This window comes from Streptomyces sp. NPDC024698, assembly GCF_055559015.1.
In genome coordinates, this window is the sequence record NZ_JBVHLK010000025.1 from 1 (window position 1) to 89,726 (window position 89,726).

The window sequence follows — 89,726 nt, forward strand, 5'->3', positions numbered from 1 at the left end:
AGACGTCTCGCTTCGAACCGGGGCAACCGCAGCCCGGCCAGCGCAGTTCGCAGCCGCTCAACATCGATGCGGCCGCGGTTGAGGGCTCCGTACATGGCTCCGTGCCCACGGCGATGCTCAGGCACCAGCGTCAGGTCCACCGGCGATACAACCGGCCCATCGACACACAGCACCGCGTCGGTCAGTTCGAACAGTTCATCGCCCCGCGCGGTCAAACACTCGTAGAAGTCGGCCCGGAAGCATGACGCTTCCACGAACGCTTCCCGCCGGACACGGCGATGCAGCACACTCATGGCAACAGCCTTCGGTTGATCCCGTATCTCTGTGACGGAGCACAGGATCAAGCGAAGGCTGTTGCCATGTCTGGCAAATGCCCAGGTGAGCAACCTAGTTCGAGGCACATTTCGACACTCCTAGATAAAGAACAAGCTGAAGGCCTGCCGAAATCATTTCGGCAGGCCTTCAGGAAATCCTCCTGCATATCGAAATCTGACAGGGCCAGTCGACACACCTCTGACCATTCGATGTCGCGACTGGCGTCGAATCTACCTCGAATATCCCGACAGTATCATTCGACATCCTTCAATTCAGGGGAAATTCCCGATTTCACCTAGATGACCGAATCGCCTTGACGGGCCAGCATGATATTCATCTATGCACCGCTCGGGGGATCTTGGGGCCGCCTCTCCAGAATCAGCTTCAGCTGACGAACATCATCATCAAGACCCCAGCCTCTCTGCTGGCAAGCGTCGAGCAAGCGCTTCCCCGCCTTCGCCACATCAGACGCCAAGTCACCCTTCTCCAATTCGCTCGAAGTGAAGCCGGGATCTCCCTTCAGCACGATCTGAATTCGTGGCGCCACGGGCAGCATTTCGATCGAATAAGGGCCATCGAAGAATTCCACGTGAGCCTTCCTGCCCTGCACGGCCTCAAAAACCCCGTGCGCCAGGGCAGTTACATACGGCACGATCATGTCATTCCATCTTCGATGAGGAAAATACTGACCCTCCAGCTCATGCCAGACATTTCCCCAAATGGCTCCGGATTTCGCCTTTTCCAGAGACTCCAACTCGACAAGTGTGCGAAACATCATCCACGCCTCGCAGGGTAGGCAGTTTCGATCTCACCCGTATTTCTATTGAACCACATTTCGATGGTCAGACCGTTACTCATGCCCCTCATCCTGACCCGATCGCCCTGCACCTTCAGCGCAGGTCCAGCATATCGATAAGCTTGACGAACAGTTGATTCGATCTGCGCAGGCATCATGTCGTCATGGTACTTGTCCTTGTAACGAACCCCACCGTTCCTCTTAACCTGTTCCACGCTCTGCCGATACCCCTCCCCTCCCGCAGTATGATTATTGATGATGTGAGGCATGTCGATTTTTACTGTTCTCCATCCGGGAACATTAAAATTCTTCGGCCTCGTCGCCGACGGCCTGTGCGAAAATACGACTGCCAGAAATGTCGGTACTTAGTATGCGTCTCCGGATACGTCATAGCCATTCTTCGCCGCCCAATTGTCAAACTGGGTTCCGTAATCGCATCCAGGCGCGCCGGCTCCTCCGTTCCAGCAGTCGCCATCAAACAGTACGCCGAAATACTCGGCGAAATGAGGGACATTGGAAACCAACCCCATGATCACATTACCTACCGGGTTGGTGCTGCCTCCAGGAGGACTCTGACCGCTCGTCCCGGCTCCGGTATTCTGCTCCACGTCTTCCGGCCCTGACGTCACGCCCGTCCCCGAATCGACATTGGATACGTTTCCGCCGCTACCGGCGTGGGACGTTCCTCCGCCTCCACAAGGACAAACGCTTCCACCACCAGGAGTGCCGTCTGCATTCCTGTTCGTCGATCCATTGCCGGTGCTAGGACCGTGTGGTTGGCCATCAGCGCTGCAGAACGGCGGGCACTGCTTTACTTCGTTGTTGCAGGTTCCCGTCATGCCGCAGTCTCCGGCACCATCGATCGTGAGCCCGGTCGGGTCGGAAACAGTCGCGGGGTTGTTGTTGGCGTAGCTGTAGCCGTTGAGTGACTGGTGCTGGTCAAGGCTGAGGAGCGGGTCGACGCTGATGAACTGGCCGATGGCCGGGTCGTATTCGCGCGCTCCGATGTGGGTAAGGCTTGTTGATTCGTCTACGGGTTTCCCGAGGAATGCCTTGTCGTCGGGCCAGGTGGTGGCCTTGGTACCTCGTGGTGCGCCGAACGGTGTCGTGTAGCGCTTGGTGGTGGCGTAGGTGGTGGCGTCGAAGGCGAGGCTTGCGGTTCCGTGGGGGTCGGAGGCAAGGAAGGTGGGCTTTGTGCCGGAAGTGCCGGACTTGGCGGTGCGGACGGCGATCGTCTGGCCGTTGGCGGTGTAGTAGCGCGTTCCGGTGACGGTCTTGGTGGTGCCTGTGACGGTCAGCCGGACTTCGGCGCCGCCGAGGTAGAGGACGGTGTCGCCGTCTCCCTTGGCGCGGCGGATGAGGAGTTCGCCGTTGGCGTCGTAGAGGTAGCTGGTCTCTTTGGTTTTCTCGGTGGTCTTGGTCAGCTTGCCTTCGGCGTTCCAGAGCAGGGTCTGCTGTGCGCTGGGGCCAGGGCGTGCTGTGGTGTTGCCGGCCGCGTCGTAGGTGTAGGTGCCGGCCGTGGCTCCGGTGGTGTTGTCGAGGGTGTGGGGCCTGGTGTCGGTGGTGGCGTCGTACTGGTAGGTGGTGGTGCTGTCACCGGTGGTGGTGTGTTTGGTTTCGGTTTTGCGCTGGCCGGCGGTGGTGTAGGTGTACGAGGTCCAGTAGGGGGCTGCGCCGTCGATGTTGGTGGTGGTGCGGCCGGCGGCAGCGCAGTCGGCGGTCTTGGGGGTCCAGGCTTCGGTTATGCGGCTGTTGCTGTCGTAGGTGAAGCACTGGTTGTCGGTTTTGGTGGTGCCGCCCTGGGTGGAGGCGTCGGAGATGGAGGTGACGTTGCCTGCGTCGTCCTGGGTGTAGCGGGTGTCCTGCGGCATGTAGCTGTGGACGTCATCGGTGATGAACGAGCGGGTCAGACGGCGGGTGCCACGCTCGTAGTCCCAGTGGAGGTAGACCTTCTTGGCCGTGTCCCCTGCGTTCATTCCCAGGTCGAGCTGCGTCAGGTCGCCCTGGGGTGAGAATACGGCGCCCTGAAGATAGCCGGTCGTACCGGTTGCGGACGTCTGCTGACCGGTGTCGTTGTACTTGTAGGAGACGGTCTCCGCGGGGAGGCCGCCGACGGCAGGCTGGGAGTACTGGCTGACGGTGCCGTCGGCCTTGTAGCTGGCGGAGAAGTTGAGCGTCGCGGGGACGCCAGCGCTGACGAGCGGCGGGTGCGGGTGCGGGTGACGGCCACGTAGGCGAGGCGGGCTTCGCTGTTTTCGATCGGGTCGGGGATGGCCCGCCCGCTGTCGTCGGTTTGGCCGCTGTCCTTCGGCGGGGTGAAGTCGTCGGCGATCCTCACGCAGGCCCATTCGCGGCCTTTGGCTTTGCGGGCGGTCGAGACCGTGACGTTGGCCGCTTGTTCGGGAACAAACCGGGCTACTGCGTCGAGGATGGTTTCGGTGCCGTGGGTGTCGACGAGGTCGACCAGCGGTTGCAGGTCGCGTCCCGCCGGGTCGTGGGAGGCGTAGTCCTGCAGTTCTCCCCAGGTGGCGAAGAGGACGAGTTCCAGGTGGGTGGTGCGGCGGCCGTCTTTGAGGTCCTGGGCGGACAGTGCCAGGGCACGCAGACTGTCGCCTCCGCCGACCAGTCCGACCTTTTGGCCGGCGGCGAGGAGGTTCATCGCCTGGGCCATGGCACCGACGTTGGTACGGCACAGCACCGCGTCGGGGTGGGTGACAGGGCCCAGGTCGGTGGGCACAGTGTCGGTGCCGGTGAGGCGGATCGGGGCGTCGGCGATGGCCAGCCACCGGTTCGCTTCCGCAGCGAGGTGGGGGCCGAAGCGGAAGGACTGGGAGAGGGCGAGCTGGATGCCGTCGAAGCCGGTCATGACGTCTTTGGCGCCGCGCCAGTCGTAGATGGCCTGGGCGGAGTCGCCGACCATGACGAGCTGGGCGTGGTCGCGTTGAGCGAGGAAGATCTGTTCGACGACGGGGTTGGTGTCCTGGGCTTCGTCCAGGAGCAGGAAGTCGGCGTCAATCCTGGGCTGGGCGAGGGCCCAGATCTTCAGGTAGTGGTCGTGTTCGAAGCGGACCGCGCCGTCGTCGGGGTTTTGCAGGTCGATCCAGGCCTTGCGGGCGAACGGCACGACGTAGCTGGCGAGTTGAGCGTGCAGTTTCGCGTCTTCGAGGCCGCGCAGACGCGGGACGTGACGGCGGGCGACGTCCGTATCGGCGGTGTGGCAGAAGCGGGTCACGGTACGCAGGGCCGTGTTGGAGAGGGTCTTCTGCGACAGGTCGCGTTCGCCGATGCGGATGGCTTTGGTGATGCCGAGGACTTGTCCGGTCTGCCAGGCGGGGCGACGGGGTGCGTTGAGGCGGCGGGTGTAGCGGTGGCCGACGGCGGCGTAGGCCAGGGCGTGGGCTGAGGTAGACCAGCCCGAACGTCGGAGCTCCGCACCACAACCAAGGTGCGAAGCTCCTTCATCCACTGTCGCTGCCGCCAGACCAGCGGCATAGCGACATGGGGTGTTCGGCGCGGGCGCGGGTTGCCGGCGAAGCCACGCCCGCGCCTGCTGCCCGGGGCGCCACGTACGAGGGGTGCTTCAGCGTTGGAAGACCGCTGTCGCCACGGGCACTGCCAGCAGCAGGCTGAGCCCGATCAGGGGCAGCCGGTCCAGCCACAGGACGGCGGCGAACTCACGCAGGGTCGCGGAGAGCCAGTACGCGGGAGAGGTCGGCGCGCCCACGACGTGGACCAGGACGCCGGCGCGACGGGCCAGCAGGGCCGTGCGGTAGACGTGGAAGCCGCTGGTGACCACCGTGGCACGGTGCCCGGAAGCGGTGCGGTCCATGAGAGCCGCGCTGAAGCGGAGGTTCTGCCCGGTGTTCACGGAGCGGTCCTCCCGCACGATCCGGTCGGCGGCCACCCCGCGTGCGCGCAGGTAGTCGGCCATCGCGTCCGCCTCTGAGCGCACCTCGTCGCCGCCCTGGCCGCCCGAGACGACGAACACCACACCGTCTGCGTCCGGTGCGCCGGCGGCGTCGAACGCGAGGGCCCGCTCCAGCCTGCGGCGCAGCAGCGGACCGGGCCGGTCGCCATTGAGTCCGGCGCCCAGGACGACGACATGGGTGGTCCCCGGCGGCGGGGTGCTGCGGCCACGGACGAACACGTAGACGGTGAAGGCGAGGAAGAGCAGGCTGAGGTATCCGGCAGCCGCGTTCACCGCCACCATGAGGGCACCCGCCACCTCGCCCCCGACCGTCTGGACGACCGCGTCGAGGCCGAGCACCGACAGCAGCGCGCAGCCGGCGGCGACGGTGGCCAGCAGGGACGGCTGCGGTCCGTATCGCCGGAGCAGGACGATGCCGTCGACCAGCAGGAGCAGGCCCAGCGCGAGGGTCATGAGCAGGGCGGCGACGGCGAGCACGGTCACGACGGTGGGGTGAGTCTCCGCACCGCGGGCGGCCACCCCGAGCCCGGCCGACGTCACCGCGAGGCAGAACAGGACAGCGGTGGAGAACCGGTGCGGCGCCAGCACGGCATGGACGACGCCGCCCACAGCGAACACCGCCGCGGCAACGTACTCCGGGTACTGCGGCACGTCCCTCACCACTCCGCTCTCCCGCCCGCCGGGGCCGACCTCGTCCACCTGTCGCCGCCTGCGCATTCCCGGCCCCGCACAGCTGCGGTGCCCGGTGCGGACGGCCGCCGGACATCCTCGCAGACCCGTCCGGGCGCGCCGTACGCAGGCGGGCGCCGACGCGATCAGCCGGGACCGGCTCTATCTATGAGAACGGACAGCGAATATCCACCACTTCGGGAGCCACTCAGGATTCGAACCCTCCGTAACCTGCGCCCGGTCAGTACGGAGCATTCAGTCCCACCAGTCGTTGCCGGTGTGCCAGCGCTGCACCCATTCCTCGAAGCCCCATGCCTGGTCGCCGGGCGCCGGGACGGCGCCGACGTCGGCGATCATCCACACCTCGCCGCGGCGGGGGCCAGCGGTCAGCAGGAGCCAGAACGACTGCCCGTCCTCGGACCCGAGAACGATGGACCCCTTGTTGAATGCGGCGTCGATCCGCGGGTCCTCGAGGGCGACACTCTCGTCGTCCTCCCACGACCAGGCTGCCTCCAGGGGGAACGGTTGGCCGGGCTGTCATGGGCCAAGGTCGGACCATGGGTCGGGCAGCCAGCCGAGCGGCTGGAGACCGCCGTCGCCGGCGGGGCCGAGGCCGGACCCGTTGCTGATCTCCGCGATGAACGTCCTGTACGGCTCCGGGAGAACCACCCGGTTCTCCTGCTCCCAGTCCGCGACGGCTTCATGTCCGAGCGCCGGCTCGCGCCATTCCGGCGAAAACGCGGAGCGCAGGAAGTCGAGAGTGGCTTCGGTGGGACGCTGATCACGTGTGTCTGTCACGGCAGCATGCTGGCGGAAGGGTCTGACACCCCGGATCGCGGCTGCCTCACTCCGGAGCTGTGCTGACCAGGTCATGAAAATCGAACAGAGACGGAAGCAGGTACCTCCCGAAGTGGTGGATATTCGCTGTCTGTTCTCGTGGCCAAAGCCAGGTTCATCTGTGACGAGGATGGCTCTGCTGGCGGCTTTCACCCAAGGTCTCGGAATCGACCTCTCGCCGCGTGGACCGGGGCCGCTCGTCCACGCAGCCCCCACCGGGGGTAGCCTTCCCGTCCGTTCGCAGGCCCCCTGGAGGACCAGTGCACACTGCCGTTTGGCTCCTCAAGAGCACGCTGGGCTTTGGCGGCTTCCTGGTGTCCGCATGGGAGATGGACCGCCAGGCTTCAGGACCGGGCTGGCGAAAGCCGCGGGTCTTCGCCGCGGCGGCGGCCCTGGTGCTCGCCGGGGCCCTTCCGACCTAGCTCGACCGCAGGCCGGAGGACAGGGGGATGCCGTCCAGAGGGCCGGGGGTGCGGGCGTCAGGTGGTGGCGGGCCAGGTGCGCAGCAGGGCGGCGATCTTCCCGGCGGTGCAGGTGGAGTCCAGGAGGAGGTCCTTGAGGGCGATGGCGTCCTCGCGGGAGGGTTTGACGGGGATGCCGGCGGCTTCGAGGTACATGACGCCGGTGGCGGCGGCGACGGCCATGTTGGAGCGCTCCAGCCAATGACAGCGGCCCAGGGTGTGGACGAGGGCGGCGGCTTTGGCGTAGGGGCCGTCGTAGACGGGCTGCTCGAACACGTCGGCGCGGTGACGGGCGACCGCGGAGACGGGCACGCCGTAGTCGTCGGGGGCCGGGTCATCGGCTCCGGCGGCTTCGGCGACCTGCAGGATCCAGGGAACGTCGATGTGCACGTTCATCAGGCCGCGTGCGCTCCCCGAGTGGTCTGCTGGGCGTTCTCGGCGTCGTCGAAGACGCTCTGGTGCTCGGCCAGGAAACGAGCGGCCGCGTCCACCGCGCGGGCGCGCAGGCCGCTGGTGTCGTCCTGCACCAGGCGAGCGAGGTAGTCGCCGATGCTCAGGCCCAGGTCGGAGGCCCGCTTCCGCGCGAGTTCCGCCACGTCCTCGTCCACCCGTGCGCCCAGTTGTGTCTTCGCCATACCCGCATGGTAACAGTCGTTACCACGCTGTGGAGGGGCATGTCGACGTCAGCCGACTGCGATCGTGCAGTACTCAGAAGGGACGGCGGCGAATTCGCACGCGGCAGCATCCTGCTCGCCCTCAGTTCGGTGCTGCTGCACAGATACGCTGCTGCCGCACGCGTCCCGGCACCGAAGCAGGCCGGATTCTGCGCCACGATCAGGCTGAGGATCTTCACCTTGGTCGACTCCACCTCCCAACTTGCGTCTACGGAGTCGGAGTACTCGGCATCGCGGGACTCCCGCTGCTTGTGCTTCCGGAACTGGCCCGCCGTCTTTTCGAAGTCCTGGTTGGCCTGCTCGCATGTCGCGGACCGCTCGGACGTGCACCTGATCCAGATGTGGGTCGTCCCCGGCGCGGTGGGGCATGAACCGCCTGGCTTCCTGCGGTCAGCCGAACAGCAGCAGCGCAAGCGCCAGCGCCGCGTTGACGACGAGCAGGGCAACGCCCACGGGCCGGCCCCTGTCTGCGGGAGCACTGTGCCCGGTCGGCCGCAGAGCGGGATCGGCTTGCAGGGCGCGGATACCGTCGACCGCCCGCAGCGCCTCCGGTCTGCGGCGGAAACGACGGCTGAGCCAAGCCGGGGCGACCACACCAAAGATCTCCGCGCCGCGGGCGCCCTCGCCGACCCGGTCGATTCTGAATCCGCGGCCCCACAGCCAAACTTGGCTGAACTCGTCCCAGGGTATGTGCCGGACCCGGCGTACCCCGACAGCCCGCAGGCCCGCGCTGTCCGCCGTGACGCGCCAGCTGAACTGCGTCGCGATCAAGAGGGTGCTGCCGAGGATGAAAAACGCAGGAAACACGCGTTGCCCGAGCGACATGCCGCCGATCACGGTCAGGTCGCCCACCACAAAGGCCATCAGGGCGCCTTGGGTGAGGACGGCGCACCATCTGCTCCCGGTTCCTGGCCCCCAGCTCAAGGGCACCACGCCGGGGGCCGGTGTCTCGGGCCGGCTGTCGGGATACTCCTGACGCGCCGGTCCGATGTCGTATTCGGTGCACGGGCGGGGTGCTTGCTGTCCGTCGGACGAGACGAGGACGAGCCCGCCGCCGGGATGCGGCGGGCCGAACAGCACGGCCTCACGCAGCCGGTTGTGCACGGGAATGCGGGACTCACCGAGGACGACCCGGGTGTAGCAGCTCAGGAGCGGGCGGCGCCCTTCGATGTCGTCGGCCGCGAAGACGTAGGTACGCCGGTCGTTCCCCCCACCCCCTTCGCGCACGAGCACACGCAACACGGGCACGGGCCCTTGGCGGAGCGCGGCGGCACGCCGTCGGTCCCTGACGTAGTACGCCAGGCTCAGCGAGCCGATGATGGTGCCGAAGAATGCCAGCGCCTGCCGCCAGGTCTCGGTGTCGATCCACTCGGTGACGCCGAGCGGCCCGAGAACGAAGGCGAGGACGGCGACGGCGATCATCACGATGCCACAACCGGGCCGCTCGCCCGTGTCGCCCAGGCGAGTTCTCAGCCCTTCGGGCAGTGGATGCCACCCGCGGCCGGCGACCTCCTCTGCCAGCCGACGCTGACGGCGTGCGGCGGTGAGCCTGTGCAGACAACCGAGACACGCGTAGCAGGCCGCGACCGTCAGGCTGATGCCCGCCGCAATGGGAGTGCGCGGGTCAAAGAGCGCCCAGAGGGCCACCAGAGGGAGCACCGCTGCGGTGGCCAGAGGCAGCAGTCTGACGCCCCGGTAGACAATGGCGTAGACGAGCGCACCCATGGCCGTAGCGAGCCAGTCGGGAGTGCACGAGCCTTGGCCTGAGCAGAAGTAGGCGTCCTCCGGGGCCAGCCGGAGGACAGCCATGCTCGCGAGCACCAAGGCCAGACCCGTGGGGATGGGATGCGCCCAGCGCCCGGGCCGCAGCGCACGCCAGCGCTCCGCGTCGGAGGAGAGCCAGTCAGCGATATCCGCCGGAACCGACTCGGGCACCAGGGGTACGGGGGCTTGGTCCACGACCTGCATTCTCAGGCCTAGCCCCTGACGGCCCACCCGCACCAGCCGACAAGAATATGAACAGATCGGAACGGTCGGGCAAAAACAGAAGGGTATGGCGCACGATGGGGAGCATCACGGCATAGCGGTTGCGGACGGTGTCGAGGGCTTCCTTGTGCTCGTAGCCGGGTCCAGGTCCGCTCCGGGCTGGCAAGGTAGCCGACTTCGCCTGGGCGCGCGGCGCGCCTGCTCCGACGGCCGGATCAGCGAGCGCGGCCATCGTCTGGTAGGTCTCGGGCCCAAGGAGTCGGCTCGCCGCGCAGGGCCAGGACCAGGGCCCACAACCAGCCCTCCGAACGGATCGGTGAGGACCAGGCCGTTCACGCCATGGCGTATGGCTGGACAGATCAGTGCTCCGCTTCCGCATCCACCAGATCTGGGCAGAGCACCGGCTCGAGAGCACCTCACCGCACAGGGGTGCACGGCATCAGATCTGCGCCCGGCGCGGCATCACCGCCCAGTACAACCGGACCATCACCAACGAGGACATCCTCAACCACGTACACGACTACGAACGCCGCTGGCAGGCCATCAGAAAGCACCAAGCCGAGACCCAGCCCTGAGCCCGGCGACCTCACAGGCGTCCTCGACGTCGTGGTCCTGCCGTGCAGGTACGGCCCGCCGGTCCGGCTCCGGCGCCGCCGTCAGGTCAGACGTGTAAATCCGTCGCCTGAACCCAACTCCCCCTGCCATTACGGACTCCACGCCACAGGGGAGGTACATCCACTACGCGGGCGGCGACCGCACCCAGACCCTCAAGGCCGGGCAGAGCCGGGTAGTTGCCGGGGCAGGTTCAGGCGCTGCGTCGTGGCTTTCGTCCTGTCGTCATTCTTGGCTGTTTTCTTGGCGGGCTGCTTCTTCGCCGTTTTTGCGGTCGTCGTCCTTTTGGCTGAGGTCTTCTTCTTGGGCAGGTCGTGGACGGTTGCGTCTTCGCCTCGGGACTTGCGGGCCTTGGCCACGGACTCCTTGAGCGCGGCCATTGGGTCGACGACTTGTGCCGGCGCCTCAGGCTCCTCGGCCCGCCATGTCCATCACCAGTGCGCCTCCACAGCTGGTCTGGAAGACCAGCAACAAGCAGCCCGTCGCTCCCCGGCGCCGTCTTCGAAGCCCATGGCCCGCACGAGGGTCTACTCACTCTCGCCACCGGCTGTGTTCACCGGGCGCCTGCTCACTACGCCGACCCCGGTCGACCGCCGGTTGGAAGACACCGGGTAGCACCGGCAGTCGTGCGTGTATAGGGCTGGCCCGTCACAGTGGGAGCGTTATGCCGAGTTCCTGCATCGCGGTGGAGGGTGGGCCGCCTTCTGAGCGTTCGGTTTTGTAGCCCGCAGCGGGGTGATCAGGCGGGCTTCGCCGATCGCGCGGAGGAAGCCCTGGGTGGTGCCGCAGGCGGCTGGTGAGGCGGTCGTTGGCCTGCTGCTGGCACCGTTCGATCCGCCGGCCGGAGGAAGAGATCGCCCAGGCAATGGATCACCTCGTTCCACTCTCCGGGTAACGTCCAGGCATGAGTCATCCGCACCCCGAGTTGAAAACCGCTCCGCCCCTTCCCGAAGGAGGGCTGCGGGTCATCGCCCTGGGCGGCCTGGGCGAGATCGGCCGCAACATGACCGTCTTCGAGCACGCCGGCAAACTGCTCATCGTCGACTGCGGCGTACTGTTCCCCGAAGAGACCCAGCCCGGCGTAGACGTAATCCTTCCGGACTTCACCTCCATCCGGGACCGGCTGGACGACATCGTGGCCGTGGTCCTCACGCACGGTCACGAGGACCACATCGGCGGCGTGCCCTACCTGCTGCGCGAGCGGTGCGACATTCCCATCGTCGCCTCCAAGCTGACGCTGGCGTTCCTGGAGGCCAAGCTCAAGGAACACGGCATCCGGCCGCGCACGGTGCGCGTGCGGGAGGGCGACCGGCGCAGCTTCGGGCCCTTCGACTGCGAGTTCGTGGCGGTCAACCACTCCATCCCGGACGGCCTCGCGATCGCGATCCGCACCGGCGCCGGGATGGTGCTGCACACCGGCGACTTCAAGATGGACCAGTTCCCTCTCGACGACCGCATCACCGATCTGCGTGCCTTCGCCCGCCTCGGCGAGGAGGGCGTGGACCTGTTCCTCACCGACTCCACCAACGCCGAAGTACCCGGCTTCACCACCTCCGAGCGTGAGCTGAACCCGGCGATCGAGCAGGTGCTGCGCACCGCGCCGCGCCGGGTCATCGTCTCCAGCTTCGCCAGCCATGTGCACCGCATCCAACAGGTCCTGGACGCCGCCCACCAGCACGGCCGCAAGGTCGCCTTCGTCGGCCGGTCGATGGTCCGCAACATGGGAATCGCCCGTGACCTGGGTTATCTGAAGGTACCCTCCGGTCTGATCGTGAGCACGAAGGAGCTGGAGAAGCTCCCGGACCACAAGATCACTCTGGTGTGCACCGGCTCCCAGGGCGAACCGATGGCCGCGCTGTCACGGATGGCCAACCGCGACCACCAGATCCGTATCGGCAAGGGCGACACCGTCCTGCTCGCCAGCTCCCTCATCCCCGGCAACGAGAGCGCCATCTACCGCGTCATCAACGGTCTTACCCGGTGGGGCGCCCACGTGGTCCACAAGGGCAACGCCAAGGTCCACGTCTCCGGGCACGCCAGCGCCGGCGAACTCGTCTACTGCTACAACATCGTCAAACCCCGCAACGTCATGCCTGTGCACGGCGAATGGCGCCACCTGCAGGCCAACGGCGACCTCGCCATTCGTACCGGTGTCGACCCGGACCGGGTCGTCATCGCCGAGGACGGCGTCGTCGTCGACCTCGTCGACGGCCGCGCGTCCATCACCGGGAAGGTCCCCGCAGGCTACGTCTACGTGGACGGGATGGAGGTCGGCGGCGTCACCGAAGCCTCCCTCAAGGACCGCCGCACGCTTGGGGAAGAGGGTGTAGTCACGGTGGTGGCGATCGTCGACGCCGACACCGGCGCCCTCGCCGAAGCCCCCGACTTCCTGGCCCGCGGCTTCGCCCATGACGACACCACCTTCGAGTCGGTCATCCCCGTCATCGAGAAGACCCTGGCCACCGCCGCCGACGAAGGTGTAGGGGACGCGATCCAACTCGAACAGCTCATCGCCCGCGCCGTGGCGAACTGGGCGTTTCGCACCTACCGCCGCAGGCCCCTCATCATCCCTGTCATCATCGACGCCTGAGCCGCAGCACGGCAGCTCGGTCGCCGAGGTCGGGCACGGGAGTCAGCAGCCGCCTCGGGAAACCGGGGCGGCAACACACTCCACATGGTGAGTCATCGGGAAGATGTCGCCGGAGCCCACCCTGCGAGAACCAGTAGGTCAGTCGACAGGCGGCTCGGCCAGCCGGAGCCGGTGTATCCGGAAGTGTCCTCGCGCCGTGGCGTTCCACAGATTGTCTCGAGAATGACAGTACGGACTCGTAGGGTTCACGTCTCGGTGGGAACCCTCGGGGCGAATGGGGCTCCTTTGCCTGTGCCCAGGGGAGCGCGGAGAGGTCTCCGCAATGGGCGGTGATCGGGCCGATACGTGGTGGACAGCAGCCCCGGACCGAAACGGCCCCGCAGGGGGGATTGCTCCATTCTTGCGGGCGCGATTCAGTCCCTGGTGGCACGGTCCTGGTGATCAGCAGGTTGTGGAACTGGGGTTGGTGGCTGTTGATGTGTCGGGGTGGAGGGTGAATACTCGGTCCAGGCTGGCGATACGCAGGATCCGGGCGGTGTTGGCGGGCACTGCGGCCAGGGCCATGTCGCCGCTTTGTTCCGTAGCCAGGTTGCGTGTCGCCAGCAATGCGGTAATGCCGCTGGAGTCGCAGAATTCCAGGCCGGCCAGATCCAGGACCAGCAGTTGTCCACTGTCGAGGGTGAGACGGTCCACGGCCTGGCGGAGTTCGGGTGCCGTCGCATGGTCGAGGTCACCGGTGATCTCCAGTACGGGACCGGTGGCCGCGTCTCGAGCAGTGATCGTCAGCGGCTCATATCAGGTCTTCACTCGCTGGGTGGGAAGCGGGGCGGGCACGCCGAGGGCGAGCAGCGCTGTGTCGTCGTCGAGTCCGTCGCCGAAGCCGGTGAGGAGCCCAGTCAGGGCGGTTATAAGGGCCTGGGGCCCCGTGGCGGGCTGTTCGGCGGTGAAAGCGCGCAGGGCGTCATCGCCGTAGCACTCACGATCGGGCCCGGTGCGGGCTTCGGTCAGGCCGTCGGTGAAGAGCAGCAGGGTGTCGCCGGGCGACAGCTGGGTCCGGGCGGGTGTGAACTGTGCCTGGGGCAGGACGCCGATGAGCATGCCACCGGGGGTGGGCAGGTAGTGCGCGGTGCCGTCGGCGCGTTGGATCAGTGCGGAGGGGTGGCCGCCGGAGGCCAAGTGCACGCTGACGTGGTCGTCGGCGGGGTTGAGGACGCCGAATATGGCGGTGCAGTAGCGGGTGTCGCCGCTGGTGTACCGCTCGTGCAGCACGGTGTTCAGGGTGCTCAGCACGGTGACGGGGTCCGGGTCGTGCAGGGCGGCGGCCCGCAGCGTGTAGTGGGTCAGTGAGGTGACCGCGGCGGCCTGGGGGCCTTTGCCACACACGTCGCCGAGGAAGAACGCCCACCGGTCCGCGTCGAGGGGGAACAGGTCGTAGAAGTCTCCTCCGAGAAGATCCGGAGAGGCGGTGTGGTAGTAGGAGCCGGCTTCCAGGCCCGGAACCGTGGGCAGTTCGGCGGGCAGCAGGCTCTGCTGGAGGACGGCGAGGGCTTCCTGGAGTCGTTCGCGGTCGGCCTCGGCCTGCCGGCGCGCTTCTTCGGCCGCCTGACGTCCGCGCAGCAGCTCGGTCTCGTAGGCGCGGCGGTCGCGGGCGTCGAAGACGGTGGTGCGGATCAGCAGCGGCTCACCGTCGTCGCTGGTCTTCACCTTCGATGTGACCAGCACCGGCATCCGCTGCTTTCCGGCGGCTTTGATGTCCAGGGCGATGCCGCTGACCTCGCCCTTCATCTGCAACAACGGGGCGAAGTGCGTCTCGTGGTAGAGCTTTCCGCCCACCGTGAGCAGATCGGCGAACCGCATCCGGCCCACTGCCTGAGTCCGGGACAGGCCAAGCCAATCCAGCAACGTGGTGTTGATCTTCGCGATGGTGCCGTCCATCAGCGTTGACAGGTAGCCACAGGGCGCGTGCTCGTACAGCTCCTCTGTACTGTCCTCCAGCAGAGCAGTGAAGGCCGCGTCAGCGGCTTCCATCTGTTGTTCCTCGTCCAAATGTTGATCGCTGCGGCACATCAGCGGGCCACTTCTATGAAGTCGGCGATCGCCGCCGCGGTGGCCTGCGGTGCGCTCAATTGCGGGCAGTGCCCCGTCGCCTCCAGCGTGACCAGACGGCTGCCCGGGATCGCGTCGTTGACGAAGGCCCCGACCTCGCGGGGGGCGATCACGTCCTGCCTACACTCCAGCACGAGCGTCGGCACCGCGACCGTCTTGAGATCGGCGCGGCTGTCGGACAGGAACGTCGTGCGCGCGAAGACCCGGGCCATGTCCGGGTCGGTCGCACAGAACGAGGTGGTCAGCTCCTGGCCGAGTTCCGGCCGGTCCGCGTTCCCCATGATTACCGGGGCCATCGCGGCGGACCAGCCCAGATAGTTCGACTCCAGTGACTCCAGCAGCTCATCGATGTCGTCCGCGCTGAAGCCGCCCCGGTACTCGTCCTCGTCGATGTAGCGGGGCGAGGGAGCCACCATCACCAGATGGGAGAACCGTTGCGGCGCCCTGGCCGCCGCGAGCACCCCGACCATGGCACTGACCGAATGCCCCACGAAGATCACATCCCGCAGGTCCAGCTCCTCGCAGACCTCCAGCGCATCCGAGGCGTAGCCCTCCAACGAGCTGTAGCGCTGCTCAATCCAGGCAGAAGGGTCCGAGCGGCCGGAGCCCACGTAGTCGAACAGCACCACCCGAAAGTCCACGGCCAGCATGGGGACCACCAGACGCCACATGTTCTGGTCACAGCCGAAACCGTGCGCCAGCAGGAGCACCGGCCCGTCCGCACGGCCGGTGACGGTGACGTTGTTCCTGCGACGAATATCCATGCCCGCCAGTTTCCCATTACTCGGGGTGAGCGAGCCGAAGCGACTGCCCCGGCCCGAACCGGCGCCGGAGCCAAAAATGGGGGCGCCGGTCTGGCTGCTGGAGGAGTGGTCGTCCGTAGGTGCAGGGTTCATTCCGAACCTCCTCGATAGGGCACATGCCAACGAATTCCCGCTGTGCAAGAACAGTGCGGGAACCACAAGAACGAGCCGAATGAATGCGAAAGAAAATCTGGCCTGTAGTGAATCTGGTACGTATGCAGGCGATGAAAAAGTGGCGTCATATGGACGCGAAATCCAGGGCTTCAGACGGGTGCAGCTTCAGAGACCCATCGCCCGCAGGCATTATCCAAGGACGCGGTAAATGCCCGCAGCGGGGTGCGCACACCCCGAGAGGTCCGGGCCCCCGCTGCAGAGTGCGCGTCAACGTCAGACGGGAACGATATTCTCCGCCGTCGGGCCCTTCTGGCTCGGCACGATGTCGAAGGTGACCTTCTGGCCTTCAAGCAATTCACGGAAGCCCTGGGAAGCGATGTTCGAGAAGTGGGCGAACACGCTGGCGCCTCCGCCGTCCTGTTCGATGAATCCGAAACCCTTCGCCGCGTTGAACCACTTCACGGTGCCAGATGCCATGCCATATCTCCTTTGGGGCCGTACGCCGGGACCCGCAATGCGCGGATACCGGGTCGCCGCGATGACACCCTCCCGGAATGACCGGAAATACAAAAACGCTTCCACCGGCTGAAAGTACCGTTGGAGGCGCTTGAAGTTTGGGAACCAAGACTGCAACTGAGATCGACAGTGAGCCCTTTTCAAGCTGGCGGCGCTGACCGCGAGTTGGACTGTCCTGCACAACGACGAAGCTCCTGGTAGACGGGTTCTCGACCAAGATCACCCGTGTCCGCCAAGAGCTTCGCGTGCTTGTCTACCCGTCCTCGACTGATCTGTCCAGCCGCACCTTGCGGTTCCTGACCGGGCAACTGACAGCCCGGCGGCAGGAGATCGGAACGCGGTGGCGGCGCCTTCCTGCCGGACGTCAGGCCCTGCTCGCCCTGGCCCACCTGCGGTGCGGTGACACTTACGCCCAGCTCGCCGCCGGGTTCGGCATCGGGATCGCGACCGCGTACCGCTACATACGTGAAGCCGTCGAAGCCCTGGCCGCCCTCACGCCGTCCCTGGACGAGGCGATGACGACGATCCGGGCGAAGGCGTTCGTCATCCTCGACGGCACCTTGCTGCCGATCGACCGCATCGCCGCCGACGCCCCGTACTACTCCGGGAAACACAAACGCCACGGCATGAACGTCCAGGTCCTCACCGATCCCTTCGGACGACTGCTCTGGGCCTCGCCGGCTCTGCCCGGCTCGACTCACGACCTGACCGCCGCGCGGCAGCACGGGATCATCGAAGCCCTCGCCGATGCGGGGCTCAAATGCTGGGCGGACAAGGCGTACCAAGGCGCCGGCGGATCCGTCCGGGTTCCGTTTCGGGGCCGCCGCCTCAAGCGATGGAAGCGTCGCCACAACACCACCCACGCCAAGATCCGCTGCCTCGGCGAGCGGGCCATGGCCACCATCAAGGGCTGGCGCCTCCTGCGGAAGCTCCGCTGCAGCACCAACCGAATCACCGACGCGGTGAAGGCCGTCCTTGTCCTTCACCACGCATCAGCTTGAGGTTGGAAAAGGCTCAGTAACATACCATACTGGCCGGCGTGCGTTACAAAATTCCATTCTGCTCTCTGCGGTAAAAACACTCTCGGCATGGGGCGTTAAACCCTCACCTCGCGATCGTAGCTATTAATCCACAGCTGACCTCGATTGTTCACGAGTGGCGTGAACTCGGCCCGATCGACGGTGCGCCCGTAATGATCTCTGTCCTTCGAGGGTGGGCCTTCGCGTGACACTGCGGGTGCGCCGGGTTCCACGGGCCCGGGGCGCTGCTGGTCGTCCTCCTTCCTGGTCTTCGTCAGGTCGGTATTTTGGCGCCGCCAGGTGGCAGCCAGGAGATCGGAGAGGCGGGTCCAGGCGGTGGTGAACGCGGTGACCCAGCGCCAGGTGGACTCGATCGCGGCCATCGGCCGCGGGCGTGTTTCGTCAGGCGGGCGGGCAGGTGGTAGAGCCGAAAGCGCATGGTGTCCGGCTCGGCGGCGGCGAGGTGATCGACGTCGTGGAGGGCGAGGAGGCGGTCAGCTTCGCGAACTGCCGCCTTGAGGGCCGCACCCGGCGGACGATCAGCCCGCATCCCCTGCGGCCGTCCCTCGTGGATGTTCAGGCCGGTCATCTTCCAGCCCACCGTGTAACGCACCTTCCGACGTGCGGTATTGAGGGCTTCGAGGTGCTTCAGCAGGCCGTGGGTGGCGCCCGCGCCGTCGACCCGGACGAGGATTTTGGCGTGGGAGGAGTCAGGTATCTGTTCCAGTGCGGACACCAGGAAGCGGACGTGATCGGCGACCGTGTTCGTGCCTGCATCGCCCGGCCGCAGCTCCATGGCCGGGGACTCGCCGGCGTTCGCGCCCCTGCCACCAACGGATGGAACCTGAAGGTCTTCTTGAACGTGACCGCCGCGGGCTCCTTCTTCGAGGCTGCGGTGATGATCGTGGCGTCGAGGTCGATGACGATCCAGCCCGTCAGACGCCGGCCCGCCCAACCGTCAGCCAGGGAACGTCCCCGGGCCGCAGGTGCAGCCGGGACCACGCATGCCGGCGCACCTGACGGCGGGCCTTCGCCACCTGCCCCAGCGTCGCCTCGTCGAGCGCGGCCAGGGTCCGGCGGGCGGTGGAGTCCGAGGCGGGCGGACCGAACAACGGCCGGTGACGGAGCGGGAGCCGCTCGGCCTCCAGCAGGTTCGTCGCCTCAGCGTGATCGACACCGCGAGCCGCACCAGCAGCGCGGGCCGGTTCCGCTGGCCAGGCCCGCCCACCGGCAACACCCTCGCCAAGGCAGCGGCCAGCCCGACCCGGTCCGCACAACGCCGCAGCGGTGCCTCCTCGGCGTGTTCGACCAGTCCTTTGCCGTCGGCCCGCACGGCCGGCCGCCGGTCCCACCTTGTACGTCCGGTCGCCGGAAAAATGCCTTGACCTTCTGCCCGATACGTCCTCAACAAACGCGTCCTTGCAGGTCAACGGCACCTTTCTACTGTCGGGACGCCAGCCCGTCAATTCCGGTGAATAGCCAGGGCTGACGCAGACGCCGGCCGTCCGAACGCCCTGCCGCCGGACAGAACGACACGCGCGTCACACCCCGACATGTGTGTGCGGGAGCGCCGGAAACTGGACGCGCCGTCTCAGGACACGGGCGGATCGGACGGTCCGGCGGCGCGGTGGTGTTCGGCGTTGATGCGCTGTGCTTCTTCCAGCTGGTCTTCGAGGATGACGATGCGGCAGGCGGCCTCGATGGGGGTGCCCTGGTCGACGAGTTCCCGGGCGCGGGCGGCGATGCGCAGCTGGTAGCGGGAGTAGCGGCGGTGTCCGCCCGCGGAGCGCAGCGGGGTGATGAGGCGGGCTTCGCCGAGGGCGCGGAGGAACCCCTGGGTGGTGCCGAGCAACGCTGCGGCCCGGCCCATCGTGTAGGCGGGGTAGTCGTCGTCATCGAGACGGCCGAACGAGTCGTCTGCGGTCATCGCACCTCTCTGTGAAACGCATGGAGGGGCCCTGGCGTCAGTAGCGCCAGGGCCCCGAAGGAACAGCTACACCATCTGCCGGCTCTGATACTGCGCCGGCGTCATGTTTCCGCGGACCCGACCGGGATGCTGTCGGGGGCGCGGGGATCGCGGTTGCTTGACCGGAGACCACCTCACTATCGATGTCCTGCGGTACCCGGGCTCGACACTTGCACCCGGGCGATCCTGATGGCGCTTGGCTCCTCCGTTCTTCCCTCGTTGATCAACTCTTACCAAGCGGGGACTGCAACTGCTGGTACTGCTGTACTGCGGCCTGCTGGTGGTGCGAACTGCTCGGCGGCCTGTGACAGCGCCGCACTTCGGCAGCCAGCCCCGTCGCCCGTCCTGCGTCTGCTCTGGCTTGGAACCCCACTGCCGAACCTCCCGGTACGCGCGCCCGCAGCCGGCGCCTTTACCGAGGTGCTGCCCACTGACTTCACTGCTGGGTACTGCGCACTGCACTTGCGGGTACTGCCACTGCATCAACTGCGGTTCTGCTCACGGCGGCCCCTGATCACTGCGGGCCACCCGGTCCGGTCGTCAGCCCCGTCGCCGTCCTGCAACCACCCTGGCTCCAAAACTCCACCACCGCACCGCCCTGCACATTCCAACTGCATGTACTACTGCCTGGCACTTCGTGTCTGCCGGGCCCTGCTGATCTCGGCTACGAGAGAAACCATAGCCAGACGATCTCCCAATGTCTACTCCAGTCAGCATAGATTTTTGTGCGTTCGGCGGTGAGGTAAGCGACGGCAACGGAGGCTGGCACTCGTCACTGCCAGGGCGAGAAGGGCGAAAGGTCTGGGCAATGTGCAGCGGGCAGAAGAGTGTCGTCGCGCGATCCAAAAACCCTGGGACCCCAGCTCCTGCGCATCAGCCTGCTCGACGGCACCGCCGAGTTCATCAACGCCGGGCACCCCTGGCCACTGAGGATGCGGGACGGACAGGTGCGGGAGATCACTCCGAAGATCGATATGCCGTTCGGCTTCCACGCACCGCACAGCTACCGGGTCCAGTCGCTGGACCTGCGGCCGGGAGACCGGCTGGTGATGCTGACCGACGGCATGCTGGAGCGCAACGCCAACAGCCTCGATCTGCCGGACCTGATCGTCCGCACCCGCGCGCTCCATCCCCGCGAGGCCGCCCGCACCCTCATCGCCGCGGTCGTCGAGGCCAACCACGGTCACCTGCAGGACGACGCGACCCGTCATGTGCCTCGACTGGCACGGCATCGGCCACTCCCCTCGGGACGCCGACACCGGCGCCAACCTCGCCGACGCCTCCGCCCCGTCGCCAACGGGGCGGACCACTCCTCGGCGATGACCTTGAGACTGCTCCGCTCCCCCGCTTCGGGCGGCCCCTGAACCGCGGTGCGGAGGGGCGGACGGCTTTCGCGCGGGGCGCGATGCCTCGACGGCCGCCCTGCCCGTCGCAGCCCGGCACGCGGCAACGTGCGTGACCAGCGGCCCTGGCCAAAACGTTGTCGCGGTCAGTAGACGGCCAGGGAGATGGCGATGTAGTGCGCCGTGAAGGCCGCCACGGTCAGGGCGTGGAACACCTCGTGGAAGCCGAACCAGCGCGGTGAGGGATCGGGGCGCTGGAGGGCGTAGACGACCGCGCCCGCGCTGTAAAGAAGACCGCCGGCCACGACCAGGGTGAGTACGGCCGCTCCGCCGGCGTGCAGGAAGTCGGGCAGGTAGCGCACCGGTGCCCACCCCAGCGCCAGGTAGCACGGGGTGTACAGCCAGCGCGGAGCTCCCACCCACAGGACCCGGAAGGCGATGCCGACCAGTGCGCCCGCCCACACGATCCACAGCAGCACGGACCGCTGGCCCGGCGGGAGAAGGACCACCGCAAGGGGCGTGCAGGTGCCGGCGATGATCAGGAAGATGTTGGCGTGGTCGAGACGCCGCAGGACCGCCTCGCCGCGCGGCCCCCAGGTGCCACGGTGGTAGATGGCGCTCGTTGCGAACAGCAGCCAGGCGGTGACCGAGTACACGGCGCAGGCCACGGCTGCCTGCGGGGTGCGGGCCAGACAGATGAGCACGATGCCCGCGATCAGTGCGGCGGGGACCATCCCGGCATGCAGCCAGCCCCGCAGCCTCGGCTTGATCGGTTCGGCCAGATCGGCCGCCCGCTCCACCAGCCCGGCAACCGAGTGCCCGCTCTCCCCACCTTGTGATCCGCAGGGCAACCCGTCTTCATGGTCTTCTCCACGCGGTGCGGCGGCGTACGTGTATTCGGCTTCAGCGGCGTCGTGCGACACGGCTTCTCGTCCTCCCTCGGACTCCTGGGCATCACCGGTGATCATGCAGCCATGCTAAAAGGCCTCGCCCAGACAGTTTTCTGCAAGGCTGGTCTCGAAACAGCCAGGCCGCGTCGCCGGAAATGGGTCACTGGGTCCCTTCGCCGCCGTGTGAACTCCGGCCCGTTGCTGCTGCCGCCCATTGACTCGAAGCGGAATAGATCAGCTACTCGTGGGAACGATCAGAGCTCCCGAGCGGGTATCTCCGCTCCCTGCGCGCAAGGATCGCCAATGCTTCCTGAGGTCCGCCCCCACCTGTCCGGCCCGCTCGCCGACCAGTTGGAACACCAACTGGGTCTGGTTCCGCAACGGGAAGCCGGCGATCTCGATGTGCAGGGCGTCGCCGGCATCGCCGTCGTCGCGGCCGCCCACTCCGATGGGTATGCGGCCACCGGTCACCTCCTGGGGCTGCTGGCCGCGCTGCCTGCCCCCACCAAGGCAGGAGAACGCTTCTGGTCGGAGCTGTGGAGGACTTCTGGCACCGCGTACCTGCTGCCTGCCAACATCAAGGCTGCGGTGCTGCGTTCCCTGGCGGGAGAAGGAATCGTACTGGCCCGACAGATCCTGTCGGCTGTCGATGAAATGACCCCGCCCCAGCGCGTCGCAGCCGGGGAGGTGATCGGTCAGGCCCTCGCCGAGTCCGACCATTTTCCCGACCTCAAGACACAGGTCATCGGAGAACTGTGGCTCCGTGACCTCGAACTCACCGCCTGGCGCGTCCTGCACGCGGACCGCAGGTCCGACGATCCGACAGGACGCAAAGCATTCCTCGATGCCTGGAGCAGGGTCTGAGCTTCAGCGCTTGGCTTTACCATGAGAACGGGCTCTGGCTCAATTTCCGTGACCTGCACACGCTGAGTCACGTTTCATGGTCGTGTTGGGCTCCTGAAAGTCGCCCGAAAATGATCAGTGGTGACCTCTGATACCTGACAGTTCGGGACTGTGGAAGAACTGGGCGTCCCACTGTCGGAGTTGCTGTTCCCGTCGATCGCGGACGTGTCGGTGGTCTCGGTGGACGCTAGCAGCGAGACGATACGAGTCGAGGCCCGCAGCACAACGACCGGTTCAGCGTGTTCGGGCTGCGGGAACTGGTCGATCCGGGTTCATAGCTCCTACCTGAGGTTCCTGCGGATGTCCCCAGCGCAGGGCGCCGGGTGGTGCTTTGCCTTCGGGTCCGTCGCTTCGCCTGCCCCGTCGTTTCGTGCGGGCGACGGGCGTTCGTTGAGCAGGTGCCGGGATTGACCCGGAGATACGGCCGGTGGACCGAGCGTCTGCGTTCCACGCTGGCGGCGATCGGCCTCGCCCTGGCCGGCCGGGCGGGAGCTCGGATGGCTGGAGTCTTCGGGGTGTCCGTCAGCCGCAGCATGGTGCTGCGGCTCGTCGAGGCGCTGCCCGAACCGGATCTGCCCAGCCCCGAGAGTGGTCGGTGTGGACGAGTATGCGACGCGCAAAGGCCGGCACTACGGCACGGTGCTGGTCGACGTCGAAACGCGACGGCCGGTGGACCTGCTGCCAGACCGGGAGGCATCGAGCCTGGCCGCCTGGCTGGCCAAGAGGCCAGGGATCGAGTTCGTCTGCCGGGACCGGGCTCCCTTCTTCGCCGAAGGCGCCACCGTCGGGGCACCGCAGGCAGTGCAGGTCGCGGACCGCTGGCACCTGTGGCACAACCTCAGCGAAGCCGCCGAGCGGTGCGTCGCCGGCCATCGGGGCTGCCTGCGAGGCATGGCCCCCGAGCCACCCCAACAGGTCAAAGAACCAGAAGAACCAGCTGACCCTGCTGGCTCACCGTGGCCCACCGGCCACCGGTTCGCCGACAGAACCCGGTCCAACCATGCTGCCGTCCACGTCCTGCTGGCGGCCGGCCACAGCCGACGCGCGATCCAACGTCAGCTCGGGATGACCTACCGCACGGTCAAGCTCCTAGCCGACGCCACCCCGGAAGACCTCTTCCACGGCCAGTGGCAGGGCCGCCCCTCCGTCCTCGACGAGTACAGGCCCTACCATGGACGACCGTTGGAGCCAGGGCTGCACCAATGCCTGGAGGGCATGGGAGGAGATCGTGCCACTCCGCTACAAAGGCAGCTACCAGCGAGTTCGCGCCTACTTCCGCGCCAAACGCCTTTCGGCCGATCCGGGCACCGCACCCCCGCCCTCGCCCTCGCCCTCGCCCCGCACCGTCGCTGGCTGGATCCTGCGCCACCCCGACTCCCTCTCCGAGGTCGATCAGCTCCGGCTCAAGGCCGTCATGGCCCACTGTCCCGAACTGGAAGCCCTCGCCGGACATGTCCGCTCCTTCGCCCAGATCCTCACCGAGCGACAGGGTCAACGGCTGCCCGAGTGGCTCGACGCAGTCCGCCAAGACGACCTGCCCGGCCTCCACACCCTCGCCGCCGGCATCGATCGCGACCAAGCCGCGGTCACTGCCGGGCTCACGCTGCCTTGGAACTCTGGCGTCGTGGAAGGGCACGTCAACCGCATCAAGATGCTCAAACGCCAGATGTTCGGCCGAGCCGGCTTCGCACTCCTGAGGAAACGAGTGCTCCTCGCTCCATGACGTGAAACGCTTCCGACAACGATGAACCGCACCGCAGGGGCGCGAATGTCCAGGACCGCCGACATCGATCTCGTGTTCGCACGCGCTGTCACCGTAGACGCCGTGGTGCGAGCTCTGGCCGGTGAGGGGTGGTCGCTGCAGGAACCGCTTGGTATCTCCTACGTGGTCAACAACGACGACCTGTTCGACTGGCAGTCGACTTCAACCGACCAGGCAGCTGAGGTCCTGGCCTTGGTTGATTCACCGGCCAACCTCGACCACCACGTCGGTGTCTGCATCTATCACTCAACTGTGGAAACCGGTGGCCAACTACTGTTTCACGCTGGCCGATCGCGCTGTTCCTTCATCCCGACGATCGACCGGCGGAGCCTCTCTGGAGCACCAGACCTCACGGACATGGCCTGGTATTTGAACGCACTGGTGCCGCCCCTGCTTGCCCTGGGGCTGGCCAGCTACGAAGCGAGAGACCTTGCTGACTGAGACTCGTTCGTCAGCAACTCTCGGTCGACATCCGGTCAGCACGCGTATACGGAAATTGAGCCAGAGCCCGTTCTCATGGACAAAGCCGAGCGCTTGCTTGTCGCAATGGGTGAACAGATCCAGCAGTGCCCGGACGGGCACGTGTGCGTCTACAGGATGGCGGAGGGTGCCGTCCAGGCAGAGGATGTAGCGCGTGCGCCGTCCGGCGCGCTCCCGGCGCAGGTAGCCGACCTGTTCAAGATCGTGACGATGTCCTGGGCGGTCCGCCCGGTGACGTGGCAAGCCGCGGCCACGTAGCGAAGGCGGGTGGCAGGGGCGCGGGCGATGACGATCAGCACACGGTTGTAATTGGTGAGGAAGCTCCACTTCCCGGTCTGTTCGTTCACCATCTGCTCCGTTCTTCGATGTTGCCCAGCTGGGAACACCGCAGGGAATTCGGTTTCATCACCATCAGTGGCAGGCCGTGAGTGCCGACCACTCGACCGCGGTGGCGGCCGTTGCTCCCTTTTGCCAGGTCGGAGCCGTGAGAGTCTTCCCACGGTCGAAGCCGCTTTGCCTGCCTGCGAGGCGCTGCCCGTGGCCATCGCGCCGGCTCCTTTGCCCATCTGGCGGCGGATCCGACTGGTCAGCACCTCCCGCACACCGGCGGAACCCCAGGGGGGGCCAGTTAATATAATCGGCCCATGTCGAAGCCTGACGAGCTGCTCGTTGACGTCGCCGCCCTGGTGGAGTCCGGGCAGAGCAACCAGATGTCCCTGACCGTGGTCACCGGTGGTGCTGTCATCACCGGCCGGCTTGCCCCCGAAGCAGTGTGGCGGCAGAGGGTGTCGGACGTGCTGACCGATTCCGCCCGCCTGGGAGAATTCTCAGCCGTCTTCGACACCCCCGCGAAGAACGGGCCGCCCACGCATCTGCACTTCCATGTCGCCCGGATCCTGCAGGGCACGGTGGGGATCCCGGAGACGGGCGGGATGTACCGCGTGGCGATCGCCGACGTCGGCGCCTGGACCGTGGGCGACTTCAGCTATTCCGACCACTGAGCAACGAGTGCGGCGGGTACCCGCTGCAAGCAGTGTGGGCCCGACCGGCGCGTGCCGATCGGGCCCACACTGCTGTTCAGGTGTCGGCTTCGTGCCTGTTTCCCTCGGTCAGACGGACACGGGAGTGCCGAGCATCGCGGAAGCGTGTTGGAGCGGGCTGAGGATGCGTACGGGTGCGGCCTCGGGGAGGGTACGGCAGGTGAAGCCGAGCTGCGTCATGGCCCGGAGGACTTCGCCGGCGCTGAAATCACGTCGGTCCTGGCGGGTGACGACCTGGCCGACCTGTTTGACGGGGTAGTGGCGGCGGCCGATGATCACGGATTCGCCGGTACCCAGTTCGGGCTTGATGCCCTTCATCGATTCCAGCACACCGCTCTTGGTGAGCTCGAAAGGGAAGCGGGCGATGACACAGCGCATGTGACCTCACAGAGAGGAGAGGGAGAACGGGCCGACCACGGTGAGACGGCTCAGCGGGAGAGGGCGAGTACGCCCAGGGCGCTGCCTTGTCCGTCGACCACCGGCAGGGCACCGAGCCGGAGGTAGCGCATCGCGTGCTCGGCTTCGGCCATCGTGGCCACGGATGTAGTGAACGACCCGTGGTCGTCGAGGAGGTCGCGCAGGCGGACGCGGTCCGTGTAGGCGGAGCTGTCGCGGACGGCGGTGAGTTCGGCCTGGGTGACCAGGCCGGTGCACTGGCCGTCCTGGTCACAGACGACCAGCCGACCCGTGCACGCGGCGGCCATGACCGACAGCGCCACCTCGAGACTCATGTCGTCGCAGACCTGCGGTCCGGCCTCGTCCATGAGCTCCGCCACCGTCCTGTGCGCGGGGCCGGCGCTCGCGGGGCGGGGCTGCATCTGAACCAGCGTCACAAGGTGCCTCCTGCAGAGATGGGTCAGCTTCCTGATCACGAAGGTTGGTTCTAGGCCGCCGTGCCGAAGACGGCCTGGGGTACGGGCACGCGCCGGGTCGTCGAAGAGGGGCGGCGCCGGCCTCGCAAGGTGCTGCGCTTGGAACGTTCGGCCACCGGTGCTGTGATGACGACCGGGATGCCGGACGGGGCCTGGGCGCCGGTGATCCGGTGCAGGGCCTCGTCGCCTGAGCGGATCTGGGTGGTCTGCGGCCGGATCCCGGCGTCCACCATGAGGCGCACCATGCCGCGGCGCTGGCTCGGTGTGACGAGAGTGACGACGCTGCCGGACTCGCCGGCTCGGGCCGTACGGCCTCCGCGGTGGAGGTAGTCCTTGTGGTCGGTCGGCGGATCGACGTTCACGACAAGGTCGAGGTTGTCGACGTGGATGCCGCGCGCCGCGACATTGGTCGCCACCAGCACACTGACGTGCCCCGTCTTGAACTGCGCCAGCGTGCGAGTGCGCTGCGGCTGCGACTTGCCGCCATGCAGCGCGGCGGCCCGAACCCCACTGTTGAGGAGGTCCTGGGTCAGCCGGTCAACGGCATGCTTGGTGTCCAGGAACATGATCACCCGGCCCTCGCGGGCGGCGATCTCCGTCGTGGCAGCGTGCTTGTCGGCGCCGTGGACGTGCAGGACGTGGTGCTCCATCGTCGTGACCGCACCGGCCGACGGATCGACCGAATGCACGACGGGGTCCGTCAGATAGCGGCGCACCAGCAGATCGACGTTACGGTCCAAGGTGGCGGAGAACAGCATCCGCTGACCCTCCGGACGCACCTGGTCGAGCAGCGCGGTGACCTGCGGCATGAAACCCATGTCGGCCATCTGGTCGGCCTCGTCCAGCACCGTGATGCCCACCTGGTTCAGCCGGCAGTCGCCCCGGTCGATGAGGTCCTTGAGCCGCCCCGGAGTCGCCACCACGACCTCGGCCCCGCCTCGCAGCGCGCCGGCCTGCCTGCCGATCGACATCCCGCCCACCACCGTGGCCAGCCGCAGCCTGACCGAACGGGCGTACGGAGTGAGAGCATCGGTCACCTGCTGCGCCAGCTCACGCGTCGGTACGAGGATCAGCCCCAGCGGCTGGCGGGGCTCAGCACGCTGTCCCGCGGTACGGGCCAGCAGAGCGAGACCGAAGGCGAGGGTCTTTCCGGAACCGGTGCGCCCGCGGCCCAGGACGTCACGGCCCGCCAGGGAGTTCGGCAGTGTCGCGCCCTGGATCGGGAACGGCGCGCTCACACCCTGCCTGCCGAGTTCGGCCAGCAGCTGCTCGGGCATGGAGAGATCGGCAAAGCTCTCCACGGCAGGCAGCGCGGGGGTGATCGTCGTGGGGAGCGCGAATTCGCCCTGCACGGGGGCGGGCCGACGGCCGTAACTTCCGGAACGGGCAGGACCGCCGGAACGGCGCGGTGCCGACGAGCCGAAGCGGCTGCCGCCCCTTCCTGCGTCGGCACTGCCATTACGGGCGCGGGGCGAGCGGTCGTTCGTACGTGTGCGGTTCATGCGGAACCTTCCTCGATGCGGCACATATCAAGGAATTCCCGCCAGGAGTGAGCAGCACGGAATTACAAGTATGGACCGATGTCAAAGCAAATCCGGCCGACGGGAATCCGCGGCGGGGGTAAATGCTGAAATAGGTGACGCAGCGAGGACGTAAAGTCCCGGGCGCCGGGTGCAGTGTGGCTATTCAGGATGCGCCTGCATCGTGAAGGAGGAGCCGCGTGTGGTGAGACCGCGGATTTCTCCGAGCCGTCCTGCAGGTGAAACCACTGCGGGAAAATGAGTGTAGCTGGGGCCCGCACCCCGAGGGATGCGGGCCCCAGCTACACAGTGCGCGTCAGCGTCAGGCCGGAACGATGTTCTCGGCCGTCGGGCCCTTCTGGCCCTGCGCGATGTCGAAGGTCACCTTCTGGCCTTCCTGAAGCTCACGGAAGCCTTGGGCGGCAATGTTCGAGAAGTGGGCGAACACGTCAGCGCCGCCACCGTCCTGCTCGATGAAGCCAAAACCCTTGTCCGCGTTGAACCACTTCACGGTACCAGCAGCCATGTCATATCTCCTTTGGGGCAGTACACCGGCATCCGCACTGTGCGAACACCGTGTCGCCGCGATGATTACCCCGCCGGAAAATGACCGGAAATACAAAAGCGCTCTCCCCGACAGAAGCCGAGTGGGAGCACTTGAAGTTCGGGAACCACAACTGCAACTGAGATGGACAGTAGCACGCCGCAACGGTCCGCGTCGGTTAAGTAATTCCACTCCACTCATTGCGGTAAAAACTCTCTCTACACGGTCCGGCAAACTCTCACCTCACGAGCACAGATATTGACTCACTCGCAGTGCAACGTTCCTGAAAAGCGGAGTCGCCAGCCGCGACCAGGGTAGTCGGGGCGCTTCGGCGTGTGCGGCTGTCCGCAGGGTCGCATTGAACAGCCGCCAAGAGCAGCCACCACCTTGAGGCGGACCTGCGTTGATCGCCGCGTCCGGAGCAGTGGTCGAGCGTTCGATCCGGTGAGGGGACGTCACCGTGGATCGTGTCGGGCAAACCGTGCCACCCGGAAGTGCCGTGCGCTCAAAGGCTCGGCTTCACCCGGACATGGCAGCTGACAGCAGGCTGAAACTTTGGTGTTCGTTCGCCGTCTGCCTGGCGGGCGCCGCATCCATGACGACCTGTGGGAAGAGTCCGGCCGCTGACCGGGAGCGGAGCGGCTTTGCCTGTCGTCAGGAGGGGAGGGCTTGACGGAGCGTGGGATAGCAGGGAATGACCGTGTCGAGACCAACGATTTCAACGACCCGCTGTACCGCTGCCCGCACGGCCGCCAGCCGAATCCAGCCGCCGGCGGACGCTTCATCGCGTTGTGCGGCCAGGACGCTGACGGCGCTGGCGTCCATGAAGGCGAGCGCACTGCAGGACGTCGGAAGCGCTACACCTTATGAGGGTGCCACCCCCTTGCGCCTGTGCTGCAGGTAACGTTCCAGGCGGCGCACCCGGCCCTGAAAGGGGCAGCGGGCGGGGAGAGGGAAGCGAGCACGGATGGACGAGACAAGAGGGGCCGAAGGCGAAACGGCCTCGCTGTTGGAGGCATCGCTCGCGCTGGACAGCGACGGCTCCCGGATAGCTCAGGCCCGTCATATGGCCGCGGCTTTCCTAACGAAGGCGTCCGACGGCCACCCGGCGGTAGTCCCGGTCAATTACGAGGTCGTCGATGACGCCATCGCCTTCCGGACCGCACCCGGCTCCGTGGCGGCGGCTGCCGCAGGAGCCGAGGTCGCCTTCGAGGTCGACCACGTGGACGACGCTCTGAGCCTTGGCTGGAGCGTCCTCGCGGTCGGCCCCAGCGACGTCGTGACGGACCCCGAGGTCACAGGAAGGCTCACCCGGCATGCGCACACCACACCTTGGGCGGGCGGTGAGCGCGAGATGTGGATCTCGATCCGGCCCACGAGTCTCACGGGCCGTCGCATCACACCAGCGGATCAGTAGACGCGGTCAGCCCTCTCCGGGTCTTTGACATGTGACGGAGGAGTTGACTCAGCCGCTGCTTCCAGCGGCATCGCGGCCCGACTCACCGCCATCCGGCCGAAGATCCACCGGCCCCTGACTTCGTGGCGTGTCGCGGCGCCGAGCAGGCAGTGCGACGGTGGTCAAAGAAGCTCTCGGCAGTCCGCCGGAGCGAAGGCGGTGACGGCGATGACATTCCCCCTGGTCGTAGGCGTCGACGGATCGGACTCCAGTCTGCTGGCCGTCGACTGGGCAGTGGACGAGGCGGCACGACACAGTCTGCCCTTGCACATTGTCCATGCCTCCCGATGGGAGACCTACGAGGGAGTCCAGCCGTCGTTCAGGACCGAGCGCTCCAGTGGGGAGGTCATGGCACAACACATCGTCGCTTCCTGTCTAGAACGAGCCCAGCGTCGGACATCCTTCAGTGAAGGTGTCAGGCAGTGCGCTCGCGGAGGACGCCGTGTCCGCGCTGCTGGGCGCGGGGCCCGAGGCGTTCGCCCTGGTCACGGGTTCTCGTGGCCGCGGAGAGATCGCCGGGATGCTGCTGGGATCGGTCAGCCTCGCGGGTGGCGGCGCGAGCCGCCTGTCCCGTCATCGTGATCCGTGGTGCGGAAGCCAACCTCCACGGGACCTTCGGCCGCGTCGTGGTCGGCGTCGGTGCGGCAACCGGCGGCCCGGGAGCCGTACGGTTCGCCGTTCGCGAAGCTCAGGCGCGCGGATCCGAGCTGACGGCTGTACGAGCCTGGCGCAACCCGTCGCAGGAGCCGGTGGACCACATGCTGCTCGCCGACGACGCCGCCCGACTGCGCGAGGGGCGGGCCTCGGTCGGCCTTGATGACGCTTTGCGCGAGGCGGCACGTGAGCACCCCCAGGTCGAGGTCCGGCGCCGTACGGTCGAGGGTCCCGCGCACCGCGCTCTGCTGGAGGCATCGGCCCAGGCGGACCTGGTCGTCGTCGGCGCTCAGCGCCGCCACGGCCACTTCGGCCTTCAGCTGGGCAGGGTCGCCCACGCCCTGCTGCACCACGCGGTATGCCCGGTCGCCGTCGTCCCGCAGCCGGTCTGAGGACCGCCGTGCTTTTCTGAGCCCCGCAGCCTCGGGAGGAGAGGACCAGGTGGCTGATGTCGGAGTGGACATGGGAGTGGAACGGCTACGACCCCGCCGCCGAGCGGTTGCGTGACGCGCTCTGCACGCTCGGCAACGGCTACTTCGCCACGCGGGGTGCTCTGCCCGAGTGCCGGGCCGGTCTGGTGAACTATCCGGCAACCTACGTAGCCGGGTGCTACGACCCGCCTCGAGTCGACGGTGGCGGGACGGCAGGTGGAGAACGAGGACCTGGTCAATGTCCCGAACTGGCTGGGTCTCCGGTTCCGTCTGCGTCGCGCCGAGGGAGCGTGGGGTTCTTGGTTCTCCCCGGGCAGGCACGCCTTCCTGTACCACCGTCACACTTTGGACCTGCGGCGCGGCACGCTCACCCGGTCCTTCCGCCACCAGAACGGCGAGGCCTCCTCTCTGCGCGTCGAGCAGACCCGCTTGGTGCACATGGGGGATCCGCATCTGGCTGCCCTGCAAACGGTCTTCACCGCCGAGGGCTGGTCGGGGGAGATCGAAATCGAAAGCTCCTTGGACGGCCAGGTGCTCAACGGCAACGTGCACCGATACCGGGCCCTCGACCGCCACCACCTGGCCCAGGTGCGCACCGGTGCAGAGGGCCCCCACACCGTCTGGCTGAGCTGCCGGACCCACACGTCGGACATCGCTGTCGCGCTGGCAGCCCGGACGACGGTTCGCGCCGACCAGTCGCCGGCCTCATCGGTGCGTCCCGGCCACCACCGGGCCGTGCACGGGCTGATTGTCCGGATCACGCCCGGTCGGCCGGTAGCCGTGGAAAAGACTGTGGCGCTGCACACCTCACGGGACCCGGCCATCAGCGATCCGCTGAGCGAAGCGGTCGACCGGGTGTCCACAGCCCCGGACTTCCCCACCTTGCTCGACTCCCACATCGCCGCGTGGAAACGGCTGTGGCGGTGTGCGGACTTCCAGGTACCGGGCCAGGCAGGACGCATCCTGCGCTTCCACCTCTTCCACGTCCTCCAGACACTCTCACCGCACACCGCGGATCTGGACGCGGGCGTCCCCGCCCGTGGACTGCACGGCGAGGCGTACCGGGGGCACGTCTTCTGGGACGAACTCTTCGTCCTGCCGTATCTCAACCTGCACTTCCCTGAGATCTCCCGGGCCCTCCTCGACTACCGCTACCGACGCCTTCCGCGTGCTTGCAGATCGGCCGCGGCGTCCCACCGAGCCGGGGCGATGTACCCCTGGCAGAGCGGCAGCGACGGGCGCGAGGAGACCCAGGAGTGGCATCTCAACCCCGCCTCGGGCCGCTGGCTGCCCGACCACTCCCGTCTCCAGCACCACGTGGGCTCGGCGATCGCCTACAACGTTTGGCAGTACTGCGAGGCCACCGGCGACACGGAGTACCTGCACACCAAGGGTGCGGAGATGCTGCTCCAGATCGCGCGCTTCTGGGCGGACCTCGCCGTCCTCGACCCCTCGACGGGCCGCTACCGGATCCGTGGCGTCGTCGGTCCCGACGAGTACCACGACAGCTACCCGGGCGCGGTCAGGCCCGGGCTGGACGACAACGCGTACACCAACGTCACCGCCGCCTGGGTCCTCACCCGCACCCTGGAACTCGTGCGGCGCCTTCCCATGTGGCGCCGCGAGGAACTGTTCTCCCGGGTGCGACTGGACGCCGGTGAACTGCCGAAGTGGGAGGAGGTCGCCCGGCGACTGAACCTGCCGTTCCATCAGGGCGTCATCAGTCAGTTCGAGAGCTACGACGACCTTGCCGAACTGGACTGGGACGCCTACCGCGCCCGGTACGGCACCATCCGCAGGCTGGACCGGATCCTGGAGGCCGAGGGCGACACGGTCAACCGCTACAAGGCGTCCAAGCAGGCTGATGTCCTCATGCTCGGCTACCTGTTCTCACCCGCCGAACTGTCGGCGCTGTTCCGGCGTCTCGGATACGACCTGGACGACGACATCTGGCGCGGAACCGTCGACTACTACCTGCGGCGCACCAGCCACGGCTCCACCCTCAGCGAACTCGTACACGGACTGGTCCTCGCCAAGGCCAGAAGGACCGAAGCGTGGCAGTACGTCCACGAGGCCCTGGAGGCCGACATCGCCGACGTCCAGGGCGGGACCACCGGCGAGGGCATCCACCTGGGGGCCATGGCCGGCACCCTCGACCTGGTCCAGCGCGGCCTCACGGGGCTGGAGACACGCGAGGACGCCCTGTGGCTGGACCCGGTCCCCCTCCCGCCGCTCTCCGAATACGGCTTCACGCTGCGCTACCGCGGTCACTGGGGCATCGGCGTGCGGCGCCGGAACGGGCGGCTGGAGATCAGTGTGCCCCACTCGGAGGAATCGGCCATTCGCGTGATGCTGGCCGATCGGGCCGTGACCATCACGCCCGGGGAGACCTGTTCACTCGTGCTGCCGGACAGTGATGCGAGGTGACGTCGCAGGCCGTGCCGAACGCCGCGCTGCCTCAACGGCAGGAGTACCTGCTCTCACGGGTGCCGAGAGGTGCGGCTCGGGGGCCCGCCGGGCGCGGGAGCGGGTACGCGGTTCAGGCGGAGTGCCATCACCGGGCAGGCGGCGACCGCGCGTCGGGCGTGGACCAGCAGGTCCGGCGGGACCGTGGAGTCCCTGAGCACGGGGTAGCCCCATTCGTCCGAGCCGATCAGTTCGGGCAGCAGTTCGGCGCAGAGTCCGTGGCCGTCACAGGCGGCGAAATCGACGGCGAGTACGTGGGTCCGGGCACGGGTCATCGCCATTCGTCCTCCTCCGGGGGCCGGGCGTCGGGCACCGGCAGGACGAGGGGGGCGAACGCGTCCCCACACGGTCCGGTGTGCACATGCCGGTGGACGTCGTCGGCGAAGACCCTCAGCGCCGAGGCGGCCAGCCGCTCCGCGCCGTCGGGATGGCTGCACGCGCCGCGCCGCGGGAGCAGTCCGAGGCGGCGGTGCAGCCGGGTCAGCAGCTGGGCGTCGGCGTGGCCCCGGGCGAGCGCGGCGAAGTCCTCGGCGACGGACGGCAGGCCGAACCGGCACGGCCCGCACTGCCGGGCGCTCTGCGCTGCCAGGTAGCCGAGCGCGGCTGCGGTCTCGGCCAGCCCGCAGGCTCCTTCGGGCAGCGCCACCAGGACACCCGCGCCCCGTTCCGGCGCCGTGGTGCTCAGCGGCACCGGAAGCCAGCTGCCGAAGAAGCCGCCCGCGAGCACGGCGCCGAGCCGTCCGTGCGGTCCGCCGGCCCGGCTCAGTGCCGCCGTCACGGAGCTCCCCGCCGGGATCTCGTACACCCCCGGCCGACGAACGGCGCCCGAGACCGTGACCAGCGCGGTGCCCGGTGCTTGGGAGCTTCCGCTCGCGCGGAACCATGCGGGGCCGTAGCGGGCGATCAGCGCCAGGTGGGCCAGGGTTTCCACATTGCCGATCAGGGTGGGCCGTTTGGCGACGCCCTTCTCGAAGGGGCGCGGCGGGGTGGACCGGGGGCGGGCGTCGCCGCCGTTCAGCCAGTTGACCAGGGACGTCTCCTCGCTGGAGACGAAGTGGTGAGGCAGCGCGTGGACCTGCACCGGCACCGGGTCGAGCCCGGCACGGCGCCGCTCCGCGACCGCCGCGGTGAGCTGGTCGACCTGCGCCGCCCGTGTGCGGGGCATACACAGATGCACCGCGTTCGCGCCGACCGCGACGGCGGCCAGAGCCGCGCCGTCCAGAACGAGGTGCGGGGCGAAGGACAGCAACACCTCGTCCTTGTGGCTGGCCGGCTCGCTCTCCATCCCATTGGCGACGAGCACGGCCGGCCCTCTGGCTCCGGCTACCGAGCGGAGCTTGCGGCCGGTCGGAAAGCCGCCGCCGCCCCGGCCGGTGAGCCCGGCCTCCTCCACGGCGCGCACCAGTGGCATGGCGCTCCCGCGACCGCGTGCCTGGACCAGCGGGGGAGGGCCGTAGCGGGCGACGTGTTCCGTGAGGTCGGCGGGCCGGCCGGTGTCGTACCAGCCGGACAGTAGGCGTTCGCCGTACGGGCCGCAGGGCGCCGCCGGATGTTCTCCGGCGAGGACGGTGGCGGTGTCGGAGTTCATTCGGCGTCGTCTCCCTCGTGTTCGTCCTGCTGGGTGTGCTGTTGGGGCGTCGGTGACGGGTGGGGGGTGGACGGGGCGGTGGCGGGCGCCTGTGTCGTGCCGCCCGCGCGGTGCGCCCAGCCCGGCTGCAACGGGCCCGCGGCCAGGAAGGCGACCAGCGTCGCGGGCACCAGCAGCGTGGCCGCCGTCGCCCACCGGCGGACCCGGTCCGCCTGCGTCCCGGCCCGGACCAGCCGCCACCACACGGCGACCACGACGGTCAGGAGACAGGCCCCGTACAGCGCGAGTTGCGGGCTCAGGCGGGTGTCCGTGCCGGTACCGGCCGCGTGGAAGAGCGCCACCGGCCAGGCCGCGTACGCCAGCCAGTGCACCGCCTTCCACCGGCGGCGGCCCAGGCGCCCGCGTACGGCGCTGGTGAGAGCGACCGCCAGCAGGAGGTCGAGGGCCACCGCGCCCAGGCCGACCCAGAGCGGACGGTAGGAGGCCACGAAGGGGACGAACGCCGTCGGCCAGGTCAGGTGGGCGTAGCCGTCGGTGATGGCGGTGACGATGTGCAGTCCCAGGAAGGCCAGGCTGAGCAGCGACAGATTGCGGTGCAGCGCGGACACCTCGAACCGGCCCAGGCGCAACGGCGCGTACTTGCCCGCCGCCGCGATGCCGAGCGCGACCGCCGCGGTCGACAGGACCAGGGAGACCGTGCCGCTGGCCCGGGTGGCGTACCAGAGCGGGCTCGGACCCGAGGCGAGCAGGACGGCGCCGTTCATCGGCTGTCCCCGTCGGCGGGCCAGGCCCCCAGGTACAGCACGCTTCCGTCGGTGCGGACGAGACGGGCCGGAAGCACGGTGCCGCGCAACCAGTCGGGGGCGCGTTCGCCGAGGACCAGGGCGGCGGTGGTGGCGGTGTTGGCGTCCACGCAACTGGCCGCGGCGACGCTGACGGTGCGCCAGACGGGCGGCGGGATGTCGCCGGTGGCCGGGTCGACGATGTGGTGCAGCGTCCGGCCACCGCGCCGCCAGGTACGTACGGTGGTGCCGGACGTGGCGAGGCCGCCGTCACGAATCGAGACGACCGGCTGTACGGGGCCCGCGTCCGGGGCCGCGTGGTCGTCGGCGATCGCGACCCGCCAGCCGCCGTCCGGCGGATCGCCGGCCGCCGACAGGTCGCCGCCGAGGTTGACCAGGACGCCGCAGCCCACCGCGGCGGCGGCCCGCCGGGCCGCCCGGTCCGCGGCCAGGGCCTTGGCCGTGGCGCCGAGGTCAAGCGTCGTGCCGGCGGGAAGGCGCAGGAGGCGCAGCGCCGGGTCCCAGCGGACGGTTCGCCAGCCCGCGGCGGGGAGTGGCGCGGTCGTCGGTCCGGTGTCCTCGGGCTGCCGCGCGGCCACCTGGGTGAAGGTGCGGTCGTAGCCGAGAGCCGCGACCGCCGGGCCCACCGTGGGGTCGACGGCGCCGTCGGTGAGTTCGGCGGCGCGCAGGGCCGCCTCCAGGGCCTCGGCGAGCAGGGCGCTCACCGGCACCGGCACGGCGCAGGCCGTGACGTTGGCGCGGGAGAGCTCCGAGTCGGGACGGAACCGGCTGCACGCCGCGTCGACGGCGGCCAGCTCGGCCCGCAGGATCAGCAGTGCGTCGTCGGCGCGGGCCGGGTTCGCGGTGAGCAGCACGGCCGTGGTACCGAGCGCGGAGAAGACCGCTGTCGCGGGCTCCGCGTGGGCCGGACGGTTGGTGGCGGGGCGAGCGGTTCCGGCCGGGGGTGTGGTGCGCGTGCCGGTTCCGGGGCGACCGACGGCGCCCGCCGGTGTGGCGTTCACGACGCACCCGACTGGGTCTGCGGCGCTTGCGGGGTCGGCGTGGGCGCCTGGCCCGAGGGCTTCAGGCCACCGCTCGTGCCGGTGGACGTGCCGCTGCCGTGACCGGCGGGTGCGGCGGTCTGGGCGATCCCGGGGATCACCTGTGCGTAACCGGCGCCCAGTACCGCGGTACCGGCGACGGCCGCGGCCGCCGCCCACCGGGTCGTGACGCTCACGCGTCGCCGCCCTCGTTCACGGCGCCGGACGGCGTCCTTGACGGATCGGTCCGAGTCTGCGGGCTGCTCAGGAAGCGGCATGGATGAACTCCTCGCCAATAGGCCGGTTGTCCCACTCACCAGGCTGCCTCGCGGCCCGTCGGGAACCAGTTCAGGAGTTCTTCACAAGCGGTTAAGATCCCGCCCGCGGACCACGCGACGGCCCGTGCGGCGCCGGCGCGGGAAGTTCCAGCATCACGCTCAGCCCGCCGCCGGCCGTGTCCTCCAGCCGTACGGAGCCGCCGTTGGCGGTGACCAGCCGATGCACGATGGCCAGACCCAGGCCGCTGCCGGACGCCTCCGGATTACCGAACCTCCGGAAAGCCGCCTCGCGTGCCGCCTCGCTCATCCCGGGCCCGTTGTCCACCACGCGCAGCAGCACCCGCTCACGCGTCGCCTCTCCCTCGATGCGGACCGCCGCTCCTTCCCCCACGGCATCCAGGGCGTTGGCCACCAGGTTGTCGATCACCTGTTCCAGATCCCCCGCCCCCAGGTACGCCGTCAGCCGGGCGCCGCAGCGCCCCGTGAGCGACACCCGCCGCTCCCGGGCCACCGGCTCCCACGCGACGACCCGGTCGTCCACCACCTGGTCCACCCGGACGGCAACCGGCCTGGGCACCGCGTTCTCCGCCCGGGACACCGCCAGCAGCCCGTCCACCAGCCGGGACAGCCGGGCGATCTCCTCCTGGGCGCCGGCGAACTCCGCCGCCGTGGCGTCGTCGGCGCCCGCCGCCAGCAGGTCGAGCCGCAGCCGCAGCGCTGTCAACGGCGTACGCAGCTGGTGCGAGACGTCGGCGACGACCGCCCGGTGCCCGTGGATCAGGGTCTCCATGCGGGCCGCCATGGTGTTGAACGTCGAGGCGAGTCGGCGCACCTCCTGCGGCCCCCGCCCGCCCGGCGCCCTGACGTCCAGCGCACCCTCGCCGAGCCGCAGCGCGGCGGCGTCCACGGCCCGCAGCGGGCGCCCGACCCAGCGGGCCAGCGCCACCGACAGCAGCACGCCCGCCACCAGGGCGCCGGCGCCGATCAGCGCCAGTCGCCACCACATGGAGGCGATCCGGTCGTGCATGCTCTCCGCCGAGCGGGACAGCACGGACACCCCGACCGGACGCGTGGTGTCGCCGATCGGCTCCGCGACGACCAGCCGGTCGTCCCGCTCACGTGCCGCTGTTCCCTGGTGGACGAGCACCTGGTGCGCCAGGTCGCCCCAGTTGCCTGCGGCCTGATCGTCCTCATCGCCCTCGGTTCGTCCGGGGCACCCGGTGGCCGCCACGGGCTGTCCCGCCGTGTCGAAGACCGCGGCGCAGTCGCCCGCCCGCTCGGCCTGTTCCAGGAGCCGTCGCATGTCGGCAGGAGAGCGATGGTCCGACAGGTACTCCTCGGCCGCGGCGGCGATCGTCCGGTTCGCCGCCTCGGTCGTGTCCCGGAAAGAGGTGTGCTCGCGCTGTGTCATGGACAGTCCCAGCGGCACCACCGCCAGCACCAGCAGCAGGACGATCAGGGCCATGAAGGTCAGCGCGATACGTCGGGTCATCGCGCACCGGCGTCCGGCTCCGGGCCCGGCTCGGGTACGCCGAGGCGGAATCCGCGGCCGTACACGGTCTCCACCAGTCCGGGGACGCCGAGCTTGCGGCGCAGGGCCGCGATGTGCACGTCCAGCACCTTGGTGGGGCCGTACCAGTGGGCGTCCCAGGCGCGCTCCAGGACCTCCTGCCGGGTGACCACCCGCCCCGGGTCGACGGCCAGGCACTCCAGGATGTCGAACTCCTTGGGTGTGAGCGCGACGTCGTGGCCGTCGACGGTCACTTTGCGGGTCCGCGGGTCCACCGCGAGGGGGCCGTGGCGCAGCAACGCGGAGCCGGACGGCTGGACGCGGCGCAGCACGGCCCGGATCCGTGCCAGCAGTTCCGCCAGGCCGAACGGTTTGACCAGGTAGTCGTCGGCGCCCTCGTCCAGGGCCGCGACCCGGTCGGCTTCCTCGCCGCGCGCCGTCACCACGATGATCGCCGCGTCGGAACGGCTCCGTATCCGGCGGCAGACCTCCAGGCCGTCCAGGTCGGGCAGCCCCAGGTCCAGTAGCACCACATCGGGTTCCGGGACCGCCGCGAGCGCCTCACGCCCGGTGCCGACGCCGCGTGCCTCGTACCCGGCCCGCTCCAGGCCCCGTACGAGGGAGGCGGCGATCCCCGGGTCGTCCTCGACCACCAGAACAAGCACACCGACATCGTACGGTCCGTCGTCCGTGCCCGGATTGGCCGGTGGGCCCCTCTCTGTGGCCCGTTCGGCCCTCCCCTCCGGCGCGGTGCGCGCGGTTGCATGGACAGCCGGAGACGCTGTCGCGCCCGCAGGCGTGACATGTCCGGAGACGCCGGAGGGCCGCTGCCGTGTCGCACACGAGAGACACCGGAGACGGACAGGCACCGCCGCGGGCCCGGGATGTCCGTCGGCTGCTCGAACCGGCGCTGCTGGCCTCGACGGCACTCGCCCTGGTGAGCGGTGCAATCGCCTGGGCGGCCGGGAACCACGGCGTCGCCGACGCCTGCTGGGCGGCCGGGACGGTGCTGGCCGTCGTTCCCGCCGTGGCCTGGGTCGTGGCCGCGCTGCGCAAAGGACGGGCCGGCGTCGACCTGATCGCCGTGCTGGCGCTGGTCGGGACCCTCGCGGTGGGTGAGTACCTGGCGGGGGCGCTGATCGCGTTGATGCTGGCGACCGGCCGGGCACTGGACGCCGCGGCCGAGCGCCGCGCCTCCCACGACCTGCGGGCACTGCTGGAGCACGCCCCCCGCTCGGCCCGCCGCCGCACCGGCCGTGAGGTCTCCGTGGTCCCGCTCGCCGATGTCGTCGTCGGCGACGTGCTCGTGGTCGGCCCAGGAGATGTGGTCCCCGTCGACGGAAGCGTCCTGGCCGGTACGGCGGAACTCGACGAGTCCGTGCTGACCGGCGAGTCCGCCCAGGTCGAGCGCGGCACCCACGAGCCCGTACGCAGTGGCGTCGTCAACGCGGGCGGTGTCTTCGAACTCCGGGCGACCGCCACCGCGCGGGACAGCACGTACGCGGAGATCGTACGGATGGCTCAGCACGCGGGCGCGGAGCGGGCACCGACCGTGCGGCTGGCGGAGCGTTACGCGGCGTGGTTCCTGCCGCTGTCCCTGGGGATGGCCGGCCTCGCCTGGCTGGTGAGCGGATCCGCCGAACGCGCGGTCGCCGTCCTGGTCGTGGCGACTCCCTGCCCGCTGCTGCTCGCGGCCCCGGTGGCCGTCGTCTCGGGACTGTCGAGGGCGGCGCGTCGCGGTGTCATCGTCCGGGACGGCGGGTCGCTGGAGCGGCTGGGCCGGGCACGCACCCTGGTCATCGACAAGACCGGCACCCTGACCGTCGGACGGCCGCGCGTCCTGGCGGTCGCCGCCGAACCCGGGCGTTCCCCTTCCGAGGTGCTGCGGCTGGCCGCCTCGCTCGACCAGGTCTCGACGCATGTGCTGGCCGACGCGATCGTCCGCGAGGCACGAACCCGGAACCTCACGCTGTCCATGCCCGCCGACGCCACGGAGGAACCCGGCCGCGGCCCCGCCGGCACCGTGGACGGCCTCCGCCTCGCCGTCGGCAGGTCCGGTCTTGCCCCGGCGGCACTCCCCCACTGGGCCCATGCCGTGGACAACCGCGCCGTTCTCGACGGAGCCGCCGTCGCCTGGCTCACCGTCGACGACACCCTCGCCGGTGCCGTCCTGCTCCAGGACCCGCTGCGCCACGACGCCCCCCGCACCGTCCGAAGGCTGCGGTCGGCCGGGCTGACCCGGCTGCTGATGCTCACCGGCGACCGTGCCGAGCCCGCCCGCGAGGTGGGAGCCGTGCTGGGCCTCGACGACGTCCGGGCCGGTCAGCTTCCCGCCGACAAGGTCGCGGCGGTGCGCGCGGAACGCGCACGGGCGGTCACCGTCATGGTGGGCGACGGCGTCAACGACGCACCCGCCCTGGCCGCCGCCGACATCGGAGTGGCCATGGGAGCCCGCGGCTCCACCGCGACCTCCGAGGCCGCCGACATCATCCTCACGACCGACCGGGTGGACCGACTCGCGGACGCCATGGACATCGCCGTCAGGGCCCGCCGGATCGCGGTCCAGAGCGCCGTCGTCGGGATGGCGCTGTCGCTGGTCGCCATGATCGCGGCCGCCCTGGGCTGGCTGCCACCCGCCGTCGGAGCCCTTCTTCAGGAAGGCATCGACGTCGCCGTCATCCTCAACGCCCTGCGCGCGCTGCTCCCGGCCCGCAGCGCCCGTACCGCTCTCGAACCGGACGCGGAGGACCTCATCCACCGGTTCGCGGCCGAACACGACGACCTCAGGGACGCCCTGGACGCCATCCGTGAAGCCGCCGGCCTGCTCTCGGCGCAGGACGCCACGGGGTCACTGGCCGCCGTGCGCCACGTCGACCACCTGCTCACGACGCGACTGCTCCCTCACGAACTCGCGGAGGAGCACCAGCTCTACCCGGCGCTGAACCGACAGCTCGGCGGACCGGAGACCACCGAGACCATGAGCCGGGCCCACACCGAGATCGCCCGTCTGTCCCGCCGCATCACGACCCACCTGCGCATGGCGGACGAGTCGGGCGGCCTGAGGCCGGAACAACTCGACGACCTGCGCGCCTGCTTGTACGGGCTCCATTCCGTTCTCCGTCTGCACTTCAGCCAGGAGGAGGAGAGCTACTTCTCCCTCGCTCCCTGAGCCGGACGGCTCGTGTCCCAAGGGGTCAACGATCCGGACGAGACTCAGAGGCAACTGAGAAGTCGCTGTGAAAAGGTGCCGACGTTCCTCCAAAGATCCAATCCGCACGCCAATGGTCCGCCCAACCCCCCATGGAGAAAGCTCACATGAGTCTCACGATCGTCAACGGACTACCCGCGCATGTCCTGTTCGTCCACTTTGTCATCGTGCTCGTGCCGCTCAGCGCCCTGGCGCTCGTCGTGTGCGCGGTGTGGCCCAAGGCAGCCCGGCGGCTCGGCCTGCTGCTACCCGTCCTCGCGCTCGTGACATTGGCGACCGTGCCGGTGTCCACACACGCGGGTGAGTGGCTGGAACGGCACGTCGGCAGCGACCCGCTGGTGCGCAAGCACGCCGAACTCGGCGACGGCCTGCTGCCCTGGGTGCTCGGCCTCTTCGTGATCTCGGCCGTCATCTGGTGGACGGCCCGCCGCTCGGCGCCCGCCGCGGACGGCACGGCGGGTGCCTCCTCCTGGTCGTCCTCGGCACTGGTCCGGGGCGCGGTCGCGATCGTTTCGATCGCCGTCGCGGTCGGCGCCGTGGTGGACGTCTACCGGATCGGCGACTCGGGCGCCAAGGCCGCCTGGCACGACAACTACTCGAAGACGGCCACGCAGCACGGCGACGACTGACGGACGAGACCGGCCTCGGGCCCTGTCACGGACATGATCCGGCCCCGCTGCCGGACCGCGACAACCTCCGGGGCCGGTCGACTCCTCCGGTCGGGACCGCGGGTGAGCTGACGGCGTGCGCCGCACGCGTCAGCACTTACGCCCGTTCCCGCACGCCCCAGCCGGTGGGACACGGGAGCAGGCCCGCAACCCTGGCGGGCAGGTCACCATCAGCTGTGGGGCGCGCCGTGCCCCAGTGCACCGCGTCGCCCGGCGACGCCCCTCCGCTCGCAGGCTCCGTGCAGCCGCTACCCCGGGAGCTCCGTGCGCTCCCACCACTCGTAGACCGGCAACTGGCCCTGCTCGGTCCCCTGCTGACGTGTCGTGGCCCGAAAGTGCTCGTACCCGCCACGGAACGGCACTTTGATGTCGAGGCCGGGAGCCGAAGCCGGGACGATCCGCTCAGGAAGATCGTCAGGGCCACCCTCAAGAACTGCCTTTGTCGCGTCGGTCATGACCCGATCTTCTCTGCCCATACCGGGGCACACCCCCACGACGCGCCGAGGTGCGCTCCGGCCGATCGCGTGGCGGGGCATGCCGGCCGGAACGGGACGGCACGTGATGTGCCGGAAGCGGCGGGAAGGACCCGGCCGCACTCCTCCTCGGGCGGCTGACCGGCGTCGGAGACGGCGCCGACGACCATTCGGAGCCGTCCGCGTCTTGGGCCGAGCGGGCAGAAATACACCGATCCATCCCCCGTGTCGCCGGGACTCCCTACTTCACCGGCAGCGGGACCTGCCAGTCGACCACGGCACCACCGGTGCCGGAACCGGAGACCTCCAGACGCCCGCCGAGCTGCTCAGCCCGCTCAGCCATGTTGCGCAGTCCGCTGCGGCGGCCGTCCGCCGGAATGCCCACCCCGTCGTCGGAGACCTTCAGACGTACCTCACGGCCGTCGGTCGTCAGCACCACGTCGGCCCGGCCGGCGTGGGCGTGCCGGGCGATGTTGGTCAGAGCCTCCACGAGCACGGCCAGGACATGGTCGGCGATCTCGCGCGGAACATCGGTGTCGAGCAGGCCCTCCGTGCGTACGCTGGGTGCGAAGCCCAGCCCGGGCCTGGCCTCACCGACCACCTTGGCGACGCCGGCACGCAGTCCGCCGCCGGTCGCGTCGTTGTCACGGGATCGAAGGCCGAAGATGGTCGACCTGATGATCTTGATGGTCTCGTCCAGGTCGTCCACGGCCCGCAGCACCCGTTCGGAGGCCTCGGGGTGGGTGATGAACCGGCCCGCGCTCTGCAACGTCATCCCGGTGGCGAACAGCCTTTGGATGGCCAGGTCGTGCAGATCACGGGCGATCCGGTCGCGGTCTTGGAGCACGGCGATCTGCTCGGAGTCCCGCCGCCGTTCGGCCAGTTCCATCGCGATCGCGGCATGCACGGCGAATCCCTGCAACATCACGGTCTCCCTGTCGGAGAAGACCGGTCGGCCGGTCTCGCGTGCCAGCAGCACCACCCCTCTCACATCGCTCGCGCCCGTGCGGATGGGGACGGCCACTGCTGGGCCCAGCCCCTGAAAGCGCGGCGGTTCGGGGGAAATCCGCCCATCCTGCGTGACATCGTCGCTGTTGACGGGGGCGGCCGTGGAGAAGGCCAGCCCCACCAGGGTTTCCTTCAGAGGCAGGACCAGTCCCCGGTGCTCCTCCGCGTCCACTCCGACGGCGATCTCCACGCAGAGTGACCGGCTGCCTTCGACAGGCATCGCGACCGCCGCCAAGGCCGAGCAGGAGATGTCCCGGGCGTGTTCGGCGATCAGATTCAGCGCCTCGGCGCGTTCACTGCCGGACGTCAGGCTGTGGCTGATCTCCGCATTCGCCCCGAGCCAGCGCTCGCGGAGTCGGGAGTCCTCGTACAGGCGGGCGTTGTCGATCGCCACACCGGCTGCGACCGCCAGCGTGGACAGCAGCGACTCGTCCTCCTCGTCGAACTCCGCCTCGCCACGCTTCTCGGTCAGATACAGGTTGCCGAAGACCTCGTCGCGTACGCGGATGGGTACGCCCAGGAAGCTGTTCATCGGCGGATGGCCGGCCGGAAGGCCATACGAAGCCGAGTGCTGCGAGAGCTTCTCAAGACGCAGGGGCTGCGGTTGGCGGATCAGCTCGCCGAGGATGCCGTGCCCCTCCGGGAGAGAGCCGATGTCGGAGATCTGTTGATCGCTGACGCCGATGGTGTGGAACGCCGACAGGCTCGTGCCGTCGGGTCCGATGACACCGAGAGCCGCGTACTTGGCGTCGACCAGCGTCGCAGCCGCCTCGACGATCGAGCGCAGGACCTGTTCCAGGTCGAGTTCCCGGCCGACGGCGAGGACGGCTTCCAGCAGGCTCTGTATCCGGTCGCGGGTGCTCCGGGCCGCGTCGAGCCTGGCCTGGAGCTCCTCCAGGAGCTCGTCAAGTCCCAGCTGCGGCAACAGTCCGCGGAGCTCGTCCGGGGTTCCCACGCTGTTCCTCCCGGCCTTTCGGTGTGTCCCGGTCGGCGTACGGGCCCGCACGCAAGGGGACGTAATCACCGTAGCCCTCCCCGGCCGGGCCGGTAAGCCGAAGAAGCGTCCCGCCGCATCGGAACTGCGCCAATCCCCCGGGACCATGGGCCTACGACCCTTGAGCACGCCACCGAAGATCGGCGTACCGCCCGAGGAGACCGGGCATCGTCGTTCCTCCTACCGGCAGAACCCCGGGCCGGGGGCCACGTCCGGCTCTACGTGCCAGGGCCGGAAGTCCCGGGAAAGGGCTGGACGGCCCCTGCCGCCGCCGGACGCCGGGGGCGATCGTGAAAGCGGTACCCCCGCACGGCATCGCAGCAAGAAGAGAAGGCGGTGGAGACAATGGCTCTCCCCCTCGTCGTGGGCGTCGACGGATCGGACGGCAGCCTCCTGGCCATCGACTGGGCGGTGGACGAGGCCGGCCGCGACGGGCTTCCGCTGCGGCTGGTCCACGCCTCGCTGTGGGAACGGTACGAGGGAGCGTTGCCGACGATGAGCCGGGAGCGCACCTCAGAGAAGGTGCTCGCCGAGCACATCGTCGGCTCGGCGGCGGAACGCGTCCGCCGGCGCAACCCGGATCTCAAGGTCTCCACGGAAGCGGTGGCCGCCGAGGCGGTGTCCGCGCTGCTGGACGAGGGAACGAACGCCACCGCCCTCGTCACCGGTTCGAGGGGTCGCGGCGAGCTGAAGGGGACGCTGCTCGGCTCGGTGGGTCTGGCGGTCGCGGCGCGCGCGTCCTGTCCGGTCATCGTGGTCAGGGGTGACGAGGCCGCTCTGGCCGGCTCGCACGGGCGCGTCCTGCTCGGCGCCGGAGACCCCGAGACGAGCCGTGAGGCCGTCCGGTTCGCGTTCCGGGAGGCCGAGGCACGCGGCTGTGAGCTGGACGTCGTCCGCGCCTGGCGCTCCCCCGCACGGGAGAGGGCCGACGAACGGGCGTCGGCCGGGGATCCGGCGCATCGGCATGAGCAGCAGGCCTCAGCCCTGCTCGACACCCTGGTCGCCGACGCGGCAGCGGAGCATCCCGCTGTGCGATTGCGCAGGACAGTGATCGAGGGATCGGCCCACAAGGTGCTCGTCAACCGCTCGGCCGCCGCCGACCTGGTGGTCCTCGGAGCACGGCGCAGGTCCGGTCGCTTCGGTCTCCAGCTCGGCCGGGTGTCCCACACCCTGCTGCATCACGCGGCCTGCCCGGTGGCCGTCGTACCGCTGACGGTCTGATCCGTCCCCGGCACGCAGCGCCCACCGTGCTCTCACGGAACGATTCAATGGAAGCGAGGCGATGTGGCCATGCCCCACACACCATCTGACACCGCCACCCCCGCCCGCCCACCGGACTCCGGTGTGCATCTGCTCGAGGTGGCCCACGTCGACGGGGACGCGTACGTCGCGGACGTACGCGGCCACCGGCTGCGCGTGGACCAGCCCGAGGACGCCGGCGGAAAGGACACCGCGCCCACGCCCGTCGAGCTGTTCGCCGCGTCCCTGGCCACCTGCGTCGCCTTCTACGCGGGCCGCTACCTGCACCGCCACGGCCTCGATCGCACCGGACTGCGCGTACGGACGGAATTCACGATGGCCGCCGACCGCCCGGCCCGGCTCGAAACGATCCGCGTCACCGTGGTGCCCACGGCCGGACTGACCGAGCAGCGCCGCGCCGCACTCCTGGCCGTCGCCTCGCACTGCACCGTCCACAACAGCCTGCATCAGCCTCCCGCGATCGACATCCTGCTGGAGCCCTGACCGAGCCCGGCCGTCGGCTCCGGGGCCGACGGCCGGGCAAAGGGACCGATGGCGACTCCGGACTCCGGACCCGCTGGACTACCCGGGCGCGCGGACGACTACGACCGGGACCGTCGCGTGCTGCACGCAGCGCAGGCTCACCGAGCCCAGGAGCGCTTCGCTGAAGCGTCCGTGTCCGCGGTTCCCGACCACCAGCAGCTGCGCGTCGTGCGCGGCCTCCACCAGAACGGACGCCGGGTTTCCCTCAGTGACCGTCGTTCGGACCTCTACCGGCGGCTCCGTACCCGCCGTCTCCGCCACGATGGCTTCCAGCCGTTCCGCCACGCCCTCCGCGGCCACCGTCCTGTCGTCGGTCTTCGGCACCAAGCCGTACCAGTCAGCGGGTGCCTCCCACGCCGCGAGCGCCTCGACGACCGCCCCGGACGCATGCCCCTGTGCCACCGCCCATCGCAACGCCGCCTTGGAAGCCTCCGAGCCGTCGACACCCACCACGATCCGCCCTGCGTCGCTCCCGCTGTCACTCATGTCGCGGCCTTCTCTCTGCCCGCACGTCCCCTGCCTCAATTATCGATCCGAGACCTCGGCCCTGCGATACGCGAAACGATCGGACGGGGCCCGGCGCGCTTGTCCGCGGGCCGTTCGGCCGACCCCACGATCACGGGGTCAGGAATACCGCTCCATCCCGTACCGCGTGGGGCCAACCCCCGACGAGTTCGTGTCCGGTGACCAGTTCCGACGTGATGCGGATGAAGACGTCGCGGGGCGAGGCCGTCCAGGAACGGGGTCCTGTCCGGGTGAGGCGGTCGTGTTCGGCGGGATCGTTGACCACCAGGGCACGGCCCGTCACGACCACGCTCCAGCCGGAGTGGGCCGCCGCGTCGACCGCGTCGGCCTCGAACGCCACCACCACGCCGTCGATGGAGCGGGCCAGTGCGGAGTCGGCCGAGGTCCGCAGCACCACGGCGGACCCGGCGTCCAGGCTGAAGTTGACCGGCAGGACCGCCGGCAGGGCGTCCCTGGTGTGCACGACCCGGCCGATGGCCGCCTCACCGAGCCGGTCCAGGCACTCCTGCCGGCCCAGTTCACGGAAGCCGTCGTCGGGATTCATCAGCGGAGTCAACTCTCACGCGTACAGCGCTCGGGCCACAAGTGACGCTTCCACCCGCGGCGGGACAACGATCGAGGCCAAGGATCACCGGCCTTTCCGGTCTCCGCAGGACGGAGAAGGTCATCTTCCTGCGGTCTGCCTACGGTGTCGGGATCACCGCACCGCGATCCTGCGCCCGCTGATCCGGTGCAGTCCGACGCGTACCCACAGGTCGCGCTGTTCGCCGCCGGCCCAGGGACGGCTGTAGGCGATCGCGTCGAGCCGGCGCCGGACGTCGGGATCGGTCACCGCCTGAGCGCTGCCCTGGACCAGTACGCTCCAGCCCTTGCTGAGGGCCTCGTCCACGTGATCGACCTGGAAGGCGACGTCCGATCCGACCGCTGCCGCGATCGTCGAACCCGGCGCGGTCCTGAAGGCGATCGAGCCCTCGATGACGCTGTAGTTGACGGGAAGGACGACAAGGCCGCCCTCGGTGGCGGTGGCGAGCCTTCCGACGCCGTGCGTCGACAGTCGCGCGAGGCAGTCCTCGGGGCCGAGTTCGATCAGTTCGGAGTGGCCGGCGGCCTGGCCGAGGCCGGGCGGCAGGTCGGAGTCGCCGCCGTGCAGGGCGGCGACGGTCGTGTCCAGGGCGTCCGCGAGCCGGATCAGGACGCTTGTTCCGGGCCTCGCCGTGGACTGTTCCTCCAGGTACTGGAGGTAGCCGGTGGCTGTGCCCGCGCGGGCCGCCGTGGCTTCCCGGGTCAGGCCGAGTTCCTCACGTCGCGCGGCGATGCGCCGCCCGATGTCGCCCGGTGCCGCCGCGGCCGAGGCCGCCGTGGTGACGGTCGGCCGGGAAGTGTCGCTGCCGACTGCTGTCGCGACCGACGTCACCGGGGGTACGTCCTCTTCCTGCGGTGTTCCGCCGGGCATGCCCCGACGTGTCTGTTCGAACATGGCCTTCGCTTCCTTGCGTCAGGGCGTCCTGACCGTCAGGGCGTCGTGCTGCGGCTCGCCGAGGACCACTTTGAGCGCGCCCGTGTCCGCAGCCCGTGCGAAGACGTCGTACGCCTTCTCCATGTGATCGAGCGGGAAGGTGTGGGTGATGAGGGAGGCCGCCGGGAGCCGGCCGGCTGCCATCATGCGCAGCAGTGTGGGGGTGGAGTGGGTGTCGACCAGCCCGGTGGTGATCGTCACGTTCTTGATCCACAGGCTTTCGAGGTGCAGGGTCGCGGGCTTGCCGTGCACGCCGACGTTGGCGACGTGGCCGCCGGGCCGCACCATGCGCGTGCACGTCTCGAAACTCTCCGGGACACCGACCGCTTCGATGACGACGTCGGCCCCGAGTCCGTCGGTGAGGTCGGAGACGAGCTGCTCGGCCTCCTCCCCCGCCGTCGCGACCGCGTCGGCGCCGAGACGCTTGGCGGCGTCGAGCCGGGCCGGAGCGAGATCCACGGCAATGATCTTCTCGGGCGAGAAGAGGCGCGCCGTCGCGATCGCGGCGAGCCCGACGGGCCCCGCTCCCACGACGGCGACGGTGTCTCCGGGGCGTACCCGCCCGTTCAGCACGCCGACCTCGTAGGCGGTGGGGAAGATGTCGGCCAGCAGGACCGCGTCCGTGCCGGCCACGGCCCCGGGCAGGAGATGGGTGGACAGGTCCGCGTGCGGGACTCGGACGTACTCGGCCTGTGTGCCGTTGATCAGGTGGCCGAGGATCCAGCCGCCGTCGGCGCGACACTGGCCGTACGCGCCCTCGCGGCAGAAGCGGCAGCGGCCGCAGGCCGTGATGCAGGAGACCAGGACACGATCGCCCGGCCGGACCGAGCGCACGTCGCTGCCGACCTCGACGATCTCACCGACGGCCTCGTGGCCGAGGACCGTGCCCGGGGTCACCTCCGGCACGTCGCCCTTGAGGATGTGCAGATCGGTGCCGCAGATGGTCGCGGTGTCGACCCGGACTATGGCGTCGGTTGCTTCCTGGACACCGGGATCCGCCACGCTCTCCCACGCGGACTCTCCCGGACCGTGGAACACGAGTGCCTTCATGGCAATCCCCTCACGTCGTGACGTGACCTGGTACCCCCAGCCTGACCGGGGCAGATGCCGCGCGCATGGGCCGGTCGGTCCCCACCACAGGACCGGGCGGCCCTGCCTGGCGGCGGCGAGGGCAGTGACGGCGAGGGTCACCAGGACAACCGCGTGGATCCTCTCCCCCACCGGGCCCGGCACGGGGCGAGACCCACGTGCGGGGTCCCGGCCGTGGCTTCGGTCGGGGACGACGGGCCACCGGACCCGGACCATCCCATGCGGCCCGCAGCGAGGGCCGGGTGGCCCATGGCGGCGGGCGGGACGCGGGCGGAGATTGGGGGTGGGAGGATCACTCGCCAGGAAGAGGCAGGATCATGAACACTTCCATCGCCGCCGTCAAGCCACCATGCTCCGGCCGCCGGCCGCCGGCCATCGGGAACGGCTGATGCGGGTCGCCCGACGTGTCGTTCCCCCCAGGCGCCCGGCTGTTCGGGGAAGGCCGACACCCGGACCGGTTCTCGATCATCAGGACCGGCACGGTGGCGCTCGACCTGCGGGTGCCGGGCCGCCGCGCGGCCTTCGTCGAGGTCCTCGGACACGACGAACTCGTCGGCTGGTCCTGCGCTGTTCCACCCGTACACCTGGCACCGGGCGCCCGGGCGACCAGTTCGGTGATCGTGCGCGCCTACGAATGCGGCTGCTCGACCCCTACGCCCCTACGGCAGCGGCGACCTCCGCCGACCGACGTTTACGAACCCGATGAAGGAGCCACCGTGGACGGCAGTCCGCACATCGTGAGCGACGTGATGACCCACACCGTCGCCGCCATCGGCCCTGGGGCCGGTTTCAAGGAGATCGTGCAGTTGATGGAGCAGTGGCAGGTCAGCGCCCTGCCCGTCGTGGAGGGCGAGAGCCGGGTGATCGGGGTCGTCTCCGAGGCCGATCTGCTGCCCAAGGAGGAGTTCCGCGACGGCGACCCCGACCGCCGCACGCAGCTTCGGCGGCTGAGTGATCTCGCCAAGGCCGGCGGGTCGACCGCGGAGGAGCTGATGACGGCTCCGGCGGTCACCGTCCGCGCGAACGCGACCCTCCCGCAGGCCGCCCGCATCATGGCGCACGCCAAGGTCAAGCGGCTGCCCGTCGTCGACGAGGTCGGCGGCCTCGAGGGCGTCGTCAGCCGTGGCGACCTCCTCAAGGTGTTCCTGCGCCGTGACGAGGACATCGCCGAGGAGGTACGCGAAGAGATCGTGTCCTCCCTGTTCCTAGGGGCGCCCTCGCCGGTCCGGGTCAAGGTACGGGACGGTGTCGTCACGCTCAGCGGACATGTCCGCGACACAGCACTGGTGCCGCTGGCCGCTCGGCTGGTGCGGGCCGTGGAAGGGGTGGTGGACGTCGGATTCGACCTCACGGGCCCGGAGCGGGTCCGGGAGCCGTGAGACGACCGCAAGCGCAGCGCCGCGCAGATCCTTCCGAGGGCCGAGAACCACATCTCCCGCCTCCTGGCCGGACTCGGCGGCCGGCGCCGTGTTCGGGCCGCGGTGCCGGCCAACCACCTCGAACACCCCGACAGACCGTAGGAGGCCCCATGGTCGGAGAGCTGCGGGTGCCTGATCAGTTCGCCGAGAAGGCCGTGACCACTGGGAAGGCACGCGTCGGCACGGCCGGGGTGACGTGCCGCATCCAGCCCGCACAGCGGCGGACTTGGACGTGGCCGAGGGCGGTCTCCTCCAGCAGGCCCCGGAAGCGTCACCCCTGGCAGTCTTGAAGAACACCCTTTGAAGGGAGCCGGTGCAATGACCTCCACCACCACCCTGAACGCGGCTCTTGAGCCCGTACACCGTGAACGCCTGATGGACCTCGCCCGCGAGGTCTCCTTCGACGCCGGGGACCGGCTCTTCGAGGAAGGCGGGAACGCCGACCGCTTCTGGATCGTGCGCACGGGCACCGTCGGCCTCGACCTGCACGTACCCGGACGGCGGCCCGATCCCATCGAGACGCTCGGGCACGGCGAACTCGTCGGCTGGTCCTGGCACTTCCCGCCGTATCTGTGGCAGCTGGGCGCCGAGGCGATGAGTCCGGTACGGACCTGGGAGTTCGATGCCGAGGCCGTTCGGGCGCTCTGTGCCGCGGACCCCGGCTTCGGTCGGGCGGTCGCGGTCTGGGTCGGGCGGGTGGTGGCCCAACGGCTGCACGCCTCCCGCGTCCGACTGCTGGACCTGTACGCCCCCTACGGCAGCGGCGACCTGACATGACCAGCCCCGCCCGTGAGCAGCAGCGCACATGGGGCAGTGGCTGGTCGGCGCTCTCCCGGTGCTGGAGGGCGACGGCCGAGTGATCGGTGTGGCGTCCGAGGCCGATCCACTGCGCAATCCGAGGCCGATCCACTGCCCAAGGAGGAACTCCGGACAGCGATCCGGACCTCCTCGGGCGGCGACCGCTCGGCGCGGCTGTCAGTCGTGTGGGACCAACACGACCGGCTGGGGCACGTGGTGGAGCAACGCGTGGGCCACCGGACCCGTGTGGGTACCGATCGCGGTACGCCGCCGGCGACGTCCGACCACCAGCAGTCCGGCCCCGCTCACCGCACGTACGAGGACGTGGGCGGCACGGCCTTCGTGGAGGTTCTCGTGGACGACCACGCCAGGGTGCTTCGCGCGCCAGGGTTCCAGCAGCTCCGCGAGTGCGTGCTCCGCCACCTGCCGGATACGCGCACGCTCCTCGACCCCGGGGACGCCCCTGGTGAGCGGCACGTGCCAGGCGTACGCGGCGCGGAGCGGAGCCCGACGGAGCTCGGCCGCGCGGAACGCGTGGTCGAGGACGTCGTCACAGGGCACGCCGGCGTCGACGGCGACCGCCACGTCACGGCAGGGGGTGTCGGTCGACGCCTTGCCCGAAGCGTCGGGGAGGTGTTCGTCCGCCGCCGTCCGGCCCGCCCGGACGAGGACGACGGGCCGGTCGGCGTGAGCCACGGTGGCCATGGCGACCGACCCCGAGACGAACCCGCCGACACCGCTCGTCCCCCGACTTCCGATGACCAGCAGTTCCGCCTTCTCCGCCTCGGCGAGGAGCGCGGGACCCGGCTGCTTGCGCACGTGCTCGGCGGCGACGTACAGCCCCGGATAGCGCTCGTGCAGTACGTCGACGGCCCCGCGCAACACCTGCCGCGCGTGGTACTGCGGTGCCCGGATCTCGGGCAGGTCCGCGGAGGTGCCGTCGTCGGGCAGGCCCTCCCAGGCGTGCACCAGACGGAGCGGCAGCCCGCGGAGAAGTGCCTCCCTGGCCGCCCAGTCGGCCGCCGCGAGACTCTCCTTCGAACCGTCCAGGCCGACCACGACTGGCCTCGTCATGACCGTCGCCTCCTTCGTCCGTTCGTTCAGAAATGGGGCACGACGGCGACGGGGCAGCCGACGTGGTGGATCGCGGCATGGGTGACGGGTCCGGTGCGGGGGCCGAGCGGGTGATCGGTGAGACGGTGGCCGACGACGAGGAGACTCGCTCCGGTCGCGGCCCTCACGAGCGCGGTCGAAGGTCTGTCATCGACAACCGTCTCCAGGACCTCCACGTCGGGGTACTTGTCGCGCCACGTCTGGAGCACGGCCTTGAGGAAGCCCAGCCATTCCTCGCCCTGCCATGCCTCCTCGGCGAGTCCGATGTCGCCGGGCCCGAGGCCGATCGGGCCGGCCGTGTGCCAGGCGTGTACGGCCCTCAGGCGTGCGTGCCGGAGCCGGGCGGCCTCGAAGGCGAACTCGATGACCTCGTCGCAGGCCTCATCCAGGTCCACGGCGAGCACGACGTCCCGGTGGCCGGTGTCCGTGGAGGCGCCTCCGTCGCGTGCCGGCACATGTTCGTCGGCCGCCTCCTCGTCCGCCCGGACGAGGACGACGGGACGGGTCACCCTGGCGACCACGCCGAGCGCCACGGAACCCGCGAACAATCCGGTGAAGCCGCTCAGCCCGCGTGAGCCCAGGACCATCAGATCGGCCTGGTCCGCCACCTTCAACAGGGCCTCCGTGGCGGGGCCTTCCGTCTGCTCGTCGGTGAGGAGGACATCGGGGTGCTCCGCGCGGACGCGTTCCTCCGCCCGGCGCAGCACACTCCGGGCCAGATACCGCTGGGCGGCGTCAGTGGTCTCACGCTCCTGCTGGTGGGGGTGCCGGTTCCAGGCGTGTACCAGGTGCAGCGGTCGGTCCCGCCGTTCGGCCTCGCGGGCGGCCCACGCGGCGGCGGCCAGGCTCTCGGCGGATCCGTCGATTCCTACGGCTACGGGCGAAGGCATTGCGGCACCTCCAGCATGCGGTCTGCCATCCGGTACCAGCCTCACGCCCCGGTCCGCGCGGTGGCAGAGGCTGCCCGGTCCCCTCCGGGGGCCGTCCGGCCCTTCCCGTGACGCCCGCCGCAGCCGGTCGGAAACCGTGTGCGGCATGCCGTACGCGTACGACTCACGTCCCAGGACGACCGCTTCCGGCGCACCCTTGGAGGAACGGGATGTCCTCTCCCCTCCCCTGGGCCGGTCGGCCCCGGAGAGGGGACCGACAGCACCTGCCCCTCCGGTCCCGGCGGCAGGATCCTGGCGGTGTACCCAGCCTGTAGCCCATCAGCAGAGGAGACCGGCGTCATGGTCCGTCATGTGTACGACTTCGCGGAGGGCGGCCGTGACCTGGCCGACCTGCTCGGCGGCAAGGGCGCGAACCTGGCCGAGATGACCCGGCTCGGCCTGCCGGTCCCGCCGGGCTTCACCGTGACCACCGAGGCCTGTCGGGCCTTCCTGGCCACCGGCGCCGAGCCGGACAACCTGGCCGGCGAGATCTCCGTACACCTCACCGCCCTGGAGAAGGCCGCGGGACGCCGTCTGGGTCAGCCCGACGACCCGCTGTTGCTGTCCGTCCGCTCCGGGGCACGGTTCTCCATGCCCGGCATGATGGAGACGATCCTCGACATCGGCCTCAACGACGACTCCGTGCTCGGCCTGACGAAGGTCTCCGGGAACGACCGCTTCGCCTGGGACTCCTACCGCCGCCTGGTCCAGATGTTCGGCAGCACGGTCATGGGCGTCGACAGCTCTCTGTTCGAGACCGCCATGGCCGACCTCAAGCGATCGCGGGGCGCGGCGAACGACCTAGGGCTGGACACGCCGGACCTGTGCGGCCTCGTCGCGACGTACAAGGACCTGATCCGAAGGGAGACCGGCGAGGACTTCCCCCAGTCCCCGGCCGAACAGCTGCGCCGCGCGGTGCTCGCCGTCTTCGAGTCGTGGAAAGGCGAGCGCGCCAGGATCTACCGCCACCGCGAGCACATCCCGGACGACCTGGGCACCGCGGTCAACGTGCAGACCATGGTCTTCGGCAATCTCGGGTCCGACTCCGGCAGCGGCGTCGCCTTCACCCGCGACCCGGCCACCGGACGGCCCGGCCTGTACGGCGACTACCTGGCGAACGCGCAGGGCGAGGATGTCGTCGCCGGCATCCGCAACACGGTTCCGCTGACCGCTCTCGAGGAGCTCGACCCGGTCTCGTACGGACAACTGCGCCGTCACATGGAGACTTTGGAGACGCATTACCGCGATCTGTGCGACATCGAGTTCACCATCCAGCGTGGCCGGCTGTGGATGTTGCAGACCCGGGTGGGCAAGCGCACCGCCGAGGCCGCCTTCGCCATCGCGGCCGAGCTGGTGGACGAGGAGCTGATCACCCCCGACGAGGGCCTGGGCCGGGTCGACGGGCACGGTCTGGCGCGGCTGATGTTCCCCCGGTTCGACACCTCGGCCGTCGGCGAGGCCCTCGCGCACGGTCTGCCGGCCTCTCCGGGCGCGGCCGTGGGCGCCGTGGTGTTCGACTCGGCCGAAGCGGTCCGCCGGTCCGACGCGGGCGAGAACGTCGTCCTCGTACGCCAGGAGACCACTCCCGACGACCTGCCGGGCATGATCGCCGCGCAGGCCGTACTGACCAGCCGCGGTGGCAAGACCAGCCACGCGGCCGTGGTCGCCCGCGGCATGGGCAGGGTGTGCGTCTGCGGCGCCGAGGAACTCACCGTCGACTCCGCGGCACGTCGCTTCACGGTGGGCGACACCGTCGCCGAGGAGGGCACGGTCGTATCCGTCGACGGCTCCGAGGGCGCCGTGTATCTGGGTGCCGCTCCTCTCGTCGATTCCGTGGTGATGCGCTACTTCGAGACGGGCGAACGGTCCGACGGACTGGTCGAGGCCGTGGCTCGCGCCATGGAACGGGCCGACGGTCTCCGGCGGCTCGAGGTGCGGGCGAACGCCGACACCCCGGAGGACGCCGCCCGCGCCCGCCGGTTCGGCGCACAGGGTGTCGGACTGTGCCGCACCGAGCACATGTTCCTCGGCGAGCGCCGCAAGCTGGTCGAGGCGATGATCCTGGCCCGCGACGAGGCCGAGCGCGAGAAGGCACTGGGTGCCCTGCTGCCGCTCCAGCGGCAGGACTTCGTCGGCATCCTGAGGGAGATGGACGGCCTGCCGGTGACCATCCGCCTCATCGATCCGCCCCTGCACGAGTTCCTGCCCGACCGCACCGACCTCGCCGTGCGCATGGCCACCGCCGAGGCCCGGGGCATCGAACCCGTACCGCACGACAGCGAACTCCTCGAAGCGGTCAGCCGTATGCACGAGGAGAACCCGATGCTCGGGCTGCGCGGCGTGCGGCTGGGCCTGGTCGTCCCGGGCCTGGTCGCCATGCAGGTGCGGGCGATCGCCGAGGCGGTCGTGGAACGCACCAGGGACGGGGGCTCCCCCCAGGCAGAGATCATGGTCCCCCTGGTCGGCGCCGTCGAGGAACTGCGCATCGAGCGGGCCGAGGTGGAACGCGTCCTGGCCGAGGTCTCCGAGGAGTCGGGCATCCCCCTGCACTGCCCGGTCGGCACCATGATCGAGCTGCCCCGGGCCGCGCTCACGGCCGGCCGGATCGCCGGAGAGGCGGACTTCTTCTCCTTCGGCACCAACGACCTCACCCAGACCACCTGGGGCTTCTCCCGCGACGACGTCGAGGCGGCGTTCTTCTCCGCCTATTTGGACAAGGGCATCTTCGCCACCTCCCCCTTCGAGACCCTCGACCGCGACGGGGTGGGCCGCTTGGTGCGGATCGCCGTCGACGAGGGCCGCGCCGCACGAGCCGACCTGAAGATCGGCGTGTGCGGCGAGCACGGCGGGGACCCCGACTCCGTGCACTTCTTCCACGCGACCGGACTGGACTACGTCTCCTGCTCGCCGTTCCGCATTCCGGTCGCGCGACTGGAGGCCGGCCGGGCCGCGCTCCCCGATCCGGGAACGAGTGACAGCAGGTGACGAACTCTAGGGCGCGAAAGACACGGTCGGTACCGCCCGCACCGTCCGCAGGGTGCCGACCCGCGCCCTCGGCCGGCCGGAACACGGCATGACGGCCTCGATCCACGACGGCAGGACCACACCGGAAGGACATCGGAACCCAGCGAGGTCCTTCCGCCGATGATCCGGCGGACGTATCGGCCGCGCCGTCGGGTGAGCGTCGTCAACAGGCCGACCGTCCGCGTCACTTCGGGGCCGGTCGGCCCGGCGAAGGGACCAACGGGGCCTGGGGCGGGACCCCGCCGGCGAGAGACGCTGCCGTCGTGAGCGGCAGCGGCCACCATTCCCCGCAGTCGCTCGCACCCCGCGCCGCCGACCCCGCGGTGCCGTCCTCATCAACGACGGAGGCTCACCCCCCATGACCCGCCACGACGACCGCAGCGCGACCACCGACCCCGTCGCAGCGCCGTCCGACATCGCCATAGCGGTGGACCGCCTGGTGACGAGCGCGCTCAAGGCGCTCGACGACTACGAGGCGCTCGATCAGGAGCAGGTCGACCACATCGTGAAGAAGGCCTCGGTCGCCGCGCTGGACCAGCACACGAGGCTCGCGCGGCTCGCGGTGGAGGAGACCGGGCGTGGCGTCTTCGAGGACAAGGCGGCCAAGAACATGTTCGCCTGTGAGTACGTCACGCACAGCATGGGCCCGATGAAGACCGTCGGTGTCATCGCCCGCGACGACATCGACGACATGACCGAAGTGGCCGAGCCGGTCGGCGTGGTGTGTGCGATCACCCCCGTCACCAATCCGACCTCGACCACCGTCTTCAAGGCTCTGATGGCACTGAAGACCCGCAACCCGATCGTGTTCGCCTTCCACCCCTCCGCCCAGGGTTGCAGCACCGAGGCGGCCCGTGTCGTGCGTGACGCCGCCGTCGCCGCGGGCGCTCCGGAACACTGCGTTCAGTGGATCGAGGTCCCGTCCGTGGAGGCGACCGACACCCTGATGCGTCACCCGGGTGTCTCGCTGATCCTGGCCACCGGCGGCAACGCCATGGTCAAGGCCGCGTATTCGGCGGGCAAGCCCGCTCTCGGCGTGGGCGCAGGCAACGTCCCCGCCTACGTCCACCGGAGCGCGGATCTGCGCCGGGCCGTCAACGACCTGGTGCTGTCCAAGTCGTTCGACAACGGCATGATCTGCGCCTCCGAACAGGCCGTCATCCTGGACGACGAGGTCTACGACGCGGTCCTCGCCGAATTCCGCACGCTGCACGCCTACTTGGCCACCGCGGAGGAAAAGGCGAAGCTGGAGGCCTTCCTCTTCCCGGTCGGTGCCTCGGGGGCGGGCTGCGAGCCCAAGGTCAACTCCGCGGCCGTCGGGCGGAGTCCGGCGTGGATCGCCGAGATGGCCGGATTCTCCGTCCCCGCCGACACCTCCCTCATCCTGGTCGAGGCGGCGCGAGTCGGCCCCGACGAGCCTCTGACCCGCGAGAAGCTCTGCCCGGTCCTCGCGGTCCTGCGCGCCGGCTCCGAACAGCAGGGCTTCGACCTGGCCGCGGACATGGTCGCCTTCCACGGTCAGGGGCACAGCGCCGTCATCCACACCCAGGACCTCGCGCTGGCGGAGGCGTACGGCAGGCGCATGAAGACGGTGCGGATCATCGTCAACTCCCCGTCCTCGCAGGGCGCGATCGGCGGCATCTACAACAGCCTGCTGCCGTCGCTGACGCTGGGCTGCGGCTCGTGGGGCAGCACGTCGGTGTCCAACAACGTGTCGGCCGTCCAACTGCTCAACATCAAGCGGGTATCGGTCCGCCGCAACAACCTCCAGTGGTTCAAGGTGCCGCCCAAGATCTACTTCGAGCCCCAGTCCATCCGTTACCTCGCCTCGATGCCCGACGTCCACCGCGTCACCGTCGTCACGGACGCGACGATGACCCGCCTCGGCCTCGTCGACCGGGTCCAGAGCGTCCTGCGCCGGCGCCGGGAGCCGGTCACCGTCCAGGTCATCGACAACGTCGAACCCGAGCCGAGCATCGACTCCGTGCGGCGCGGCGCCCGCCTCATGGGCGACTTCCGCCCGGACACCATCATCGCGCTGGGCGGCGGCTCCCCCATGGACGCGGCCAAGGTGATGTGGCTGCTGTACGAGCAGCAGGCCGAGGGCAAGGACGTCGACTTCGCCGACATGCGGCACAAGTTCTCCGACATCCGCAAGCGGGCCTTCCGCTTCCCGGTCCTCGGCAAGCTCGCCCGGCTCGTGTGCGTCCCGACGACCTCGGGCACGGGAGCCGAGGTGACCCCGTTCGCCGTCATCTCGGACCCCGCGACCGGCAAGAAGTACCCGCTGGCCGACTACGCGCTCACCCCCAGCGTGGCGATCATCGACCCGCTGCTCACCACCGGTCTGCCCCGGACGCTGGCCGCCGACAGCGGATTCGACGCCCTCACCCACGCGATCGAGGCCTACGTCTCCGTCTACGCCAACGACTTCACCGACGGCCTCGCCCTGCACGCGATCCGGATGATCTTCGAGAACATCGAGGCGGCCGTCAACGACCGGGCTGCCAGCGAACGCGCGCGGGAGAAGATGCACAACGCGGGCACCATCGCCGGCATGGCGTTCGGCAACGCCTTCCTCGGCATCGTCCACGCGATGTCCCACACGCTCGGCGCCACCTTCCACGTGGTGCACGGTCGCACCAACGCCGTCCTGCTGCCGCACGTCATCCGCTACAACGGCACCCTCCCGACGAAGCTCACCGGCTGGCCCAAGTACGAGAGTTACCGCGCCCCCGAACGCTTCCAGGACATCGCCCGCACCCTCGGTCTGCCCGCCGCCACCCCGGCCGAGAGCGTCGAGTCGCTCGCCTCGGCGGTGGAGCGGCTCCGCGACGCGGTGAACATCGAACCGACCTTCCAGGCTCTCGGCGTCGACGAGCGCGCCTTCCTGGACGCCCTGCCCCAGCAGGCTCTCAACGCCTACGAGGACCAGTGCGCACCCGCCAACCCCCGGATGCCGATGCTCGACGACATGCAGGAGCTCATGCGTGCGGCCTACTACGGCCATGGACCGGAGACCGGCGGCTCCGTCCCGATGGGCTGAGACCCTCCGACGGCTCTCCGACCGAGCCGGTTCCCCGCCCCTCTCCCCTTCACCTCACCCTCTCAGGAGGATCCATGCTGTCCGTGCAATCCGCCGCGCTCGTACGGGCGACACTGCCCGCCGTGGCCGGAGGGCTCGACGAGATCACCGCCCGCTTCTACGCCACGATGTTCCACGACCGGCCCGAACTCCTCGACGGGATGTTCAACCGGGGCAACCAGGCCAGCGGCGCCCAACGCCGTGCCCTGGCAGGCTCGATCGCCGGATTCGCCGGCGCCTTGCTGAAGAACCCCGACACGCGTCCGGACGCGCTGCTCTCCCGGATCGCGCACAAGCACGCGGCTGTCGGCGTCACCGACGAGCAGTACACGATCGTGCACAAGTACCTGTTCGGTGCGATGGCCGAGGTCCTCGGCGACGCGGTCACCCCGCAGGTGGCGGCCGCCTGGGACGAGGTCTACTGGCTGATGGCCGGGGCCCTGATCGGCCGGGAGGCGCTTCTCTATCAGGACGCGGGCGTACGGCCCGGCCAGACATGGCGGCCCTGGACTGTCGTCGAACGCCGTACCGAGACCCCTGACGTCGTGTCCTTCCTGCTCCGTCCGGCCGACGGCGAACGCACACCGCGGGCCCGAGCCGGCCAGTACGTGAGCGTCCGCGTGCGTATGGCCGACGGCGTGCACCAACTGCGCCAGTACAGCCTGTCCTCGGACCCTGGCGGCAATCTGAGGCGGATCACCGTCAAGCGGGTGACGGGTGACGACGAGGGGCCCGACGGCGAGGTCTCCAACCTTCTGCACGACAGCGTTCGCGAGGGCGACGAACTGCTGCTGTCCGCACCGTTCGGCGACGTCTTCCTCGACGACCCGGTGGATGCCACCACCCCCGTCGTGCTGGTCTCGGCCGGCATCGGCTGCGCCCCCATGACCGGCATCCTGGCCCACCTGGCCGCCCTCCGCTCGATCCGCCCGGTCCTGGTCCTGCACGCCGACGGATCGCCCACCGACCACGCACTGCGCGCCGAGACACACGATCTCGTCCGGCAACTGCCGGGCGCCCGGGCCGTCTTCTGGTACGAGCGCCCCGGACCGGAGGAACCCGACGCCCACACAGGCCTGTTGGACCTGAGCGCCACGGAACTCCCGGACAACGCGACGGTGTTCCTGTGCGGTCCGCTGCCCTTCATGCGAGGGGTACGCGGACAGCTGCTCGCCGCGGGGGTTCCCGCGCGACGCATCCGCTACGAGGTCTTCGGACCCGACCTGTGGCTGCCCGACTCCGCGGCCTGAACCACACCACATTCCGACGTCTCGAAGGAAGGACCCCCGATGACCACCGACCACACCCAGGAGACCCCCCTGGTCCGGCTGCGCTCCGACGGCGCCGTGGACGAGGAGACCCTGGCCTATGCCCGTACGAAGATAGACGTGGTCGTGGGCAGGCCGGGCCTGCCCGTCGTCACCGGCGAGGTGCACCTCGTGCGGGCGGCCGCCCATCACGCCGGCCGCCCGTGGTCGGCCACGGCCGACCTGCGCATCGGCGGTCGTCAGGTGGTGGCGGCGGCTGAGGAGGCGACGGGCACGGAGGTCGTGGACCGGCTCCAGGACCGGTTGCGCCGCCAGACCGACAAGGCCGCCTCCCAGCCCCGGGACCACGGACACCGGACGACGGTCCCGCCCTGGCGCGGTGCGCCGGGGTGGTCTGCCTCCGCCACAGGACCCGGCAACGTGGCAGAGGACTCCGGTACGGCCTGACCCGGCTGTGACGACGGGCCCGGTCGGCCACGATGCACCGGCCGGGCCACTGGCGTGTCCGCAGCCGGCGATCACTCCGCCCGGACCGGCTTTCAGGGCCTTCCGGACCGATGAAGTGACCAACGGCCCCTGCCGCACGACCGGGCGGCAGGGAACTGTGGGAGGCCGGTTCCCGGTCGACGTACGAGGATGAGGAGTTGTGTGATGGCGAAGGCATATCTGGTGGGCAGTGGAATCGCGGCGCTGGCCGCGGCGACGTTCCTGATCCGGGACGGCGGCTTCAAGGGGTCCGACATCCACCTCTTCGAGGAACAACGGACCCTCGGCGGCAGCCTGGACGCGGGAGGCACACCGGACGCCGGTTACACCATGCGCGGCGGGCGCATGTTCGAGGCCGAGTTCCGTTGCACCTACGACCTGCTCTCCGGAATCCCCAGCCTCGACGACCCCGCGGTGTCGGTGACCGAGGAGATCCTGGCCGGGCATGAGGACTTCGCCTGGGACGACGTCGCGCGGCTGGTCGACGGGAACGGCGAGATCGTCGACACGACCTCGATGGGATTCTCCGAACGTGACCGGCTGGAGCTGGTCCGCTGCCTGGCCACGCCCGAAGGGCAGTTGGACGGCAAGCGCATCACCGACTGCTTCGGCGAACACTTCTTCACCACCAACTTCTGGTTCATGTGGTGCACCACGTTCGCATTCCAGCCCTGGCACAGCGCGATCGAGTTCCGCCGCTACCTGCGGCGCTTCATCCATCTGTTCTCGGAGTTCGCCTCCATGTCCGGCATCCACCGGACCCGATACAACCAGTACGACTCCATCGTCCGGCCCCTGACCGCCTGGCTCCACGAGCACGGCGTCACCGTTCACACCGGCTGCCGCGTCACCGACCTCGGCTTCACCCCGGGCATCGGGAGCGGCACGGTGGACACCCTCCACCTGAGCCGGGGCGGCGAGGACGAGAAGGTCACCGTCGCGGCCGAGGATCTCGTCCTCGTCACCAACGGGTCGATGACCGACGCCTCCACCCTCGGTTCGCACACGTCGGCGCCTCGCCCGGCTCCGCACCCCTCGGACGCCTGGCTGCTGTGGCACCGGCTGGCGCGCGGCCGCGACGACTTCGGTGACCCCGACGTCTTCGACAAGCGCGTCAAGGAGTCACACTGGGAGTCGTTCACGGTCACCGCCAAAGACCCCGCCTTCCTGAAGGCGCTCGAGGAGTTCAGCGGCCGCCCGGCCGGCAGGGGCGGCCTGATGACCTTCACCGAATCCAACTGGCTGCTCACGATCGTCGCCAACCGCCAGCCCGTCTACCGCGACCAACCGGAGGACGTCGGGGTCTGGTGGGGCTACGGCCTGTTCCCCGGCCGCGCCGGAAACAGCACGCCCAAGCCCATGACCATGTGCTCGGGCCGCGAGATCCTCGAAGAGGTCCTGCACCACCTCCCGTTCGACAAGCCGACGGCCGACCGGATCCGGGAGACCTCCACCGTCGTGCCCTGTGTGATGCCGTACATCACCAGCCAGTTCCTGGCCCGCCGCCACGACGACCGGCCCAAGGTGGTCCCGGAGAAGTCGGTCAACCTCGCCTTCATCGGGCAGTTCGCGGAGGTGCCCGACGACGTCGTCTTCACCGTCGAGTACTCCGTACGCACCGCGTGGACGGCGGTCGCCCAGCTCCTGAAGTCGGACAAGCATCCGCCGCAGGTCTACAAGGGCCACCACGACCCCCACGTACTGGCAGCCGCCTTGGAGACCATGCACCGCCGATGAAGGACAGGGGTGGCTGTCTCGAAGTCCGGCTCATTTGATCTTGTGGAAAGATCGCAGGAGGCTACGACTAACCGACTTCATCATCGATTGACCGGACACGATGAAGCCGGCGGCCTCCTGCTCCGAGGTGATGGAGCTCCCGGTCGAGGAGGGCAGTAACGAGAACTGGTCCGGTATCCACTTCGGCGAGATCGAACTGGCCTTCATCCAGGTCGAGGACTACCGCGCCCCGCAGTGGCCCGACAGCGAGCACCCCAAGCAGTTCCACCTCGACTTCGAAGTCGACGCCATCGAGGCCGAACAGCGCCGCGTCCTGGCCCTCGGCGCGACCCTGCAACGGGACTGCACCGGCCCCGACGGCTACGGCTGCCCCGTCGACGCCGACCCCATCGGCCATTCCTTCTGCCTCTGCCGCAACAAGGTGTCATCTGGACCGATCAGGGCCTCGTCTGGCCCAAGGGCGTAGCGGGCGTGTCGCCAACTCAGCGGATGGCGTACCCGTCCCACAGCGAACCGCCGGCCAGCTCCAGCACCTCCGCCACGACCGCGGCGAAGGCCTTCGCATCCCCGGCGATCGCCTGCGGGGCGGCTTCGGACAACGCGCGGTGCACCCTGGGATCGGCCGCGGCCAGTCGCCGCGACAACCACTTGCCTCCGCCGAGCCAGCGCCCGTCGACCAGGAGGAGCAACTCCGAGGCACGTTGCAGCATGTGCGAGACCAAGTAGACCCGCTCCGCAGGGTCCGCGCAGCCACGCAGGTCGTCGAGCAAGTCGGTCAGGATGTACCGCTGGTAGTCGAGCTCACGGTCCGAGAGCGGCGGCGGGCCCGCGGCCCAACGCTTTCGCGCCTCGTCCTGGAGCGAAGCGCCCAACCCGTCCGTGTCCACCAGGAGCATGCCGTCAGCACACATGGCGAGCAGCGGCGAACTCCGCTTCACGGTCTCCTGGTCGGCGAAGCTGTGCCAGTCAGCCTCCGTCTGCACGAACAGCTCCACCGGCCAGCCGCGATACACCAGGTTCTCCCGGCTGGGGGCGGGCGGACCGTCCAGGAGGACCACGATGTCCAGATCAGAGGTGGGCGTCCGGCGGTCGGTCAGCACGCTGCCGGCGAGGAAGGCCGCCCGGGCGGCGGGAAATCGGTCCCGCACCAGTTCGCGGGCGGTGAGCACGGGGTCATCCATGATCGCAGCGTACGTGTCGACGTCGGTCCCGTGGGAGGGCGGGTGCACCGCACCACGGCAGGTGATCCTTCTTCTCCTCCGCTTGCATGCGCTCCACAGACCCGAGTGAAGGTGTGGCCCGAGGGGCGGTGGACGCGTGACGGGACCGGCTTGCCGACGGGCCGGTCATCCGCAGGGCACGACGACCACCGGGCAGTGCGCCCGGTGCAGCAGCGTGTGGGCGACCGGCCCCAGGCGCGGACCGAGCACACTCGTACGGCGGTGTGCGCCGATGACGACCACGGCAGCTTCCCGGGTGGCCGCGAGCAGTTCGTCCGCGGGAGCGGTTCGGACCGTGCGGGTCTCCACCGTGACTCCGGGGTGCCGGTCCCGCAGTCGGTTGAGGGCGTAGCGCGGTACGGCTTCCTCTGCCCTGGCGTTGCTCGCCTGTTGTTCCTGGCCCGGACTGTGCGCCGGTGTCAGGGAAGGAAATTCGGGGGTGATGTACCGATGGCTCCAGGAATGCAGGACACGGAGCCGGGCGTCGCGCCGCTCCGCCTCCTGGAAGGCGTACTCCGCCGCCCTCCGGTCGCTGTCGTCCGCCAGGCCGAGCAGCACGTCCTGCCCGTCGTCGCACCGGTGGTCCCCGCGGACGACCAGGAGCGGCCCCTGGGCGAGCGCGGCCAGCCTCAGACTCACCGAACCGAGCGCCGAGCCGGTCAACGCGCCCAAGCCCCGTGTTCCCACGACCGTGAGGACCGCGTCCGCGCTCTCGCCGGCCAACGCACCGGCCGCGCCTTCCTCCGTCGCGACGGCCTCCACGAGCAGTTCCGGATACCGTGCGTGTGTGCGTGACACGGCGCTGCCCAGGACCGGTGCGGCCTCGTCCCGGTCGGCCACCGCGTACAGCACTCGCAGGCCGGTTCCGTGCCGTACGGCTTCGGTCGCGGCCCAGTCCAGCGCCCTTGTGGAAACGAGAGAGCCGTCCACTCCGACGACTACGCGATGCGAGGCCATGGCCGCACCCGTCCCTTCCTTGAGTGACCGTTCGGCGTCGGCGACCGCTCGACGAACGTGGCGGCCTCCACGGACGATGCTCCTCGCGGACCGTCGCCCCGGGCAGCAGCCGGAAGGCCCGAGACGGCGCTGAACGGCCCTTGTTCCAGGGGCCGTTCAGGTAGATCCAGGACAGGGTGCCGGGAACTGAGGCCGGCAGGCGTCGTGATGGGGTTCAGGAGGAAAGATCCACGCCGTACAGGGTGCGTCCGCCCACGAGTTCGCGTCCGGTGACCCATTCCTGGGCGATGCGCACGAAGACCTCCCGCGGCGCCGGCGCCCAGGAACGCGGTCCGGTCCTCAGAAGTCGTGCGTGCTCGGCCGGGTCGGTCACGAGGGTGGCCGGCCCCAGGGCCACGACGCTCCAGCCGGAGTGTGCGGCGGCGTCGACCTCGTCGGCCTCGAACGCCACCACAGCTCCGTCGATCGCTCTCGCCAGCTCCGAAGAGACGGAGGTGCGCACCACCACCGCGCCGTCATGGTCCAGGCAGAAGTTGACCGGCAGGACGGCGGGCAACGCCTGCCGTGTGTACACGATGCGCCCCATGGGCACCGTGGCCAGCAGGGCCAGACATGCCCGCCGGTCGAGTTCGCGAAATCCGTCGTTGGCGTACATCTGACTTCTCGTCTCTCACCTGACAAAGCGGTACCGCACTGGTCCACCCTCGAACGATGCGTCATCCTCGGGCCGGGGACCACGGCCCCCGGCTCCACACGCCAGATCCTGTTCAGACCACGATGCGGCGTCCTGTGACGGCGTACGGTTCGATGCGCACCCACATGTCGCGCCGCCCGCCGCTCCACGGCTTGCTGTACACCCGCTCCGCGAGCCGGCGCTCTTCATCGGCGTCGGTCACCGTGTGGGCGTACCCGCGCGTCACCACGCTCCAGCCCTGGCTGAAGGTGTCGTCGACACGGTCGACCTCGAAGGCGACGATGCATCCGGACGCCAGCGACGGTGTCGCGCCGCGGGCGGTCCTGAAGACGATCGCGCCATCGACGACGCTGTAGTTGACAGGGACGATCACCGGCCCGAGTTCCGTGGACACCGCGAGCCTTCCGACGCCGTGCGTCGACAGCAGCTCCGCGCACTCGGCCCTGCTCAGCACGATCAATTCGGGAGCGCGTCCGGCCTGTTCACGACCGGGTGGCACATCGGCATCGCCGCCGGTGAGCGCCGAGACCGTTGTCCGCAGCGCTGCCGCAAGGCTGAGCAGAGTGCCTCGGCCGGGCGCGGCGCCGGGGTGCTGTTCCAGGTGCGTCACGTAACTGGGAGCCACTCCCGCCCGAGCGGCCGTCTCCTCCGCTGTCAGACCGAGCTGGACGCGGCGGGCGGCAAGCCGTCGGCCCAGGTCGCCCGAGGGCGGGCTCTGCGTGGCGTTCGCCTGCGCGTGTTCGGTCATGACCCCTCACGTCCTCTCGTCGCCGGTACGGCGACCTCCTCGTGGGACGGTTCGCCGAGCACCACCTTGAGGGCGCCGGTGTCGGCGGCGCGGGCGAAGACGTCGTAGGCCTCTTCCATGCTCTCCAGAGGGAAGGTGTGGGTGATCAGCTGCGCGGTGGGCAGACGACCGGCGGTGGCCATGCGCAGCAGGGTGGGCGTGGAGTAGGTGTCCACCAGGCCGGTGGTGATCGTCACGTTCTTGATCCACAGGTCTTCCAGGTGCAGCGTCGCCGGCCTGCCGTGGACGCCGACGTTGGCGACGTGGCCGCCGGGCCTCACCATGCGCGTGCAGAGTTCGAAGCTTTCCGGCACGCCGACCGCCTCGATGACCACGTCGGCGCCCAGGCCGTCGGTGAGATCGGCGATCAGCTGCTCGGGTTCCTCGCGGGCGTCGGCCACGGCATCGGCACCGAGCCGCTTGGCGGCATCCAGCCTGGAGGCCGCCAAGTCTACGGCGACGATCCGCTCGGGCGCGAACAGGCGCGCCGTGGCGATGACCGCGAGTCCGATGGGACCCGCCCCGACGACGGCGACCGTGTCGCCAGGACGTACCCGCCCGTTGAGGACACCCACCTCGTAGGAGGTCGGGAAGATGTCCGCCAGCAGGACGGCGTCCTTGCTCTCCACCGCTCCGGGGAGGGCGTGCACAGACAGGTCGGCGAAGGGAACGCGGACGTACTCGGCCTGGGTGCCGTCGATCAGGTGGCCCAGAATCCAGCCTCCACCGCCCTGGCACTGGCCGTAACCGCCCTCACGGCAGTAGCGGCAGCGCCCGCAGGCGCTGATGCAGGAGATCAGCACGCGGTCGCCCGGACGTACGGTCCGGACCTCGCTGCCGACCTCGACGATCTCACCGACGGCCTCGTGCCCGAGCACCGTGCCCGGGCTCACGTCGGGCACGTCGCCCTTGAGGATGTGCAGGTCCGTCCCGCAGATGGTGACCGCGCCGATCCGCACGATGGCGTCGGTGGATTCCTTGATGGCAGGGTCCGGGACATCTTCCCAGGCGGACTGCCCGGGACCGTGGAAGACGAAGCCTTTCATGACGCTCCTCCCCATCCCTTTTCGAGTATCGAGATTGCCCCACACGTCCAGCTTGTCCGGTAATGGTCTGTCCCGCTTGGGCCGTCCGGCCCCCTCAATCGCCGAACGGTCCTTGCCGTCGGCCCGGTGGTGACGAGAGGTCCGCGCATGACCAGGGCAGCGTTCCGTCGGGCCTCGTCGTCCGTTGGGCTGAACGGCCCCTCCCGGTCGTGGATTTGGTCCCGGGCGGCCCTGCGAGGGCACCTGCTCGGCCCATGCCGTGCCAGGACCTCGGCTGTCACCGTCGAGGTGTCACGACGACGACCGGGAGGTGCGGACCTGTGCCCAGTGTCAAGTACGCGAAGAAGCGGTTGTGGCGGTGGCGCAGCAACCCGTTGCGAAGGCGCGACGACATCGTCGAGGCCTGGACCGTGCTGGCCGTGTGGGCGGTCTTCGCCGTGGGCGGTTCCGTCGCCGGGCTGGTGACCGCCCATGCCGCGGACGGGGCGTTCGCGGCGCAGCGAGCCGAGCGGGAGCCGCTCCGGGCCGTGGTCCTGAACGACGTCCCCCTCAACGCCCCCGCGATCGGTGGCGCTTACGGCCGCCGGACGACGACCGTGCGCTGGGCGGCGGCCGACGGCTCGCCCCGCACCGGCCGGACTCAGGTGGACACCGGCCTCAAGGCCGGATCCGGGGTCACGGTGTGGCGGGACGGCCACGGGCGTCTCGTCACCGCACCGCCGAGCTCGACCGAGGCTGCGATCGAGTCGGACTTCCTGGGCGTCGCGGCGGCGGCCGGTCTCGCGGGCCCGGTGTTCGGAGCCGGTGCGGTCATCCGGTGGCAGCTCGACCGCCGCCGCGTCGCCGGGTGGGGCAAGGAATGGGATCAGGTGGGGCCGCGCTGGGGCCACAAGACCAGCTGAACGCACGACGGATCCGGGCTCCAGGTCTGCGAAGAGCGGCCTGGAGCTTTTCGCGTGTGGTCGCAGTGGGTGCATGCTCCGGCGTGGGGCCGGGCGAGGGCGTCGGGACTCTCCTGCACCGGGCTGCCGGCCCCCGTTGTCGTGGTATCGGCCCGTACGATGCCGCGAGGCCGACCTGAACGGGCCGAAGAAATCCTCTTCTCCTATGCGTGCGTCAATGCGTCGGCGATGCCTTGTGCCCAGGCCTCGATCGCGTCGAAGTCCCGGAAGTCGCCGCCCTTTCCGGAGCTGACGATCATCTTGGCGATCCGCCCCTCGGCTCCTTCCTTCAGGCACCCTCCGAAGGTGACGTGCTCCCGGACATCCAGTCGGTCCATGGCACGTTGCACGCCACGCACGGGCGGGATGTCCCGGTCGCCTGCGGAGGCGTCGAGTGGTCCGCTGCTGAAGAACCACACCGGGCGCCGCGCGAGTGCGTCCCGGTGACGGCGGACGAACCGCCGCACGTCCTTGTGCCAGCGCCCCGCGTAGAGCCCGCCACCGACCACGACGGCGTCATAGGTCGCCACGCTCCGCACGGTCCGGGCCGGACACGACTCGACGGCCAGCCCGTCCTTGCGCAGGATGCGGGCGACCGCATCGGCGATCTCCGCGGTCGAACCGTTCGTCGTTCCATAGGTGACCAACACGGTGTCGGTCATGATGGTCCGCCTCCTCTCACAGCCGCCGCAGCCAGTCCTCGGTCACACCGTGCGGTAGCTGGGTCTGTTCCCCGGGGCGCAGGTGTGCGTCGTCCAGCCGGTAGGTGAGATCACCGACCACGTCGACCACGCCGTCGATCCGACGGGTCATGGACACGGCGATCTCCGTCTCGCTCCTGCGTTCCATCTGGCCGGCCAGTGTGACCACGCCTTCGGTCACGAAGACGTCGACGCTGCGCGGTGACAGCCACAACGCGCGTACCAGGACTTCCTCGACCACCTCGTCGCGGATCTCCTGATCGGGTCGCAGGAAGATCTGGAGGAGGTCGCGGCGGGTGACGATGCCGACGAGCCGGTCCTCCTCGTCGAGGACGGGGAGCCGTTCCACGTGCCGCTGGGCCATGACGCGGGCGGCCTGGACGATGGTGTCGTCGGCGTGCACGGTGACGGGTGGTGTCGTCATCAGCCCACCGGCCGTGCGTGCCCTGGCCTTCGCGGTCTGGCGCCTGGCACCGGGCGTCAGGTCGGCGAGCCGCGCACGGTGTTTCGGTTCGTAGGGGCCCGGGATGGCCGTCTGGTGCACCATCAGATCCGTCTCCGACAGGACCCCTATGACCTTGTCGTCCTCGTCCACCACCGGCAGTCCGCTGATCCGGTGGTCCGCCAGCAGCCGGGCCACCTCCTTGAACGGTGTGCCGTACTCGGCGCGGACGACGTCCGCGGTCATCACGGATCCGACCTTGTCGTGCCTCATGGCCGTGCCCTCCTCAGCGCAGTCTGCGCAGGTACGGGTCCTGGGGGCGGCGCGGCAGCAGCCGCACCCGTGCGTCGAGCACGGTGATGCCGCCGGGTGCCGCCAGGACGGGGTTGAAGTCGGCCTCGGCGAGCTGCGGCAGGTCCACCGCCATTCGGGACAGCCGCAGCAGCAGCTGTTCCAGTTCCTCTAGGTCGACAGGGGAGTTTCCGTTCGCGCCCAGCAGCAGCGGAGCGCACCGCGGCGAGGTGATCAGCTCGTGCACGTCGCGGTCGGTGAGCGGGGCGAGGCGCGCAGCGTGGTCGGACAGGACCTCCGTGGCCGTGCCGCCCAGCCCGAACAGGACGAGCGGACCGAAGACCTCGTCCTGGACGACGCCCGCGAGCAGTTCGGTGCCGCGGGCGGCGAGGGGCTGGAGGACCACGCCGGTCATGAGGCCCGCGAAACGGGTCTCCAGGTCTCGGAACGCGGCCCTCACCTGTGCGTCACCGCGCAGGTCCAGGTGGACCGCCCGCTGCTGCGACTTGTGCAGCAGTCCGGGCCAGTGGGCCTTCATCACGACCCGGCCGTCGAAGCCGCGCAGCCGGTCGGCCGCGAGCACGGCGTCGTCCTCGGTCTCGGCCCATGCCCAAGGAGTCTGCGGGATGCCGTAGCAGGCCAGCAGCTCGGCGCAGGTCCGTGGATCGAGCCAGCCGCCGTCGTCGAGGGTCCCCCCGCCCGGGCGGAGCCGCGCGAGGGAGAGCTCGGACAGGTGGTCCGCCACCACTGTCCGTGCCCGGTCGCTCTCGACGCCGGTGAGCGCCGGGACGGCACCGGCGGGCCTGGCGAGCCAGGCGGCGCGCTTCGCGGCGTGCGCCAGGGCGCGGGCAGCCGCCTGCGGTTCGGCGTACGAGGGAATCGTGCCTCCGTCCGCGGCGGCCAGCAGCCGTACGGACCGGTCCTGCTCCAGGCGTACGGCGATCACGGGCCGCGCCCGTCGGCCGGGAGCCGCGGTCACGGCCCGCACCAGGTCGTCACCGGTGGCCGCGGCGACCGCCGTGGGGACGAGCGCCACGACGACGGCGTCGACGCCGGGGCACCGGGTCAGGCGGTCGACGCACTCCGTGAGCTGTTCCTCGGACACGGCGGCGGTGGCGTCGACCGGGTTGCGGACGGCGGCGCCGTCCGGAAGCACCGCGAGGAGAGCGTCGATCATCGCGGGGGTGAACGGAGGCAGGACGAGTCCCGCCTCCGCGCAGGCATCGGCGGCGAGCACTCCCGCGCCGCCCGCGTTGGTGACGACCGCGACGCGGCTGCCCTCCGGCAACGGCTGGGAGTGCAACAGGGCGGCCGTTTCCAGGAGTTCGCCGACCGAGCGGGTCGCCGTGACACCGGCCTGGGTGAACAGCGCGCCGCGGGTCATGGTGCGGGTCGCCGCGGCCGCGGTGTGCGAGGCGGCGGCTTTGCGGCCGGCGTCGGTACGGCCTGCGTCCACGGTGAGGACCGGGATGCGGCGCGTGACGCGGCGGGCTGTACGGGAGAACGCGCGCGGGTTGCCGAAGGACTCCAGGTGCAGCAGGGCGAGGTCGGTGCGGCCGTCGCTCTCCCACCACTGGAGCATGTCGTTGCCGCTGACGTCGAACTTGTCGCCCAGTGAGGCGAACGAGGAGACCCCGATGCCCAGCCGGGACAGTCCGTCGAGCAGGGCGATGCCGACCCCGCCGGACTGCACGGCGACACCGGCCGTCCCCGGGAGCGGATGCTCGGCGGCGAAGGTGGCGTCGAGGCTCAGATCCGGGTCGGTGTTGGAGACGCCGAGACAGTTGGGGCCGACGAGCCGCATGCCGTAGGTGCGGCAGGCGGTCAGCAGGGCCTGTGCCTGGGTGTGGTCGAGGCCGGCGGTGACGACCACCAGGGCGCGTACACCGGCCTTGCCGCTCTCCTCGGCGACGGCCGCGACGGCTGACGCCTGTACGGCCACGACGACCAGATCGGGCGTCATCGGCAGCGCCGCGACCGACGGGTGGGACGGCACGCCCAGCACCGAGTCGACGCCGGGGTTGACGGCGAAGAGACGATGCTTGAAGCCGCCCGAGCGCAGATGGTGCAGGACGGCTCGGCCCACCGATCCGGGGGTGCGTCCGGCGCCGACCACGGCGACGGCGGAGGGCCGCAGGAGCGGCAGCAGGCTGGCCACGTCCGCCGCGCGGCCCCGGGCCTCGACGGCCGACAGGTAGGTGTCGTCCTGGTCGAGGTGGATGGTGCAGCGCACCTCGGGCCCCTCGAAGTGGCGGGAGGTGGTCAGGCCGAGGTCGGCGAAGAGACGGAGCACCTCGTGGTTCTCGCTCAGCGCGTCGGCCGTGAAGGTGGTGATGCCCTCCGCGCGCGCAGCCGAGACGAGGTGCTCGACGAGCAGGGTGCCCACGCCGCGGTGGTGCAGGCCGTCGGCGACGGCGATGGACATCTCCGCGCCGCCCGCCTCGAGGCCGTCCGTCTCCCCGCCGGTGTCGTACTCGGCAAGGCCGATCACCCGGCCGTCCACCTCGGCCAGCAGGGCCCGGTATCCCGGGTGGGCCGGGGCACAGGCGCGGTCGGCGGCCGACGCGGCCGAACGCCTGCTCATGGAGAAGAACCGCAGGCGGAGGTTCTCCGGCGACATCTCCTCATAGAACCCCCGCAACTGTTCGTGGTCGGCCGGCCGCGCGGGGCGTACGCACACGGTGGTGCCGTCCGCGAGCAGGGCGTGGACCGTGGGCCGGTCGAGCAGGTCGTCCGTCATCGCAGCTCTCCTCCATCGCCTTGGCTCCTTCGATCGTCCGGCGGAACCGGGAACGATCCCATGGGCTGCAAGGGGTCGCCCCGGGGCCGGTCGGCCCTGCTGTGGCCGCCGACCGGCCCGCCTCCCTCGTCACGGCCGGCGGTCGGGGTGTGTCAGTCGTCGGCCACGAGGGCCGTCAGGTCCAGAAGGCGGTTGGTGTAGCCCCACTCGTTGTCGTACCAGCCGAAGATCTTGGCCAGGGTGCCGTTGGCCTGCGTCAGGGCGGGGTCGAAGATGCAGGACGAGGGGTCACCGATGACGTCGCGGGAGACGATCGGGGCCTTGGACACCCTCAGGATGCCGTTCAGCGGGCCGTTCGCGGCCGCCTCGAACGCGGCGTTGATCTCCTTCACGCTCGCCTCCCGCGCGAGGACCACGGCGAGGTCGGTGAGCGAGCCGTCCTCCACGGGTACCCGGACCGCGATCCCGTCCAGCGCACCCGCCAGCTCCGGCACCACCAGGCCCACGGCGCGGGCGGCGCCGGTGCTGGTGGGAATGATGCTGAGGGCCGCGGAGCGGGCGCGGCGCAGATCCTTGTGCGGGCCGTCCAGCAGTGACTGATCGTTGGTGTAACCGTGGATGGTGGTCATCACCCCGCGCTCGACGCCGAAGGCGTCGTCGAGCACCTTGACCATCGGGGCGACGCAGTTGGTGGTGCAGGAGGCGGCGGAGACGATCCGGTCGGTGCTCCGGTCGTAGGCACGGTCGTTGACCCCCATCACGATGGTGGCGTCCACGTCCTTGCCGGGAGCCGACAGCAGCACGGTGTGGGCGCCGCTCTTGAGGTGCAGGGCCGCGGAGTCCCGGTCGCGGAAACGTCCGGTGGACTCGATCACGACGTCGGCTCCGTGGTCGCCCCAGTGCAGGGCGGACGGGTCACGCTCGGCGGTGACGGCGATGCGCTGTCCGTCGACCGTGATGGAGCTGTCGTCGTGCCGGACATCGCGTCCGATGCGGCCGAACGTCGAGTCGTACTCCAGCAGGTGGGCCAGGGTGGCGGGCGAGGTGAGGTCGTTGACGGCGACCACCTGGACGTCCTGGACCCCTTCCTCGGCGCGGTCGAGGGCGGCACGCAGGTAGGTTCGGCCGATGCGGCCGAAGCCGTTGATGCCGACGCGTACGGTCATGGCGGTGGGTTCCTTCCGGAGGTGAGGTGTGGGTCAGGGGTTCCAGGTCCAGTCGGCGACCTCGGGCAGGTCGGTGCCGTGCTCGCGGATCCACGCCTGGTGCCGGGTGCGCGCGTCGGCCATCTGCTGCCGTACGGCGGCGGCGCGCACCGCGAGCCCTGGGACGCGGTCGATGACGTCCATGACCAGCCGGTAGCGGTCGAGGTCGTTGCGGACGACCATGTCGAACGGAGTGGTCGTGGTGCCGGACTCCTTGTAGCCGCGCACGTGGAGGTGCTTGTGGCCGGTGCGGCGGTAGGCGAGACGGTGGATGAGCCAGGGGTAGCCGTGGTAGGCGAAGATCACCGGCTTGTCGGTGGTGAACAGCCCGTCGTACGCGAAGTCGCTCATCCCGTGCGGGTGTTCCTCGCTCGGGAGCAGCCGGGTCATGTCGACCACGTTGACGACCCGGACGGCGAGGTCCGGCAGGTGCCGGCGCAGCAACTGCGCGGCGGCCAGCACCTCCTGGGTGGGCACATCTCCGGCACAGGCCAGAACCACATCGGGTTCGCCGCCGTGTTCCGTCCCCGCCCAGTCCCAGATGCCGGCGCCGCGGGCGCAGTGGGCGCGGGCCTGGTCCATGGACAGCCAGTCGAAGCAGGGCTGTTTGCCGGCGACGACGACGTTGACGTAGTCGCGGCTGCGCAGGATGTGATCGGCCACGGACAGCAGGGTGTTGGCGTCCGGCGGGAGGTAGACGCGCACGACCTCGGGGCTCTTGTTGAGGACGTGGTCGACGAAGCCGGGGTCCTGGTGCGAGAAGCCGTTGTGGTCCTGGCGCCAGACATGCGAGGTGAGCAGGTAGTTGAGGGAGGCGATCGGGGCGCGCCAGGGCAACTCCCTCGAGGTCTTGAGCCACTTGATGTGCTGGTTGACCATGGAGTCGACGATGTGCACGAAGGCCTCGTAGCAGGAGAACAGTCCGTGCCGGCCGGTGAGGGTGTAGCCCTCCAGCCAGCCCTGGCAGGTGTGTTCGGAGAGGATCTCCATCACCCGACCGTGCCGGTCCAGGTCTTCGTCGACCGGCAGACACTGGGCCTGCCACGCTTTTCCGCTGACCTCGAAGACGGCCTGAAGCCGGTTCGAGGCCGTCTCGTCCGGGCCGACGATGCGAAAGTCGCGGCGCCCGCCCGTGTCCTTCATCACCCGGGCCAGGAGGTTCCCCAGGACGCGGGTCGGCTCGTGCAGTGTGCTGCCCGGCTTGTCGACCGGCACGGCGAACTCGTCGAGCGGCGCGATGGGCAGGTCGCGCACCAGCAGACCGCCGTTGGCGTGCGGGGTGGAGCCGAGCCGCTTGGTGCCGCGGGGAACACAGGCAAGCACGTCGGCGGCCGGGCGGCCGTCCGGGCCGAAGAGTTCCTCGGGGCGGTAGGAGCGCAGCCAGTTCTCCAACTGCCGCAGGTGTTCCGGGTTTTCGCGGACCTGGGCGAGGGGCACCTGGTGGGCGCGCCAGGTTCCCTCGACGGGTTGGCCGTCGACCTCGGCGGGTCCGGTCCAGCCCTTCGGTGTACGCAGCACGATCATCGGCCAGTGCACGCGCTCGCTGACACCGTCCTCGCGGGCCGTTCGCTGCATCAGGGTGATGCGCTCCAGTGCGTCGTCCATCGCTGCCGCCATGGCCCGGTGCACCTGGAGCGGGTCGTCGCCGGTCACATGGATCGGCTCGTGGCCGTATCCCCGCAGCAGGGCGTCGAGTTCGGCCTCCGGGAGACGAAAGAGCACAGCCGGGTTGGCGATCTTGTAGCCGTTGAGGTGCAGGATCGGCAGGACGGCTCCGTCGTGGACCGGGTCGAGGAACTTGTTGGAGTGCCAGGACGCGGCCAGCGGCCCCGTCTCCGCCTCACCGTCGCCGATCACACAGGCGACCAGGAGGTCCGGGTTGTCGAACGCGGCGCCGTACGCGTGGGACAGCGAATATCCGAGTTCACCGCCCTCGTGGATCGAGCCGGGCGTCTCGGGGGCGACATGACTGGGCACCCCGCCGGGGAAGGAGAACTGCCGGAACATCCGTGCCATGCCCGCCGCGTCACGCGACACGTCCGGGTAGGTCTCGCTGTAGCTGCCCTCCAGCCAGGAGTTGGCCAGGATCGACGGGCCCCCGTGACCTGGACCCCACACGCACAGCGCGTCGAGTTCCCGCGCCTTGATCACCCGGTTGAGGTGCGTGTAGACGAGGTTGAGACCGGGCGAGGTGCCCCAGTGGCCGAGCAGCCGCGGCTTGATGTGTTCCGGTTTCAGGGGTTCGGTCAGCAGCGGGTTGGACATCAGGTAGATCTGTCCGGCGGCCAGGTAGTTGGCGGCCCGCCAGTGCGCGTCGAGGGTGCGGAGTTCCTCGTCGGTGAGTGCGGTGGCGTCCTGATGTTCGGCTTTGGACATGGGAGGGACTCCGTAGGTCGTCGGCGTTGGGGTCATCGGGTGGTACGGGCGGTCCGACCGGCGAGGAACGGTGGCGGAACCGCTGTGCGAGACGTGCGAGACACGGCCACGATCACGGGGCGGACCTCTGCGCCCCCGCCCGCCTCTCTCACGCCTTCTCGGGGACGATCGCGACGGCGCAGGCCGAGTGGTGCAGCACCCCGTGGGCGACGCGCCCCAGTTGGAGTCCGAGCTGCCCCGGGTTGCGCCGCGCGCCGACCACCAGCAGATCGGCCTCGTACGAGGCGTCCAGCAGAACCCTGCGCACGGGACCTTCGACCGTGCTCCGGCTCAGGTCCACATCCACGGGTACGTCCTCCAGCGCCTTGTCCAGTACCTCAGTGGCGTGCAATTCGTGGAGACGCGCCGGCTCAGCGGCCAGCAGAGGGTGGTCGGTGCTCTCGTGCGCCGGGCACCGCCACGCCCGTACGGCGTCCAGGTGCGCATGGCGCAGCTTCGCCTCCTGGACGGCGAAGCGCAGGGCGGCCGAGCCCGGCGTCCTCTCGCCGATGCCCACGACGACCCGGCCACGCGCCCCGGCGCGGACCTGGTTGTCGTGACTGCCGCGCAGCACGATCACCGGGCAGTCCGCGTGGGCGGCGACGGTCAGGCTGACCGACCCGAGCAGCATCTCGACGAGGCCCCCGCGACCGCGGGTACCGAGCACGAGCGCGGCAGCCTCACGTCCCTCGCGGACGAGCGCGTACTCGGGTTCCTCCGGCAGCACGTCGGTGGAGATCTCGATGTCGGGCCGGCGCAGGCGGGCGCGCTGCCCGGCGGTCCGCACGATGTCCTCGGCCATGACCTGCTCGGACGGTTTGTGGAGGTCCTCCGCGAGGGACTCGCCCTCGTACCGCTCCCAGAGGGAGGCGTACACCAGCCGCAGCGGTGCCCTGCGCAGCGCGGCCTCGTCGGCCGCCCAGTCGACGGCCCGCATGCTGGATTCGGAGCCGTCCACACCGACGACGATCGGGAGGTCCATCGCGCTCACCGTCCCGTGCCGAGGCCGAGGACGGCCTGGGCCTCGTCCTCGCCGTGCGGCTCCTCGGCGACGGATTCGGCGACGGGGGCGAGCGGGCCGGCCCCATGGGCGAGCAGGCATTCACCGAAAACTCGTACGACCACTGCCTTCATCGATCTCTTCCTCTCGAAACGGGTCAGCTGTGCGGGACGACAGCGACCGGAGCGGTGGAGTGGTGCAGGACGGAGTGCGTGACGTGTCCGATGTGAGCACCCAAGGGACTGCGCCGGATGCGCCGGCCCACGATGACGAGGGAGGCGTCGTGCGAAGCGTCCACGACGTGGAGGGCCCCGCTGCCGTAGCGGCACACCTCGACGACCCGCACGTCCGGGAACTTCTTCCGCCAGGGGCGCAGCACCTCGGCGACGGCCTCGGCCGCGCCCAGGGCGAGTGCCTCGTGCAGCGCCGGGTTGGCCGCGGTGCCGTACGCGTAGTAGGGCGGCGGGTTCCAGCCGTGGACGACCCGCAGGGAGGTCGCGCGGCGCTCGGCGGCGTCGAAGGCGAACTCGATCAGCCGCTCGTCCGGGTGGTCGCCGTCGAGCCCGAGGACCACGGGCCGGAACGGGGTCGTGGCGGACGGGACGCCCGCCGGGTCCGGCTCGTGCTCGTCGGCGGCGGTCTCCAGCGCGCGAACCAGTACGACAGGGCTGTCCGTGTGGGCGACGGCGGACAGGCCGACCGAGCCGACCATGAACCCGCCGATCCCGCCGAAGCCGCGCGAGCCCAGGACGAGCAGTTCGGCGCTCCTGGCCGCCTCGGCCAGCGCGTCCCCCGGGTGACCGGAGAGCTGCTGCGTGCGTACCTCGATGCCGGGGTGACGCTGCCGGAGCCCCTCGGCGGCTTCCCGTGGGATCCGCTCGGTCCAGTGCCGATGGGTCTCGGCGCCCAGGAGCAGCGTCTGAGCCGTCGGCTCCGGTACCGGCTCCCAGACATGGACGATCTTCAGCGGCAGGCCGCGGAGCCCTGCTTCGCGAGCCGCCCATTCTGCGGCGGCCCGGCTCTCCTGGGAGCCGTCGAGTCCTACGGTGATGGTGCGGAGCATGATCTCCACCTCCTGGGGCGAGGGTTCCGATTCCAGCGTCGTCTTCGGGCGGTTGCTCGTGCAGGGGCCACTGGTCCCGAATGCGGGCCGACCGACTCCCCCCACGACAGTGCGCGGTGGGCCAGGTGGCCGGCCCACCGCACCGTCGGCACTCAGCGCAGCCAGCCGTGGTCGCGGACGAGGGGCAGCCTGGCCCAGAGCCTGCCCGCGCCCAGGGTGTCGCCCGCGGCGACGGCGGCCACGACGATCAGGGCGACGGCGTAGATCACGTGGTAGTCGACGAACGGGTTGGCCGACATGCTCGGCGAGCCGTCCGACAAGTGCTTGGCCGGCGGCCACTCGGCGATCCACATCAGCGCCATCATCGCGGTGCCGGCGACGGCGGTGATGCGCAGCGCGACACCGCCGACCAGGGCGAGACCGATCCCGAGCAGACCGAGCATGAACAGCCAGTCCGCCCATGGGTCACCGGCCCAGGAGTGGAAGGTGGCCTTCAGTGGCCCGACGGCGACGGAGCCCAGGAAGCCCTTCGTCGGCGAGCCGCCGTCGATCCAGCCCTTGCCGGACGGGGTGGCGTAGCCGAAGCCGAAGGCCTTGTCGAGGAACGCCCAGAGGAAGACGAACCCGGTGAGCAGGCGCAGGGACGCGAAGGCGTAGTCCCGCGCGGAGTGCGTGACGACGCCTGCCGACTCGGGCGCCGAGGCGTCCCGGTTCCTGCGCAGCGACGGCAGGTGGAAGCCGGCGCTCCGGCGTGGGTGCTCGTGCACGGCCATGGTCATGGTTCCCTTCGAGGGCGGTCGGCTCGATGCCTGACACCACTCACTCTGACCGTGCACGCCGGTCCGCGACGGATGCCGAAGGTCCGTGACCCCGGGGCCGAACGGCCCTGTTTTCAGCGGCTGTTGGACGACGGCGGCAGACCGTCGTGCGAGTCCTGGCCGTAGCTGCCACGAGCGGTGGATCATGAGGGCCCACGACGGAGGGTGGCACATGGCACAGGACCCGGACGGACACGTCCCGCGGTGGCGGCGGCTGATGCCAGGTCTCGGCGCGCTCCTCGGCTATCGGCGCGCGTGGCTCACGGCCGACCTGCTCGCCGGGTTGACCGTGGCCGCGTACCTCGTGCCGCAGGTCATGGCCTACGCTGGCGTGGCCGGACTGCCGCCGGTCGCCGGTCTGTGGGCGATCCTCCCGGCCCTCGCGTCGTACGCGCTGTTCGGTTCCTCACGGCTACTGTCGGTCGGCCCCGAGTCCACGACCGCTCTCATGACGGCCGCCGTCATCGCGCCCCTCGCCGGCGGGGACGCCGGACGCTACGCGTCCCTGGCGGCCGGCCTCGCGGTCACCGTCGGCCTGCTCTGCCTGGTCGCCCGGGTGACGCGGCTCGGCTTCCTCGCGGACCTGCTGTCCCGTCCCGTCCTGATCGGCTACCTCGCGGGCGTGGCGCTCATCATGATGGTGGATCAGTTGCCCAAGCTCACCGGGGTGCGGACGACGGGCACGGAGTTCTTCCCCCAGCTGTGGTCCTTCCTCGTCCACCTGCCCGACGCGGACCCGGCGACCGTCGTCTTCTCCGCCGTCGTCCTCGCCTTCCTCTTCCTGACGGCCCGTCACGTCCGTTCCGTGCCCGGCCCGCTGGTCGCCTTCGTCCTCGGGACCGCCGCCGTGGTGGTCCTCGACCTCGACGGGCGGTACGGGCTGAAGGTGATCGGCGCGGTCCCGTCCGGTCTGCCGGGTCTCGCCGTTCCGGACCTGAGCGAACTGCCGCGGCTCGTGCTGCCCGCTCTTGGCGTGCTGCTGGTCGCGTACACCGACTTCATCCTCACCGCGCGGGCGTTCACCGGCCATGACGACGAAGGCGGCCTGGACGCCAACCAGGAGTTCCTCGCCCTGGGCGCCGCGAACGTGGGCGCCGGATTCCTGCACGGCTTCCCCGTGAGCAGCAGCGCCAGCCGCACCGCTCTCGCTTCCTCTGCGGGCGCCCGCAGCCAGGTGTACTCACTGGTGGCCGGCGCGGTCGTACTCGGCGTGCTGCTGTTCCTCAGCCCGTTGCTGGCGCGCACACCCTCGGCCGTCCTCGGCGCGCTCGTCGTCTACGCAGCGGTCCGCATGATCGACTTCGCGGGCTTCCGGCGGCTGGCCTCGTTCCGGCGCCGGGAACTGTTTCTGGCCCTCGGCTGCTTCGCCGGGGTGCTCGCCCTGGACATCCTGTACGGGGTGATCGTGGCCGTCGGTGTGTCGGTGGCCGAGCTGCTGACCCGGGTGGCACGCCCGCACGACGCCGTCGAGGGCCTGGTGCCCGGTGTGGCGGGCATGCACGACGTGGCCGACTACCCGCAGGCCCGCACGATCCCGGGCCTGCTCGTCTACCGCTACGACTCCCCGCTGTTCTTTGCCAACGCGGAGAACTTCAGGCGCCGCGCCCTGGCCGCCGTCGACGAACAGAGCGAGCCCGTCCACTGGTTCGTGCTCAACACCGAGGCCAATGTCGAGGTCGACATCACCGCGCTCGACGCGGTCGACCAACTTCGCCGCGAACTGGCCCACCGCGGGATCGTGTTCGCTCTCGCCCGGGTGAAGCGGGAGCTGCTGGACGACCTGGAGGCGTACGGACTGGTGGGCTCGGTCGGCGAGGAGCGAATCTTCCCCACACTCCCGACGGCCGTGGCCGCCTACCGAGCGTGGCCCGGACGTCAGTAGGCCACCACACCCCGCTCCCTGAAGCGCTCCCGGACGCTGTCGATCAGGGCCGCGGAGGGGCTCGGGGTGTCGCGCAATGGGAAGGGGATGCCGAGGGCGTCGTACTTGGAAGCGCCGAGTTTGTGGAACGGCAGCACGTCGACCCGCTCGGCGCTGCCGAGCCCGGCGACGAAGCCGGCCAAGGCGTCCACGGAGCTCGGATCGTCGGTCCAGCCGGGGACCAGCACGTAGCGGATCCACATCGGGACGCCGAGGCGGTCGAGGCGGGTCGCGAAACTGAGTGTGGGGGCGAGCCGGCCGCCGGTCAGCTTCCGGTAGGTGCCGATGTCGAAGGACTTGATGTCGAGCAGGACCAGGTCCGTGTCGGCGAGGAGTTCGTCGGTCGCGCGAGCGCCGAGGAAGCCGGAGGTGTCCACGGCCGTGTGCAGCCCGGCCTCCTTGCAGCGTCGTAGGACCTCACCGGTGAAGGCGGGCTGGAGCAGCGGCTCTCCCCCGGTGATCGTCACACCGCCACCGGCGGCGGTGATGAAGGAGCGGTACTTCTCGATCTCCGCCATCACCTCGTCGACCGTGACCTCCCGGCCGTCCCTCATGTGCCAGGTGTCGGGGTTGGCGCAGTACAGACAGCGCAGGGGACAGCCACTGAGGAAAAGGACGAACCGGGTCCCGGGACCGTCCACGCCGGTGGACAGGTCCCAGGAGTGGATCCGGCCGGTGGCCACCGACGCGGTCGTCTCGTTCACAGCGATCCGTGGAAGGTGCGGCTGATCACGTCGAGCTGCTGCTCACGGGTCAGGCGGACGAAGTTGACGGCGTACCCGGAGACGCGGATCGTCAGCTCCGGATACTTCTCCGGGTGCTCCATCGCGTCCTCCAGCACCTCCCGGTTCAGCACGTTGACATTCATGTGGAACCCGCCGGAGGCCGTATAGGCGTCGAGGATGCCCACCAGATTCCCCGCACGCTCCTCAGGGACGTGGCCGAGACCCTCCGGGGTGATGGTCGTGGTCAGCGAGATGCCGTCGCGGGCCTGCTCGTACGGGAGTTTGGCCACCGAGAGCGCGGAGGCGGCGACGCCGTGGCGGTCCCGGCCGTTCATCGGGTTCGCGCCCGGTGCGAAGGGCTGTCCGGCACGGCGCCCGTCGGGGGTGTTGCCGGTGTGCTTGCCGTAGACCACGTTCGAGGTGATGGTCAGCACCGACTGGGTGTGCTCGGCGTCCCGGTAGGTGGGGTGCCTGCGGACCTTGGCCATGAAGGACTCCACCAGGCCGACGGCGAGGGCGTCCGCGCGGTCGTCGTTGTTGCCGTACGCCGGGAACTCGCCCTCGGTCAGGAAGTCGACGGCCAGCCCGGTGGCGTCACGGATGACCTTCACCCGGGCGTACTTGACGGCGGACAGACTGTCGGCTGCGACGGAGAGCCCGGCGACGCCACAGGCCATGAAGCGGTGCACCGGGTGGTCGTGCAGCGCCATCTCGATGCGCTCGTAGGCGTACTTGTCGTGCATGTAGTGGATGACGTTGAGGGTGTTGACATACGTCTCCGCCAACCAGTCCAGGACGCGATCGTACGCCGCCGACAGCTCTTCGTAGTCCAGGTACTCGCCCGCCAGCGGGGGCGCCCCGGGGCTCACCTGCTCGCCGGTCATCTCGTCGCGGCCGCCGTTGACGGCGTAGAGCAGCGCCTTTGCCAGATTGATCCGCGCCCCGAAGAACTGCATCTCCTTGCCCACCGCCATCGCGGAGACGCAGCAGGCGATCGCCGTGTCGTCACCGTTGCGGGGGCGGATCAGCTCGTCGGACTCGTACTGGACGGCGCTGGTGTCGATGGACACCTGGGCGCAGAACTCCTTGAAGCCGGCAGGGAGGTGGGGCGACCACAGAACGCTGAGGTTGGGCTCGGGGGCCGGACCGAGGTTGTAGAGGGTCTGGAGGAAGCGGAAGGAGGTGCGGGTGACGAGCGTGCGACCGTCCTTCCCGATGCCGCCGATGGATTCCGTGACCCAGGTCGGATCGCCGGAGAACAGGGCGTCGTACTCGGGGGTGCGCAGGAACCGTACGATGCGCAGCTTGATCACGAAGTCGTCGATCAGTTCCTGGGCATGCGACTCGTCGATGAGCCCCTCGTCCAGGTCTCGCTGAAGGTAGACGTCGAGGAAGGTCGACGTGCGCCCCAGCGACATCGCGGCGCCGTTCTGCTCCTTCACCGCGGCGAGGTAGCCGAGGTACAGCCATTGAACGGCCTCGTGGGCCGTTGCGGCGGGCCGGGAGACGTCACAGCCGTAGGTGGCCGCCATGCGCGTCAGCTCACCCAACGCCCTGATCTGCTCGGCGAGTTCCTCGCGGTCGCGGATGACGTGCTCGCTGGAGGGCTCCGTGTCCAGCCGGGCACGCTCGGCGCGCTTGGCCTCGGTCAGCCGGTCGGTGCCGTACAGGGCGACCCGCCGGTAGTCGCCGATGATCCGGCCGCGGCCGTAGGCGTCGGGCAGCCCGGTGATGATGCCGACCTTGCGAGCGGTGCGCATCTCGGATGTGTAGGCGTCGAAGACACCGTCGTTGTGGGTCTTGCGGTAGGTGCCGAAGACCTTCGTCACGAACGGGTCCGGCTCGTAGCCGTACGCCTTCAGGCCGTTAGCCACCATGCGCAGACCGCCGTTGGGCATGATCGCGCGCTTGAGCGGGGCGTCGGTCTGGAGGCCGACGATCAGTTCGCGGTCCCGGTCGATCCAGCCGGGCTTGTGCGAGGTGATCGTCGAGGGGGTGCTGACGTCCACGTCGAGGATGCCCCTGGCACGCTCCTCCGGGAACAGCGAGCCGACCTTCGCCCAGACGGCGCGGGTGCGGTCCGTGGGACCCGTCAGGAACGACGCGTCCCCTTCGTACGGGGTGTAGTTGGCCTGGATGAAGTCGCGTACGTCGATCTGCTCGCGCCAGCGGGTCCCGGCGAAGCCTCGCCGGGTCGCCGTGAGCCGGTCGCCGACTGCCACGGTTGCGGTCATCGCCGTTCCTCTCCTCGGTCGGTGTCCTGCACCTTCGATGCTTGTCGTTCGTGATCGTCACGGGGAGTGCCGGACAGCGCCCGGGGGCGGGCCGTCCGGCCCTGGTCTCCGGGGCCGGACGGCCCAGCGGCACGCCGCGTCTGCGTGTCAGCCGGCCGTGAGATCAGGGCGGATCAGGGTGCCCGACCGGCCGTGCACGATCTCGTACGCCGCGTCCAGGGCCCCGATGGCCGCGAGTCCTCCGGTCCGCTCGACGAACCGCGCGGCGGCCTCGGTCTTCGGTCCCATGGAACCGTCCGGGAAACCCGTGCGGCGCAGTTCGGCAGGGGTGGCGTCGAGCATCGGCCGTTGGCCGGGGGTCCCGTAGTCCTCGTAGACACACGGGACGTCCGTGAGCACGAGCAGGAAGTCGGCCTTCAGGTCCTCCGAGCAGGGCGGCGGTGAGGTCCTTGTCGACGACGGCCTCCACGCCAGTCAGCGCCCCGGTGTCGTGATCGGCGACGACGAGGCACGCCCCCGCCGCCCGCGCAGATCACGAGGGTGCCGCTGTTGAGCAGCTCGTGGACGGTGTCGGTCTCCACGATCCGTTCCGGCACCGGGGAGGGCACGACGCGCCGCCAGCCCGTGGTGTCCTGGGCGATGTGCCAGCCACGATTGCGGGAGAGCGCGCGGGCCACCTCCCGGGGGTAGACCTGGCCGACGAACTTGCCGGGCCGTGCGAACGCCGGGTCGCCGGAGCGTATGAGGGTGTGGGTCACGAGGGTGGCGATGCGGCGGCCGGGGAGGGCGTCGTGCAGTGCGCAGGCCAGCAGGGAACCGATCATGCCCTGGGTCTGGGCACCGAGCAGATGGAGAGGGTAGGGCGCGCTGAGGACTGGGTCGCTTGCACTCTCCATGGCGAGCAGGCCGATCTGGGGACCGTTTCCATGAGTGATCACGAGCTCGTGCTCGGGGGCCAGAGCCGCGAGAGCGGCGGCCGCCCGGTCGATGTTGGCCTGCTGGACCGCGGCGTCCGGCCGGTCACCGCGGTGGAGCAGGGCATTGCCTCCGAGGGCGACGACGATACGCATGGCTTCAGTCCTCCAGGTGGCGACGAGTACGGTCTTGATGCCGTGCAGCCGGGCTTCTCGGCTGGTCGACGTCGATCGACGCGGGTGAGGACAAGGCGTCATGGGCGCCGTCCAGCCCGCCCATGCCCCAGCGGTCGATCAGGCCCTCGCCAACGCTTTCCTCCCGTCGGCGTTCAGCGAAATGTTTTCCTGCCAGGCATTCAATATCGCACTGCGGCAAGGGAGTCCCGACGGGCCACGGGTCCCTCGTGACAGGGCCGAACGACCCTCTCCGAGGGCCCTTACGGTCGATGTCCACGACCACCCAACTCGGTCCGAACGCACGACAGTTCGCCGCATCACCCCACACGCTGTCGGTTCCCTGTCGACTCTCGGCATGCGGTTGGTGGCCCTCGGCTTCGACCACTCGGGTCCCGAACACCACCGGCCCGGTGAAACGGCCGCTACGCTCGACCGGAGCCGGTCGGCCTTGGTGCGTCCGGGCCGCAAGGGGCGATGATCGAACCGAGCGGGTGCACGGTCCGTGGTCCATCACCGAACAAGGGGTCGTCATGGCCGAGGCGCGTACGTTCTCCGAGCAGAACCCGATCAGGGTGTTCCTGCTGGACGACCACGAGGTGGTGCGCCGCGGTCTGACCGACCTCCTGGACGCGGAGCCCGACATCTCGGTGGTCGGCGACGCGGACAGCGTCGAGCACGCGCTGGTGCGCGGCCCGGCGCTGCGGCCCGACGTGGCGGTCCTCGACGTACGCCTGCCGGACGGCGACGGCATCAGTGTCTGCCGGGAGCTGCGCAGCCAGATGCCCGAGCTGTCCTGTCTGATGCTGACCTCCTTCGACGACGAGGAGGCGCTGCTCGACGCGATCATGGCCGGGGCGGCGGGTTATGTGCTGAAGCAGATCAAGGGATCCGACCTGGTCTCGGCGGTCCGTACCGTGGCCTCCGGCCAGTCGATGCTGGACCCGACGACGACCGCGCGGCTGATGCGCAAGCTGCGCTCCGACCCGGCCGAGGAGCCTGCCCCCTCGCCCGAGCTCGCGAGCCTCTCGCCCCGTGAGCGGGACATCCTCGCGCTGATCGGGGACGGACTCACCAACCGCGAGATCGGCAACAGGCTGTACCTGTCCGAGAAGACGGTGAAGAACCACATCTCCAGGCTGCTGGCCAAGCTCGGCGTCCACCGCCGCGTGCAGGCCGCGGTCCTGGCCAACCACCTGGCACACCCTGAAAGCGCCGATCACCGCCCGACACGCTGAATTCGCTCACCCTCTGGTCGGCGTCGACGAACTCACCACCCGGCAGGCCGTCCCGGGATGTTCACTTGGGTGCGCGAATGACCACCACGGGCCCTTCGGCGTACTGCACACAACGCAGGCTGACCGAGCCCAGGAGCGCTCCGCTGAACCGCCCATGTCCACGGTTCCCGACCACCAGAAGCCGAGCGTTCCGTGACGCGTCCACCAGTACGGACGCGGCGTTGCCTCGCGTAACGGTCGTACGGATCTCGACAGGTGGGTCAGTGCCCGCCACCTCTGCGACGATTGTCTCCAACCGCTCCCCCACGGCTTCCGCGGCGACCGACTCGTCGTCAGTCCGCGGTGCCAGGCCGTACCAGTCGACGGGCGGCTCCAGGGCAGCGACGGCTTCAACGACGGTCCCGGATGCCCGCCCCTGTACCACCGCCCAGCGCAGCGCCGCTTTGGAAGCCTCCGAGCCGTCCCACCCACCACAATTCCGCCGTTCATTCTCCAGCCCTCCATCACGGCACAAACCCTTTGAACCCATCATCGAGCAGAAGGGCCTCCCCTGCGCCCCACAGGAGCGACTCCTCACCGCCCTCCGAGCACCCGCCCTCCGAGCACACTCGACGAGCACCTGGGCTGATGTCCGGGGCGATCTTGATGGCCAAGACACCATCGATTGGATGCATGCCCAGGCCATGCTCGGGACACAGGGGCCACGCCTGCCACAGACGCTCGATGACGGTCTCCTGCGCGGCATCGGCAACGCTCGCCAGCGCAGAGGCAAGGCTGTCCTGCGAGTTCGGGTCCAGGTGATTGCCGTGCCACTCGCCGTTGGCCAGGGCAACGTAGACGTGCTCCGGCTCATCCGCATCGTAGGGCGGAAGGGCCAGCAGTTGCAGGGGTTCCAGCTGGGGAAGTGTCACCGCCAGGTCCCGGTTCAGAAGGGCGAGAGCCTGGTCCCACACTGGGTACTCGCCCGGCGAGACGCGGCGGGGCTCGGGAGGGTCGAAAAGAGCGCACATGAGCACCATCCTCCGCCACACCAGGGACAGCCCTAATCGCTTAGCAGCGTCGCCCCCCGTAATAGAGACCACGTGAGGCGACTGACATCAGCGGCTGACACCAACAAGCGCGAACAGCACCGGTCGACGTCGGATCGCAATGGACGATCAGCCGAAGCGTAGGACCGATGGGCCGCCATCAACGATCCCTCGCGATCGACCTGATAAGGATGAGGCCACAGGTGCAAATCCTGCCGTCGACCAGGGGCTCTCCTTGACGGAAGAGGGCCTCTGGATTGCCTCTGACTCCACCGACCTTCGCATCAGCGCGGCCGCGTGTCAGACTGCCGTTCATGACTCACATCCGAAAGGTCCATGCCGCGTAGGCGCCCCTCACGCTTGCGGGCGGACAACAGGCGCTTTGCTGCGCATCGCTGCTACTCGAAGCTCGGTCGGCTCTCTGGCCCGGCTCAGGCACAGATCATTCAGTTGGAGCGGACGCGTCTCCAACCCGGCCTGGTTGAGCAGGCTCTCACTCGATGGGCTGCCATCGCACGTGCACCGTGGGATCAGCTCGGTTCGCCGTACAGCGACTGGTGTGGAGTTCCGGACTGTTGCCCGGGACCGGCGGAGGAGCGAGATCTGCTGGAACTAGCGATCCGCGCTCTCCCCAAGAAGACCGCGCGGGAGCTCCGCAACATCGTGGAGCCTCTCGATCTAAAGATCCTCAAACGTCCCGACGCGGTGCCGTATGGCGACACACCTCATTGTTGGTGGCGAGACGCCTTCTGACGACCGTGCCCCATCGCTGAACCGGTGCTGTACCGCAACGAAGTACAGCAACCATCGCGACCGCAACCGGCCACTACCAGCTCCAGACGACCAACTGACGTGCTCGGCAGACCTCAGCGTCCCTCACGCCCAGAGTTCGCATCGAGGGGCACCCTGCGCCCACTGCGCGCTGGCTCCAGCAGGCGCAGTGGGGAACACGGGGAACGGCAAGCCTGGTCTGCGCCCTGCCAGGTCTCGGCATGTCTCAACCGGCCGCCAGCAAGAAGAGCAGACTGTGTACATGCAGCTCCCCACCGAAGCCGTTGCGTCCACCGCGCTGATCGAGGTCGTGAGGGTATCCGCCCTGC

77 protein-coding genes and 11 pseudogenes are annotated in these 89,726 nt (G+C 69.6%); 28 read left to right on the forward strand and 60 right to left on the reverse strand.

What is annotated here, in order from left to right; all coding sequences use genetic code 11:
• The 6 genes from ACZ4AA_RS33500 to ACZ4AA_RS33525 form a co-directional block, all read right to left on the reverse strand.
• A partial coding sequence (locus tag ACZ4AA_RS33500) for a transposase (protein WP_467611109.1) occupies nucleotides 1-293 on the reverse strand: 293 nt, incomplete at its 3' end.
• A gap of 359 nt (nucleotides 294-652) precedes the next feature.
• A complete protein-coding gene (locus ACZ4AA_RS33505) occupies nucleotides 653-1,069 on the reverse strand; it encodes a hypothetical protein (protein ID WP_467611111.1) in 417 nt (138 codons plus the stop codon).
• A 407-nt stretch (nucleotides 1,070-1,476) separates the two neighbouring features.
• Nucleotides 1,477-3,087, reverse strand: coding sequence for an RHS repeat-associated core domain-containing protein (locus tag ACZ4AA_RS33510; RefSeq protein ID WP_467611113.1), 1,611 nt, complete (start codon nucleotides 3,085-3,087; stop codon nucleotides 1,477-1,479).
• Nucleotides 3,088-3,104: 17 nt separating this feature from the next.
• The gene (locus tag ACZ4AA_RS33515; RefSeq protein WP_467611115.1) at nucleotides 3,105-4,577 is read right to left on the reverse strand and encodes a UvrD-helicase domain-containing protein; all 1,473 of its coding nucleotides are present in this window, start codon (nucleotides 4,575-4,577) and stop codon (nucleotides 3,105-3,107) included.
• Between the two features lie 114 nt (nucleotides 4,578-4,691).
• Nucleotides 4,692-5,756, reverse strand: a complete 1,065-nt coding sequence (locus ACZ4AA_RS33520; RefSeq protein WP_467611117.1) for a YdcF family protein — start codon at nucleotides 5,754-5,756, stop codon at nucleotides 4,692-4,694.
• A gap of 489 nt (nucleotides 5,757-6,245) precedes the next feature.
• Nucleotides 6,246-6,506, reverse strand: a complete 261-nt coding sequence (locus ACZ4AA_RS33525) for a hypothetical protein (RefSeq protein ID WP_467611119.1) — start codon at nucleotides 6,504-6,506, stop codon at nucleotides 6,246-6,248.
• Nucleotides 6,507-6,805: 299 nt separating this feature from the next.
• Here ACZ4AA_RS33525 and ACZ4AA_RS33530 point away from each other — a divergent pair, with 299 nt between their 5' ends.
• Nucleotides 6,806-6,967, forward strand: coding sequence for a hypothetical protein (locus tag ACZ4AA_RS33530; protein WP_467611121.1), 162 nt, complete (start codon nucleotides 6,806-6,808; stop codon nucleotides 6,965-6,967).
• A 57-nt stretch (nucleotides 6,968-7,024) separates the two neighbouring features.
• On the opposite strand, the gene ACZ4AA_RS33535 is transcribed toward ACZ4AA_RS33530, so the two are convergent.
• The 3 genes from ACZ4AA_RS33535 to ACZ4AA_RS33545 form a co-directional block, all read right to left on the reverse strand.
• Entirely contained in the window at nucleotides 7,025-7,402 is a 378-nt protein-coding gene (locus ACZ4AA_RS33535; RefSeq protein WP_467611123.1) for a fic family toxin-antitoxin system, toxin component, read from the reverse strand.
• Nucleotides 7,402-7,641: a hypothetical protein gene (locus ACZ4AA_RS33540; protein WP_467611125.1), complete on the reverse strand. Its 240-nt coding sequence runs from the start codon at nucleotides 7,639-7,641 to the stop codon at nucleotides 7,402-7,404. The genes ACZ4AA_RS33535 and ACZ4AA_RS33540 overlap by 1 nt, the downstream gene beginning before the upstream one ends.
• A gap of 429 nt (nucleotides 7,642-8,070) precedes the next feature.
• A complete protein-coding gene (locus tag ACZ4AA_RS33545; protein ID WP_467611127.1) occupies nucleotides 8,071-9,639 on the reverse strand; it encodes a hypothetical protein in 1,569 nt (522 codons plus the stop codon).
• 389 nt (nucleotides 9,640-10,028) lie between these two features.
• On the opposite strand from ACZ4AA_RS33545, the gene ACZ4AA_RS33550 reads away from it, so the two are divergent.
• Nucleotides 10,029-10,241, forward strand: a complete 213-nt coding sequence (locus tag ACZ4AA_RS33550) for a hypothetical protein (protein ID WP_467611129.1) — start codon at nucleotides 10,029-10,031, stop codon at nucleotides 10,239-10,241.
• A gap of 192 nt (nucleotides 10,242-10,433) precedes the next feature.
• On the opposite strand, the gene ACZ4AA_RS33555 is transcribed toward ACZ4AA_RS33550, so the two are convergent.
• From ACZ4AA_RS33555 to ACZ4AA_RS33565, 3 genes and pseudogenes are all read right to left on the reverse strand, one after another.
• Nucleotides 10,434-10,658, reverse strand: coding sequence for a hypothetical protein (locus tag ACZ4AA_RS33555; protein WP_467611131.1), 225 nt, complete (start codon nucleotides 10,656-10,658; stop codon nucleotides 10,434-10,436).
• A gap of 268 nt (nucleotides 10,659-10,926) precedes the next feature.
• A pseudogene (locus ACZ4AA_RS33560) lies at nucleotides 10,927-11,004 on the reverse strand (DUF6009 family protein); the annotation flags it as partial.
• Nucleotides 11,001-11,063: pseudogene (locus ACZ4AA_RS33565) on the reverse strand (MerR family transcriptional regulator); the annotation flags it as partial. The pseudogenes ACZ4AA_RS33560 and ACZ4AA_RS33565, both read right to left, overlap by 4 nt.
• Nucleotides 11,064-11,182: 119 nt before the next feature.
• On the opposite strand from ACZ4AA_RS33565, the gene ACZ4AA_RS33570 reads away from it, so the two are divergent.
• Entirely contained in the window at nucleotides 11,183-12,868 is a 1,686-nt protein-coding gene (locus ACZ4AA_RS33570; protein ID WP_467611133.1) for a ribonuclease J, read from the forward strand.
• A 441-nt stretch (nucleotides 12,869-13,309) separates the two neighbouring features.
• Here ACZ4AA_RS33570 and ACZ4AA_RS33575 read toward each other — a convergent pair whose 3' ends face one another.
• From ACZ4AA_RS33575 to ACZ4AA_RS33590, 4 genes are all read right to left on the reverse strand, one after another.
• The gene (locus ACZ4AA_RS33575) at nucleotides 13,310-13,654 is read right to left on the reverse strand and encodes an STAS domain-containing protein (protein WP_467611243.1); all 345 of its coding nucleotides are present in this window, start codon (nucleotides 13,652-13,654) and stop codon (nucleotides 13,310-13,312) included.
• A gap of 9 nt (nucleotides 13,655-13,663) precedes the next feature.
• A complete protein-coding gene (locus tag ACZ4AA_RS33580) occupies nucleotides 13,664-14,935 on the reverse strand; it encodes a PP2C family protein-serine/threonine phosphatase (RefSeq protein ID WP_467611135.1) in 1,272 nt (423 codons plus the stop codon).
• Nucleotides 14,935-15,738: an alpha/beta fold hydrolase gene (locus ACZ4AA_RS33585; protein ID WP_467611245.1), complete on the reverse strand. Its 804-nt coding sequence runs from the start codon at nucleotides 15,736-15,738 to the stop codon at nucleotides 14,935-14,937. The genes ACZ4AA_RS33580 and ACZ4AA_RS33585 overlap by 1 nt, the downstream gene beginning before the upstream one ends.
• A 426-nt stretch (nucleotides 15,739-16,164) precedes the next feature.
• The gene (locus ACZ4AA_RS33590) at nucleotides 16,165-16,368 is read right to left on the reverse strand and encodes a cold-shock protein (protein ID WP_467611137.1); all 204 of its coding nucleotides are present in this window, start codon (nucleotides 16,366-16,368) and stop codon (nucleotides 16,165-16,167) included.
• Nucleotides 16,369-16,652: 284 nt separating this feature from the next.
• Between ACZ4AA_RS33590 and ACZ4AA_RS33595 the strand changes: the two genes are divergently transcribed.
• Nucleotides 16,653-17,408, forward strand: coding sequence for a transposase family protein (locus ACZ4AA_RS33595; RefSeq protein ID WP_467611139.1), 756 nt, complete (start codon nucleotides 16,653-16,655; stop codon nucleotides 17,406-17,408).
• A 292-nt stretch (nucleotides 17,409-17,700) separates the two neighbouring features.
• On the opposite strand, the gene ACZ4AA_RS33600 is transcribed toward ACZ4AA_RS33595, so the two are convergent.
• The 3 genes from ACZ4AA_RS33600 to ACZ4AA_RS33610 all read right to left on the reverse strand — a co-directional run bounded on the left by ACZ4AA_RS33600 (nucleotide 17,701) and on the right by ACZ4AA_RS33610 (nucleotide 19,353).
• On the reverse strand, nucleotides 17,701-18,222 hold the full coding sequence (locus ACZ4AA_RS33600; protein ID WP_467611141.1) for a hypothetical protein: 522 nt from the start codon (nucleotides 18,220-18,222) through the stop codon (nucleotides 17,701-17,703).
• 139 nt (nucleotides 18,223-18,361) lie between these two features.
• Nucleotides 18,362-18,538, reverse strand: a complete 177-nt coding sequence (locus ACZ4AA_RS33605; protein ID WP_467611143.1) for a hypothetical protein — start codon at nucleotides 18,536-18,538, stop codon at nucleotides 18,362-18,364.
• A 479-nt stretch (nucleotides 18,539-19,017) separates the two neighbouring features.
• Entirely contained in the window at nucleotides 19,018-19,353 is a 336-nt protein-coding gene (locus tag ACZ4AA_RS33610) for a helix-turn-helix domain-containing protein (protein WP_467611145.1), read from the reverse strand.
• Nucleotides 19,354-20,252: 899 nt separating this feature from the next.
• On the opposite strand from ACZ4AA_RS33610, the pseudogene ACZ4AA_RS33615 reads away from it, so the two are divergent.
• Nucleotides 20,253-20,715 (forward strand): annotated as a pseudogene (locus tag ACZ4AA_RS33615) (PP2C family protein-serine/threonine phosphatase); the annotation flags it as partial.
• A 166-nt stretch (nucleotides 20,716-20,881) separates the two neighbouring features.
• Here the strand turns inward: ACZ4AA_RS33615 and trhA are convergent.
• Entirely contained in the window at nucleotides 20,882-21,703 is an 822-nt protein-coding gene (trhA, locus tag ACZ4AA_RS33620; RefSeq protein ID WP_467611147.1) for a PAQR family membrane homeostasis protein TrhA, read from the reverse strand.
• 225 nt (nucleotides 21,704-21,928) lie between these two features.
• Here trhA and ACZ4AA_RS33625 point away from each other — a divergent pair, with 225 nt between their 5' ends.
• From ACZ4AA_RS33625 to ACZ4AA_RS33635, 3 genes and pseudogenes are all read left to right on the forward strand, one after another.
• Complete coding sequence (locus ACZ4AA_RS33625) at nucleotides 21,929-22,489, forward strand: hypothetical protein (RefSeq protein WP_467611149.1); 561 nt, start codon at nucleotides 21,929-21,931, stop codon at nucleotides 22,487-22,489.
• 678 nt (nucleotides 22,490-23,167) lie between these two features.
• Nucleotides 23,168-24,253 (forward strand): annotated as a pseudogene (locus ACZ4AA_RS33630) (ISL3 family transposase); the annotation flags it as partial.
• A 19-nt stretch (nucleotides 24,254-24,272) separates the two neighbouring features.
• Complete coding sequence (locus ACZ4AA_RS33635; RefSeq protein ID WP_467611253.1) at nucleotides 24,273-24,731, forward strand: hypothetical protein; 459 nt, start codon at nucleotides 24,273-24,275, stop codon at nucleotides 24,729-24,731.
• 149 nt (nucleotides 24,732-24,880) lie between these two features.
• On the opposite strand, the gene ACZ4AA_RS33640 is transcribed toward ACZ4AA_RS33635, so the two are convergent.
• Nucleotides 24,881-25,117 (reverse strand): hypothetical protein, encoded by a 237-nt coding sequence (locus tag ACZ4AA_RS33640; RefSeq protein ID WP_467611151.1) that lies wholly within the window; start codon nucleotides 25,115-25,117, stop codon nucleotides 24,881-24,883.
• Nucleotides 25,118-25,414: 297 nt separating this feature from the next.
• Here ACZ4AA_RS33640 and ACZ4AA_RS33645 point away from each other — a divergent pair, with 297 nt between their 5' ends.
• The gene (locus tag ACZ4AA_RS33645) at nucleotides 25,415-25,771 is read left to right on the forward strand and encodes a hypothetical protein (protein WP_328446067.1); all 357 of its coding nucleotides are present in this window, start codon (nucleotides 25,415-25,417) and stop codon (nucleotides 25,769-25,771) included.
• A 108-nt stretch (nucleotides 25,772-25,879) separates the two neighbouring features.
• Here the strand turns inward: ACZ4AA_RS33645 and ACZ4AA_RS33650 are convergent, their stop codons facing one another.
• The 5 genes and pseudogenes from ACZ4AA_RS33650 to ACZ4AA_RS33670 all read right to left on the reverse strand — a co-directional run.
• Nucleotides 25,880-26,188, reverse strand: coding sequence for an SCO5918 family protein (locus ACZ4AA_RS33650; RefSeq protein ID WP_467611153.1), 309 nt, complete (start codon nucleotides 26,186-26,188; stop codon nucleotides 25,880-25,882).
• A gap of 50 nt (nucleotides 26,189-26,238) precedes the next feature.
• Entirely contained in the window at nucleotides 26,239-26,643 is a 405-nt protein-coding gene (locus ACZ4AA_RS33655; protein ID WP_328552375.1) for a CBS domain-containing protein, read from the reverse strand.
• 50 nt (nucleotides 26,644-26,693) lie between these two features.
• Nucleotides 26,694-28,184 carry a DEAD/DEAH box helicase gene (locus ACZ4AA_RS33660; protein WP_467611155.1) on the reverse strand — a complete coding sequence of 497 codons (1,491 nt, stop codon included), beginning with the start codon at nucleotides 28,182-28,184 and terminating at the stop codon, nucleotides 26,694-26,696.
• 340 nt (nucleotides 28,185-28,524) lie between these two features.
• Nucleotides 28,525-28,728 carry a cold-shock protein gene (locus tag ACZ4AA_RS33665; RefSeq protein ID WP_326784468.1) on the reverse strand — a complete coding sequence of 68 codons (204 nt, stop codon included), beginning with the start codon at nucleotides 28,726-28,728 and terminating at the stop codon, nucleotides 28,525-28,527.
• 672 nt (nucleotides 28,729-29,400) lie between these two features.
• Nucleotides 29,401-29,577, reverse strand: a pseudogene (locus ACZ4AA_RS33670) (STAS domain-containing protein); the annotation flags it as partial.
• Nucleotides 29,578-29,842: 265 nt separating this feature from the next.
• On the opposite strand from ACZ4AA_RS33670, the pseudogene ACZ4AA_RS33675 reads away from it, so the two are divergent.
• From ACZ4AA_RS33675 to ACZ4AA_RS33685, 3 pseudogenes are all read left to right on the forward strand, one after another.
• Nucleotides 29,843-30,163, forward strand: a pseudogene (locus tag ACZ4AA_RS33675) (pyridoxamine 5'-phosphate oxidase family protein); the annotation flags it as partial.
• Nucleotides 30,164-30,370: 207 nt separating this feature from the next.
• A pseudogene (locus ACZ4AA_RS33680) lies at nucleotides 30,371-31,248 on the forward strand (universal stress protein).
• A gap of 56 nt (nucleotides 31,249-31,304) precedes the next feature.
• Nucleotides 31,305-33,714: pseudogene (locus ACZ4AA_RS33685) on the forward strand (glycoside hydrolase family 65 protein).
• A gap of 53 nt (nucleotides 33,715-33,767) precedes the next feature.
• On the opposite strand, the gene ACZ4AA_RS33690 reads toward ACZ4AA_RS33685, so the two are convergent.
• The 7 genes from ACZ4AA_RS33690 to ACZ4AA_RS33720 all read right to left on the reverse strand — a co-directional run bounded on the left by ACZ4AA_RS33690 (nucleotide 33,768) and on the right by ACZ4AA_RS33720 (nucleotide 39,616).
• Nucleotides 33,768-34,034 carry a ferredoxin gene (locus ACZ4AA_RS33690; protein ID WP_467611157.1) on the reverse strand — a complete coding sequence of 89 codons (267 nt, stop codon included), beginning with the start codon at nucleotides 34,032-34,034 and terminating at the stop codon, nucleotides 33,768-33,770.
• Entirely contained in the window at nucleotides 34,025-35,341 is a 1,317-nt protein-coding gene (locus ACZ4AA_RS33695) for an NADH-ubiquinone oxidoreductase-F iron-sulfur binding region domain-containing protein (protein WP_467611159.1), read from the reverse strand. The genes ACZ4AA_RS33690 and ACZ4AA_RS33695 overlap by 10 nt, the downstream gene beginning before the upstream one ends.
• On the reverse strand, nucleotides 35,338-36,105 hold the full coding sequence (locus ACZ4AA_RS33700) for a ferric reductase-like transmembrane domain-containing protein (protein WP_467611161.1): 768 nt from the start codon (nucleotides 36,103-36,105) through the stop codon (nucleotides 35,338-35,340). The genes ACZ4AA_RS33695 and ACZ4AA_RS33700 overlap by 4 nt, the downstream gene beginning before the upstream one ends.
• On the reverse strand, nucleotides 36,102-37,145 hold the full coding sequence (locus ACZ4AA_RS33705; protein WP_467611163.1) for an FAD:protein FMN transferase: 1,044 nt from the start codon (nucleotides 37,143-37,145) through the stop codon (nucleotides 36,102-36,104). Before ACZ4AA_RS33705 ends, ACZ4AA_RS33700 begins: the two co-directional genes overlap by 4 nt.
• Complete coding sequence (locus tag ACZ4AA_RS33710) at nucleotides 37,142-37,360, reverse strand: hypothetical protein (RefSeq protein ID WP_328551376.1); 219 nt, start codon at nucleotides 37,358-37,360, stop codon at nucleotides 37,142-37,144. The genes ACZ4AA_RS33705 and ACZ4AA_RS33710 overlap by 4 nt, the downstream gene beginning before the upstream one ends.
• A 172-nt stretch (nucleotides 37,361-37,532) precedes the next feature.
• Complete coding sequence (locus ACZ4AA_RS33715) at nucleotides 37,533-38,933, reverse strand: sensor histidine kinase (RefSeq protein WP_467611165.1); 1,401 nt, start codon at nucleotides 38,931-38,933, stop codon at nucleotides 37,533-37,535.
• Nucleotides 38,930-39,616, reverse strand: coding sequence for a response regulator transcription factor (locus ACZ4AA_RS33720; protein WP_467611167.1), 687 nt, complete (start codon nucleotides 39,614-39,616; stop codon nucleotides 38,930-38,932). Before ACZ4AA_RS33720 ends, ACZ4AA_RS33715 begins: the two co-directional genes overlap by 4 nt.
• A gap of 230 nt (nucleotides 39,617-39,846) precedes the next feature.
• On the opposite strand from ACZ4AA_RS33720, the gene ACZ4AA_RS33725 reads away from it, so the two are divergent.
• Nucleotides 39,847-42,120, forward strand: coding sequence for a heavy metal translocating P-type ATPase (locus ACZ4AA_RS33725; protein WP_467611247.1), 2,274 nt, complete (start codon nucleotides 39,847-39,849; stop codon nucleotides 42,118-42,120).
• Nucleotides 42,121-42,266: 146 nt separating this feature from the next.
• A complete protein-coding gene (locus ACZ4AA_RS33730) occupies nucleotides 42,267-42,788 on the forward strand; it encodes a DUF2231 domain-containing protein (RefSeq protein ID WP_467611169.1) in 522 nt (173 codons plus the stop codon).
• A gap of 287 nt (nucleotides 42,789-43,075) precedes the next feature.
• Here ACZ4AA_RS33730 and ACZ4AA_RS33735 read toward each other — a convergent pair whose 3' ends face one another.
• Nucleotides 43,076-43,282, reverse strand: a complete 207-nt coding sequence (locus tag ACZ4AA_RS33735; protein WP_467611171.1) for a DUF5988 family protein — start codon at nucleotides 43,280-43,282, stop codon at nucleotides 43,076-43,078.
• A 259-nt stretch (nucleotides 43,283-43,541) separates the two neighbouring features.
• A complete protein-coding gene (locus ACZ4AA_RS33740) occupies nucleotides 43,542-45,263 on the reverse strand; it encodes a sensor histidine kinase (protein WP_467611173.1) in 1,722 nt (573 codons plus the stop codon).
• Nucleotides 45,264-45,647: 384 nt separating this feature from the next.
• On the opposite strand from ACZ4AA_RS33740, the gene ACZ4AA_RS33745 reads away from it, so the two are divergent.
• Both ACZ4AA_RS33745 and ACZ4AA_RS33750 read left to right on the forward strand, forming a co-directional pair.
• Nucleotides 45,648-46,523, forward strand: coding sequence for a universal stress protein (locus tag ACZ4AA_RS33745; protein WP_467611175.1), 876 nt, complete (start codon nucleotides 45,648-45,650; stop codon nucleotides 46,521-46,523).
• 69 nt (nucleotides 46,524-46,592) lie between these two features.
• Entirely contained in the window at nucleotides 46,593-47,045 is a 453-nt protein-coding gene (locus tag ACZ4AA_RS33750) for an OsmC family protein (RefSeq protein WP_467611177.1), read from the forward strand.
• A 78-nt stretch (nucleotides 47,046-47,123) separates the two neighbouring features.
• Here ACZ4AA_RS33750 and ACZ4AA_RS33755 read toward each other — a convergent pair whose 3' ends face one another.
• The 4 genes from ACZ4AA_RS33755 to ACZ4AA_RS33770 all read right to left on the reverse strand — a co-directional run bounded on the left by ACZ4AA_RS33755 (nucleotide 47,124) and on the right by ACZ4AA_RS33770 (nucleotide 50,175).
• Entirely contained in the window at nucleotides 47,124-47,570 is a 447-nt protein-coding gene (locus tag ACZ4AA_RS33755; protein WP_467611179.1) for a universal stress protein, read from the reverse strand.
• 130 nt (nucleotides 47,571-47,700) lie between these two features.
• Complete coding sequence (locus ACZ4AA_RS33760; RefSeq protein ID WP_467611181.1) at nucleotides 47,701-48,153, reverse strand: pyridoxamine 5'-phosphate oxidase family protein; 453 nt, start codon at nucleotides 48,151-48,153, stop codon at nucleotides 47,701-47,703.
• 153 nt (nucleotides 48,154-48,306) lie between these two features.
• Complete coding sequence (locus ACZ4AA_RS33765; protein ID WP_467611183.1) at nucleotides 48,307-49,086, reverse strand: helix-turn-helix domain-containing protein; 780 nt, start codon at nucleotides 49,084-49,086, stop codon at nucleotides 48,307-48,309.
• An 18-nt stretch (nucleotides 49,087-49,104) separates the two neighbouring features.
• A complete protein-coding gene (locus ACZ4AA_RS33770) occupies nucleotides 49,105-50,175 on the reverse strand; it encodes a zinc-dependent alcohol dehydrogenase family protein (protein WP_467611185.1) in 1,071 nt (356 codons plus the stop codon).
• Nucleotides 50,176-50,930: 755 nt separating this feature from the next.
• On the opposite strand from ACZ4AA_RS33770, the gene ACZ4AA_RS33775 reads away from it, so the two are divergent.
• The 3 genes and pseudogenes from ACZ4AA_RS33775 to ACZ4AA_RS33785 all read left to right on the forward strand — a co-directional run.
• Nucleotides 50,931-51,593 carry a CBS domain-containing protein gene (locus ACZ4AA_RS33775; RefSeq protein WP_467611249.1) on the forward strand — a complete coding sequence of 221 codons (663 nt, stop codon included), beginning with the start codon at nucleotides 50,931-50,933 and terminating at the stop codon, nucleotides 51,591-51,593.
• A gap of 357 nt (nucleotides 51,594-51,950) precedes the next feature.
• Entirely contained in the window at nucleotides 51,951-52,409 is a 459-nt protein-coding gene (locus tag ACZ4AA_RS33780; RefSeq protein ID WP_467611187.1) for a cyclic nucleotide-binding domain-containing protein, read from the forward strand.
• Between the two features lie 28 nt (nucleotides 52,410-52,437).
• Nucleotides 52,438-52,521 (forward strand): annotated as a pseudogene (locus tag ACZ4AA_RS33785) (CBS domain-containing protein); the annotation flags it as partial.
• Nucleotides 52,522-52,607: 86 nt separating this feature from the next.
• Here ACZ4AA_RS33785 and ACZ4AA_RS33790 read toward each other — a convergent pair.
• Both ACZ4AA_RS33790 and ACZ4AA_RS33795 read right to left on the reverse strand, forming a co-directional pair.
• Nucleotides 52,608-53,504 carry a universal stress protein gene (locus ACZ4AA_RS33790; RefSeq protein WP_467611189.1) on the reverse strand — a complete coding sequence of 299 codons (897 nt, stop codon included), beginning with the start codon at nucleotides 53,502-53,504 and terminating at the stop codon, nucleotides 52,608-52,610.
• 26 nt (nucleotides 53,505-53,530) lie between these two features.
• A complete protein-coding gene (locus ACZ4AA_RS33795; protein ID WP_467611191.1) occupies nucleotides 53,531-54,433 on the reverse strand; it encodes a universal stress protein in 903 nt (300 codons plus the stop codon).
• Between the two features lie 339 nt (nucleotides 54,434-54,772).
• On the opposite strand from ACZ4AA_RS33795, the gene ppdK reads away from it, so the two are divergent.
• The 6 genes and pseudogenes from ppdK to ACZ4AA_RS33825 all read left to right on the forward strand — a co-directional run.
• Nucleotides 54,773-57,457 (forward strand): pyruvate, phosphate dikinase, encoded by a 2,685-nt coding sequence (gene ppdK / locus ACZ4AA_RS33800; protein ID WP_467611193.1) that lies wholly within the window; start codon nucleotides 54,773-54,775, stop codon nucleotides 57,455-57,457.
• 397 nt (nucleotides 57,458-57,854) lie between these two features.
• A complete protein-coding gene (gene adhE, locus ACZ4AA_RS33805; protein WP_467611195.1) occupies nucleotides 57,855-60,542 on the forward strand; it encodes a bifunctional acetaldehyde-CoA/alcohol dehydrogenase in 2,688 nt (895 codons plus the stop codon).
• A gap of 74 nt (nucleotides 60,543-60,616) precedes the next feature.
• Nucleotides 60,617-61,831: a globin domain-containing protein gene (locus ACZ4AA_RS33810; protein WP_467611197.1), complete on the forward strand. Its 1,215-nt coding sequence runs from the start codon at nucleotides 60,617-60,619 to the stop codon at nucleotides 61,829-61,831.
• Between the two features lie 39 nt (nucleotides 61,832-61,870).
• The gene (locus ACZ4AA_RS33815; protein WP_467611199.1) at nucleotides 61,871-62,296 is read left to right on the forward strand and encodes a hypothetical protein; all 426 of its coding nucleotides are present in this window, start codon (nucleotides 61,871-61,873) and stop codon (nucleotides 62,294-62,296) included.
• A 204-nt stretch (nucleotides 62,297-62,500) separates the two neighbouring features.
• Nucleotides 62,501-64,072, forward strand: a complete 1,572-nt coding sequence (locus ACZ4AA_RS33820) for an oleate hydratase (protein ID WP_467611201.1) — start codon at nucleotides 62,501-62,503, stop codon at nucleotides 64,070-64,072.
• Between the two features lie 100 nt (nucleotides 64,073-64,172).
• Nucleotides 64,173-64,531, forward strand: a pseudogene (locus tag ACZ4AA_RS33825) (VOC family protein); the annotation flags it as partial.
• Nucleotides 64,532-64,554: 23 nt separating this feature from the next.
• On the opposite strand, the gene ACZ4AA_RS33830 reads toward ACZ4AA_RS33825, so the two are convergent.
• From ACZ4AA_RS33830 to ACZ4AA_RS33850, 5 genes are all read right to left on the reverse strand, one after another.
• Nucleotides 64,555-65,253 (reverse strand): nucleotidyltransferase domain-containing protein, encoded by a 699-nt coding sequence (locus ACZ4AA_RS33830; RefSeq protein WP_467611203.1) that lies wholly within the window; start codon nucleotides 65,251-65,253, stop codon nucleotides 64,555-64,557.
• Between the two features lie 165 nt (nucleotides 65,254-65,418).
• Nucleotides 65,419-66,249 carry a universal stress protein gene (locus ACZ4AA_RS33835; RefSeq protein ID WP_467611205.1) on the reverse strand — a complete coding sequence of 277 codons (831 nt, stop codon included), beginning with the start codon at nucleotides 66,247-66,249 and terminating at the stop codon, nucleotides 65,419-65,421.
• A 214-nt stretch (nucleotides 66,250-66,463) separates the two neighbouring features.
• Nucleotides 66,464-66,904: a pyridoxamine 5'-phosphate oxidase family protein gene (locus ACZ4AA_RS33840; RefSeq protein ID WP_467611207.1), complete on the reverse strand. Its 441-nt coding sequence runs from the start codon at nucleotides 66,902-66,904 to the stop codon at nucleotides 66,464-66,466.
• A gap of 112 nt (nucleotides 66,905-67,016) precedes the next feature.
• Complete coding sequence (locus ACZ4AA_RS33845; RefSeq protein ID WP_467611209.1) at nucleotides 67,017-67,691, reverse strand: helix-turn-helix domain-containing protein; 675 nt, start codon at nucleotides 67,689-67,691, stop codon at nucleotides 67,017-67,019.
• Nucleotides 67,688-68,776: a zinc-dependent alcohol dehydrogenase family protein gene (locus tag ACZ4AA_RS33850; RefSeq protein ID WP_467611211.1), complete on the reverse strand. Its 1,089-nt coding sequence runs from the start codon at nucleotides 68,774-68,776 to the stop codon at nucleotides 67,688-67,690. Before ACZ4AA_RS33850 ends, ACZ4AA_RS33845 begins: the two co-directional genes overlap by 4 nt.
• A 320-nt stretch (nucleotides 68,777-69,096) precedes the next feature.
• Between ACZ4AA_RS33850 and ACZ4AA_RS33855 the strand changes: the two genes are divergently transcribed.
• A complete protein-coding gene (locus tag ACZ4AA_RS33855; RefSeq protein WP_467611213.1) occupies nucleotides 69,097-69,678 on the forward strand; it encodes an Rv1733c family protein in 582 nt (193 codons plus the stop codon).
• A gap of 203 nt (nucleotides 69,679-69,881) precedes the next feature.
• Here ACZ4AA_RS33855 and ACZ4AA_RS33860 read toward each other — a convergent pair whose 3' ends face one another.
• From ACZ4AA_RS33860 to ACZ4AA_RS33900, 9 genes are all read right to left on the reverse strand, one after another.
• Complete coding sequence (locus tag ACZ4AA_RS33860) at nucleotides 69,882-70,379, reverse strand: flavodoxin domain-containing protein (protein ID WP_467611215.1); 498 nt, start codon at nucleotides 70,377-70,379, stop codon at nucleotides 69,882-69,884.
• A gap of 16 nt (nucleotides 70,380-70,395) precedes the next feature.
• Nucleotides 70,396-71,133 (reverse strand): CBS domain-containing protein, encoded by a 738-nt coding sequence (locus ACZ4AA_RS33865; protein WP_467611217.1) that lies wholly within the window; start codon nucleotides 71,131-71,133, stop codon nucleotides 70,396-70,398.
• Between the two features lie 13 nt (nucleotides 71,134-71,146).
• Nucleotides 71,147-73,891, reverse strand: coding sequence for a bifunctional acetate--CoA ligase family protein/GNAT family N-acetyltransferase (locus ACZ4AA_RS33870; RefSeq protein ID WP_467611219.1), 2,745 nt, complete (start codon nucleotides 73,889-73,891; stop codon nucleotides 71,147-71,149).
• Between the two features lie 152 nt (nucleotides 73,892-74,043).
• A complete protein-coding gene (gene gap / locus ACZ4AA_RS33875) occupies nucleotides 74,044-75,057 on the reverse strand; it encodes a type I glyceraldehyde-3-phosphate dehydrogenase (protein WP_467611221.1) in 1,014 nt (337 codons plus the stop codon).
• 33 nt (nucleotides 75,058-75,090) lie between these two features.
• A complete protein-coding gene (locus ACZ4AA_RS33880) occupies nucleotides 75,091-77,472 on the reverse strand; it encodes a phosphoketolase family protein (RefSeq protein WP_467611223.1) in 2,382 nt (793 codons plus the stop codon).
• 148 nt (nucleotides 77,473-77,620) lie between these two features.
• On the reverse strand, nucleotides 77,621-78,493 hold the full coding sequence (locus ACZ4AA_RS33885) for a universal stress protein (protein WP_467611225.1): 873 nt from the start codon (nucleotides 78,491-78,493) through the stop codon (nucleotides 77,621-77,623).
• 5 nt (nucleotides 78,494-78,498) lie between these two features.
• A complete protein-coding gene (locus tag ACZ4AA_RS33890) occupies nucleotides 78,499-78,645 on the reverse strand; it encodes a hypothetical protein (protein ID WP_467611227.1) in 147 nt (48 codons plus the stop codon).
• 23 nt (nucleotides 78,646-78,668) lie between these two features.
• The gene (locus ACZ4AA_RS33895) at nucleotides 78,669-79,574 is read right to left on the reverse strand and encodes a universal stress protein (RefSeq protein ID WP_467611229.1); all 906 of its coding nucleotides are present in this window, start codon (nucleotides 79,572-79,574) and stop codon (nucleotides 78,669-78,671) included.
• 152 nt (nucleotides 79,575-79,726) lie between these two features.
• Entirely contained in the window at nucleotides 79,727-80,347 is a 621-nt protein-coding gene (locus ACZ4AA_RS33900; protein WP_467611251.1) for a hypothetical protein, read from the reverse strand.
• A 217-nt stretch (nucleotides 80,348-80,564) separates the two neighbouring features.
• Here ACZ4AA_RS33900 and ACZ4AA_RS33905 point away from each other — a divergent pair, with 217 nt between their 5' ends.
• Complete coding sequence (locus tag ACZ4AA_RS33905; RefSeq protein WP_467611231.1) at nucleotides 80,565-82,274, forward strand: SulP family inorganic anion transporter; 1,710 nt, start codon at nucleotides 80,565-80,567, stop codon at nucleotides 82,272-82,274.
• Here ACZ4AA_RS33905 and pflA read toward each other — a convergent pair.
• From pflA to ACZ4AA_RS33920, 3 genes and pseudogenes are all read right to left on the reverse strand, one after another.
• Nucleotides 82,268-83,017 (reverse strand): pyruvate formate-lyase-activating protein, encoded by a 750-nt coding sequence (gene pflA, locus ACZ4AA_RS33910; protein WP_467611233.1) that lies wholly within the window; start codon nucleotides 83,015-83,017, stop codon nucleotides 82,268-82,270. The two genes, ACZ4AA_RS33905 and pflA, sit on opposite strands and share 7 nt — an antisense overlap.
• The gene (gene pflB, locus ACZ4AA_RS33915) at nucleotides 83,014-85,272 is read right to left on the reverse strand and encodes a formate C-acetyltransferase (protein ID WP_467611235.1); all 2,259 of its coding nucleotides are present in this window, start codon (nucleotides 85,270-85,272) and stop codon (nucleotides 83,014-83,016) included. The genes pflA and pflB overlap by 4 nt, the downstream gene beginning before the upstream one ends.
• Nucleotides 85,273-85,419: 147 nt before the next feature.
• Nucleotides 85,420-86,342 (reverse strand): annotated as a pseudogene (locus tag ACZ4AA_RS33920) (carbamate kinase).
• A gap of 551 nt (nucleotides 86,343-86,893) precedes the next feature.
• Between ACZ4AA_RS33920 and ACZ4AA_RS33925 the strand changes: the two are divergent.
• On the forward strand, nucleotides 86,894-87,598 hold the full coding sequence (locus ACZ4AA_RS33925; protein WP_467611237.1) for a response regulator: 705 nt from the start codon (nucleotides 86,894-86,896) through the stop codon (nucleotides 87,596-87,598).
• Between the two features lie 61 nt (nucleotides 87,599-87,659).
• Here the strand turns inward: ACZ4AA_RS33925 and ACZ4AA_RS33930 are convergent, their stop codons facing one another.
• A complete protein-coding gene (locus ACZ4AA_RS33930; RefSeq protein ID WP_467611239.1) occupies nucleotides 87,660-88,130 on the reverse strand; it encodes a universal stress protein in 471 nt (156 codons plus the stop codon).
• Complete coding sequence (locus ACZ4AA_RS33935; RefSeq protein ID WP_467611241.1) at nucleotides 88,102-88,608, reverse strand: hypothetical protein; 507 nt, start codon at nucleotides 88,606-88,608, stop codon at nucleotides 88,102-88,104. Before ACZ4AA_RS33935 ends, ACZ4AA_RS33930 begins: the two co-directional genes overlap by 29 nt.
• Nucleotides 88,609-89,726: the final 1,118 nt, after the last annotated feature.

What these genes read in the sequence shown, in the direction of transcription:
- ACZ4AA_RS33795 (WP_467611191.1), bottom strand. Translation starts at nt 54,433, where the DNA reads ATGCCTTCGCCCGTAGCCGTAGGAATCGACGGATCCGCCGAGAGCCTG.
- ACZ4AA_RS33650 (WP_467611153.1), bottom strand. Translation starts at nt 26,188, where the DNA reads ATGCGCTGTGTCATCGCCCGCTTCCCTTTCGAGCTCACCAAGAGCGGT.
- ACZ4AA_RS33810 (WP_467611197.1), top strand. Translation starts at nt 60,617, where the DNA reads ATGCTGTCCGTGCAATCCGCCGCGCTCGTACGGGCGACACTGCCCGCC.
- ACZ4AA_RS33890 (WP_467611227.1), bottom strand. Translation starts at nt 78,645, where the DNA reads ATGAAGGCAGTGGTCGTACGAGTTTTCGGTGAATGCCTGCTCGCCCAT.
- ACZ4AA_RS33635 (WP_467611253.1), top strand. Translation starts at nt 24,273, where the DNA reads ATGAACCGCACCGCAGGGGCGCGAATGTCCAGGACCGCCGACATCGAT.
- ACZ4AA_RS33925 (WP_467611237.1), top strand. Translation starts at nt 86,894, where the DNA reads ATGGCCGAGGCGCGTACGTTCTCCGAGCAGAACCCGATCAGGGTGTTC.
- pflB (WP_467611235.1), bottom strand. Translation starts at nt 85,272, where the DNA reads ATGACCGCAACCGTGGCAGTCGGCGACCGGCTCACGGCGACCCGGCGA.
- ACZ4AA_RS33865 (WP_467611217.1), bottom strand. Translation starts at nt 71,133, where the DNA reads ATGAGGCACGACAAGGTCGGATCCGTGATGACCGCGGACGTCGTCCGC.
- ACZ4AA_RS33590 (WP_467611137.1), bottom strand. Translation starts at nt 16,368, where the DNA reads ATGGCATCTGGCACCGTGAAGTGGTTCAACGCGGCGAAGGGTTTCGGA.
- ACZ4AA_RS33610 (WP_467611145.1), bottom strand. Translation starts at nt 19,353, where the DNA reads ATGACCGCAGACGACTCGTTCGGCCGTCTCGATGACGACGACTACCCC.
- ACZ4AA_RS33730 (WP_467611169.1), top strand. Translation starts at nt 42,267, where the DNA reads ATGAGTCTCACGATCGTCAACGGACTACCCGCGCATGTCCTGTTCGTC.
- ACZ4AA_RS33830 (WP_467611203.1), bottom strand. Translation starts at nt 65,253, where the DNA reads ATGGATGACCCCGTGCTCACCGCCCGCGAACTGGTGCGGGACCGATTT.
- ACZ4AA_RS33625 (WP_467611149.1), top strand. Translation starts at nt 21,929, where the DNA reads ATGCTTCCTGAGGTCCGCCCCCACCTGTCCGGCCCGCTCGCCGACCAG.
- ACZ4AA_RS33900 (WP_467611251.1), bottom strand. Translation starts at nt 80,347, where the DNA reads ATGGCCGTGCACGAGCACCCACGCCGGAGCGCCGGCTTCCACCTGCCG.
- ACZ4AA_RS33860 (WP_467611215.1), bottom strand. Translation starts at nt 70,379, where the DNA reads ATGACCGACACCGTGTTGGTCACCTATGGAACGACGAACGGTTCGACC.
- ACZ4AA_RS33535 (WP_467611123.1), bottom strand. Translation starts at nt 7,402, where the DNA reads ATGAACGTGCACATCGACGTTCCCTGGATCCTGCAGGTCGCCGAAGCC.
- ACZ4AA_RS33745 (WP_467611175.1), top strand. Translation starts at nt 45,648, where the DNA reads ATGGCTCTCCCCCTCGTCGTGGGCGTCGACGGATCGGACGGCAGCCTC.
- ACZ4AA_RS33845 (WP_467611209.1), bottom strand. Translation starts at nt 67,691, where the DNA reads ATGACCGAACACGCGCAGGCGAACGCCACGCAGAGCCCGCCCTCGGGC.
- ACZ4AA_RS33645 (WP_328446067.1), top strand. Translation starts at nt 25,415, where the DNA reads ATGTCGAAGCCTGACGAGCTGCTCGTTGACGTCGCCGCCCTGGTGGAG.
- ACZ4AA_RS33715 (WP_467611165.1), bottom strand. Translation starts at nt 38,933, where the DNA reads ATGACCCGACGTATCGCGCTGACCTTCATGGCCCTGATCGTCCTGCTG.
- ACZ4AA_RS33755 (WP_467611179.1), bottom strand. Translation starts at nt 47,570, where the DNA reads ATGAGTGACAGCGGGAGCGACGCAGGGCGGATCGTGGTGGGTGTCGAC.
- ACZ4AA_RS33665 (WP_326784468.1), bottom strand. Translation starts at nt 28,728, where the DNA reads ATGGCTGCTGGTACCGTGAAGTGGTTCAACGCGGACAAGGGTTTTGGC.
- ACZ4AA_RS33735 (WP_467611171.1), bottom strand. Translation starts at nt 43,282, where the DNA reads ATGACCGACGCGACAAAGGCAGTTCTTGAGGGTGGCCCTGACGATCTT.
- ACZ4AA_RS33850 (WP_467611211.1), bottom strand. Translation starts at nt 68,776, where the DNA reads ATGAAAGGCTTCGTCTTCCACGGTCCCGGGCAGTCCGCCTGGGAAGAT.
- ACZ4AA_RS33880 (WP_467611223.1), bottom strand. Translation starts at nt 77,472, where the DNA reads ATGTCCAAAGCCGAACATCAGGACGCCACCGCACTCACCGACGAGGAA.
- ACZ4AA_RS33695 (WP_467611159.1), bottom strand. Translation starts at nt 35,341, where the DNA reads ATGAACTCCGACACCGCCACCGTCCTCGCCGGAGAACATCCGGCGGCG.
- ACZ4AA_RS33935 (WP_467611241.1), bottom strand. Translation starts at nt 88,608, where the DNA reads ATGTGCGCTCTTTTCGACCCTCCCGAGCCCCGCCGCGTCTCGCCGGGC.
- ACZ4AA_RS33815 (WP_467611199.1), top strand. Translation starts at nt 61,871, where the DNA reads ATGACCACCGACCACACCCAGGAGACCCCCCTGGTCCGGCTGCGCTCC.
- ACZ4AA_RS33660 (WP_467611155.1), bottom strand. Translation starts at nt 28,184, where the DNA reads ATGAACCGCACACGTACGAACGACCGCTCGCCCCGCGCCCGTAATGGC.
- ACZ4AA_RS33930 (WP_467611239.1), bottom strand. Translation starts at nt 88,130, where the DNA reads ATGATGGGTTCAAAGGGTTTGTGCCGTGATGGAGGGCTGGAGAATGAA.
- ACZ4AA_RS33870 (WP_467611219.1), bottom strand. Translation starts at nt 73,891, where the DNA reads ATGACGGACGACCTGCTCGACCGGCCCACGGTCCACGCCCTGCTCGCG.
- ACZ4AA_RS33690 (WP_467611157.1), bottom strand. Translation starts at nt 34,034, where the DNA reads ATGGCGATGACCCGTGCCCGGACCCACGTACTCGCCGTCGATTTCGCC.
- ACZ4AA_RS33905 (WP_467611231.1), top strand. Translation starts at nt 80,565, where the DNA reads ATGGCACAGGACCCGGACGGACACGTCCCGCGGTGGCGGCGGCTGATG.
- ACZ4AA_RS33895 (WP_467611229.1), bottom strand. Translation starts at nt 79,574, where the DNA reads ATGCTCCGCACCATCACCGTAGGACTCGACGGCTCCCAGGAGAGCCGG.
- gap (WP_467611221.1), bottom strand. Translation starts at nt 75,057, where the DNA reads ATGACCGTACGCGTCGGCATCAACGGCTTCGGCCGCATCGGCCGAACC.
- ACZ4AA_RS33760 (WP_467611181.1), bottom strand. Translation starts at nt 48,153, where the DNA reads ATGAATCCCGACGACGGCTTCCGTGAACTGGGCCGGCAGGAGTGCCTG.
- ACZ4AA_RS33585 (WP_467611245.1), bottom strand. Translation starts at nt 15,738, where the DNA reads ATGGATATTCGTCGCAGGAACAACGTCACCGTCACCGGCCGTGCGGAC.
- ACZ4AA_RS33570 (WP_467611133.1), top strand. Translation starts at nt 11,183, where the DNA reads ATGAGTCATCCGCACCCCGAGTTGAAAACCGCTCCGCCCCTTCCCGAA.
- ACZ4AA_RS33580 (WP_467611135.1), bottom strand. Translation starts at nt 14,935, where the DNA reads ATGTGCCGCAGCGATCAACATTTGGACGAGGAACAACAGATGGAAGCC.
- ACZ4AA_RS33520 (WP_467611117.1), bottom strand. Translation starts at nt 5,756, where the DNA reads ATGCGCAGGCGGCGACAGGTGGACGAGGTCGGCCCCGGCGGGCGGGAG.
- ACZ4AA_RS33840 (WP_467611207.1), bottom strand. Translation starts at nt 66,904, where the DNA reads ATGTACGCCAACGACGGATTTCGCGAACTCGACCGGCGGGCATGTCTG.
- ACZ4AA_RS33885 (WP_467611225.1), bottom strand. Translation starts at nt 78,493, where the DNA reads ATGGACCTCCCGATCGTCGTCGGTGTGGACGGCTCCGAATCCAGCATG.
- ACZ4AA_RS33600 (WP_467611141.1), bottom strand. Translation starts at nt 18,222, where the DNA reads ATGGAGCTGCGGCCGGGCGATGCAGGCACGAACACGGTCGCCGATCAC.
- trhA (WP_467611147.1), bottom strand. Translation starts at nt 21,703, where the DNA reads ATGATCACCGGTGATGCCCAGGAGTCCGAGGGAGGACGAGAAGCCGTG.
- ACZ4AA_RS33510 (WP_467611113.1), bottom strand. Translation starts at nt 3,087, where the DNA reads ATGAACGCAGGGGACACGGCCAAGAAGGTCTACCTCCACTGGGACTAC.
- ACZ4AA_RS33770 (WP_467611185.1), bottom strand. Translation starts at nt 50,175, where the DNA reads ATGAAGGCACTCGTGTTCCACGGTCCGGGAGAGTCCGCGTGGGAGAGC.
- ACZ4AA_RS33765 (WP_467611183.1), bottom strand. Translation starts at nt 49,086, where the DNA reads ATGTTCGAACAGACACGTCGGGGCATGCCCGGCGGAACACCGCAGGAA.
- ACZ4AA_RS33700 (WP_467611161.1), bottom strand. Translation starts at nt 36,105, where the DNA reads ATGAACGGCGCCGTCCTGCTCGCCTCGGGTCCGAGCCCGCTCTGGTAC.
- ACZ4AA_RS33820 (WP_467611201.1), top strand. Translation starts at nt 62,501, where the DNA reads ATGGCGAAGGCATATCTGGTGGGCAGTGGAATCGCGGCGCTGGCCGCG.
- ACZ4AA_RS33750 (WP_467611177.1), top strand. Translation starts at nt 46,593, where the DNA reads ATGCCCCACACACCATCTGACACCGCCACCCCCGCCCGCCCACCGGAC.
- ACZ4AA_RS33780 (WP_467611187.1), top strand. Translation starts at nt 51,951, where the DNA reads ATGACCTCCACCACCACCCTGAACGCGGCTCTTGAGCCCGTACACCGT.
- ppdK (WP_467611193.1), top strand. Translation starts at nt 54,773, where the DNA reads ATGGTCCGTCATGTGTACGACTTCGCGGAGGGCGGCCGTGACCTGGCC.
- ACZ4AA_RS33555 (WP_467611131.1), bottom strand. Translation starts at nt 10,658, where the DNA reads ATGGCCGCGCTCAAGGAGTCCGTGGCCAAGGCCCGCAAGTCCCGAGGC.
- ACZ4AA_RS33540 (WP_467611125.1), bottom strand. Translation starts at nt 7,641, where the DNA reads ATGGCGAAGACACAACTGGGCGCACGGGTGGACGAGGACGTGGCGGAA.
- ACZ4AA_RS33835 (WP_467611205.1), bottom strand. Translation starts at nt 66,249, where the DNA reads ATGGCCTCGCATCGCGTAGTCGTCGGAGTGGACGGCTCTCTCGTTTCC.
- ACZ4AA_RS33790 (WP_467611189.1), bottom strand. Translation starts at nt 53,504, where the DNA reads ATGACGAGGCCAGTCGTGGTCGGCCTGGACGGTTCGAAGGAGAGTCTC.
- adhE (WP_467611195.1), top strand. Translation starts at nt 57,855, where the DNA reads ATGACCCGCCACGACGACCGCAGCGCGACCACCGACCCCGTCGCAGCG.